Source organism: Rathayibacter sp. PhB179 (genome assembly GCF_004345345.1).
GTDB classification, from domain to species: Bacteria; Actinomycetota; Actinomycetes; order Actinomycetales; family Microbacteriaceae; genus Rathayibacter; species Rathayibacter festucae.
This window is the reverse complement of the sequence record NZ_SLVD01000014.1, coordinates 1-84,614: the sequence shown is the minus strand read 5'-3', so window position 1 is coordinate 84,614 and position 84,614 is coordinate 1. Positions and strand designations below refer to the sequence as shown.

Below are 84,614 nucleotides of genomic sequence, written 5' to 3'. Positions count from 1 at the left end.
GAGCGGCGCTTCCAGAGCAGGAAGAAGGTCTCCTGCACGACGTCCTCCGCCTGGTCGGCTTGGACGAGGAAGCTCCCCGCGGCCCGGTGGACCGCACGGCCGTGCATCCGGAAGAGAGCATCCAGCGCCGAAGGGTCGCCGCTGCGAAGACGATCCACCAGCGTCAGCTCAGCAGCACCGACCACCGACATCACCCCCCTCAGTAGTGAATGCCCTCAGAGCACGGTTTCGTCTCAGGCGTCACGGACGAACATCACCAGTCCCGCAATGCGCCTGTGAACGATCCCCTGATGAGACAGTGACCACCATGAGACTGAGGATTAGTCATAACAGATCCTCCGCCCGGCGGAAGTGTGACTGTAGAAGTCGGCGCACACTGATCACATGGAATCTGAGCGCCTCCGGCACTCTCCGGCAACCTCGCTCCCGAGAGTGCTCTTCCTCACCGTCCTAGCAATCATCAGCGCAGCCCTCCTACTCGGGCTCGCGACCCTGTTGAACGGAGCCGTGCGATCGGCCGTGCTCGTGGACACGCTGCCAACGGAGAACACCGTCTCCATCATCGAACTCAGCGCAGCGTGGGACACCATGCTTCTCGGGCTCGTGGTCAGCCTCGTCAGCGCAGCAGTAGGAGCAGGTCTTCTCGTCGCGAACCGGAGGCGACTCCGCGCTAGCTGAAACGGCCGATTGCGGCGCCTGCTGACGTCCGGAGCAGGATCCCCTTAGGGGACGGCCTCTAGCTTCCGGCGCCGCGGATCCCTCCCCACGTCTCTCCGAGCGTGGTCGAGTCCGGGCCGATGGTGTTGTCGTGCGCGTTGAGGAGCGCTGTTCGTTCTGCGTCCGTCGCGTTCACCTCATCTAGGAAGGCGAGAAGAGAGAACGGCAGCAGCTTCCACAGCTCCGCACGCAGCTTCAGTGCCGCCGGAGCGTGCTCGTGCAGTTGCGCGATCGGCTCGAGCTGCGGGTACCGATCACTGATCAACGCGACTTGCTCCCGGGTCAACGTGTACCGGCTGAGGAGAGAGCCGGCGAGTACCTCGTCGGCGGAATCCACGAGAGCGTTGATGCTCTCGTTCATCAGCTCGAGCGAGTCGTCGCCAGCGACGTGCCACCGCTGGTTGTGAGTTCCGTTGACCGCGATCCAATCAGCCGAGCGCCCCTCCGGCAGAGGAGGAACGTCCCCCGACCAGGCATGTCCATCAGTCATGTGCTCATTGTGGTGGAGCAGCAGGTGCCGACAAGAGCAGGCGCGTGGCGCCGACCCGATGCGCCGCTGAACGATCCCCATACGGGAGGGAAGGATGTCGCCACTCTGATCCTCGCGCCAATGACGGTTACGCCCGTCGCGTGTGCATCGTCAAGTGCTGGAAGGCCGCTCATCCCACACGCCAGCGTTGGGGGTGATCGTTTGAAGGAAGTCAGCACTGCCAGGCGCGGGACTGCCCGGATTCAAGACCAGTGTCGCCTCGTCTCGCAGCATCGGATCTCCCTCTGGATACGGGGCGCCATCGGTGCAGCTCGTCGGAGTCGAAACCACGTCGAGCACATCGCCGATAGCTGCGTCGCCGGCGAAGACTTCTGTGACGGTCGCTCGGTGAAGCGCTACTCGTTCGCCGTGCATGACCACGGTCACCGACGTGGATTCGAGCTCCGCCCTCACAACAATCTGCCTGTCCACCGCGGCGTCATTGACAGATTCGAATGGGACCCAGCTCACGCATGTGAGCTCATCGTTCTCCGCCGCGAACGCAGGTTCGGGGCCGGGTGCGCCGGTCGACGCGACGGGGGTTCAGCCCCGGGCGTAGAAGTGGACGCGCAGCCCGAGAAAGCGCAGACCAGCAAAAGTGCTCCTGCGACGTCGTGCAGGACTGGTGCTCTCATGGATCCCCTCAGACGTGGGGATCCCGGCAAGAACAGCTGAGAGACACCTCGACCAACACCGGGATGACCGATCGCCGACCTCTTCGAGGACGCCTCCCGCCGACCCATCCTCTTCTGGGACGAGACCCCCACCTGCTGAAGTGGGGCAGGTCAGAGGAGAGACCGAGGCCCTCTGAGCTGACCCCACCCGAACGAACTCTCCGCAATGAAGTCCTGGAGATCGCTCCGAACCGCGAGTACGAAGTCAGCGAGATTGACGCCGCGCTGCAACCCGCGGGCCGATCCCTCCTCGCCGAGGATCTCCCAGTGGACACGCACGTCGCCATCATCCAGACGCTCGCCGCTGCGGAGAGGACGCTCTGCACCGTCGATGAAGAGGCGTGTAAAGGAGACGCGTAGCGAGGCGAGTTCACGCTCGTTGAGCATCTCCTCGAAGACAGGGCTCAGCGCCTGACGAAGTTCAGCGTCGGTAATCACTGGTTCCCTCCACATCCGGCCTCAGCCTGTCAGTGGGACGAACGGATTGCGATGGTCGCGAAAAGACCTTCCAGCCCGACGAGGCGTCCGGTGCACCATCCCCAAACGGAACACCTCTACATCGTCAGATGCGCTCCGGGTCACCGGAACTACTGCGGCGCCAGTCGCGGCCGTCGACGCGATAGTCCATGTCGGCGGTCAGTCGTGCGAGGCTGCCACCGCCGGCTTCCCCCCTCTGCGCGGCTGTGGGTTTGATATCGATCGTCTTCGTGACGGTTTCTCCGGCAGGGACGTGAATGCCGTCCGGCAGAGCTTTGAGGGGATGCAGCTTGTCATCGAGTCGCAAGCGCGGAACGACGACGTCGTGCTTTGAGTGGTTGCGGATGTCGACATGGACACCCGTCAATATCTTGTTGGGGTCGTCCCCGAAACCAGCTCCTCCTCGGAGAGCGATGCTGACGTTGCGCGCTTCGGTGAGCTCGCTCGCCTCTCGTTCGATCCGTTCGCCCGCTTCCTTGTCGCGCGCCTCCGCGCGCGTCTGCTCCCGGTCGGCCTGGTCTGCGCGGAAGCTCTGGACAGCCCAGAGGAGCGCGAGGACGGTCGCGATCGACCCGAACCAGGTGCCGGTTGCCCCGACCCAATCGGCGGTCCACCGGCCGTCGATGACGGTAGCGAGACAGGCGCCCAGCGCGAGACCGCCCACCCCGAAGGTCAGGTTGGTGATGAGCGCATTTCGCCGTGACGTCATGTGTTCACGGTACTGACGGTCATCGCGGTGAGCGTCAGTGTCGGATCGACTCCGTGCGCCTGAGCCCCTCGCGCAGTGCTACTGGGATGTGGAGGGGCCCTCGCCGTCCCAGTGATAGGTGGCGTCTGCCGGGAACGGTCCGGAGTCGAGAAAATCAGTGGGGAGTGAGGCCGGCGCCCCCGGAATCTTCGGGACCCTCGCGTACCAGCGTGCTGCGGTCTCCTTGAACCGTGCGGTGAACCCCGCCGTGCGGCCGCAGCTCTCAACGAAGCGCACCACTCCGAAGGACGTCACGGCCTCCGCGAGCGAGAGCATCGCGGCCATCGCGTTCGGGTCGGGGAACGAGTAGGTGCGCCCACTGACTTCAACACTTGTCGTGAGCTCCAGGGAGGGCCACATCTTGCCGTGTGCCGATCCGGCCGACGCGCGCCAGAGCCGCTCCACGTGGGCCTTGTCTCCGACACTGGTGTTGTCCAGCGTTGTGCGGACGGTTTCGGCGGCGCTGGTGACCAGATTGAGGTAGCTGGGGGCGTGCAGCTTGATGCCCACTGGTTCGAAGACGTCGAGGATGGCCTGCCTTCTCGAGGTCAGCGCCGCCCTCACGTTCTGGTCGATGGCTGCTTTCTGTTGCTCGTTCCAGTCCTCGAGAACGAGGGAGAGGTGTCGCCGGGCCAGCTCTCGGGGATGGTCGGCGCTCATGATCCACACAGCCTGCGATGCTGATTCGAGGGCTGCGCGGGCGAGGGTCTGAGCGGGCCTGAGGGAGTGGTGCAGCTCGGCTTCTGGGTGCAGTTTCAGCGGAGCGACCAGGTCCGCCCACATCACGAGATGCTCAAGCGCCGCGGAGAGATAGGACCGGCACCAGCGCTCAGCTGATTCGAGGGGATAGAACCTGTCTACCTCGCCAAACCGGGACCGTGGTGTTGCTGCTTCCGTCTCAGCGAGGAGGTCCTGCAGGATCCGAGCCTTGTGCGCAATCTCGATCCACGGAGCAGACGTCTCCCGGTCGATCCGCATCCGGTTGTGAGCTGGATCCGGCTGCATCACGCCTACCTCTGCGATGGGATAGCCCAGCCCCGCTGGGGTCGGGCTGGGACCGCTGCACGACGAGTCGATCGGCGTCGTGCAGCATGGGAATCGTCCCCCATCGATGGGCGGAGGGGAAGTCAGCGCGAGGCGTGGATCTGACGCCAGGCCGTCTGTGGTGCTCGTTTCGATCTGCCCTGGGTCCCCTGCGGAACGATGTGGGGTTGGACTCGAATGAGTCAATGAGGTGAAGAGCAATCGAGTTCGGCTGCCGCCCACGAACGTCGAAACTGACGCGCTCGACCATCCCCTTACGGGACGAACCACATGCCCAGTGGGAGCCGACATGCGCGGTGAGCCGTCAGGACGTGCTCTGCGCCCCACTCACGGTCAGGAACCAAGCCGTGTCGCGATCGGCGTCAGTTGTAGCCACGCCAACGAGGTCGATCGGATCGGTGCCGAGGAATGCCGGGTCGATGTCGAGTGGTCCGTCGCCGCAATCGACGGTTTGGACAGTGGTCCTACCCGTCGTGACCGTGCCGGTCTTGGAGTCGGAGTCGAGCTGCAGTTCGACCGTGCCGTCCCCGAAGCATTCGAAGGTGATGGCGCTGGGCAGCTCTGGTTGGTCGAAGACGGCCTCCAGCCGATCCCCTTCCTGTCCAGCGCTCGAATCGGATGACAGCACAGCGAGGAAGGGACTACCCGCGTCAATGTCAACCTGACGGTCCGAGCGCCACTGAGTGATCTGCGCGCGATCAACGGGCTCCGGCGCGCACGCGGTCATGGCGCCCACCACGGCCAGCAGGAGCGTGAGTGCAACCGAGCGACGACTCATCTGCCCACCCTAGGTCTGGCCGGACGAGGCCGAGCGGCTCGTCGTCCCGACCGGCCGCCGGTGGCGCAGCCACTTGAACGGAGCCCGCAGGTAGCTACGACCGCAGCGAAGCGGAGGGAGCCGCCGAAGGCTTCACGGCAAATGAGGGTGTGAGCCCGTAGGGCGGCCGGCGCAGCCGGGCGACCTTCTGGCGGTGCTCCGTCGCCGCTGCGCGGGTGCGCACGCGCACGATCTAGGACGTCCCCGGTCAAGGTGTCTTCTGACGTGTGGCCGATATTCTCGCGTTGTGGATACGGATGAGGGCGCACGGCGAAAGGCGCTACTGCGTGAGCTTTCGGAAGTTGAGGACCGCGCGATGTGGAGCGCTCAGGGCCAGTTCGAGCAGGCAAAAGGCTGGCAGAAGTTCAATCTCTGGCTCGGGTCACTCTCGGCCGCATCCGCGGCCGTGTCAGGAGCTCTTGTTCTCGCGTCGTTCGGGCTGGACATCGTCGGCGGGGTGCTCGCTCTCTTCGCAGCGGCTGGGGGCGCGGTGATGACCGTCGTTAACGCGTCTCAGCGCGCAACCGCTGCGACCGCGGCGGCGAACGCCTACCTCGAGATTCAGAACGCCGCGCGTCGAGCCCGTCTAGTCGACGCACCGTGGGCGGACCTAGAGAAAAGCCGGGCCGTCCTGGAAGGTCTGACCGAGCGGATGGATGAGCAGAACCGGTCTGCCGAGCCAATCTCCCCGCGGGCTTACAAGAAGGCCGGGCACAACATCAAAGCCGGGGGGCAGACGACGAATCTCGAAGGGCTCGCCACCAATGCCTGAACGCACCATCGAGGACGCCTTCGAGGTCTTGCTATCGCGGAAAATTCCTACGGACGGTGAGCGGTCGGCCGCCGCGCGGCACCGCACCTCTATTGAGCAGTCCCTCTCGCAACTAGACAACTACAACATCCGGGAGACGGGGTCATTCCGTCATGGAACAGCGGTGCGCGGACACTCGGATGTCGACGTGCTCGTGAGCCTGGCGGGAGTTCGTCCCGCGAGCTCGGACACCGCGCTTGATCGCGTCAGGACCGCCCTCACACGGTCGTTTCCGCTGACACCAGTGCGTGTCAGCAGACCGGCTGTTGTTGTTGACTTCGCGGGCGGAAGCGAACGCTGGGAGGTGATTCCCGGCTATTACCAGCGTTCGAACGGCGATCACATCGTGTACAGCATTCCCGCTCCTGGTGGAGGGTGGATGGAGAGCGCACCGTCAGCGCATCTCGCGTACGTGACCGACGCGAACCGTTCGCCCTCCGGCGGCGCGAAGGGTCTCGCTCGCCTCATGAAGGCCTGGAAGTACGCCAACCCCAGCGTCAAGATCTCGTCGTTCTACCTCGAGATGCGGGCGGCGGAACGAATGGCACGCGAGTCGTCCTTCATTCCCTACCTCGATTTTGCGTACTTGGCCAAGAACCTCGCCAGCAGCGAGCTGCCCTCCCTGAACGACCCCACCGGAACCACGGGACGTATCCGCGCAGCATCAACCGACGCTCACCACGCACATGCAGTGACGACGCTCAGCGGTGACGCGAAGCGTATATGGGATGCCATCGCACTGGAGGAGGCCGGCAAACGCTCGTCAGCCTTCGCGAAACTCGACACCGTCTTCGCAGGAACCACCTTTCCCGCACAGTTCTACTGACCGACGCGGCTACCGAGTCGCCAGCTACATGTCCCGCCGGCGCTTCATCGTCGCTCCGCGCGCATGTCGTTCCTCCTGGAACGGGGTATCTGGGGACCTTTCATGCGTGCCCGTCAACTCCAGCTCGCAGCAGCTGCACGAAAGCCGACGTGCTCGTGATTAGCGCGTCGGCTTTCGTGCGTGTCGCAGGCCGTCGGACGTGAGAGCTTGCGGGGGTGGCGGGGGGTACCAACCGTCTACTGCGCAAGTCCGCGACGGGTGGAAACGAGGAGTGCTCCGCCAACGAGGGCGGCGATGCCGCTGACGAGGTAGAGCGACTGCACTCCGGAGGTGTCGACAAGCAGGCCTCCGATGGCGGCGCCGAGGGCGATCGCGAACTGGAAGGTGAAGACGAACAGGCCACCGGCTGCCTCGATCCGGTTCGGCTCGACCTGGGAGATCCAGGTCTGGGACATGGTCGGGTTGCCGCCGAAGCCGATGCCCCAGAGGGCGGCGGCGAGGAACACCAAGGCGACGGATCCCGTGGAGACGGAGAATCCGATGATCGACAGGCCGATCACGACGGGCACGGTGATCATCGCGGCGACGAGGCGCCGGTCGACGAAGAGGCCGGCGAGGAGGTTGCCGACCAGGCCGCCGATGCCGAAGACGGCGAGGAGGAGCGCGATCGCGCCGGGGGTCAGGCCGGGCACGCTCTCGGCCATGGTGCGGATGAAGGTGTAGCTGCCGAAGTGTCCGGCGACGAGGAGCGCGAGGCCGAGGAGTCCGACGATCATGACGCGGGAGCGGAGGGCGGCGAGAAGGGTGCGGACGCCGCCGACGGCCGCGGCCGGGATGGCGGGCATGGCGAGGAGGAAGACGACGAGAGCGATCGCGGTGGCGGCGGCGATGGCCCAGAAGACGGTACGCCAACCGGCGATCGAGCTGATCAGCGCACCGAGGGGCACGGCGGCGACGGTGGCGCCGGCGACGCCGATGTTGACGATCGCCATGGCGCGGCCGAGGTGCTTCGCTTCGACGAGATGTGAGGCGATCGCCAAGGCCATCGCCCACGTCCCCGCGATCGCGGCGCCCAGCACGAGGCGGGCGATGACGACCAGCCAGTAGACCGGGGCGACGGCGGTGAGAAGGTTCGAGAGCACCGCGAGTGCCAACAGGATCACGACGAGACGCTTGCGGTCCAGGCGGGGGAACAGAAGTGCCGTGCCGGGGCCTGCGATCATGCCGATGATGGCGGTGGCGGTGACGACCTGGCCGGCGACGCCCTCGGTGATCCCGAAGTCGCTCGCCATCAGCGGCAGGAGACTCGCCGGGAGGAACTCGCTCGTGACGAGGGTGAAGATCGCCAGCATGAGGACGACGACTCCCGGCCATCCCGACCTGGCTCGCGTCGGTGAGGACGCACCCGTCACTGCGGGGATAGATGCGGTGCTGGTCATGGAGTGCTCCTAGTAGTGAGGTGAGGCGCCGGAGGGCGCACAGAACCGACCCGATCGCGGATGCCGCGAAAAGGGGAAGGTGGGATGTTGTTCGCTGACGTTTCGGTCCGCGAGTAGCTCAGCGGCCTTCGTACTGCTCGTCGGTGATGTGCTCGCCCCAGCTCGTCGTCGTCGACGGGTCGTCGGCGCTTTCGAGGATTGCGAGGTGTTCCATGAACACTCCGGGGGCGCTGGCGTGCCAGTGCTCCTGTCCGGGGGGCGTGTAGAGCGTCTGGCCCGGGTGCACTTCGAGGATCTTGCCGTCGCGGGTGCCGAAGCGGGCGATGCCGGCGGTGACGTGGAGGTACTGGCCGCGGGCGTGGGAGTGCCAGGCGGTGCGGGCGCTGGGCGCGAAGCGGACGCGGGCGACGGTGGTGCGCTGGTCGTCGTCTTGGGGGGCGACGATGGGGTCGACCCAGACGTCGCCGGCGAACTGCTCGGGCGGGTTCTTGGAGGTCGTGGCGGCGGGTTCGATGTTCATCGGGAGTCCTTTCGGGCGGGTGGTGGTCAGTCGATGGGGTCGGCGCCGCTGAGGCGGAGCTCCTCGACGTCGAGACGGGTCTGGACGGTGCGGGCGACGGTGTCGTCGACGGCTCCTTCTCGGCGAAGGCGCAGAAGTACTTCGCGTTTGCGGTCCAGGAGCGCGAGCTTCGCGCGCACGTACTCCTCGTGCTGCTGACCGGGTGATGCCGGTGCCGCGAGGGCGGTCGGGGCGGGTGATGCCTCGAGGCCGTCCTGATCGGTTCCGGTCGCGCCGGGGAGGGCGCTGGCGTGCTCGGGTGCGCTGGTGGCGTCGGGGTCGGCGAGGGTGGCGTGCTCTTCGTAGTCGCGGTGGAGGCGTTCGCGGACCTTGTCGCTGACGCCGTGCTCGAGGGCGACGTCGTCGAGAGCGGCGAGGGCCGCCTGGGCGAGTTCCTGTTCGGCGAGGCGCAGCTCGTCGTCGGCGGAGGTGTCCTGGGGCAGGTGCGCCCAGCGCACGACGCGCGGCAGGAGGGGACCTTGCACGAGCAGGGTGAGCAGGATGACGCCGGCGGTGACGAAGACGATGTCGTCGCGGTCGGGGAACGGGTCGCCGGAGGCGAGCGTCGCGGGGACGGAGAGCGCGATCGCGAGGGACACCGCTCCGCGGAACCCGCCGACGGCGCTGACGACGCGAGCGCGGTAGCTCATCCTCCGTGCCTTCTGGGTAGGGCGGCGGTCCAGGAGGCGGATGAGGGCGACGGAGGTGCTCTGGAACAGGAACCGCACGAGCAACAGCACGAGCCAGACGGCGATGCTGACGAGGATCAGCCAACCGATGCGGCCGGCGTCGATCTCGCGCAGGAGCCTGGGGACCTGCAGGCCGACGAGGACGAAGAGGGCGCCGTTGAGAAGGAAGGTGCCCAGCGGCCAGGCGGATTCGGTCTGGCGGCGGGAGGCGGCGGTGCTGATGCGGGCGGAGGTGAAGGAGACGATGAGGCCGGCGACGACGACCGCGAGCACCCCGGAGGCTCCGATCGTCTCGGCGAGCAGGAACGCGGCGAACGGGGTGAGCAGCAGGCCGACGTTGATCAGCAGCGCGTCCCGCATGCGCCGCAGGACGAGGAACGCGAGGCCCGCGACGGCGGCGCCGGCCGCGATGCCGCCGACGTACGAGAGCAGGACGAGCCCGGTGATATCCAGCGGGGTGTAGCTGCCGCCGACGGCCGCGCCGACCGCGATCGAGTACAGGACGAGCGCGGTGCCGTCGTTGGTGAGGCTCTCGGCCTTGAGCAGCATGAAGTTGCGGCGCGGAAGCATCCGGCCCAGAGCCGCGACGGCGGTCGCATCCGGCGGGGCGACGGCGGCGCCGAGGATGAGCGCGGCGGCCCACGACAGGCCCATCGCGTGCGCGACGCCGGCGGCGGCGAAAGCTGTGGCGACGACGAGGAGGGTGCTCATGATCACGATGCCGCGGAAGTCGCGCTTGATCGAGCGCAGCGAGCTGGTCAGGCTCTCCCAGAACAGCAGGACGGGCAGGAACAGCAGCAGTACCGTCTCCGGCGGCAGCTCCACCTCGTGCAGCGCCGGCACGAACCCCAGCAGCAGGCCGAGCACGAGGAGCACGAGGGGGGCGGCGACGCGCAGTCGCGGGGCGAGCAGTGCTCCGATGAGGACGGTCACGCCCAGCAGGACGGTGAGTTCCAGGCCTTCCACGGCTTGTCTCCTGACGGGTTGAGGGCGGTGGCTACCAGGTGGAGGCGACGGTGCGGGCGATGATCCACCCGTCACCGTCCGGAACGAAGGTGCTGCGCAGCTGCAGACGCCAGGTACTGTGCGCACCCCAGATCGTCGCTTCGGTGAGGGTTCGCACGGTGAGCACCGGGTCGCTCTCGCTGCCGGTGAGGACGGAATCGACCAAGTCGACGGCGTGGTAGCTCATCCGGTCGGTGTCGACGTCGGAGAGCCAGTCGGCCTTGGACTGCACGAACCCCGTCATGTGGGTGAGGGTGAACTGCGGCGCGAGGAGCGCATCGAGCGCGGTCACGTCGGCGAGGACCATCGCGTCGAACTCCTCCGACTGCAGTGCGAGGAGCGCGGTGGTGAGGGCGGCGGGCAGATCCGACCGGCTCATCGGACGCTCTCCGGCTGGACCGCGAGAGGCGCCGTGGCCGCGCGCCGGTCCGCGAGGGTGCTGGGGACGACGAGGGCGAGGGTCGTGACGAGGGAGAGCAGCAGCAGTCCAGTGCCGGCGGTCAGGGCGAGCGACGTCTCGGCGGTGACGCTCGCGGTGGTCTCGACGCCGGAGTCGGGGGCGGCGAGGGTGGCGACGGCGACGAGGATGCCCAGGCCCACGGACGTGCCGAGCTGGTGGAACGTGTTCACCACTCCCGACGCGGCTCCCACGTCCTCGGCGGTGGTGCCGGCGATGCCGAAGGTGGTCATCGGAGCGAACGCGAGACCCTGGCCTGCGCCGATGAAGAGCATGGGCGCGGCGACCGCGGCCAGGTAGCCGCTGTCGGGGGTGATGCGGGTGAGCCAGAGCATCCCGGCGAGGGTGAGGACGATGCCGGCGACGAGCAGGACCGTGTTCCCGATCCGGTCGGACAGGCGCGGGATAAGCAGGGCGACGGCGAAGTTGACGAGCGTCATCGGCAGGAACGCCAGGCCCGCCTGCAGCGGGCTGAAACCGAGAGCGCCCTGGAGGTACTGGGTGGTGAAGTAGAAGAACCCGATCATCGCGCCGAGGTAGAGGAACCGGGTGAGGTAGGCGCCGGTGCGCTGACGGCTCGCGAACAGGTGCAGCGGCATGATCGGCTGCGCGGCCCGCGACTCCGCGACCACGAAGGTGACGAGCAGCGCCACGGCGAGGGCGAAGGAGACGAGGGTGGTCGCGTCGGTCCAGCCGTTCTCGGAGCCGTGCAGGATCGCGAAGACGAGTCCGCCGACGCCGAGGGTGGCGGTGATGGCGCCGGGGAGGTCGAAGCGTCCGGGCCGGGTGGCGGTCTCGGGGAGGAACTTCGGGGCGAGGGCGATCATGGCGATGCCGATGGGGACGTTGACGAAGAAGCCAGCGCGCCAGGAGATCCAGGAGGCGAGCGCGCCGCCGATGACCATGCCCAGGCTTGCGCCGATGCCGGCGGTGGCGGCGTAGGCGGCGACGGCGCGGGCGCGCTCGCGGCCCTCGAAGCTCGCGGTGAGCAGCGACAGCGCGGACGGGGCGACGATCGCGGCGCCGATGCCCTGGATCGCGCGGGAGCCGATCAGCCACCACCCAGCGGGGGCGAAGGCGATGAGGAGGGAGGCGATCGAGAAGACGACGAGGCCGAAGATGAACACGCGCTTGCGGCCGAGGAGATCGCCGGCCCGGGCGCCGAGCAGCAGCAGGCCGCCGAAGACGAGGGTGTAGGCGTCCTGCACCCAGGCGAGCTCAGCGGGGGCGAGGCCCAGGTCGGCCTCGAGGCTGGGCAGCGCGGTGAAGATGACCGAGTTGTCGAGCAGGATCATGAAGTAGCTGACGAGGATGATCGTCAGGATCGCGCCCTTGTGGGGCGCGGTCCGAGGCTCGGTGGTCGCGGGTGTCGATGTCATTGGTGGTTGTCCTTCCCGCATCCATGCAAGCGCTGCGGCTGCATCGGCGGCAGTGACCGGTGTCCCAGGTACTGCCAGTGCACCCCTTCTGCCGCGGGAGAGGTCAGGCGGGATCGACGCGCAAGGTCGTGCTGGTGGCGAGGTCGCTGGTGATCGCGCGCACGGCGGAGCCGCTGCCGTACTTGCGGCGGTAGGCCTCGTCGATACGGTCATCGACGGTGTCGTCGCGGGCGAAGACGACGTCCTTCGCCACGCCTCCGGCCTCGATGCGGCCCTCGCCGCGGACTTGGGTGCCGCGGAACCAGCTCGCGTCGGGTCCGTTCACGGAGCGGACGTAGATCGAGTCGTCGACGCGGACCTGCCAGATGATGACGAGTCGGCGCAGGGTGCCGTCGGTGCGGCGGCCGGCGATGCGCAGCTCTCCGGCGTCGCCGACGCGGTGCAGCTCGTCTGCGGTCCAGGCGGTCATGGTGCTTCTCCTAGTTCGAGGGATCGGTGGCGACCTCGGCCGCGGCCGCCTGCTCGCTTTCGCGGGTCGCCGCGAGGCTCGCGAGCATGCGCAGGCCATCGGCGGAGGGGGTGCCGGGGCGGGCGGTGTAGGCGAGGAGGGTGAGGTCGGTGTCGGAGTCGAGGGTCATCGCCTCGTAGTCGAGGTCGAGGTCGCCGACGAGCGCGTGGTGGATCTTCTTCGTGCCGGTGCGGTGGAAGCGCACGTCGTGCTTCGCCCAGCTGGTGCGGAACACGTCACTGCGGGTGGAGAGCTCACCGACGAGGTTGGACAGCTCCCGGTCGTAGGGGTTTCGGCCGGCAGCGGAGCGCAGGATCGCGACGATGTCCTCCGCGGACTTCTCCCACTGCGGGAAGAAGTCGCGCGAGCGCACGTCCAGGAACACGAACCGAGCCGTGTTCGGCGGCCCATAGGGACTGGCGATCATGTCCGCGTAGAGCGCGCGGCCGAGCGCGTTGGTCGCGAGGAGGTCGTGGCGGTTGTTGCGCACCCAGGCGGGCGCGTCGGTGATCGCGTCGAGCAGCCGCTGCACGCTCGCGGACACCTGAGTGGTCGCGGCGGCGCGGCGCTTCGCGGGCGCGAGGTTCGCGGCGCGCGCGAGGTCGAACAGGTGCGCCCGCTCCGCGTCATCGAGCTGCAGGGCGCGGGCGAGGGCGTCGAGGACGCTTTCGGAGACGCCGCTGAGGTTTCCGCGCTCGAGGCGGTTGTAGTAGTCGACGCTGACGCCAGCGAGCATCGCGACCTCTTCGCGGCGCAGCCCCTCGACGCGGCGGTTGCCGCCGTATACGGGCAGTCCGGCCTTCTCGGGCGTGATTCGGGCGCGACGGGTGGTGAGGAACTCGCGGACTTCGCTCTGCATGGTCATGGCGCCGGCTTTCAGGCTTCGGGGATGGAGAAATTGAAGAACGCGGGGTGCTCCTCGTCCGGATCGGGTCCGCTGCGCACGCCGGTGTCGAGGGAATCGATGCGCGCGAGCTCGTCGTCCGGGAGCTCGAAGTCGAAGACGTCGAAGTTCGCCGCAATCCGCTCGGGGTTCGTCGACTTGGGGATCGCGGAGCGGCCCTGCTGCAGGTGCCAGCGGAGCATCACCTGCGCCGGGCTCTTGCCGTGCTCGGCCGCGATCGCGCCGATCGTCTCGTCGTCCATGACGCTGCGGCGTTCGTCCCCGTAGCCGGGGTAGAACGTGATGCCGCCGATCGGCGACCACGCCTGCGTGAGGATCCCGCGCTCGGCGTGCTCGCGGCGGAGGTCGGGCTGCGCGAAGTACGGGTGCAGCTCGACCTGGTTGACGGCGGGGATGACGTCGACCTCGGCGAGGAGGCGCGCCAGGTGCGCGGGCGTGAAGTTGCTGACGCCGATCGCGCGCACGCCGCCGTCCGCGAGGAGCTTCTCCAGCGCCCGGTAGGCGGCGACGGTGGTGTCGAAGCGGGACGGGACGGGCTGGTGCAGGATCAGCAGGTCGAGCTGCTCGACGCCGAGCTTGCCGGTGGCCTTCTCGAACGCGTGCAGGGTCTCGTCGTAGCCGTAGTCGGTGACCCAGACCTTCGTCTCGACGAACACCTCCGAGCGGTCCAGGCCCGAGCGGCGCAGGCCCTCGCCGACCTCGCGCTCGTTGCCGTACGCGGCGGCGGTGTCGATGTGGCGGTAGCCGGCCTCGAGGGCGGACTGCACGGCGGCGGTCGTCTCCTCGGGCGCGCTCTGGAAGACGCCCAGGCCGAGTGCGGGGAGGGTGACGCCGTTGTTGAGGGTGAGCTGGATCGTCATGCGAGCCACGCTACGACTGCCCGGAGGAGGGAGGGAGGGGCTGGCATTACATGGAACAGCAGAACCTCCCGCGCCCGCGAGGAGCGCGGTTGCATGGGTGCAGGCCACCGAGACGACGTCCGACGGCCGAGAGCATCCGCCGCAGCCTGTGCGGCACCACTCCCTCACGAGAGAAGCGAGACCTCATGCGCGCAACCGTCATGTACGCCGCCGGCGACGTCCGGATCGAGACCGTCCCCGACCCGAAGATCCAGGAGCCGACCGATGCGGTGCTGCGCATCGTCGCGGGCTGCATCTGCGGCTCCGACCTCTGGCCCTACGCCTCGATGGAGCACTCCGAGCACGGAGCCCGGATGGGACACGAGTTCGTCGGCATCGTCGAGCAGATCGGCGACGCCGTCTCCGACGTCGCCGTCGGCGACTTCGTGATCGCCCCGTTTGTCGCCTCCGACGGCACCTGCGACTTCTGCCGCGAGGGCCTGCAGACCTCCTGCCGCCACGGCGCCCACTGGGGCAACCCCGGCGACGGCGGACAGGGCGAGAAGGTCCGCGTCCCCCAGGCCGATGGCACTCTCGTCGTCGTCCCGGCCGGGTTCGACGAGACGCTCATCCCCTCCCTCCTCGCCCTCTCGGACGTCATGTCCACCGGCTACCACGCCGCGGTCACCGGCGGCGTCGGCCCCGGGAAGACCGTCACCGTCATCGGCGACGGCGCCGTCGGCCTCTCCGCCGTCCTCTCCGCGAAGATCCTCGGCGCCGAGCGGATCATCCTGATGGGCCGCCACACCGCCCGCACCGACCTCGGCCGCGACTTCGGCGCCACCGACGTCGTCGCCGAGCGCGGCGACGAGGGCATCGCCCGCGTCAAGGAGCTCACCGGTGGCGACGGCACCCACGTCGTCCTCGAGGCCGTCGGGCTGAAGGCCGCGCTCGAGACCGCGTTCGCGGTCGTCCGCGACGGCGGCGTCGTCAGCCGCGTCGGCGCCCCGCAGTTCGCGGAGGTGCCCTTCGGGTTCGGCGACTTCATGCGCAACATCACCCTCACCGGAGGCGTTGCCCCCGCCCGCCACTACATCCCGACCCTGCTCCCCCTCGTCCTGGACGGGACCATCGAGCCGGGCCGCGTCTTCGACCGCACCGTCGACCTCGACGGGGTGCCCGCCGGCTACCAGGCGATGGCCGACCGCGAGGCCCTCAAGGTCCTCGTCCGCCCCACCACCGAGCAGAACTGACCGAGGAGGACACCATGACCGCACCCGAGACCCTCACCGTCCTCGTCGTCGGCGCGACCGGCAGCATCGGCCGCCGAGTCGTCGCCCACGCCCTCGACGCCGGCCACACCGTGCGCGCCCTCGTCAGAGAGGAGCGACGCGCCGGACGCCTCGACCCGCGCGCCGAGGTGGTCGTCGGCCGGCTCACTGCCGCGGAGACACTGACCGAGGCCGTCGAGGGGATCGATGCGGTCGTGTTCACCCACGGCGCCGCCTACGGCAGCGACGACGCCCGCGACGTCGACTACGGCGCCGTGCGCAATGTCCTCACCGCCCTCGGCGGCCGGCCCGTCCGCATCGCGCTGATGACCGCGATCGGCGTCACCGGGCGCAGCACGACGCACGACTGGAAGCGTCGCAGCGAACGCCTCGTCCGCGCCAGCGGCAACCGGTACACCATCGTGCGGCCTGGCTGGTTCGACGCGAACGAGCCCGACCAGCTCGCGATCACTTTCCTGCAGGGCGACACCCGTCACGCCGGCAGCCCCGCCGACGGCGTCATCGCCCGCGACCAGATCGCCCGCGTCCTCGTCGACAGCCTCACCTCCCCAGACGCCGGCCACCGCACCGTCGAGCTCGTCGCCGAAGACGGCCCTGCACCTGAGGACCTCGCCCCGCTGTTCGCGGCGACCGACCCCGATCCCGTCGGCCAGGTCGATGGGGTCCGCGACCAGGCGAACCTTCCTGCCTCCGCGGAACCGGCTGACGTGACGGCGGATCTGCAGCGCCTCGGAGCCACGTCGTGAGGGGCCGCCTCGCTGCAGCCGCGGGGACGCTGACCGTCGCCGCGACCCTCACCGGCTGCACTGCCGGCGACCGGGCCGCGGAGGATCCCGCGACGACACCGGCCGCTGCTGCCAGCGCGGCACCGACGCTGCAGCAGCCCGAACGGTCCACCTCGACACCGGAAGCGTCCACCTCGACGCCGGAAGCGGAGGGTGAGTACCGCGACGGGGAGTACACGGCCCGCGGCTGGTACGGGGGCCTGCCGTCGCACCACGACGTCACCCTCACCATCCAGGGCGACGCCGTCACTGCAGTGGCGATCACCACTCCGGCTGAGGACGAGACATCGCTCGGCTACCAGCAGCGCTTCGCCGAGGCTCTCCCCCAGGCGATCGTCGGACGCCCCATCGACGAGCTCGACGTCGACCGGCTCGCCGGATCCAGCGGCTGCTCGGAAGGGTTCATGGACGCCCTCGCGCAGATCCGTGACCAGGCCGCCGCCTGACGTTTTCCCGGGAGGTACTGCCAGTACACGGCACAGCAGACACTCCCCCGCCAGCACCGGACGGCGTTCTCTAGAGGAACACGTTCTGAGAGGAAGCTCATGCGAGCAGCATTCATGTACGGCGCGGGAGACGTCCGCGTCGAGACCGTCGCCGATCCCATCCTGAAGGCGTCCACCGACGCCATCGTCCGCGTCACCCGCGCCTGCATCTGCGGCAGCGACCTGCACCCGTACCACTCGATGCCCGCCGGCGAGCAGGGCGCCGCAATGGGCCACGAGTTCATCGGCGTGATCGAGGAGATCGGCGCCGACGTTCAGACGCTGAAGAAGGGCGACTTCGTCATCGCCCCGTTCGCGATCTCCGACGGCACCTGCGTCTACTGCCGCGAGGGCCTGCAGACCGCGTGCGTGCACGGCGGCTGGTATGGCGCCGGCGACATCGGCGGCGCCCAGGCCGAGGCCGTCCGTGTCCCCTATGCCGACGGCTCCCTCGTGAAGGTGCCCGGCACGATCGACGAAGCGCTCTACCCGTCGCTGCTCACGCTGTCGGACGTGTACGGCACCGGCTGGCACGCCGCCCACGCTGGCGGCGTCACCGCCGACACCACCGTGACCGTCATCGGTGACGGAGCGGTCGGTCTGCTCGCGGTCCTCTCCGCGAAGCAGATGGGCGCGCAGCGGATCATCCTGATGGGTCGCCACACCGCCCGCACCGACCTGGGCGTCACCTTCGGCGCGACCGACGTCGTCGCTGAGCGCGGCGAGGAGGGCGTGCAGAAGGTCCTCGACCTCACCGACAGCCAGGGCACCCACGTCGTCCTCGAGGCCGTCGGGCACATGCCCGCCTACGAGCAGGCCTACGGTGTCGTCCGCCCCGGCGGCGTCATCAGCCGCGTCGGCGTCCCGCAGTACGAGGACGCGCCCGTCGGCTTCGGGAGCCTCTTCGGGAAGAACGCGCGCCTGGCCGGCGGACCCGCGCCGGTGCGCGCGTACATCGAGCAGCAGCTCCCCGCCGTCCTCGACGGGACGGTGAACCCGGGCCTGGTCTTCGATCGCAGCATCGATCTCGAGGACACTCCCGCCGGCTACACGGCGATGGACGAGCGCAGCGCCCTGAAGGTGCTCGTCACCCCGTGACCTCGTGAGGGCGGCCGGACCACCGGCCGCCCTCCTTTCCTTTCTCGACAGGAGCAGCAGCCATGACCGAACCCACCCCCATCCAGCAGCTCGTCGGCGACTTCGCGCCGAAGATCGTCCAACTCACCGACGACGTCCTCTTCGGCGACGTCTGGGAGCGCCCCGAGCTCTCCCCCCGCGACCGCAGCCTCATCACCGTGTCCGCCCTGATCATGGGCGGCAACGCCGAGCAGCTCCCCGGCCACCTCAGCCGCGCCCTCGAGAACGGCGTCACCCAGAACGAGCTGATCGAGACGATCACCCACCTCGCCTTCTACGCCGGCTGGCCCAAGGCCCTCTCCGCCGTCACCGTCGCCAAGAAGGTCCTCGGCGACACCGCCGCCGCCTGACCCCCGGCTCACGCTGAACCCCTGCACGACACCGACAAGGAGAACGCCATGGAGTACCGCCCCCTCGGACGCACCGGAATGTCCGTCAGCCCCCTCGCCCTCGGCACGATGATGTTCGGCCCCTGGGGCAACGAGGACCGCGCCGACTCGATCCGCGTCATCCACGCCGCCCTCGACGCCGGCATCAACGTCGTCGACACCGCGGACGTCTACTCCGGCGGCGTCTCCGAGGAGATCGTCGGCGAGGCCCTCCAGGGCCGCCGCGACGACGTCGTCCTCGCGACCAAGTTCTTCATGCCGATGGGAGACGGGGCCAACCGCTCCGGCGGCTCGCGGAAGTACATCATGCGGGCCGTCGAGGACTCGCTCCGCCGTCTCGGCACCGACTACATCGACCTGTACCAGGTGCACCGCCCGAGCCCGACGACCGACGTCGAGGAGACCCTCGGCGCCCTCACCGACCTCGTCCGCCGGGGCAAGGTCCGCTCGATCGGCTCGTCGTCCTACTCCGGCAGCCAGATCGTCGAGGCGCAGTGGGCCTCCCGTGAGCGCGGACTCGAGCGCTTCGTCACCGAGCAGCCGCCCTACTCGATCCTCGTGCGCGGCATCGAGGAGGACGTGCTGCCCGCCGTGCAGCGCCACGGCATGGGCACCCTCACGTACAGCCCCCTCGCCGGCGGCTGGCTCTCCGGCCGCTGGCGCAAGGACGCCGCCGGCACGCCGACCTCCTCGGCCCGCCCCAGCGCTCGCTTCGACATGAGCACCCCCGCCAACCAGCGCAAGCTCGACGTCGTCGAAGAGCTCGCCCTCCTCGCCGAGGGCGCGGGGATCACCCTGATCCAGCTCGCGATCGCCTTCGTCATCCGCCACCCGGGCGTCACCTCGGCGATCATCGGACCTCGCACCATGGAGCAGCTGGAGTCCCAGCTGCCCGCCGCCGACATCGCCCTCTCCTCTGAGGTCCTCGACCGCATCGACGAGCTCGTCGCGCCCGGCGTCACCCTCAACCCTGACGACAACAGCTACGGAGCCACCGAGCTCTCCGCCGCGGCCCGCCGCCGCTGACGTCGTCATGACATCGAGCCAGCTCGCTACGGCCATCGCGGCCGCCGACCATGCGGCGGCCGCGCGGCTGCACGAGCACGTAAACGCTCTTTGGGCCGCGAAGAACGATCCCGATGCAACACGGGCACTCCTGCGCTGCTTCGCGGACGAGCTGGAAAACGTCCGTTCACGGCTGCACGACGCTCTCGAGCCGATCTGGTGGAATCGCGTCGGCCTTGATCAGGCCCTGCGCACCTACGCGGACGCGCAGGTGTGGGCTCGAAGCAATGCCGACTGCGATGAACTCTCGCGGCTTTTCGTCAGGACGATGACCGCGCACGGCGACTGGTGACCAGCGGCCTCATCCAGCCGCTGGCGGCGGCCGCTTCAAGGACCACATCTGCCCACCCGGCAACACGGCGTCGAATTCGCCGGAGTTGATCGGGCCGTTCCGAAGGACGTCCACGACCATGACAGCCCGCACGAGACGCGTCACGCGTGTCAGCACAGAGGGGCAGAGCACCTCTGCCCAGGCTGTGAGCAGCGCACGATCCTTCCCGCTCCACCGATCTCGGGCGGGCGCATGAGCGAGAGGACCGAGCCGTTGCACGCCATCGTCGTCGGAGGCTCCCTCGCAGGCCTGGCAGCGAGTCTCGCTCTCGCGGCGGCGGGCGTGAGAATCACTGTCATCGAACGCGCGGATGCTCGCCCCCGCTCCGGCGGGGCGGTCGGCGTCAACCAGGACCACCTCGAGCGGGTGACCGGTCTCCCACCGAGAGACCTCCACCGTGCGTCCTCGGCACCGGAGTCCTGGACGGGACTGCACGGCCGTCTGCGACAAGCCGCCGAGCAGTCACCGCTCGTGCACCTCATCGATCGCACCTCCGTCAGGGACGTACACCAGAGCCCGACGGCCGTAGAAGTGCACGCAGGCGGGCGCACGATGCGGGCCGACCTGCTCATCGGCGCAGATGGTCATCGCAGCATCGTCAGGCGCGCCGTCGCTCCTCACCACCCCGACGCCGCGTACGCGGGATATGTTCTCTGGCTCGGCATCGCACGCGAAGACGAGCTGCCCGCTACCGAACAGTGGCCCGACGACGCCGACATCCTGGACAGCCGAGACGCCGTCCTCATCGGATATCCCCTCGAAGGTGAAGATGGCCATCGTCGACCCGGTTCCCGGCGACTGGGATGGGCGTGGTTCGACCCCACCCGCAACGATCTGCTCCGCCGCCAAGGCGCTCTCCACGACGGCGTCGTCATGCACAGCATCCGCTCGACGGACGTTCCCGAGCGGACCCTGCAAGAGCTCCACCGCGACGCCACACAATGGCCGCAGCCGTGGCGGGACGCCATCCGCCGCACCATCCGCAACCAGACCGTCACCGGCACCCCCATCGCCGAGTACGTGCCGCAGAAGATCGTCGAAGGACGTATCGCACTGACCGGTAACGCGGCGCACGTGCCGACCCCCATGACCGGACGTGGCTTCGACGTCTCCCTCGACGACGCCTCAGCCCTCGCCTCAGCGATCCAGGACGCGACACCCATCACAGTGCCGTCCGCGCTCCAACAGTACGAAACCGAACGACTGGACGCCGGCAGAGCCATGGTCCGCGCCGGACAGTCGTTCAGCGAGTGGTTCGGACGACACTAGAGAATCGGGCACGCCCCCTCCGACGACGAGTGCCACTCGGCACTCGAGGAGCAAATCCAGCGGCTCCGCCAGTCAATCGGTGAGGACGACTGACCAGCCGCCCGGTCCCCATACAAGACAGTTGGTGCAGCAGCGTCACGCCTAAAGTGGCGCGCATGGAACGAGCTCGCACAGTCGCGTCCGCTGTCGCGGTCAGCGCAATCGCGGTCCTTGTCTCCGGATGCGGGCCGACTGAGTACCGCGGCTACGACAGCGACATCGACGGGGTGCTCTGGCGCCAGATCGCCGCCTTCGAGGACCCCCTATCTCTCGAGCTCTACCAACCACTCACCAACGAGCCCGAGCCCTACCTCACGGCGCTAAGCGGGATGAGATGGGATGGGGAAGCGTCCACAGCGGCCGAGCTGGACCTCAATGCTGGCGGCGTCGTACTTCACGATCTCTCGTCCACGCCCACCTCAGCGAACGCCTCGGTCTTCATCGCGTCAGGTCCTCGCTCCCCCGCCGACGACAGGGGTCCGAGCGAGGTGTACACCTGCTACCGCATCGAGACCGCTTTCAACGGTGACCCCATGCCCTCCGCCGGACGCGTCCTCCTCGACAGCTGTCCGGAGCCCCTGGTGTCGTTGCTGGCCGAGGACGCGGCCTTCGCCAGCGGCGAAGTGTTCGACGGATAACGGAGCCCACCCTCACTGTCTCGTAGAGCGACCTCCTAACGGAACACGCTGGGCAGCGTGTGGCTGTGGACGGCGCGGGTGGTGGCTGCGGTGCGGTTCTTCCGCTTGCCGCCGACCGCGGCGCAGGCGTGGTCGGATCTGCTGGTGAAAGAGGCGGTCGCGACGTGCTTCCACGATCTACACACGGACGGCTACCTGCCGCGAGCGTGGTTCCACGACATCTTCTGCCGGAACCTGCCGATCACTCGTCTGGCGTGGGACCGGCTGGGTACTGGAACCGTGACGCGGGCGATGCTGACGAAGAACGCGATGCGCCGGTTCCCGGCGATGCGGCGGGCGCAGCGGCGGCGGCAGCCGGCCCCGGCGGGGCGATGACTCGCGCTCGCGCCGAGGACGGCCGGCGGTCCCTCGGCCAACCGGGGCGAATGGCGGGGTCCGCCGCAGCGGAGCAGGGGCGTTGAGCCGCTCGACGCTGCAAGGGTCAGCGTAAGACGGTCCGCATGTTGGGGGCAGTCCCAGTCGGCGGTGTCACAGTGACGCCATGACCACTCCCCGCACTCCCCTGGCTCGAGCTGCGCTGATCAGCAATGGCATGGTCTGGTTCGGGCTGTCGCTGATGCTCTTCGCGATCGCCGGCGAGCAGACGTACGCCGCGTTCACCGGGCAGTGGTTCAACGTCGTCGGATGGGTCCTCCTCGTCGCCGTCGCGACCGGACTCGCCGTCGCCGGGGTGATCGAGAACCGCAACATCCGAGCGGGTAAGAAGCGCAAGCCGCGCTCTCGCTTCGGAGCCTGACCCTGCTTCATTACTTCTTTTACTCATTCACTCATCGACTCATAGGAGTGGATGAGTCGGGGGGGTCGAGGGGGTTCTCCCCCTCGGGGGCCGGCCCGTTTCGGGTCGGCCCCCGCGCGGGTCAGAGCATGTAGAGGTGGTAGCCGATCGCGGTGCCCTCGCTGAGCGGGCCGAAGGTGTCGGCGTAGGCCTGGGGTTCGGGGCGGTTGGTGATGAGGTCGAGCGCGACGCGCTCCTCTTCGGACTCGTCGCTCATCTCGTCGGGTTCGTTCTCCCACTCGCGGAGCACGCGGTGTGCGGCGTCGGTGACGCGGTAGAGCGCCCAGAATCCGGAGAACGTGCCTTCGGCTTCGCGCTTGAAGACGAGGCAGGTGGCGGTGGGCCAGGCGTAGCGGGCGGCCGCGGTGAGCAGCGCCCGGACGGCGGCGTGCAGGTCGCGGATCTCGCCGGACTCGGCGGCAGCGTTGACGGCTTCCTCGGCGGCGCGCAGCGCCGGGGTGTGTCCCCACACGTCGACGTCGACGGGGGCCGGGGTGGTGGGTGTGGTGGTCATGGGTTTTCCCCTCTCGTTTTTCTGCCGAAGCGGCGACGTGTCGCCGATCAGGGCGTGAAGTGGTGCGGCAACCGGCAGGGCGCGGGGGTAGAGAATTTCCGCGCGATGGGAGGGAGCGAAGCTCCCGCGTGCGGAAAATCTCGGAGGGAGCGGTCGGCGCAGCCGACTTGCGCTCCACGTAGCGCCCGTACGATGCCGCAGGTGCTTCGGCAGAAGAACGAGCGCGCAGCGATCGGAGCGCAGCGGGGAGCAGGGGCGTGCTCTGCACGCCGGCGCCCGTCGCGGCGCGGCGGAGTACGCGGCCGCGCAGCGTCCGCTCGAGCAGTCCTGGCCACGCGAGCTCCTGACCGCTGGCGGATCCCGTTCGGCCGGCGCCGGCTCAGGTGGGGGGTCGAGGGGGGAAGCGTCCCCCCTCGTGGACCGGCCCGCACTGGGCCGGTCCACTCGGCGGCGGCTAGCTCAGCCCGGCAGCCTCAGCCGAGGTGGTGTCGCCGGTGACGACCTGCTCGACCGGAGACAGCGCGTAGCCCCACGCGGCGAGCTGGCGGAAGTGAGCGGCGGCGCGGGCGTCGCCGCGGCGCCAGGACTCCTTGCTCGTGTTCGCCTCCTGCCCTGCAAGGACGACGGCCAGTGCGACCAGGCGGGCCTTCGCGGTGTTCGCCTCGACCAGCGGAGCCAGCGCGTCGGCGTGGTAGCCGGAGGGCTGGGGGACGCCGAGGAGGGTGTGCGCGAGAGCGTTGCCGTTGCTCATCCCGCCCGACACCGAGGGGCGGTGCGCGGTCAGACCCAGGGCGATGATGCGCTCCGCGTCCTTCGGGAGGGTCTTGCGAGACAGGAGCGTCGCGATCCAGTCGCGGCGCACCGTCTCCGCGGCGATCCAGGCGCGGTTGTTCGCGAGGAGGATGCGGCGCTCGGCGGACTTCTCGGCCTTCTCCTCGTCCGTCTCGGGTGCGGCGGGCGCGTTGTAGGCGTAGCTGAATCCGTGGGCCGCGGGGTCTTGGATCGCGTAGGAGACGTGGGTGTTGCCGTCGTAGATGGTGCTCACGAGGACGCCGCGCGGCTCGATGGTCGCGATATGCTCAGCGGTGACGCGCTTGCCGTCCTCCGTGCGCAGCGGGTCGATGACGACCCACGCGCTGCCCTCGCCGTCGACCTGCTCGCGGGTGAGGATGACGAATCCCGCGGCCTCCTGGTTGGATTCCTCCACGAGGACGGCGACGCGGCGGGCGCGCGCCTTGCGGTAGCGCTCCGCGGTGTGGGCGAACTGGACGGGGTTGGTGGTGGCGACGGTGATGAGGTCGGCGCGGGCTTCCTCGTCGTCCTCGAATTCGAGGATGACCGCGGCCTGGTCCAGGGTCAGCTCGTGCTCGTGCAGCGCGGTTCGGGCGGCTGCGGACTCCTCGATCGCGAGTCCGGCTTTCACGGTCGCGGGCTTGGTGCCGGTGCGCTTGGCGATGCTCGCGGCCGACAGGCCCTCGAAGGACAGCTGCGCCCATGCCGCGGTGCGGTCGGCGGTGGTGAGTTCGGCGCGCTGGTCGTTTTCGATGATCTGCTGCACGATCCGGTCGGCGGTCTTGTCGTCGCCCTCCACGACGTAGACGGGGATCGTCGCGAGGCCGATTTCACGGCTCGCGAGGGTGCGGCGCTGTCCGGCGCGGACGATGACGTTGCCGTGCTCGTCGCGGCGTCCGAGGACGGGCGAGAGGATGCCGCTCTGACGGATGGAGTCGAGGAACTCCTTCGTCAGCGGGGCGCTGGTGCGGACGTTCTGCTCGATCACGAGGGCGGTCGGGTCGAGGTGCTCGATGGTCCCGGTTGCAGTGGTGTTCACGATGGTTTCTCCTCAATCAATGTGCAATCATTGAGGCGACAGGTCCCGTGGTTCTAGTACAACTACGGGGCTTTTGTCGTCTTCCTGATCGTTTTTCTTTGCCTCTCCGGCGGGATGAAACCAATTGAGTGGAGACGCCGTAGTGACGGGCTTTCCGGGCGAAATAAGGGCGCTTGCGCCCGCGTCCGGAAAGCTCGGCACGGAGGCGTCGGAGCGAGATAGGTTGAAACCGCGGAGAGGTGAAGAATCTCAATCAGGTTGTCAACAGCGCCGCAGGCTCCTCCGACCGGCTCCGTCCGGTCGCTCTAGCGACAGCGCGCAGCCGCCGTCGACGTAGCTGGTGAGTGCGCGGAGAGTGGTGGACTCTGGATGCATGTCTCCCACTCGTCGAACGCTGTTCTTGACCGCGATGATCGTCGCCGCTCTCTCATCGTCCGGATGCGCAGCCGCAGGAGGCGAGACTGCGACGTGGGCACTTGCTGACCCATCAGCCGTGTCTGCCCAGAGCGACCGCATCGACCTCTTGGTGAGTCGACTCGAGTGCGCATCTGGAGTCACGGGTGAGACGTTGCCGCCCGTGGTCTCGTACAGCGCGGAGGAGGTCGCCGTTCGAGTGGATGTAAAGGCGAATGGGAATGCTGCGGCGAACTGCCAAGGGAACGACCTCGTTCCGGTCTCCGTGGAGCTACGGGAGCCGCTCGGGGAGCGGAACCTCGTCGATGGCGCCTGTATGGAGGGCGATGCGACGAAGACCGTGTTCTGCGAGGACGGAGGAGTCCGCTTCAGCGGTCAGTCGTAGCTGAAGCAAGGAACGCGAAGCTCACGCTGCGAGGAGAGATGGCGTCGAGCGAGTCGTTTGAGATTCCTTTGGGGCGATCGGCGCTGTTGTATTTTCCCCAAAGTCAGCCCCAAAGGAAGGCGGGGGCGTGTAGCTGCGGTCGTCTCGGAACATCGCCCAGATGACGTCGAGGCGGCGGCGCGCGAGGGCGAGGATGGCCTGCTTGTGCGACTTCCCCTCGCCGCGTTTGCGGTCGTAGAAGACTCGCGACTCGGTCTTTTGCTGCACGCTGACCATCGCTGCGAGGTAACAGGCACGCAGCAGCCGCCTGTCATAGCGGCGTGGCCGGTGGTGATTGGTGCTGATCTTGCCCGAGTCGCGCGGCGCCGGGGCGAGACCAGCAACGCCGGCGAGACGGTCGGCGCTGACGTAGACGCTGAGGTCAGCGCCGGTCGATGCAAGGAACTCGGCAGCGAGTAGCGGCCCGAAGCCCGGCATCGAGCGGAGGAGCTCAGCGGCACGGCTGGACTCGACACATGCGGCGATGAGCTGGTCAATCTCCGCGATACGGCTTTCAAGAGCGATGACATCGAGTGCGAGTCGGCGGGCGAGTTCCGCCGCGATCGCCTGGCCAGGGAGCACGCTCTGCTGGCTCTTCGCCGCGGAGACCGCGGTCGCGGCGGTCGCGACCGCGGTCCGGCAGCCCTGCGCGCGAAGCCACCGCGCCAGGCGCGACTCCCCCATCTTCCGGATCGCGTCCGGCGTGGCGTAGCCGGTGAGCAAGAGGAGCGAGGCGCGGCTGGCGGAGTAGTTGAAGGCTCGCTCGAGCGCAGGGAAGTACTCGAGCAGATGCCCGCGAAGCCTGTTTATGGCCCGGGTTCGGTCGCAGACGAGGTCCCTCCGGTGCGCGGTCAGCGCGCGCAGCTCGATCCGGGTCTCATCCGCGACGCTCAGCAGTTGCAGGTCTCGGCGCATCCGCGCCTGGTCGGCGATGATCGCCGCGTCCTTCGCGTCGGTCTTCCCGTCGCCCCTGTATGCCTTCGCGGCGTGGTGCACGGCGTGGCCGGGGATGTAGACGACCGGCAGATCGTGGGCGGTGAGAAGCCCGAGGATCAGTGCTGCTCCCCCACTGCTGAGGTCGATCGCCCACAGGCACTCGTCGCCACCGGCGAGATCGGTCACAGTAGCGATCAGTTCGAGCAGCGCCGCCTCGTCGTTGGCGACGCGGGCGGAGTGGAGCTTGGCGCCGTCTGCGTCGATGACGACGCAGTGATGGTGCCCCTTCCCCGCGTCGATTCCTGCCCAGATCTGCGGCATGGCCGCTCCCTTCACAACTTCAGGTGGTGGTGATGGTCACGCCGACTTTTCCTTACGCAGCGATCTGTTCGCTTCTCTCAATTAGCGGTCGAACCATCGGGTGGGCGGCGGGCGGCCATTCTTCACGAGCCGTCACAGCGGCGAAAACACGGAAGCCATACCCGCCGTCCTCGGACGATCGACACACTACGACTGCGCCGAAACCGCCCGAGCAACAAGGTAAGGAAAACGGGTAATCCGGCCGCGTAGCGGCTCCTGCCGGCGGTGCTCCGTCACCGCTGCGCGAGCGCGAGCTCGCGCCCCCGGAACGGGGAAGACCGGGGAGTGTGAGGGGGTCGCCCCTCACGGGCCGGCCCAGAAGGCCGGCCCGCACCGCGCGGCTACCGGTCGGCGGGCTCGGAGCAGTTGGCGCAGTCGCACGGCCCGCCGGGGTTCTCCACCCGCTCGACGGCCGCGATCTGCGCGGCCTGCTCCGCCGGGGAAAGCGCCTGCCACCCCTCATCCGCTCGCCGGTTCAGCTCGATGCGTGCCGCACGCTCATCCAGCGTCTCCGGCGTCGGGGTGAGGAAAGCGACCAGGGCCGCGCCGGTGTCCTGACTGTCGGCGGGGGTGAGGAACGCGATCAGCGCGGCGGCGTAGGCGGTGCCGTCATCGGTGACAGGGAATCCGCCCGGGGCTCCTTCGCCGGGAAGGGTGAGCGTGTTGCGGATGTGAGCGAGGATCTCGGCGTCCGGGGCGGTCGCGTCGTCGTCGGACTCGGCTCGGCGGGTGTCGAGGATGAGGGCGAGCTCCTCGGCCGTGGCGCGGCCGGTGTCGGTGCGGGTCATGGTGTGGTCCTCTCGGCGGTTCAGGAACGGGGCGACGCGGCGGATCGCTGCGCGGCGGGCGTGGGCGACGCAGTGGCGGAGCGAGCCGCTGGTGATGCCGTGCAGCTGGTCGGAGTGCCACGCCTCCCAGATGCCGGACTTGCGGCGGGTGACGTGCACCGAGGGCGTCGTCTTGGGGTCGGTGCCCACGACGCGGATATCGACCGCGCGGGTGTTGGCAAGGGTGAGGTAGGTCTTCGTGGTGGTCTGCAAGTCGGTGGCGGTCTGCATGGTGTGGGTGCTCCCTCTGGCTGATCGTTTTTCTTTGCCTCTCCGGCGGGAAGAACCGTTTGAGCGGAGGCGGCGTAGTGACGCCGATAGCGGGCGAAATAAGCCCGCAGGGCGCGTCCGCTATCGGTGGCACGGAGCCGGTGGAGCGAAATAGGTTGAGACCGCGGAGAGGTGAAGAATCTCAATCAGGTTGTCAACAGCGCCGCAGGCTCCTCCGACCGGCTCCGTCCGGTCGCTCTAGCGACAGCGCGCAGCCGCCGTCGACGTAGCTGGTGAGTGCGCGGAGAGTGGTGGACTCTGGATGCATGTCTCCCACTCGTCGAACGCTGTTCTTGACCGCGATGATCGTCGCCGCTCTCTCATCGTCCGGATGCGCAGCCGCAGGAGGCGAGACTGCGACGTGGGCACTTGCTGACCCATCAGCCGTGTCTGCCCAGAGCGACCGCATCGACCTCTTGGTGAGTCGACTCGAGTGCGCATCTGGAGTCACGGGTGAGACGTTGCCGCCCGTGGTCTCGTACAGCGCGGAGGAGGTCGCCGTTCGAGTGGATGTAAAGGCGAATGGGAATGCTGCGGCGAACTGCCAAGGGAACGACCTCGTTCCGGTCTCCGTGGAGCTACGGGAGCCGCTCGGGGAGCGGAACCTCGTCGATGGCGCCTGTATGGAGGGCGATGCGACGAAGACCGTGTTCTGCGAGGACGGAGGAGTCCGCTTCAGCGGTCAGTCGTAGCTGAAGCAAGGAACGCGAAGCTCACGCTGCGAGGAGAGATGGCGTCGAGCGAGTCGTTTGAGATTCCTTTGGGGCGATCGGCGCTGTTGTATTTTCCCCAAAGTCAGCCCCAAAGGAAGGCGGGGGCGTGTAGCTGCGGTCGTCTCGGAACATCGCCCAGATGACGTCGAGGCGGCGGCGCGCGAGGGCGAGGATGGCCTGCTTGTGCGACTTCCCCTCGCCGCGTTTGCGGTCGTAGAAGACTCGCGACTCGGTCTTTTGCTGCACGCTGACCATCGCTGCGAGGTAACAGGCACGCAGCAGCCGCCTGTCATAGCGGCGTGGCCGGTGGTGATTGGTGCTGATCTTGCCCGAGTCGCGCGGCGCCGGGGCGAGACCAGCAACGCCGGCGAGACGGTCGGCGCTGACGTAGACGCTGAGGTCAGCGCCGGTCGATGCAAGGAACTCGGCAGCGAGTAGCGGCCCGAAGCCCGGCATCGAGCGGAGGAGCTCAGCGGCACGGCTGGACTCGACACATGCGGCGATGAGCTGGTCAATCTCCGCGATACGGCTTTCAAGAGCGATGACATCGAGTGCGAGTCGGCGGGCGAGTTCCGCCGCGATCGCCTGGCCAGGGAGCACGCTCTGCTGGCTCTTCGCCGCGGAGACCGCGGTCGCGGCGGTCGCGACCGCGGTCCGGCAGCCCTGCGCGCGAAGCCACCGCGCCAGGCGCGACTCCCCCATCTTCCGGATCGCGTCCGGCGTGGCGTAGCCGGTGAGCAAGAGGAGCGAGGCGCGGCTGGCGGAGTAGTTGAAGGCTCGCTCGAGCGCAGGGAAGTACTCGAGCAGATGCCCGCGAAGCCTGTTTATGGCCCGGGTTCGGTCGCAGACGAGGTCCCTCCGGTGCGCGGTCAGCGCGCGCAGCTCGATCCGGGTCTCATCCGCGACGCTCAGCAGTTGCAGGTCTCGGCGCATCCGCGCCTGGTCGGCGATGATCGCCGCGTCCTTCGCGTCGGTCTTCCCGTCGCCCCTGTATGCCTTCGCGGCGTGGTGCACGGCGTGGCCGGGGATGTAGACGACCGGCAGATCGTGGGCGGTGAGAAGCCCGAGGATCAGTGCTGCTCCCCCACTGCTGAGGTCGATCGCCCACAGGCACTCGTCGCCACCGGCGAGATCGGTCACAGTAGCGATCAGTTCGAGCAGCGCCGCCTCGTCGTTGGCGACGCGGGCGGAGTGGAGCTTGGCGCCGTCTGCGTCGATGACGACGCAGTGATGGTGCCCCTTCCCCGCGTCGATTCCTGCCCAGATCTGCGGCATGGCCGCTCCCTTCACAACTTCAGGTGGTGGTGATGGTCACGCCGACTTTTCCTTACGCAGCGATCTGTTCGCTTCTCTCAATTAGCGGTCGAACCATCGGGTGGGCGGCGGGCGGCCATTCTTCACGAGCCGTCACAGCGGCGAAAACACGGAAGCCATACCCGCCGTCCTCGGACGATCGACACACTACGACTGCGCCGAAACCGCCCGAGCAACAAGGTAAGGAAAACGCGTGGAACGGGCCGCATTGCGGCCTCCCATTGGCGGCGCTCCGTCGCCGCTGCGCGAGTGCAGCTCGCGCCCCGGCACGGGGATCCGGGGAGTGTGAGGGGGTCGCCCCTCACGGGCCGGCCCGCAGGCCGGCCCGCCGCCTCTCAGCCCTCGCCGTCCTCGCTCTCGTCGTCGTCGGCGTCGAGGATCGCGGCGATGTGGTGCGCGGTGGTGAGTACGCGAGCGGCGGTGCCGCGGATCACGTCGGCGTCGCAGTTGCTCCACGATGCGACGTAGCCGACGCTGTACGCGCTCGTATCGAACCCCGCCAGTCCAGCGGTAACGAAGGCGACGGACTCGGCTTCGACCTCCATCACGCCGCGGTGCTGCGCGTACTCCTCCAGGTCGTCAACGTGACCCATCAGCACGTGCGCCGTCTCGTGGATCAGTGTCTTCGCGGCCTGCTCGGGCGCGAGGGTGTCGCAGACGACGACGATGCACTCCGCGGGATCGGCGTAGCCGTGCGTCCCCTCGGGAAGGGTGCGGCGCTCGAGCGTCCAGCCTTCGCCCTCGAGAGCGGCCGTCAGGGCCTCGATGGCGCCGTGGTCCTGATCGCCGGTGAGCTTTTGCGCGATGTCGCGGGGATCCTCGGCGCCCTCCGCCAGGTCGGTCTGTTCGATCGCGAACACGGACACGAGCGGGTAGTACGTCTGGGTCTTCTGCCCCTTCTCGTCGGTGCTGGTCGTGGTGCCTTCCTCGGGCGCTTCGTCAGCGGCGATCTTGCGCTGAGCGAAGCCGAAGATCTTGATCGCCTTCTCACCCTTGCGCACCTGGCGACCCTTCGCCTGCCACGCCTTGAACCCCGCGACCGCGGAGGCGTCCGGGCGCTGAGCGAGGATCAGCAGCAGATTGCCCAGGCTGTAGCGGTGGAACGAGGACGCGAACGCGAGGAACCGGCGCCACTGGTCGGAGTCGCGCAGGGCTTCGACCTGCTCGGTGATGCTCTCGTGCAGCGCGGTCGCCTGCTCGCGGCGCTCCTCCGGCGTCGTGCGCGGCGGGCGCTTCTTGGTCGTTCCGGGCTTGCGGGTCTTCGTGGTGGTGGTCACGGTCGGTTCTCCCTCGGTGGGGATCAGCGGGGTGACATTCTCCGTGGGTCTAGTACACCTGCGGGTCTGTCTGGCTGATCGTTTTTCTTTGCCTCTCCGGCGGGGAAAACCGTTTGAGTGGAGGCGGCGCAGTGACGCCGATTCCGGGCGAAATAAGCCCGAAGGGCGCGTCCGGAATCGGTGGCACGGAGCCGGTGGAGCGAAATAGGTTGAGACCGCGGAGAGGTGAAGAAAACGGGTGGAACGGGCCGCCTCGCGGCCTCCCATTCGCGGCGCTCCGTCGCCGCTGCGCGGGCGGAGCTCGCGCCCCGGAACGGGGGCGCTGGGGAGTGTGAGGGGAACGCCCCTCACGGGCCGGCAGGGCCGGCCCGCCCCGCCTAGCTCACGGCGGCTACCTCCTCGGCGGCTGCGACGTCGGCCGCGGGGCGGTGCCCCTGTATGTCGGCGTAGGCGACGGAGTAGGGCCTGGTCCCGCCGTTCCAGTCGAGGGCGACGGTCACGGTCTTGGGGTTCACGCGGGTCACGGTGCTCCACCCGAACTTGTGCTCGATCGCGTCGCCCTTGGCGATCGTGTCGCGGCTGTGGATCGTGATCGCACCGGCGGCGGCCTGCGCCTCGCGGACGGTGCTCCAGTAGTCGCGCTCGTTCTCGAGCTGCGCCCGCTCGGTGCGCAGCCGGTCAAGCCGCGCGCCGGTGGCGGGGGCGGTCGTCTCGATGTGGCCGCCGCCAAAATTGTGCGAGCCGCCCTCGATCCGGCGGGTCAGGAGCCTGAGGTCCGTGTCGAGCCGGTCGATGCGGCGGGCGACCGTGCGCGGAAGGTAGCGGGCCTCGGTCGTCCGGGCCGCGACGTCGGCGCGAGCGCGGGCGCGGGTGGCTTCCCGGTCGGCCTCGACGCTGCGGCCGAACGCGGCGTCGGCCTTGGTGATCGCGGCGCGGTGGCGGTTCTCGGAGTGGTGGCCGATCTTGATCAGCTCGCCGCCCTCAGGCAGGCGGCGCAGGGCGCGTCGCGCGGCCTCGTCTGCGTCGTCCGCCTGCGCGGCGCGGCGGTCGGCCTTGGCGTCGAGCGCGTCGACGCGGGCGGCCTGGCGCTCGATCTTCGCGCCCTCGACCTCGGCGGCGGACCGGAAACTCTCGTCAGCTTCGACGGTCACCTCGTGCCCTGCCGCGCGCAGCGCGGCCGCCGCGCCGTTGATGGTCGACCACTTCGGGAGGCGGTCGCGGGACTGCGGGACGTACCAGGCGCCGATGGAGCGGCCCCAGCGCCAGCCGGACGCCTTCAGGATCTCGGCGGTTCCGTCGCCGCGGCTGGTCCCCTCGATGAGGGTTCCGGCCTCGGGAGTGTGGGTGATGGTGAGCATGTCGGTTCTCCTTCTCATCTCGGGGGGGTCAGTCGTTGGCGCGGTAGTCGGCGGGCGTCTCGCTGCGGTCGTGCAGCGCGTACGCGGCGGGGAACAGGTCGAGCGCTCGGGCGACGGCGACCGGCACGACGACGAAGGCGCCGGACGCCATGTAGCCGACTCGGCCCGCGGGAAGCGGCTCGGTGCGCTCGAAGTGCTGCAGCGTCATCCCGGCCAGCGACGCGCCGCCCGCGCGGGTGACCAGGTGCACGGCCGGGGTCTGCTCGGTCACCGGATCGCGGCCCCCGGCGCCGACGATGACGACCTCTCGCGTGGTCCAGCTGATGCCATCGATGCCGGGGCTGTGGGTGGTCGTGGTGATGACCTCGGTACGGATGCCGCGCTGCTGGCTCATGGTGTGTCTCCCTCTGGCTGATCGTTTTCTTTGCCTCTCCGGCGGGAAGAACCGTTTGAGTGGAGGCGGCGCAGTGACGCCGCGATCGGGCGAAATAAGCCCGCAGGGCGCGTCCGATCGCGGTGGCACGCAGCCGGTGGAGCGAAATAGGTTGAGACCGCGGAGAGGTGAAGAAAACGGGTGGAACGGGCCGCGCAGCGGCCTCCACTCGCGGCGCTCCGTCGCCGCTGCGCGAGCGAAGCTCGCGCCCCGGACCGGGAAAGACCGGGGAGTGTGAGGGGGTCGCCCCTCACGGATGGCGGCGCCGGCCCTCGGGAGCGGTGGCCTTCCGCAGTTCCGCGGACGCCGAGTTCGAGTCGACCCGCTGGTCTCTGCAGTTTCTCGAGGCTCTTATCGCGCCTCGCGCCACCTCGAAGGAGCGGCAGAGGAGGCGCGGCGCCGCGGCGTCAGCTCGCGGCGTCCGGGTTACTGGATCGCTGAATCGTGATCTGTGCTGGCGAGGTGTCGGAGGCGCTCGAGCTTGTCGATCGCTGCGGCCGCTTGAGAGCTGGGGTGGGTGATGTCGCGTCGGCCGTGTTCAGCGGCGGCCTCGCCGCTGGGGAACAGCGACACGTCGCTCGTGTAGGTGAGGCAGGCCGGGTCGAGGCGGTGACGGAGGACACCGAGGCGCACGGCGAGTAGATTCGCGGGGTTCGCGTGGCCGAGCCACCCTGCGCACGCGCATCCCTCATCGAGGTGGCAGAGGAACACCGCGGTCGGCTGGTCGGGGACGTCGGCGTCGTATCGAGGGAGCTTCGCGTACTCGTCGGCGTCCCAGATCCCGGAGGGCACGTTGACGCGATAGGGGCAAGAAGCGCAGGGAGTGGAGCGCGGAACGATCGGTTCCTCGCGCGGGAGTTGGTCGGTCATGCCTGTCCTGAGCGGTGTGGGGTTTCCTCGCGAGCGGTGGAGCTCCACGAGGCGGAGTGGGAAGTCGACGACGCGGTCAGCGATCCGACTTATCGTCGGCAGAGTCGGTGCTGCGGCGCGGCGCCCGCCGCTCGGCGGTGGTGAGGACGGCGGTCGCGCGGGTGAGGTTGGGGCCGATGGCGTCAGCTTCGAGGACGCGGCCGCTGCGGCGGCTCTCTCCCTCGCCCCAAGTGACGGTGCGCTCGTAGCCGACGACGATCACGGCGTCACCTCGGTGGAGAGAGGCGAGCACGTGCTCGCCCAGCTCGAACTTCGCTTCCACGAAGTGCGTCGTCGGCGCCTCGTGCGCAGTCCACTCCCCCGCCCGGTATTCGCCGGTGTTCTCGATGACGCGCAGCTTCACGATCTGCACGCGCCCGGCCTGTACAGGCTCGGGGTCGGTGGCGAGGTTGCCGGTGATGGTTCTGGTGCTCATTTGGCGTCTCCTGCTCGTGTGGTTCGTTCGTCCCGTCGACATCGACGAAATCTTCTTCTCGGCGTCAGCCGTGGGTGTGTCAGTGGAGACCGGCTCGATGCCCCAAGACGCCAGAGCGTCGCGCCGGGTGACCTCGACCGGCGGCTCGGACAGCGCTCTGCGCTGTTCGAGCTCGGCGCGCGTCGAAGCGTAGGCCGGAAGGCGTCGCTCGTCGCCGTAGGCGGCGCGGTAGAGCCGATCGGCCAGGAAGTCGAGCGCGTCGATCTCTCCCTGCCGATCGGCCTGCCCAGCGAGATACCCGGCCCGGTACTCGTCGCTTGAGGCGTCCGGGCCGTTCACGCGGCGTGCTTCTCGATGAGGTCGGGACGGAACCCCGACCAGTGATCCTGATCGCTCGCAACGACCACGGGAGCGGCAGAGTAGCCCAGCTCCTCCGTGATGTACGCGAGCGCGGCGGCGTTGGTGGTGATGTCCACGACGGTGTACTCGATGCCCCTCTTCTCGAGCACCCGGTAGGTCATGGTGCACTGCACGCACGACGGCTTCGAGTAGACAGTCAGCGCCATGAGTCTCACTCTCCTTCCGCGATGTGGTGGGCGTCGCCCTCGTCATCGTCGGTCGAGTGCTGCGTGATCCATAGGTCCGCGGCCTCGTCCCCTCCGAATGCTCGCAGGAGTCCGGCCAGCGCGTCGACCTCGACACAGGTCAGCCGCACTGCCAGATCGTCGGCCAGGTCCTCGCGTGAGAACACGGACACGAACTCGGCCAGCGCGTCGGGGAAGGTCCGTGCCTGCGGTTCGGTAGTCGTGGAGTCGTTCATGGTGGGTCCTCTCGTCGTCAGTGCTCTCAGGTCTGGGCGGCGATCTTGTCCTGCCCTTCCCCCTCGTTTCTTTGCCGGGATTCTCAATCAAATTTGTCAAGCCAGCGGGGGTGGTCTGGCTCGTCTGTTCTTCCTTCTCTCCCAGCGTTTTTTTGCCTGGAAGGCACGTAGTGCCGAGCAGGGTCGGAGGCGGGAGCGCAACCCGGAGGGCGGCGGCGGAGAGGTTGTCGGCGCGATGTGAGGGAGCGCAGCGACCGCGTGCCGAGAACGTCGGAGGAGCCGGCCGCGCAGCGGCTTGCGTGGACGCCGCAGGCCCGTACGCTGCCGAAGGCTTCCAGGCAAAATGCGCGCAGCGCTCAGCACCGCCGCCGACCAGAGGTCGGCGTCCGCTCGTGTCCGTGAACCGCGACGCTCGTCGCGGCGGCGGTCAGTGGTCTTCGGTGAGGTGGCGGTAGATGGTGCCGCGTGAGACGCCGAAGGTCTCGGCGATCTGCTGGACCGTGTACGTCTTCTCGTCGTACATCGCGCGCGCCTGCTTCGCCTTCGTGGGCGTCATCTTGAAGCGCCCGCCGCCCTTGCGACCGCGGGCTCGAGCGGCGGCGAGGCCGTCGTGGGTGCGCTCCACAATGAGGTCGTGCTCGAACTCCGCGATCGCGGCGAGCATGTGAAAGAACAGCCGGCCGCCCGGAGTGGTGGTGTCGATGCCCTGGGAGAGAGCCTTCAGTCCGACGCCGCGCTGCTGGAGGCCGTCGGCCACCTCTTTCAAGTTCCGCACCGACCGGCCGAGGCGGTCGAGCTTGGTCACGACGAGGGAGTCGCCCTCGCGGAGGTAATCGAGAGCGTCCTCGAGCGCGGGACGCTTCGCGAGCACTCCGGAGGCGTGCTCCACGAACACCTTCTCGCAGCCGGCCGCCGTGAGCGCGTCGGTCTGGGCGTCAGGGTTCTGGTCTCTCGTCGAGACGCGCGCGTATCCGATTGAAGCCATGGCTGACTGTACTGCGAACGTACTTAGTGGGTCATAGCTCTCGGACACGGGCCGTGGAACACGGCGCGCCGATCGCGGCGCTGCGCTCCTCGGCTGTCTCGTGAACGATCGTCCACGGACAGGCTGCCGAGCAAGGTGGCCGCGCGTGACATCCGCCGTTGAAGGCGGCTCCCATCGCACACGTGCAATGATCTGCGTATGGATGCAGATAGTAGGAGATGCGGCCGCGAGCCCGACAGTGCGTTCGTGGAGCTCGCGGTGGAGGTGTTCGCGATGCTGGCCGATGCGACGCGGGTGCGATTGATCCTCGCTCTGCGAGACGGCGAGAAGTCGGTGAACGAGCTGGCGGAGGTGGTGGCGAAGTCGCCGGCGGCGGTGTCGCAGCATCTCGCGAAGCTGCGACTGACGCGGATGGTCACCACGCGTCAGGACGGTACGCGCGTGTTCTACGGGCTGGCGGATGAGCACGCGAGCCAGCTCGTGACCGATGCCATCTTCCAGGCCGAGCACTCCCTCGGCGGGACACCTCGTCATCACCACGCGCGGTCGGATCAGGCGTCATGAGCGCCGCTTCCGCCCCCCGCGGTAGTCACGATGCGCATCTCGACGCCCACCACGACCATGACCACCACCACGAGCACGCCGGGGAACACTCGCGCGGCCCGGAGGGGCACTCGCACCCGACCGGGTTCAAGGGATTCCTGCACGGGCTGTTCGTGCCGCACTCGCACGATGCTCCGGATTCGATCGATGACGCGCTGGAAGCGAGCAAGGAGGGGGTTCGGGCGCTGAAGATCAGCCTGGTCATCCTTCTCGCCACGACCGTCCTGCAACTGGCCGTGGTCACGATCTCGGGTTCCGTGGCGCTGCTGGCGGACACGATCCACAACTTCTCGGACGCCCTAACAGCCGTGCCGCTCTGGATCGCGTTCATCCTCGGACGCCGAGCGGCGACCCGCCGCTACACCTACGGCCTCGGACGAGCGGAAGACCTCGCGGGTCTGTTCATCGTCGCCGTCGTCGCCCTCTCGGCGATCATCGCGGCCTGGCAGTCCATCGATCGTCTCGTGAACCCGCAGCCTCTCGAGAACCTGGGCTGGGTCATCGCCGCCGGTGTCATCGGGTTCGCGGGCAACGAGGCCGTCGCGATCTACCGCATCCGCGTGGGCCGTCGAATCGGATCGGCCGCGCTCGTCGCGGACGGCGTCCACGCCCGGACTGACGGCTTCACCTCGCTCGCGGTCGTCGTCGGCGCGATCGGAGTGCTGCTCGGCTTCCCGCTCGCCGATCCCCTCGTGGGTCTGCTCATCTCCGCGGCAATCATCGTGCTGCTGTGGGGCACCGTCCGCTCCATCGGCCGGCGACTGATGGACGGCATCGAACCCGACCTCCTCGACCGGGCCGAAGCGACCCTCCGCCACACACCGGGCGTGCTCGAGGTCCCCCGACTGCAACTGCGCTGGGTCGGCCACCGCCTCCAGGGCGCAGCCACCCTCGTCGTCACGGACGGCACACTCGCCGAAGCGACCGCGGTGATCGACGAAGCGCGGCACCGACTGGGACACGCGCTCCCCAACCTCGACGAGATCCACCTGCAGCCGACCCTCGTAGCCAAACACTGACCGGCCGGCGCAACCGCCGTCACGGCACCCTCTGACAGTCGTGACGAGATCGGGAATTCCCTGCGGGTTCCGCCCGTTGTCCAATACCCCCGGGGGGTATAGCTTCGGGAACGGGTCGGAAGCGACCAGGAGGAGTCATCATGGCGCAGCACCACTCACCGGCACACGAGCACGAGGCTAAGGCACCGAGTGAACCAAACTCGGCCGCGAACATCGGGCACCACGTGAGCACAGCGCCCGATGGACAGGCCGGGCATCAGATGCAGGGCTCGCCGGACCCTCATGCCGGCCACCAGATGACGCCCGGCGCCGATGCGCACGGCGGGCACGGCGGGCACGGCGGGCACGGCGGGCACGGCGATCATGTGGGGCAGTTCCGGCGGTTGTTCTGGATCATGCTGGTCTTCGCGGTGCCGGTGGTGGCGTTCAGCGGCATGTTCTCGACGATCCTGGGTTACGCCCTCCCTCCCGTTCCGGGGGTGGAGTGGGTCTCGCCGGTGCTCGGGACAGTGATGTACGTGTGGGGCGGGCGGCCGTTCCTGCAGGGTGCGGTGTCGGAGCTGCGCTCGAGAACGCCCGGGATGATGCTGCTGATCGCGTTGGCAATCACGGTCGCGTTCCTCGCTTCATGGGGTGCGAGTGTCGGGCTGCTGGATCACGAGCTCGATTTCTGGTGGGAACTGGCGCTGCTGATCGTGATCATGCTGCTCGGGCACTGGATCGAGATGCGCTCCCTCGCGCAGACCTCCACCGCGCTGGACTCACTCGCGGCGCTGCTGCCGGATGAGGCGGAGCGGGTGCGGGGCGAGCAGGTGGAGAAGGTGTCTCCGAGCGAGCTGGCGCAGGGGGATGTCGTGATCGTGCGCCCCGGGAGCCGGGTGCCGGCGGATGGCCGGGTCATCGAGGGCACCGCGGATGTGGACGAGTCGATGATCACCGGCGAGTCCCGTCCGGTGAGCCGCGGGCCGGGGTCCACGGTCGTCGCCGGCACGGTCGCCACGGACACAGCACTGCGCGTCGAGGTGACGGCGGTCGGGGACGACACCGCCCTGGCCGGGATTCAGCGTCTGGTCACGCAGGCGCAGAACTCATCCTCCCGCGCGCAGCGCATCGCGGACGTGGCGGCCGCGTGGCTGTTCTGGTTCGCGCTGGGCTCCGGCGTGATCACGGCGATCGTGTGGTCGCTGCTGGGCAGCCCCGACGACGCAGTGATCCGCACGATCACCGTCCTGGTGATCGCCTGCCCACACGCACTGGGCCTGGCGATCCCGCTGGTGGTATCCATCGCGACCGAGCGCGCCGCGAAGGGCGGCGTCCTGGTGAAGGACCGTCTCGCGCTGGAGAGCATGCGCACAGTGGACACGGTCCTGTTCGATAAGACGGGCACCCTCACGAAGGGCGAGCCGACCCTCGCGGCCGTCCACACCTCCGGGGAGGTGTCGGAGGAGCAGCTGCTCGCGGTCGCCGCGGCGGTCGAGGCGGACAGTGAGCATCCCCTCGCTCGCGCGATCATCGCCGCCACCACCACCCGTGGTGTGACGGTGCCGAAAGCGACCGGGTTCCAGGCGTCGACGGCGGTCGGAGTCACCGCGACCGTCGAGGGCGCGGCCGTGAGCGTGGGGGGTCCGTCGATGCTGGCAGCGCACCAGGCGGCTGCGCTGGAGCAGACCCGAGCGTGGGAGGCGGAAGGGATGATCATCCTGCACGTCCTGCGGGACGGGAAGGTCCTCGGTGCTCTCGGGCTGGCGGATGAGGTGCGGGAGGAGTCCCGGCAGGCGGTCGACGCGCTGCACGCGATCGGCGTGCAGGTGGTCATGATCACCGGTGACGCCGAAGCCGTCGCCCGCACCGTCGCCGACGAGCTCGGCATCGATCGGATGTTCGCCGGCGTGAAGCCTGAGGACAAGGCCGCGAAGGTCATCGAGTTGCAGAAAGAGGGCCGTCGCGTCGCGATGGTCGGGGACGGCGTGAACGACGCTCCCGCTCTCGCGCAGGCGGACGTGGGCATCGCGATCGGCGCCGGCACGGACGTCGCGATCGCCTCCGCCGGCGTCATCCTCGCGTCCGATGATCCGCGATCGGTGTTGTCCGTGATCGAGCTGTCCCGGGCGAGCTACCGGAAGATGAAGCAGAACCTGTGGTGGGCGGCCGGCTACAACCTCCTCTCCGTCCCCCTCGCCGCGGGAGCGCTCGCCCCGATCGGATTCGTTCTGCCCATGTCGGTGGGGGCGCTGCTGATGTCTGCATCGACGGTCGTCGTCGCGGTGAACGCGCAGCTGCTGCGCCGGCTGGATCTCACCCCGGAGGCGAGCACCCGCGCAGCGCGCGAGCGCGGCACGGATGCTCCCCGTCACGAGGACGCGCGCAGCACCGTCCAGCTCGCGCCGTAGTCGCTGCTGGCGACGATGCCGCGCTCGTCGGCGGCGAGGATCCACGACTCCTCACCGCCGACGACCGCGAACGCCTCCGGGATCCCTGTCAGGGTCCCGTGGCTGTCCCAGCCGCCCTCGAGTGCTCCCGTCCAGAGCGTCCCCTCGACGTCGACCCCGACGAGGGCGCCTTCCGGTGTCCCTTCGACCAGATACAGGGCGGGAGCGCCGTCCACAACGCGGAAGCTCGCGCCCGCGTCGTCGCTGACCTGCAGTCCCGCGTCGGTGCTCGCGAGCACCCGGTCCGGGCGCTGAGGGTCCACGGTCAGATCCCGCAGCGCGAGGGCGGCGGTGTCGGTCCAGGTGGCGCCGGAGTCATCGCTGCGGCGGATGATCCCTGTCCCCGCGTCGTACCCGTAGACGCGGGTGCGGGCATCGTCGAGGCTGATGGTCGCGAGGTCGTGGAAGTCTGTTTCACCACTGAGGGACAACGACTCCCAGGTGCGAGCCGCGTCGGTGCTGCTGATCAGCCCGAGGCTGGGGCCGGCTGCGGCCGCGTCCGCGGGGTCGGGGTGCCCGGAGGCGTAGAACACTCCGTCGGACGTGATCGTGAATCCCATCGTGTCCTGCGCGCGATCAGCGATCGGCCCGTCCGCTGACGGGGCCGCTGTGGAGGCCGCCGGATACGTGTCACCGAGGATGTCGGTGTCGATCACCCAGACGCCGGAGTGCGCCGCGGCGTAGGTGAGGCCGGTGACCGGGTCCCAGCCCAGGCCGTGCACGTGCTCCAACCCTTCGGGGGCCGCTGGCCGGTCGGTGACCGCCGAAGCGGTGCAGCCGGTGAGCGCGGCGAGGGCGGCAGCCGCGGCGAGGACACCGGCCACGTGGGAGGGGTGCCTGCTCCTGCCCGCTGGTGCACCGCCGGTGAGGGGTGGGGTGTGCTCAGCCAAGGTCGACTCCGATCTCACTCATGAACGCCTCGGCGTCGATGGAAGTCCCGTCGACGCGTGTCTCGAAGTGCAGGTGGCAGCCGGAGGAGGCGCCGGTGGAGCCGACGAGCGCGATGACGTCGCCGGCAGCGACCTGCTCGCCCACCTCGACCAGCAGCTCGCCGTTGTGCGCGTACCCGGTCTGGATGCCGTCGTCGTTCTCGAGGAGGATCCAGTTGCCGTAGCTGCCCGCGTAGCCGACTTCTTCGACCGTTCCGTTGGCCGCCGCGAGCACGGGAGTTCCGCACGGCGCCGCCAGATCGGTGCCCTTGTGGAACGCGCTGACACCGGCGACAGGCGCGTCAGGGCGAGGACCGAACGTGCTGGAAATGCGTCCCGCGACAGGGAGAACCCACGCCCCGCTGAGAGTTCCCGCGACCGTTTCCTCCTGCGCGGCGTCCTCGATCAGTTCGGTGGCGACCACGGTGGGGACGAGCACTTCGGGTTTGGCTTCCGCTGCGAAGGCGTCCCGGGTGACGGTTTGCTGGACTGCGCCGGCGGCGACGAACGTCTGAGGCTGCGCCGCAACACCGGGCGCGGCACTCGAAGGGTTTCTGCCCGTGTCGACGGCGAACGCGGGCATGGACGAGGTCGCGGCGATCATCGCGACCAGTGTCATCGCGCACACGGCCGAGAATCGAGGCCGCGCTCCGCGCATTCCTGCGGGCGCGGGACGTGGCCGCGCCGCGGCGCGGGCGGCGCGTTGCAGCTCTCGCGCATCCGACAGAGACGGAGCAGCGTACGTGCGCCGCCGACCTGAAACGCCGGCCGGCGGCGGAGCGTCTGGACCGGCGGATGCGGTGGAGCGGTTCGCGCTTCGCCGGCTCGTGGAGTGGTTCGGGCTGAAGCCGATCACCGGGCGCCTCCCGGCCCAAGCGGAACGGTGAACGAAGTGACGTGGTGCATGAAGGAGCATTTCTGATCGTGCGCACGGGGGCGCGAAGAGGAGGGACCCGGGGATCGCCAGGTACGGCGACCCCCGGGCGGGCGCGGCGAAAAGCGCGCCCGGGCGGGCCGCAGCTACGGCTGCGCCTGCCCTGGGGAAAGGATGAGTCGGGTCAGCGGGTGGCGAGGAGGTCTTGCATGGTCGCGATCTCCTCCGTCTGCGTCTGCACGATCGTGTTCGCGAGCTTGATCGCGTCGGGGTTCTGACCGTCGTTGATCTCGGTCTTCGCCATCTCCACCGCGCCCTCGTGGTGCTGCATCATCTGCTCGAGGAACAGCTTCTCGGCGTCTACGCCGGTGGCGTCCTCGAGGGCGGACATGTCTTCGTCGGACATCATCCCGTCCATGCTGTGGTCCATCCCGGACATCGAGTCATCGCCGCCCCAGGCGGTGATCCACTCCTCGAGCTGGGTGATCTCCGGGCCCTGCGCGTCCTTGATCTGGGTCGCGAGGTCGGTGACGTCGGCGCTGATGCCGTCCTTCGCGAGGATCATGTCGGCCATTTCCACCGCCTGTTCGTGGTGGGGCTTCATCATCGTCGCGAACGTGACGTCCTGGTCGTTGAAGTCCTGCCCCGCGTCCGCAGAGGAAGACGGCGCGGCCGTCGCGGAAGAGCTGCTGCCGCTCATCCCGTTCATCCCGCTCGTTCCCGAGGAGGTATCCGAGGAGCAGGAGGCGAGAGTGATCGCGGTGGCCAGGACGAGAGTGCTCGTCAGAAGAGTGCGCGTGGTGGTCATGAGGGTCGTGTCCGTTCAGTCGGTGTGAAGAAGTCGCCAGGAACCGCGCGGAAAAGGGCGCGGTGGTGTGACTGCCGCAGACGCAGCAGCAGCGGAGGCGACTCAGGTTCGACTGATCGAGAGGACCGTCAACGACGGCAAATAGATGTGGAAGCGTGCCCTCGGCAGCAGACGCACCAGCTGCGGACCCGCGTCCAAGACGCGCGCGTACAGGGCCGGCGTCCGCGCCAGGAGCACCAGGGCGGTGAGCAGGAACACGATCACGCAGGTGGCCGCCATCAGCGCGCAACTCATCGCGCAGCTCTCATCGCACGGGATCATCGGGACCAGCACGCCGGGCGTGGAATCACCTGCCGAGTGATGCGTCTCCGCTGGGCGTGCCACCGGCGACGCCTCGGCATGCGCGGCCGACTGGGCGTAGGCGTGGTCGCTGACCGCCGTCGTATCGGTGTGGCTGCCCATCATCGACTGCATCGCGAACACGCCCAGCAGCAGAGCCATCAGCGTGAGAACGACCATGACGGCGCGCATCACCGGCGCCGGCGTCGACGAGAGGATCCGCATCATGAGCCTCACCTCCCGCGTCGTCCATCGCTGCCGCAACGTCGCCCAGAGAACGACGAAAAATACCCCCCTAGAGTATGCAGAGAGCGACCAGATCGGCTGACAGGAGCCTCCGTAACGGGAAGGACACCGTGACTCACGACTCGGACCGGGAGAGCACCGCCACTCACGGCTACATTTCCGACAAGGACCAGTACCTGCGCCGACTGCGCCGCATCGAGGGGCAAGCACGCGGGCTGCAGAACATGGTCGAGGACGAGCAGTACTGCATCAAGATCCTCACCCAGATCTCCGCCATGACCAGCGCCCTCGAATCCGTCGCCCTCGGCCTACTCGATGACCACCTCAACCACTGCGTCCTCGAAGCCGCGACGCTCGGCGGCGACGAAGCGAAGATCAAGCTCCAAGAAGCATCCGACGCCATCGCCCGACTCGTCCGCTCCTAAGCCAACGCCAACGTGGGCAGACCAAGAGACCTTTCCCCGACAGGGGTGACACGCCGCCGTACGAGAACGCCGCCATGGAGCGCGGCAAACCACACCGTGGACGAGCCCGGGGCGGCCGGTCACCGGTGAGCGATTGCTCGCGCGGGCGGAACACGTTGCGCGGATCGCCGTTGATTGATGTGCCGCTCCTCTACTTGTGCAGAGGAGTCAAGGGGCGCCGCCCGTCCAGCCGTCGCTTCCACTTTCGTCAGATAATCGACAGATGTCCCGAACGACGACGCCTCGCGCTGGGCAGCACGCGTGGTTCATCCGCTACGTCAGCACGAGCGAAGGGTGGGCGCCGGAGACGATTCGCGGACATGTGGAAGAGCGCACCGCCACGGGGTGGATCCTGCAGATCGGCGCGGAACGGCATGAGGTCGCCGAGAGCGAGTGGGCCGTCTACTGCCCCTGAGCCGGCGCCGGGCAGGAAGCTTCGCTGTCAGCTCTCCTCGGATCAGGAGGACTGACGGCGCTTCGGAGACGGAGATGACGAAAGCGGGTCCCGTCTCCTTTTCGCCTGGGGGACGTTCTCAGAGGCGTGAGCGATCGGCGCCGCCAATCGACTCGATACGCTCGGCGAATGATCGACGCACGCCCTCGCCCCACGCGTCGCCGATGGCCGGTCGTCGTCGCCGTCGTTGCTGCGGCACTCCTGTATGCGACTGTCGTGCTGACGTACGCAGGCGGCATTCGGGAGTCGAGCGATGGCTGCGAGACGGTCATCGCGGGCGATGACCCCGTCACCGTGAAGCTGCAGCCGGCGGCAGTGAATGCGGCCCGTCAGAGGCTCGAGTTCCAGCTGACCCTGGTGCCTTCCGAGAGCCTGACCTCCTCCGACGGCTACACGGCCACCGAGACGATCAGCTTGGTGACCTTCCCGGTCGACGGATCGAGCGTTCTGACGTTCCCGGCGGGTGAGGTGCTCGAGAGCTCGACGCAATCGGACTACGCCGAGGGAATCGTCGAGGAATGGCCCTTCGACAGTTACCGGGCCGACCTCACGACCTTCGCTTTCACCGGCGAGGATGACCATCAGGATGGCCACGAGCACACCGCTCTCCCCACCCGAGTCTGCCTCGACGATGCCGTGCCGGGATGGCAGCTGCACACCGTGACGATCGAGCACCCCGCGAACACCGTGCCCACGGCTGGCGGCCTTCGACCACTGCCCTCCGTGGAGATCACGGCGACCCGCTCGGCGAGCACGGTCGCCTTCGGGATCGTGCTGCTCGGGTTGATGGCGGCCACTCCGGTGCTGGTCCTGTTCGTCGCCATCAGCGCATACACCGGCCGCCGAAAGGTGGAGGCCACCCTCACGAGCTGGATCGGCGCGATGCTCTTCGCCGTCATTCCGCTGCGGAACTTCCTGCCCGGTGCGCCACCGGTCGGTTCTTGGATCGACTACCTCGTGGTGCTGTGGGTGATCGCGGGGCTCGTCACTGGACTTGCGATCTATATCCTCGCGTGGAATCGCTGGGGACACGGGGCCACCTCAGGGACGTCGAGTGTCTCCGGATCCGACGGTCCCTGAGGCGCGGTATGGGTGTGCTGCGCTGCCAGTCCCCTCACGTTGTAGCGCCCGTCGCTGTTGCCTTAACCGGCCCCCGCGACCGAGGTCCGCCTGCATGACGAGCCGGTCCTGGTGTCTCTCTACGAGCTTCCTGACAGGCCAACCTCGGGCTTCGCGCACCCGCAGATTCTCGTCGTGACAGGTGAAACGGACGATTCATCCCAGGCAAATTAGTCAGCGGTGACTGTATTGTCCTCGCATGATGATCGCCGCTTCGCGTCTCGACGGCGTAGGCGCCGGGCTCGACCTGATCGCGTGGGTCGCGGTCGGCGGTGGGGTGGTGGTGTGAACCGCCGATCGGATCGCAACTCGCGGACAAGATCCACCGTTCTATCGACTCTGCTCTGGCTCGCGATGATCGCGGCCGCGTCCGGTGCTGGTCGGCTGCTGGATGGGTGGGGCTGGTTGGTGCAGCTCGCTTTCGCGGTCGGCGTCACCCTCGCGGTCCCGGCCGGGGCTCGAGCGCTCCGGGCGCATCCGGTGCTTCCGCCGGTCTTGGCGAGCGTGACTGCCGTCGCCGTCATCACCGCGATGTTCGTCCCTGCTCGTGCCCTGCTCTTTCTCGTCCCTACGGTCGGCTCGGTGCAAGATGCGCAGCTGCTTGCTGAGGCAGGTTTCGCCTCGATTGCTCAGCAGGGCCTGCCGGCCGTTGCTGATACCGGCATCGTCTTCCTTCTCGTCGGTGGGGTCGTGGTGCTCGCCTGGGCGAGCGACCTCTTTGCATTCTCGGTGCGCCTGCCCGCGTTGGCGGGCGTTTTTCCGGCTGTGCTGCTCGCGGTTCCAGCGGTGATTGATCCTGCGGAGGTGTCCTGGGCGAGCCTGGTCGTGACGGGTCTTCTCTATGCGGCGATTCTCGCTGTGAGCGCCCGCCCCGAGCGCAGGTATCGGCTCACGCTCGCCTCGGCCGCGCCTTCCGTGGCCGTTGCCGGCGTGGTGGTGCTCGCGGCAGCGGCCCTCTCGGGCTCGGCCGCCGGATACATGCGCACGTCAGCATCCTCGGACATCTCGGGAACGCTGTTCAACGGATCGATCAACCCAGTTGTCGCACTGGGCGCTGATCTCCGTCAACCGAACCCCGTGACCGTCCTCCGCTACGCGACCGACTCCGATCTGCCGGTCTATCTGCGGGTGCTCACCGTCTCTGACTTCGAGGGGGAGAATTGGGCGCCGAGCGACACGGAGGAGACCTCGCCGATCGACGCGCCGATCACTCCGGAGGGTCTGACGGAGAGCGTCCCGCGCACGACGGAGCAGGTCGAAGTGTCCATCGAGACTCTGCGGAGCCAGTGGCTTCCCGTTCCGTACCCGGTCGCCTCACTCGAGGGCGTCGGTGATGGCTGGCTGCAGGACGTGCAGGACGGATCCATTCGCGGCGACACGACTACTCGTGCAGGCGACGAGTACCAAATTCAGGCCTTGCGCCTTGATCCGGATCCGCAACAACTCCTCAACGCCCCGGCTCCGTCCGGACTCGATCGGTACCTCTCCCTCCCGGACGACGTGCCCGAGATCGTGGGCACCACGGCTGTGGAGGTGACGGCCGATGACACGAACGCCTACGACCAGGCGCGGTCGCTGCAGTCCTTCTTCCGCTCCTCGGAGTTCACTTACTCGGAGGACACTCCGGCAGAGGAAGGCTACGACGGCGATGGAGTCGGTGTGCTCGAGGATTTCCTGAGGGTTCGTGAGGGCTATTGCGTGCATTTCGCGTCGGCGATGGCCGTGATGGCGCGCCAGCTCGGCATCCCCTCGCGACTTGCGATCGGTTATCAGCCGGGCGCTGTCGTTCCGTCGCAAGATACTGACTTGACCACCTACCGTGTGATGTCCTCCGATCTGCATTCCTGGCCGGAGCTCTACTTCGAAGGCGTCGGCTGGCTGCCCTTCGAGCCGACCCCCAGCCGTGGTGCGCCCGCGTCCTACACGCTCCCGAGCGCGACATCAGCTACCAGCTCGACCACGCCGGGCGCTGCCGCCGCGCCCGCGCCGAGCGCTACTCCGCAAGCCAGCGCCGCGCCCACCGCGACGGCACCGGCCTCCTCCGTTGCAGGAGAAGCCGGCGGAACGGCAGGGACACCCTCAACGCCGGCGGTTGCCGCCTGGGTCTTGCTCGCACTGCTCTTGCTTGCGCCGTGGCTGCTGCGGATCGGCCAACGCGCCGCCAGGCGGCGGGCGGCGGCGGCAGGGTCGACGGAGGCTGCGTGGTCGGAGGTCCTCGCGAGCGCGCGGGACCTGGACGTCCCGGTCAAGGAACACAGCACCCTTCGCGTCCAGGAGGGCTTCGTCGCGGACGCGATCAAGGGGGATGAGCAGGCTCGCGACGAACTCCGCAGGCTCCGCCGGGCGCTCGAACGTGTGCGCTACGCGCCGGAGGCGGACGATGGCGGCACCACATGGGAGGCCGCCTCACGCGTCGTCGCCGCGCTGCAAGCGGACGCAGGTGTGCGACACCGGCTCTTCGCCGCTTTCGTCCCGAGATCGACTCTCGGAATGCTCACCCGGATCCGGCGCCCCAGAACCGACCTGTGATCACGAGTGACGGTGGAGTCTCCTTCTCTTGACGTTCACGCGCAACGGCTGGGGAGAACCCAGCGCGTTGAGTCGCGTTCACCCGGCAGGCGTCTGCTGTCCACTCGTGCGACTCCGTGGCGGAGTGACCTGGAGCTGGTCTGTTTGGGCCAAGAATCTTCAGGGAGTTCACGACGTGACACGACTCTTCCGCTCCGCGAACCGCGGGCGCTCCGCGGTGGCCCTCACGGCCGCCGCTCTGATCTGCGGAGCGGCCCTCGCCGCTCCCAGCATCGCCACCGCTGCCGGCTCCGCTGACCTCTCAGCCACCGGTGGCGCCGCCCGCATCTCCCCGGTCGACGCCGACCTCTCCGACTCCCTCCGCGCCGAGATCAAGGATCAGGACGCGAAGAACGTCATCCTCCTCATCGGCGACGGCATGGGCGACTCCGAGATCACCGTGGCCCGCAACTACCAGTACGGCGCGGCCGGCCGCTTCCCGGGCATCGACGCCCTCCCGATCACCGGACAGTACACCACCTACTCGCTCTACCGCGCCGACGACCCCGCCACCGGTGCGGTCAAGGGCGCCCCGGACTACGTGCCCGACTCCGCCGCCACCGGCAGCGCCTGGGCGACCGGCACCAAGACCTACGACAACGCGGTCTCGGTCGATATCGACCAGAACCGGAAGGACACCCTGCTGGAGATCGCGAAGGCGAACGGACTGAAGACCGGCAACGTGACCACGTCCGAGATCCAGGACGCGACGCCCGCTGTGCAGGCCGCGCACGTGGACGCGCGCAGCTGCTACGGGCCCGACAGCGCAAGCTGCGGGAACGACGCGCTCGAGAACGGTGGACTCGGCTCGATCAGTGAGCAGATCCTCGGCACTCGCGCCGACCTGACCCTTGGTGGTGGCTCGGCAAGCTTCGGTCAGACCGCGAAGGCCGGCGACTGGGCCGGTCAGACTTTGTTCCAGCAGGCGGATGAGCGCGGCTATCAGGTGCTCGGCGATGCGACCACCGCCGGCACGGCCGCCCAGCTCGAAGCCCTCACCGTCGCCGACCAGGACGCTCCCGTCCTCGGTCTCTTCGGCTCGGGCAACCTGCCCGTCCGCTACGCGCCGACCCCCGCCACTGTCGGAGGCGGCGACGCCGCTCCGCAGACCTGCGTCGCCAACCCGACGCGCCCCGCGGACCAGCCCACTCTTCGCTCGATGACCGAGAAGGCGATCGACCTACTCGACACCGGCGACAAGGGCTTCTTCCTCCAGGTCGAGGGCGCCAGCATCGACAAGCAGGACCACGCCGCGAACGCTTGCGGTCAGATCGGTGAGACCGTCGACCTCGACGAGGCCGTTCAGGCCGCTCTCGCCTTCGCGAAGGCCGACGGCAACACGCTCGTCATCGTCACCGCCGACCACGCCCACACCAGCCAGATCGTGGACAGCACGCCCCCCACGTCGCTCAGCACCGCGCTGAAGACCGCTGACGGCAGCACGATGAAGGTCTCGTACGGCACGGGCGCCGAGGGCAGCTCGCAGCAGCACACCGGCTCGCAGCTGCGCATCGCCGGCTACGGACCCGGCGCGGCCAACGTCGCCGGCCTCACCGACCAGACCGACACGTTCTTCACCATCTCGAACGCGCTGGGCCTGGACCGCGACGTCGACTCGCTGAGCTTCAACGCGACCGCCGAGCTCTCGGGCACTACGTTCGCGCCCGGCGAGAAGATCACCCTGACCGCGAAGGATTTCAACGGCGACACTCAGCTGGTCGGCTCCGCTCCGATGTTCACGGAGCGCACCGCGACGCAGGATCTCGTCGACGGAGGCCTCGTCGTCTCCGCGAAGGCGCCCACCACCCCCGGCGACTACACCGTCACGGTGACCGGCGCCCAGACCGGCAAGGCCATCTCACTGCCGTTCACGGTCACCAAGTAGATCCGCGCGCGCCGCTTCTTCACTACTGAAGAGCGATGACGCAGGAAGGGCCGCCCCTCGGGGCGGCCCTTTCTCGTGTACGTGGACAGCAGATGGGAGAAGGTGTTCGGGTCTGCTGTCACCGCGTGTTGCGATCCGGTGCTGCAGGTGTGGCTCGGATACCACTCATCGGTGAGGAGGTCATCGCCCAGGCGATGAAGCCGCAGGTGGTGAAGATGTCCGCGACGTTGAAGATGGAGAACCATTCGACGGCGAGAAAGTCGATGACTTCGCCGGTCAGCGGACCGTTCTGCGCGCGGGAGATGCGATCCCACAGATTTCCGAGCGCGCCGCCGGCCACGACCGCCAGAAAGACGGTGCCCGGCAGTGAGGAGCGTCGGATCAGCCTGAGCGCGATCCACACGCAGAGCGCGCTGATGATCAGCATGAGGCCGATGACGAGCGGCGCTCCGACGTCGGCGCCGATTCCGAAGGCCACTCCGGGGTTGAAGTGCAGCTCGAGACTGAAGCCGGGCGCAAAGGGGATCACGCTGCCGTCGGAGAGCGAGTCGAGCGCCCAGATTTTTGTGGCCCTATCGATGGCGAAGGCCCCGACAAGAGCTGCAGCGACGAGGACGATCCGCCCGACGCCAGGCGCGGCAGTAGTGGTGGGTGTCTGCATGTCAGGCGCATCCTGTGCTGTTCGAGGACCGGCAGGTCATGGGTCGGAGCGTGATCGGTTCGGGGGTCATGGTTCTCGATTCGGTCCGGTGAGGTGCGTGCGAGCGAGCTCGGCGACTGCATGCGCCAGATGAGGGTCTTCTCCGCGGGCGAGTCCTGCGTACTCCACAAGGACGGTGCCGTCGTCCTGCGCTGTCGCTTTCACCCATACGCGGCGGCGAGCGACGAAGAGCGAGGTGAGAAGACCGGCGACGATGAGGATGGAGAAGACGAGGACCCAGGATTCCGTCGGGTCCGCGTTGATGTCGAACGACGCGAAACGCAGGACACTCTCACCGCCAGTGGCCGCGGAATCGGCGGCGTCGAACGAGATACTGCCCAGGCCCCCGGGGAGCTCGGCTGTCTCTCCGGGTTGCAGGCGGAGGGAGGCCGTGCCGGTGGATCCGCCGGTGACCCGGGTCAGGTCATCCGTGTTCAGCGTGTAGACGGACGCGGGGATCCCGCCGTCGAGGCCAAGGTCACCGGTGAAGACGTCGAGGGAGAGCACGGGCAGGACGAGGTCGGGATAGTTAGAGGTGGAAGCGCCGGACGGCAGCTCCGCTTCGCTGGGATAGAAGAACCCGGTCATGCCGACCTGGGTCGCGAGCCCGTCGGGGACTTTGACGACACCGATGGAGGTCATGTTCGAGTCCTGCGGCAGGAACGGGACGGGCTCCGAGAAAACGATCCGTCCGCCGGGATCTCGCATCGTGATGGTCGGGGCGTACCCGTTGCCGAGAAGGTAGATGTTGCTGCGTCCGACGGAGATCGGTTCGTTGACCTTGATCCTCGACGACTCTGCATCGGAGGGACCCAGTCTTGTGCTCACGGAGGCGGTGAAATCGATCGGCTGCCCCAGGGCGCTGCGATTCTCTTCCTCGTAGGTGACGGACAGATCCTCCAGCTTGAGAGTGAAGGGGTCCAGTTGCTCGGGAACGAAGAACCGGCCCGGGTTGAAGGAGTCGTACGAGGCGAGGGTGTTCGAGAGGGACTGGCCCTCCACGATCACCCGCTGGCCGGCGTACCCGAAGCCGCCGCCGAAGCCCACGCACACGAGAAGGCCGACCAAAGAGAGGTGGAAGACGAGGTTTCCCGTCTCGCGCAGGTAGCCGCGCTCCGCCGCGACGCTCGCGACCACGCGACCGTGTCGCTCCGTGTCGTAGCGGGCGGTGCGGTATCCCGCCTTCCTCAGCCTCACCTGCGCTGAGGTGATGGACTCACCGGCCGTCGGCTCCTCCACGACAGCAGTGCGGTAACCCACGAGACGTTCAAGTCGCACGGGAGTCTTGGGTGGGAGCGCGCGCAGAGCAGCCACGTGGTGCTTCGTTCGAGGGATGACGCAGCCGATGAGAGAGACGAAGAGAAGAAGGTAGATGCTGGAGAACCAGATCGACGTGTAGGTGTCGAACGCCTGCACCTTCTCCAGCAGCGGTGCGATGTCGGGGTTGTTGATGAAGTACTGCGCAACACCGTTCGGGTCCGATGAACGCTGCGGCACCAACGACCCCGGGATCGAGGCGATCGCGAGCAGCAGGAGCAGGAACAGCGCGGTCCGCATGCTGGTCAGTTGCCGCCAGACCCAGCGGATCCACCCCACCGGACCGAGCCTGGGCTCACGTATCTCGCCGCGGTCCTCAGCGACCGCGTCGATGTGATCCGCAGGCCGGCTCGGGCCCACAGCCAAGCCCGCCTCAGCATCAGAACGGCTGCGGGACGATGCGCTGTCGGTCATTTGACCGGCTCCTCAAGTGGATCGGGGGTCGGTCAGTCGAAGAGGTTGCTCAACCAGCTCTCGCGACCACGGCGGCGCCCGTCACCCTGGTCCCCGCGTCCGTGATCACGATCGCGGTCGCCCCCATGCCCTCGATCCCGGTCGCTGCCGTGTCCGCGATCACCGCGATCATGATCGTCGCGGCGCGACGGTGTGCCGTACGGCTGGCGGGCGTCGTCAGATGAGGCGACGGACCGTTCGATGATCTTGTCGATTTCACCGCGGTCCAGCCACACACCGCGGCATTGCGGGCAGTAGTCGATCTCGATGCCGGAGCGCTCGGAGATGACGAGGGTCGTGTTGTCGAGGGGGCACTGCATAGGAAGCCTTTCGCCGAGAGGGGTGAGGGTTCAGTCGTTGACGGGCACGCGGATGATGAGCCCAGCGGCGACAGCGATGCCGATACCGACCAGGTGCAGTGACGACCAGATGACGTCGAGGAAGGTGAAGGGGAGGATGGGGTTCCACAGCACGACCATCGGTGCGAGCCCGATCAGCCACCACCAGGCGCGGGCTTGGATCGCGAACCACGACATCACCGCCGCGAGGATCGCGACGGTGTAGAGCACGAAGATGTACTCCTCGGTGCCCACGAGTGCCAGCCCGGCGAGCAGCACGATCGCGAGGATGATTCCCGGCGCCAGAGCCATCTTCGCCCTGCTGCGATCCGGGTATCGAGAGGCCGCAGCTCGAGAAGGCGTTCGCCCCTGGTGGGAGCGGGGAGCGGGCCCTCGTCCGGTGCGGCGCCGGCTCTTCGATGGTCGGCTCATCTGCCGATCATACGATCATTCGACACTGACCGCTGTAAGGTCAGTGCATGCTGACTATTGCTTCGCGTCTCGACGTCATGAATCGGTTGGGCCGAGCGATGGCGGATCCCACTCGTTCCCGGATCCTGCTGTCGCTCATCGAGCAGCCGGGTCATCCGGGAGAGCTGGCGGAGGCTCTGGGGTTGACCCGTTCTAACGTGTCGAACCATCTGACGTGTCTGCGTGGGTGCGGAATCGTCGCAGCGATCCCGGAGGGCCGCAGCACGAGATACGAGATCGCGGATCCTCACCTCTCGAAGGCACTGATGGTGATGCTCGACGTCGTACTCGCTGTGGAAGACGGTGCAGGGTGCACGGACGAGAACTGCGACGTCCCGATGTGCTGCGAGGTGAACGCGTGAGCGCTGAGTGCTGCGGCGACGGTGACGAGTCTGCTGCCTCTCGACGGGTCGTCAGGGCGCGGCCGCGACCGACCGGGGATGCGTGCTGCGCCGTGGAGGAGACTCCGGCCGTGGTGACCCTCGGTAAAGGTCCGGTACCCGCTGACTCCCACATGCACGATGAGGGCGGTGAGGATGACGAGCACTCCGACGGGGATGAGCTCGCGCCGTGGTGGCGCGATCGAGGTGTCCTGATCCCGGTCGCGGCCGGAGTTCTGCTCGCGGTCGGCTACCTCCTCGAGTGGACCGGGTTCCCGGTCGCGGGAACGATCGTGCTGGCGGCGAGCCTGCTGGCTGGAGCGTCGACGTTCGTTCCGAGCGCGGTGCGGCGCCTGCTGCGCGGGAAGCTCGGTGTGAGCCTGCTGATGACGATCGCGGCCGTCGGCGCGGTCCTCCTCGGCCACGTCGGAGAGGCCGCCGCCCTGGCCTTCCTGTTCTCCATCGCGGAAGCCCTTGAAGACCGGGCGATGGACAAGGCGCGCGACGGGTTGCGGGCGCTGCTCGATCTGATCCCGCAGACGGCAACCGTCTCCCGTCTGCACGGCGACGTGACCATTCCGGCGCGGGAGCTGCGCGAGCTCGACATCCTCGTCGTCCGTCCGGGTGAGCGGGTGGCAACCGATGGTGTCGTGGTGTCGGGGCGCAGCAGCCTGGACACGTCTGCGATTACCGGCGAGTCGATACCGGTCGAAGTGGGTCCAGGCGACGCCGTTACCGCCGGTTCCATCAACGGGGGCGGTGCTTTGCAGATCGAGGCGACCGCCGCTGGAACCGACAACTCGTTGACGACGATCGTGAAGCTCGTCGAGCAGGCCCACGCACGAAAGGGTGACCGCGCCCGTCTGGCTGATCGCATCGCGAAGCCTCTCGTGCCCGCCGTGTTGATCCTCTCCGCAGGCATCGCCCTGTTCGGTGTCCTGATCGGGGACCCGGGGACGTGGACGGAGCGCGCTCTCGTGGTCCTCGTCGCCGCCTCGCCGTGCGCTCTGGCGATCGCCGTTCCGGTGACCGTCATCTCCGCGATCGGCTCGGCGAGCCGGTTCGGTCTGATCATCAAGTCCGGCGAAGCCTTCGAACGACTGGGCACGGTGCAACTCGTCGCGTTCGACAAGACGGGCACTCTCACCCGCAACAGCCCCATCGTCACTCATGTCGCCACCGCGGACGGCGTCACCCGCGACGAGGTCCTCGCCCTCGCGGCAGCACTGGAGAAACGCAGCACCCATCCCCTCGCTGCGGCGATCGTCGCGGCGGCACCCCTCCACCCTCAGGCAGATGATGTCGTCGAGCATCCTGGAGACGGCCTCACGGGCACTGTCGACGGCACCCCGATCCGGGTGGGAAGCCCGCGCTGGGTGCCCGCCGACGCTCTCACCGCGCAGCTCGAATCGATGGAATCCGAAGGGATGACAGCGGTCGTCGTCGAACAGGCCGATTCGGTTCTGGGCATCATCGGCATCCGAGACGAACTAAAGCCGGAAGCGGCCGCCACCATCGCGGAACTCAAACGTCATCACATCGGCGCCCTGATGCTCACCGGCGACAACACCCGCACCGCGCACGCCCTCGCGCAGCAGGCCGGGATCTCCGAGGTGCGTGCGGAGCAGAAGCCTGACCAGAAGGCCGCGGCGATCGAGGAGTTCCGTCGGCATCGACGAGTCGCGATGATCGGTGACGGGATCAACGACGCGCCCGCGCTGGCGACCGCGGATGTAGGAATCGCGATGGGCGCCACCGGGTCCGCGGCCGCCATCGAATCCGCAGATGTCGCCTTCACCGGCACGGACCTGCGCCTGATCCCCGCCGCGCTGCTCCACGCCAGACGCGGTCGACGCATCATGACCGCGAACCTGATCCTCGCTCTCGGCGTGATCATCGTCCTCTTCCCCCTCGCTCTCACCGGTGTGCTGGGGCTGGCAGGAGTGGTCCTCGTGCACGAGCTGGCGGAGGTCGTCATCATCGCCAACGGAGTGCGCGCGGCCCGCCGCCACACCCCGCTCACTCCACAGCCCGCGCTACAAGCGAGCAGCCGGTGACATCACTGACCGAGCTCACGGGAGTCTGCGCCGCCGCCCGGACACCGCGCCGTCCGACGCGTCTTCGGAGAGGACTGCTACTGTCCCCCCTCGAGCGCCTCGGCATCCCGCCCAAGGTGTTCACGGCACAGCGTGGCGCGCCGGTCCCGAGGCGTGTCGCCTCCCGCACCGCCCCCTGACGGTTTGGATACCACCTTGGCCGACCCCGCCGCTACCTCCTCCGACTCTGCGAACCCTCCCGAGACATCACCTCGTCGGCCGAGTCGGCGGACCGTGATCCTGGGAGCCGTGAGCGCGGGCGTCGGCGTCGCCGTGCTCGGTGCCGGCGGCTACGCCGCGTACCAGGCTCTTGCACCCCGCGACTCCGACGTCGCCGGTGTCGCTGGCGACCCGGAGGCGATGCCTGCGGAGCGTGAGCTGCTGGCGGGCGTCCCTGAGCCTGTCCCCTCGTTCGGGCCCAACGGCACCCACTGGCCCTCCCGGACGCCGTGGATCACCGGCGATGTCGACCTTGAGGTGGAGGTCGAGTGCTCGTGGTCCGCGATCAGCGACGCGATCACCGCCGCAGTGGAGGGGACGGGTCCGTCCGAGACGGTGCGGATCCTCGTCGCTCCCGGCGAGCTCGCCGGCGACGGCGCAGGGTCGAGTTCGTCACCGATGATGCAGGACGTCGGATCCCTCGACCGTGAGAACCGCATTCTCGTCTACCCCCGTGACGGTTGGGGCACGGTCACCACCAGTGACGCCTGGCGTCTTCTGCGCGTGCACGGCGTCGCCGTGGGCGGCATCGTCACCACCGGGGGGTTCCTCGCCTCCGGCTGCACCGGTTCTGCGTTCACCCGCATCACGACCACCGCGTACAACGTCTACGGCATCGACGACGTCGAGTTCACTGAGAACATCGAGCTCGTCGAGATCGTCGTCCCGGACGCGCAGCTGCGAGACGAAGACGTGTCCAGCATGCGCACCCCCACGGATGGCGCCGGCGGTCTGCGTTTCATCTACCGCATCGGCTGCCACACCGCTCCTGCCTACAAAGCGGACGGATCCGACGCCCACACCGACACGGTCCAGCTCTCTGGGCAGGGAGGCAACTACTACGGCGACATCACGAGCATCGACTGCATCGACTTCGCCTCCTCGAATACGGCGTTCCAGATCGGCTCGGCCGCGGGAGTGCGCTTCGAGCACTGCCTCGTCGTGGGCGCAGAGACGGTCCAGCGGGTCTTCCCGCTGCTGGAGGGCGCCGACACCGGTGGGAACTTCGGCGCGGTGAACGGCCCCGGAACCGACTTCGGCTGCACCGCCGTGGACAGCATCTTCATCGGACCGGTGGGAGCGGCGACCTGGGCGTCCGTGTCGAACTCCACCGTCGGCTACGAGAGCACCGGCGACGCCCCCCAGGACGGCGAATGGATCATCGACCCGTCGATCCTCGGCTGGAGCGCGGATGATGTCCGCGAGCGCAGCCCCGCGATCACGGGCGACTACCTCACCTCCATCTGGACCTAACTCGGTGACAGGACGGATCGCGGTCGGCTGGACAACCGGCAGGAGCTCGGGGGCGTCGGCCAGTAGCCTGTGCCGAGAGCGGCGCGACGCGATATCGCGATCCCGCTGCTCGAGTGGACGGGTGATGTGATGACGACTCGCGGCGCGCGGACCGTGCGCGGCATCGTCGCTGCGCTCGTTGCGACACTGCTCGCGTTGGTGTCTCACTCGATCGCTGACGGATCAGCCCCCAGCCGGCTCGGCGTTCTCCTGGCACTCGCGTTCGCGGTCCCGGTGTGCATCGCTCTCGCCGGCCGACGGCTCTCGCGCGTGCGCCTGAGCGTGTCGGTGCTGATCAGCCAGTTCGCGTTCCACGCGGCGATGATGCTGGGCAATCCGGCGACCACACCCGCGTCGCCCGCCGCGCCGGAGCGCGCCGGGCACCACCAGAACGCGGGCGTTCCGGCTCTTGACCTGGCGAACTCTGTGACCCACGCGGACCACAACACCCTCATGTGGGGAGCGCACCTCCTTGCCGCGATCGCGACGATCTTCGCGCTGCGGATGGGCGAACGCGCGTTCTGGAGCATCCTCCGGCGTCAACGGTTCGAGACGGTTCAGGCGTTGTTCGCGTTCACGCTCGAAGCGGTACCCACCGGCGAGAGAGCCCCGGCGACTGCTGCAGTGACGGTGCGCCCGCGGCTGGTGACGTTGTCGACGATGAGGCATCGAGGGCCGCCGGTCGCTGCTGCCTGAGCGCAGCCACCGCCCGCACTCTTCTCACCCTTCTCGGGCTGCTTCGTCGCGCCCGCCCCACGGAAAGATTTTCTTGTGTCCACACGATTCACTCTCACCGCGGTGACCGCGCTCAGCGCCGGCATCGCCCTTGCAGTAGCCGCCCCGCTCTCCGCGTCCGCGCACATCAGCATCACCCCGAACGCCACCGATCCAGGAGCCTCGGAGAACTTCACGTTCAAAGCCGTGAACGAGTCCGAGACCGCGATGACGACCGCGGTGACCGTGTCCCTCCCGACCGACACTCCGATCGTGTCGGTGCGCTACCTGCCGACCCCGGGGTGGAGTACGTCGGTCGTGGAGAGCACACTCCCGGAACCGGTGACGGTCGGCGGGAACGAGATCATCGAGGCGCCGACCAGCATCGTCTTCACCGCTGATGCGGGGAGCGAGATCCAGCCGGGTCAGTTCATGCAGTGGACCGTCTCGCTGGGCCCGATCCCGGAGACCGGGAGCCTGCTGCTCCCGGCCGTGCAGTCCTACAGCGACGGGACGAGCGTCGACTGGGTCTCGACCGCGGAGGAGGTCGAGGCCGATACCTCGTTGAAGTCCGCCCCTGTGCTCTACGTGCAGGACGAACCGGCTGAAGACGATCACGGCGGATCGAGCACCACCGCCGATTCCACCGATAGCGTCGACGCCACGGCGTCTGCGTCCGGGATGGGTGCTGAGTCGGGCCTGGCCCTCGGGCTGAGCATCGCGGCCCTGCTGCTCGGGGTGGTGGGGGCTGCGTTCGGCGCCATCGCCCTGTTCGGTCGGAAGCGAGCGCGCGGATGACCGGTCGCCTCGCCGGGAGGGCCGCGGTCACTGCAGCCGCGACGCTGCTGCTCGCCCTGGTCGTAGCGCCCGCGGCTGCAGCTCACGACTCGGTGCTCGGCAGCAGCCCCTCCCCCGACGAGCAGGTGACGGAGGTGACGGAGGTCTCGTTGTCCTTCAATGACACCCTGCTGGATCTGGGAGGCGCGAGCAACGCGTTCGCGATCCAGGTGCTCGGCCCGGACGGCCGCTACTACTCGGGGGGATGCGTCGCCTTGGACGGGTCCACCGTGTCGGTGCCGGCGGCGCTCGGGGCGCCGGGCGAGTACGAGGTGCGGTGGCAGGTGGTGTCCTCCGACGGTCACCCGACCTCCGACAGCTACACCTTCGACTACGCTCCCGACGCTGCCGCGCCCGCCGCCGAGGGCGCCGCAACGGCTGCCCGCTGCGGAACCGATGGTGAGAGCGAGAGCACCACGCAGACTCCAGCTGCCGCGTCCGATTCGGGGTTCGATGCGGCTCCGGTGATCACGGGGCTGTCCATCGGAGTCGGCGCGATAGCGGTCGCGACGGCGATCACGGTCTTCGTGATCGGCCGGATGCGACGCCGCAGCTGACCCGACGGGCCCGCCCCCGCTTGGGGCGGGCCCGTCATCCCCTGACAACGTACGAACGAACGAAGGGCACGCTGATGACCCTCGCGTCGCTGTTCGCGAGCCTCCCGGACGCGCCGCCGTCCCTGGACAGCTTCCTCACTCTCTCCGCCAGCGCATTCCCGGTCTGGGGCTTGTTCGGGATCCTGCTGGCGGGCGTGTACGTCATCGGGGTCGCGCGGCTCTGGTGGACGCGGCGACGGTGGCCGTGGTGGCGGATGGTGAGCTTTCTCCTCGGGTGCGCGATCCTCGTGGTCACGATGGCCAGCGGTCTGGAGGACTACGGCCGGGAGATGTTCTCGATCTTCATGTTCCAGCAGCTGACGTTGATGATGGCCATTCCGCCGCTGCTCGTGCTCGGCTCGCCGGGCACCCTCCTGCTGCGCGCGACACCGCATCGATGGCCGGGACGCGTCGTGCTGCTCACCGCTCTCGCGCTGCTGCGTGCGCGCACGTCACGGCTGCTGTTGCATCCGGGGTTCACCATTCCGCTGTTCCTGCTGCTGTTCTACGGGCTGTACTTCAGCGATCTGGACGAGTTGCTGCTGGACAGTGCTGCCGGTCATCTCGGGTTGGAGGTGCTGTTCTTAGCAGCCGGTGTCGTGTTCGCTGTTCCGCTGCTGTCGGCGGATCCGCTGCCGGTGCGTCAGACGCATCTGGGGCGCATGTTCGACCTGTTCGCGGAGATGCCGTTGCACGCGTTCTTCGGGGTCATCGTCATGATGTCCGCGAGCGCGTTCGTCGCCGCGTTCCAGGCTCCGGCGTCGTGGGGAGTGGATCCGATCGCGGACCAGCAGATCGCGGGCGCGCTCGCGTGGTCCTACGGGGAACTGCCGAGCCTGCTGATCGTGCTGCTGCTGCTCGTGCGGTGGCAGCGGGATGACACTCGGGCCGCTCGAGCGGCGGATCGCGCCGGAGATGAGAACGGCACCCCAGACCTGGATGCGTACAACGAGTACCTGCAGGGCTTGAATCGGCGGGCAGGTGCCCCTCAATCACCACCCGACGTGCGCTGACGCCGTGACGAGGCGGGCCGTCGGATGCCACTCAGAGTGAGGACGGCGGCCGCCAGGACAGGTGCGAGGACGCTGAGGGTGATACCGCCTGCAAGAGCGGTACGCAGGGACATCGCTGGAGTGACGGCGGCGACCAGGGGCACTGTGTCGGTGAAGGCTCCGGGGGTGAACGCCGGGATCCGGGCCCCCGTGGAACCGTCGGGGAGGATCGTCTGGCTCTGCCCGACGGTGGAGACGTTGACGATCGTCCTGCCGGTCTCGATCGCGCGCACGCGAGCGATCGCGAGTTGCTGCGCGGACTCGTCGGTGCGCCCGAAATCGGCGTTGTTGGTCTGCGCGAAGATGACCTGCGCGCCTCCGGCGATCATCTCGTCGAAGAGACGGTCATCGACGATGTCAAAACACAGCGACACTCCGGCGATGGTGCCGGCGACCGCGACCGCCGGTGAGAGCGCACCGATCTCGTAGTCCCGCTGTACCAGGCCGATCAGATCCGGTGCCAGACGCGACCAGAACGCTCGGTCTGGGACGTACTCCCCGAACGGCACCGGATGCTTCTTGTCATAGAGACCAGCGGCTCCATCCGGTGTCCAGACGAGGGAGCTGTTGTAGTAGCGGCCCTCGCGGGTGGTGATCGCTCCGACGATCACCGGCGCTTCAAGCTCGGCAGCGAGCGCGGAGAGTCGCCGGGCGGTCGCCGGTGAAGTGAGAGGGTCCTCGTCCATGCTGTTCTCCGGCCACAGCACGACGTCCGCGACCCCCGCCGTTCGCGGGGTGGCGTTGATCTGCGCGTCGAGCAGCTCACCCGGATCTCGGGCATCGAAGTAACCGGCGGGCCCCGCCCCCTGCACGGCCGTGACGCGCAGCTGCCCGGTCGGCACTGCCTCCCACACGGGCACCGCCACCAGCGCGGCCCCGACTGCTGTCGCCGCCAGAGCAAGGACCGCCGGCCGGTCCGGGAGCCACTGCTGCAGCTGCAACAGGAACACGATGCACGCGACGACAACGAAACTGAAGCCGCTCACCCCGACCCAGGCGATCACGGGAGAGAGCGGACTCTCCGACTGCGAGTACGCCAGCCTGCCCCACGCGAACCCTCCGTACGGCCACGACCCGGCAACGACCTCCCGACCCACCCATACGCCGGCGACACCTACGGGGAGCAGGATCAGCCGCCCCAGCCGGGTCGGCCAGAATCGTTCGATCAGAGACCACAGTCCCGAGATCGCGCCCGCGCCCACCGCGAAGAACGCGGCTTCGAGGAGCGAGAGCGCCAGCCACGGGACAGGGCCGAGGTACTCCGACGTCCAGGCGACGTGGGTGAGGTAGAACACGGTTCCCGTGACCGCACCGAGCACCGCTCCCGCCCGAATCGTCCGGCCGCGCAAGAGCGTCATCAACACGGCCACACCGAGCAGGGTCGCCGGCCACACGCTCACACCCGGGAAGCCCGCATCCAACAACACGCCCGCGAGAGCAGCCCTCACCAGATCCAGGGCGCGACTCGACCGGGCCGGCGCGCGAAGCGGCACGCTCACTCGAACCGGCACACTCAGGGACAGGCGGGCGATCACTCAGCAGCCGGCGGCTCACCGCCGACGCTCGCAGTGCTCGGCGTCGTCCGGCGCACGAGGAAGAGGACGACGACCGCGAGCACCACGAAGAATCCCAGCGCGATGCCCACCAGCACGAACGCCGGGATGGGGGCGACGTAGGGAGCGAACAGAGACTCCGGCGCGGCTGAGACCGTCGCGGTGTTCGCGCAGGCCGGCGGCTGAGCGACGCCAGTCCTCGCCGCGGTCTCAGCGGGGCGCTCGTACGTGAAGCCGTACTCCGCGGTCGAGACGTGCCCGTCCTCGGTGACGATCTTCGCCGCCACGAGGTACCGGCCGCTCTCGCCCAAAGCGATGCCGGTGGTCACGGACTCGTTGTTCACATCGGCGCAGCCGTTGGAGTAGAACAGGTTGTCGTCTTCTCGCACCACCTGCACGAGTGAGACGTTGTTGGTCGGGTCGGAACCGACCTCATGCCCGAAGGTGAGCGTGACTTCCGACGGTGCCACGGTGACTGTCGCGTCCGCGGAGGGACTGCTGGATTGAACTCCCGTGTGAGCCGCTGCAGGCGCAGCCGGAAGTAGCACGGCGAGTGCAGCAACGGCAGCCAGGACGACGCCGAACAGGACGGGGCGACCCCGTCGGGTGGGGGCGGAGAGCGGCATCAAGTCGTCCTGTTCCGTGTAGCGGGGCTCTCCAAGGCGGAGACGCGGGAAGGAGCGCAGTCTGCGACCCGTCCGCTGATGATCTTCGATCCCTAACCTCGTAGCCACCAACAGCTGTTCTTGGTACGCTACGTCGAAATTTGCCTGCCTACACCGCAGGCTTCTTCGACGCTACCGGGAAGATGCCATCGTGACGAACCTGCAACCAGACGCCTCGCGCGCTGGTGTGCAGCGAACCCTCACGCTGCTCTTCCTCGTCGTCCTGACCGCGCTCGCGCTGCTGCTCGGACATCCTCTCGAGCGCCTCCACGACGCGGTCCCCGCCGACACCACGGTCGCCGCAGCCGCGACGACGACGGGGGACGCCGAAGTTCTCACCTCGAGCGTGGCAGCGCTCACCGATGCCGCGACGCTGGGTGGTGTCGCTGAGCTGTGCGCGCTGCTGGCGGTCGTCTGCGCGGTCATCGTGATCGTCGTCGCCCTCGCCGCCCGCGCACGGCCCGGGCAGGGCTCCATCGCCAGTACGGCACCACCGGCATCCGCACCGTCGTTCTTCACGACCGCTGCACGAGCACGGCTGAGCCTCTCCGCCAGCTGCGTCCCTCTTCGGCTGTAGGCCGTCGCCGCCGATCTGAGCCCCGTCTCGATCGGCGCGCACTTGCGCGCCCGCGACACGGAGTCAGGTCACGACGACCGACCTCTCGCCGACCCTGGACGTGCAATGCCCCTCTCTTCCTCCGTTCCCCCGCCCACCCCCGGAACCCGCCGCGCCGCCATCGCGCTCGAACACCGAACCCGCCCGCCCCGTCGCCGACCGGCCCGTCCGACGCCGCAGCCCCAACCAATCTCCCGCCGAGTCCTCCCGGCGGCGGCCGCGTTCTCCGCGATCGCGCTCGCCACCGTCATGGCCCTCCCGGGCACGCTGCTGCCCGCCTCCAGTGCGGCCGCCTCGCAGACCCCGGGAGTCGCCGCCGCGGTCAGCGCGCAAGCCTTCGTCGCCTCCGACCTGCCTGACAGCATCGTCATCCGCGACAACTTCACGGCCGCCGCTGCACCCGCACGCATCGTCGAGGTCACCACCGAGACGACCGACGCCGTGGGCCCCCTCGACGCAACTGACGACGATTCGGAAGCAGCGACCGAGACCGGGTCCACGGCGACCGAGCTCTCCAGCGGCTCCGTGCGCTGGCCCTTCCCTGTCGGCGTGCGCATCTCCGATGACTACGGCCCTCGAGTGGCGCCGTGCAGCGGCTGCTCCACCTTCCACAAAGGCCTGGACATGACCCCCGGCGCCGGCACTCCGATCAGCGCCGTCGCCGACGGCGTGGTCCGCGAGACCGGCGAGACCGACACCGGATTCGGCAACTACGCCGTCATCGACCACGTTGTCGACGGCGAACTCGTGAGCACCCTCTACGCCCACATGGAGTGGGGATCCCTCACCGTCACCGAAGGGCAACCCGTGAAAGCCGGTCAGCGTCTGGGAGCCGTCGGCTCCACCGGCCAGAGCACCGGCCCCCACCTGCACCTCGAGGTGTGGGAAGGCGGCACCGACCCCATCGACCCCTACGCCTGGCTCTCGAACAATGCGGGATAGAACCGCACCGCGATCCACCGACAAGTGCAAGACTGTTCATATGTTCACTAATGCAGCTATTAAGGGTGGTGCTCGTGGGATCTGATCACGCTCACGGGTCCGCCGTGTCCGCCGCCGGCAAGCACCGCCGGCCCCTCGTCATCGCGTTCTGCCTCACCGCGGCGTACATGGTGGTCGAGTTCGTCGTCGGGTTCTCCGTCAACTCGCTCGCTCTCATCTCCGACGCTGCCCACATGGGCACCGACGTCCTCGGGCTCGGAATGGCGCTGGCGGCGATCACGCTCGCCTCCCGCCCCGCGACCTCGCAGCGCACCTACGGCTTCTACCGGCTCGAGGTCCTCGCGGCGTTGGCGAACGGGATCCTGCTGTTCGCGGTCGCCGGGTACGTGATCTTCGAGGCCGTGCAGCGCTTCTCCGAACCGCCCGCGGTCCCGGGAGCGCCGCTGCTGATCACCGCGGTGATCGGGCTGATCATCAACCTGATCAGCTTCCGGCTGCTGATGGCGGGATCGAAGGAGAGCCTGAACCTCAAGGGCGCCTACCTCGAAGTGATGGGCGACCTGCTCGGATCCGTCGGCGTGATCGTCGCCGCGATCATCCTGCTCACCACCGGCTGGCCGTACGCGGACCCGATCATCGGTGTCGGCATCGGACTGTTCATCCTGCCCCGCACCTGGAACCTCACCCGCCAGGCGCTGCGGATCCTGATGGAGTCCGCTCCCGACGACGTCGACATGCCCGCCATTCAGCGCGACGTCCTCGCCGTCCCTGGCGTGGTCGCGCTGCACGATCTGCACGTGTGGACCATCACCTCCGGGATGGACAGCGCGAGCGGGCACATCGTCCTCGAACGCGGCGCCGACTACGAGAAGGTCCTCGCCGGGGTCCTCGTCGTCCTCAAGGACACCCACCACATCGAGCACGTCACGATCCAGTGCGAGCCCGAAGAGTTCTCCGAGACCACGAACCTGATCTAGGCAGTGATGAGCACCGACACCCCCGACTCCCCGCCCGCCGCGCCCGTCACCGCGCTTCCCGTCGACGCGATGCCCTCCACCGTGATGATCGAGGATCTCGCCGACGTCTTCGGGCTCCTCGGCGATCCCGGACGCCTGCGGATCCTCATCACCCTGCTCCCCGGCACGCGCACCGTCGGCGAGCTCGCCGAGCACAGCGGTCTCAGCCCCTCCGCGACCTCGCACGCGCTGCGACTGCTGCGCTCGCACCGCGTCGTCGAGGTGCACCGCGAAGGCCGGAGCGCGTCGTACACGATCGCTGATGAGCACGTGCGCGAGTTCCTCGAACGCGGGCTCGAGCACATCGGTCACACCGTCCTCGTGCACACCCTTCCCCGCACCTCCCACACCGAGACCGACGAGCGCTCCGGCACGGACTGCTCCCGCGAACCCTGACCCGAGCAGCCCCTACTCCACCGTTTCTGCCGACCTCCGGCCTGACAGAAAGCACCCCATGAAAACCAGCACCAAGGTCAACCTCATCGCGATCGGCGCCGTCGTCCTGATCGTCGCGGTCATCGCGGCGATCACGACGTTCCGCCCGTTCTCGCCCTCACGCGAGGAGGTCGCCGCGTCGACCGCGGTGCTGGAGGAGAACACCCACCGTCTCGACGTCGCCGAGAACGGGGAAGTGACGTTGGTGGAGTTCCTCGACTTCGAATGCGAGGTCTGCGGGCAGGTGTACCCGACCATCGAGGAACTGCGGGAGGAGTACGCCGGCCGTGTCACGTTCGCGACCCGCTACTTCCCGATCCCCTCGCACCGCAATTCGAAGAACGCGGCGATCGCGGTCGAGGCCGCCGCGCAGCAGGACCGGTTCGAGGACATGTACGACCGGATGTTCCAGACGCAGGCCAGCTGGGGCGAGAGCCAGGACTCCAAGGCCGACGTGTTCCGCGGCTTCGCCGAGGAGCTCGGGCTGGATATGGCCCAGTTCGACGCCGACGTCGCCGACCCGGCCACCGCCGAGCGCGTCGATTTCGATTTCCAGGCCGGTCAGGACCTCGGAGTGCAGGGCACCCCCACCATCTTCGTCAACGACGAGGCGATCGATCTTCAACGACTCGACGACATCAAGGCGGCCCTCGACGCCGCGCTCGCCTCGTGACCGGCGTCCCGCGACGCACCCTGCTCACCTTGCCGATGGTCGCGGCCGTCGCGCTGGCCACGACCGGCTGCGCCCAGGATGAGCTGTCGGAGCAGTACCGGACCGGGTCGAACAAGAACTACGTTGCCGGCGACGGGACCGTCGTCGAGTGGCCGGCCGAGACGCGAGGCGAGCCGGTGGAGTTCACCGGGCTCAGCGAGACGGGCGAGACGATCACGGCCGAGGACTATCGCGGCACGGTCCTGGTCGTGAACTTCTGGTACGCCGCCTGCGCCCCCTGCCGCGCGGAGGCACCCGATCTGCAGGCCCTGTACGAGCAGTACACCGGGCAGGGCGCGGAGTTCCTCGGCGTCAACGTGCGCGACCAGGCCGACACCGCGGCCGCCTTCGCCCAGACGTACGGCATCACCTACCCCTCGATCGTCGACGTCGACGCGGGCGCGCAGCTCGCGTTCTCCGGGAAGTTCGCTGCGAACGCCGTCCCCACCACCATCGTCCTGGACGCGGAGGGGCGTCCCGCGTCCCGCATCCTCGGACGAGTCACCGCCCGCTCCATCCTCGACACCCTCATCGCGGACACGATCGCGGAGACGGCGCCGTGAATTGGAGCGAGACCGTCTTCGCCGGCCAGCTGCTGCTCGCCGCGCCCATCGCGATCCTCGCGGGACTGGTGTCCTTCGCGTCTCCGTGCGTGCTCCCCCTCGTTCCCGGCTACCTCGCCTACATCGGCGGGAACCCCGACCTCGCCACCGGAAGCCGCCGCCGGCTGCTGCTCGGGGTGGGACTGTTCATCAGCGGCTTCGCCGTCGTGTTCACCGCCTACGGCGCCGCGTTCGGTGCCCTGGGCACCTGGCTGCTGCAGTGGCAGGACGTGATCACGCGGATCCTGGGGGCGTTCGTGATCCTCATGGGCGTCGTGTTCATCGGCCAGATCCGCTTCCTGCAACGCACCATCAAGCCTCGATGGAAGCCCGCGACCGGCCTGCTCGGCGCGCCCCTTCTCGGCGTCGTCTTCGGCCTAGGCTGGACGCCCTGCTTCGGACCCACCCTCGCCGCGATCTCCGCCCTCAGCCTCGACGGCGCCTCCGCCGGCCGCGGCGCCCTCCTCGGGCTGCTCTACTGCCTCGGCTTGGGGATCCCGTTCCTGCTCATCGCCCTCGGCTTCTCCTGGGCGAGCACCGCGACAGCGTTCCTCAAACGCCACATCCGCACCATCAATCTCCTCGGCGGAGCGCTGCTCATCCTCATCGGCATCGCCATGCTCACGGGCCTGTGGACCGAGGGGATCTACCGCCTCCAGAACCTCATCAACGGCTTCGTCACCCCCATCTGACCCCGCACATGACGCACCCCCACCGGACCTCCCCGATCGACGAGACGAGCCACCCCGCAGTGCCCAGCACACACCCCGCCCTCGACGCCGCACCGCAGCGCCCCTCACGGACGACCCGCGTCGCGCTGATCCTCGGCGCGCCCCTCGCAGCCGGCGCCGCACTGCTCGCCCTCGCCGCGACCGGCGCCCTCGATCCCGATCGGCTCCTCATCGACCCCGGCGTCGTCGCCACTCGCGGCCTGCCCCTCGCCCGCGTCCTGCACGACCTCGCCGCGACGCTCACCGTGGGCCTGCTCCTCGTCGCCCTTCTCCTGCCCCGCTCGAACCGTCCCGGGGACGCGGTTCGGGAGACGGCGATCCGGTGGGCGTCCTGGGCGGCGGCCGGCTGGGTCCTCTCCGCCGCTGCGGTCCTGGTGTTCACCGTCGCCAACGCGATCGGCGCCCCCGTCAGCTCCCCCACGTTCCCCGCGCAGCTGTGGTTCTACATCACCCAGCTCGAGCTCGGTCAGGTCCTGCTGCTCTCCCTCGCCGCCGCCGCGGCCGTGCACGTGATCACCCTGCTCACCCCCGACCGGGCGTGGAGCGGTGCCGCGTTCGCGCTCGCCTTGTTCGCGCTGCTCCCGCTTGCGTTGACCGGTCACGCGGCCGGCGCCGACGAGCACATCAACGCCGTGAACAGCCTCGCCGTGCACCTGATCGGTGTGACCCTGTGGGCTGGAGGCCTGCTCGGCGTCGTCCTCCTAGCCCGACGCCTCGGCGCGGCCCTGCCCGACGTCGCCGAGCGGTACTCGCGGGTCGCCGGGTTCGCGTTCGCCGCCGTCGCCCTCTCCGGGATCATCAACGCTTCCCTCCGCCTCTCCGACCCCACCGATCTCGCCACCCCCTACGGGACGCTGCTGATCATCAAGACCACCGCCCTGCTGGCACTCGGGGCTATCGGCGCGTGGCACCGCACCCGCATGCTGCCCGGCCTGCGAATCGAGAGCCGGCGTCGCCGGGCGTTCCTCCGCCTCGCCGCGGTGGAGCTGGTGATCATGGCCGCCACGATCGGCGTGTCCGTCGCCCTTTCCCTGTCCGAGCCCCCGATCGGTGACGCGACGGTGAACGATCCCCGCCGCAACCTCCTCGGCTACCCCTACCCCGACCCGGTCACCGTCGGCCGCCTGTTCACCTCCTGGCACCTGGACTGGATCGGCCTCGCCGCCGCCGTGACCGTGGCCCTCTGGTACCTGCGCACCCTCACCCAGCTGCGCCGCATCGGCCGCACCTGGCCTCTCCGGCGCACGATCGCCTGGTGCGCCGGCGCTCTCGTGCTGCTCTGGGCGACCAACGGAGGACCCGGCGTCTACGCGCAAGTGCACCTCAGCACCCTCCTCGGACAGCACCTGCTTCTCGCCGCCGTCGTCCCCGCGCTGCTCGTCGCCGGGAGACCAGTCGAACTTCACCGCGCGAACCGCGCCGCACACCTGCCGCCGTCCACCCCCGCCCGCGCTTCACGCCGGCCCGGGGTCCTCGGGCAGGTGCTGCGGCGGCCCAGCGTCGCCGTGGTCCTGTTCCTCGCGAACCTCGCCGCGTACTACGGCACCGACTGGCTGCAATGGTCACTGTTCTTCTACCAGGGGCGCGCCGCGATCATCGCCACCAGCATCACCACCGGACTGCTGCTCGCCACCGCCCTCTCCCATCGCCCCGAACGCACCAGCGACGCCATCGAGCAGCTGCTCACCCTGCTCGCCACCGTGGCCGGATTCCTCATCCTCGGCTGGACGCTGCGCGACACCGGCAGCATCCTCGCTCCGTCGTGGTGGATCGCGATGCTCTATCCCGACGACACCGTCCTCTTCGATCAGGGCCGCGCGGGCGCGGTCGCCCTCATCGCCGCCACCGTCACCGCCCTGACCACCAGCGCACTCCTCAACCTCGCTCGACGACCCCGACGCACGACGGAGGCCTCCGCATGACCCGCCACCACCACACCCCGCGCCGCAGGGTCCACCGCTTCGCGGTCTCCGCGGTCGCCCTCACCGTCCTGCTGGCCGTTCTCACTCCCGCTCCGGCGATCGCGGCGGAGTATCCGAGCTGGGAGGACGTCGAAGCGGCCCGCTCCAGCGAGACCAGTAAGCAGACGCAGATCGGGGAGATCACCGCCCTGCTCACCGGACTGCGCGACAACGCCGACACCGCGCGCAGCGCCCAGGACGCGCGCGTCGCCGACTACGAGAAAGCGCAGGCGACTCTCGACGACGCCACCTACCGAGCCGACGAGCTCCAGACCGCCGCGGATGAGGCGACAGCCCTCGCGGAGCAGTCCCGGAAGCAGGCCGGCCAGCTCGCGTCCACCCTCTCCCGTGCCGGCGGCACGAACCTCACTCTCGCGCTGCTGACCAGCCCCGACAGCGGCAGCCTGCTCGATCAGCTCGCATCGATGACCAAGCTGACGGAGAAGACCGACGCGATCTACACGACCGCCCGCACCGACTCCAACACCGCCACCGCCCTCACCGCCCAGGCAGAGATCGCCCGCGACGCTCTCGCGGACCTCGCGGCCGCCGCGGACGCCGCTCTCGCCGACGCGATCGCCGCGCGCGAGGCCGCCGACACCCGAGTGCAGGAACAGCAGGACTACGAGAGCACCCTCCGCAGCCAACTCGCCGTCCTCACCGAGAACCGCGCCGCTACCGAAGCCGACTACCAGACAGGCGAGGACGCGCGCCGCGCCGCGGAAGCAGCCCGAGCAGCCGAGGAAGCCGCCCGCATCGCTGCCCAGGCCGAAGCCGCCCGGATCGCCGAAGCTGCCCGCGCCGCTGCGCCAGCCAGCAGTACTCCGGCCGGAGGCACCGCACCCGCAGGTGGCGGGGCGCCGGTCGCCGGCCCTTCTTCCCAGGGGTGGGTGAAGCCCGTTTCGGGCCGCATCAGCAGTCCCTTCGGACCCCGCCCGCAACAGCCCGTCGCTGGCGTGAACCCGTTCCACTACGCGACGGACATCGTCGCTAGCTGCGGTACCCCCGTCGCCGCCGCCTCCAGCGGCACCGTCTCCTACTCGGGCGCCTTCGGCAGCTACGGCAACTGGGTCCTCCTGGATCACGGCAACGGGATCCAGACCGGGTACGCCCACAACTCCACCCTCCTCGTCGACGCCGGCCAGACCGTCACCGCGGGCCAGATCATCGCTCTCGTCGGCACCACCGGCGCGTCCACCGGCTGCCACTCCCACTACGAAACCCGCACCGGCGGCGCACGCGTCGACCCTGAACCGTTCATGCGAGCCCGCGGCGTCACCCTCGGATGACCGCCTTCTCCCCCACCGTCGCGGCCCCCCATCGTTCACTGATGTCGCCTCCGCGGCGACGTCAGTGATCGCGGCTGCAGTGCCTGGTCTGTATTCGGGTTACCGACTGGACACTGCAGCCGTGTCCCTCCGACCAGGTGGAGCATCCTCCTCGACACCCGCCCGATTTCCGCGCCAACACCTCCCGCTCGTCACCAAGAGCTCCATCGACGAGCTGACCACGGGGTCGAGCCTGTGCACGCCGAGCATCGGTCGGTGGTGCCCTCGCCCTGGTATCTACCGGGTGGGAAACGTGCTCTGAGGAATCGTCCGGAGGTCCGGCCTCAGATGGTGGCGGGGGTCGCTGTCATGATGACCGGGTGTTGATCGCTTACGTGGACGAGTCCTACACCCAGGACTTCTACTTCATCGGTGCTGCCGTGACGACGCAGGAGAAGTGGGAGCAGCTCGAGCACGGCTACGCGGCCCTTCGGGAGCAGATCGCCGCAGATCACGGGGTCCCGGCGGATGTCGAGTTCCACGGGCACGAGCTGATGGGCGGCGCCGGCGAGTGGGCTCCCCTGCGGGGGAAGCATCGTGAGGCGGCGGGCATCTATGCGGCCGCGCTGCGGATCGCGCAGGAGGCCGAGGTCCGTTACCTGTTCCGTGGGGTGGACGTGAAGCGGCTGAACGCTCGGTACCGGTACCCGGAGCAGCCGCACAAGGTCGTGTTGCAGCACCTGCTGGAGCGGGTGAACGAGTACCGCCGTGACGTCTTCTCCTTCGACACGGAAGAGGTGATCGTCGTCGCTGACGAGATCGCGACGCAGGAGGAGCACCGGCGGCAGTTCGAGAGCTACCGACTGCTGGGAACGCCGGGCTACCGGCGGAGCCGCCTCGATCTGATTTCGTCCCCGATCCAGTTCGCGTCCTCGAGGAACGCCGCCGGGCTACAGGCGGTGGACCTCGCGGTCTACCTGCATCGGCGCCGCCAGACGGTGACGGAGAAGCATCCGAAGTCTGCGGCGACGATGGCGCGGTTGAGTGGCCTGGTCAGCGCGTCGACGTCGCACGACTGGATCTGGACGCCTTAAAAACTAAGACCCCACCGAGGCGGGGTCTTAGGCTGGCAACGTTCCGGGAACCGGCCCGTTGTGACGATCACGATACACGCGGATCCTGGACGAGTCACGGCCTCGCGGGCGCCGCCTCTCGGTAAGGATCGTGTCGCGCCAACGGCCGGCCTCTGGCCCGTACGTCATCTGTGCGATGCGCTCCCGAGTACCCACGCGCCGGAATCCCGCGCGGTCGTGGAGGGCGAGGCTGGCGGTGTTCTCGGGGAAGATGCTCGACTGGATCATCCACAGGGTTGCGTCGTCCGCCGCGGCGATGAGCGCGGCGAGCAGCGTCGAACCGACACCGCGGCCGCGGGCGGCGGCGGCGATGTAGACGGAGTGCTCGACCACTCCCCTGGTAGACGGGCCGGGCCGAGACCTTCGACAGCGCACTCCAGCCGAGGATCTGTTCTCCGTCGACGGCGACGAGTCGTCCGACTTCCAGCTTTCCCGCATCGAACGCCTCCCAGGTCGGCGGTTCGGCCTCGAAGGTGGCGTGCCCGGTCGCGATGCCCTCTCGGTAGATCGTCTCGACCCCCGCCCAGTCCTCGGAGAGCATCGGCCGAATGCCGGTCATGAGCAGCAGCTTCCTCCGGCGGATCCGATGTCGGTGGAGCAGACGCCGGTTTCAGGGAGCACAAGCTGCACGCGCCGGGCGGCGGCGTGATCGCCGGCGAGCTCGTCCGCGATGGAGCGGACCTGCTCGTAGCCGGTGACGAGCAGGAAGGTCGGCGCCCTGCCGTACGACTTCATCCCCGCGATGAAGAAGTTCGGCTCGGGGTGCGCGAGCTCCGCGACGCCGTGCGGGTCGACAGTGCCACACGAGTGCAGATTCGGGTCGATCAGCGTCGCGAGGGCGCGGGGTGCCTCCACGATCTCGTCGAGGGAGACGCGGATCTCGCGCAGCATGTCGAGGTCTGGCCGGAACCCGGTGGCCTGCACGACGACGTCGGCCTCGATGCTCTCGCGCTCCTTCCGGCGGCGCCCCATCACAGTGACGCGGCCGGTGGCGGTCTTCTCGAGGCGGTCGATTTCGAAGTGGTCGAGGAGGGTGATCGCGCCGTCGCGGACGAGCTGGTGGACGGTGCCGCCGAGCTTGCCGCGCTCCTCGAGCTCGTCGTCGCCCGAGCCGAAGACGCGCAGCGGGCTGGTGCCGCGGATCGCCCAGGTGACGTTCGTGCCCGGTTCCTCGCGGGCGAGTCGGGCGAGCTTGATGAGGGTGTTCGCGGCGGAGTGGCCGGCGCCGACGACAAGGACGCACTGTCCGGCGAAGCGGGCGCGGTCGGCGCCGAGCACGTCGGGCAGTGCGTGGCTGAGGTGCTCGGCGACGTCGGCGGCGCCGATTGGATCGAGGCCGGCGGAGGCGAGGGCGTTGGGGGTCGAGTAGGTGCCGGAGGTATCGATGACGGCGCGGGCGGTGACGTCGACGGCGCCGTCCGGGGTGTCCAGGCGCAGCAGGAACGGGGTTCCGGCGCGGCCGGTGGAGCGGGTGCGGTCCATGCCCTCGCGGGTCACGGCGGTGACGCGGGAGCGGTACCGGATGACCGGGGCGAGCTGCGGCGTCGCGGCGAGGGGCGCGAGGTAGTCGCGGACGAACTCGTGCCCGGTCGGCAGCTTCTTCGCCGCGGGCGCCTCCCACCCGGCGGCATCGAGCAGGCGTCCGGCAGCGGAGTCGACCAGGTACTCCCACGGCGAGAACAGGCGGGTGTGCCCCCACTGCTGCACCGCGGCACCGGCACTCTCGCCCGCTTCATAGACCACGACGTCGAGGCCTCGCTCGAGCAACTGCGCGGCGGCGGCGAGGCCGACGGGCCCGGCGCCGATCACAGCGACGGGCAGGCCGGTGAGGCGGCGCTCATCAGCGCGGGGTGGGACGGTCAGCAGCATCGTCATAGCGGGATCCTCGGCTCGTCGGGTCAGCGGCCGGCGGGCAGCAGCTCGGCCAGCAGCGCTTCGACGCGGGCCTTGATGTCGTCGCGGATCGGACGGACCTCGTCGAGCGACTTGCCCTTGGGGTCGGTGAGCGACCAGTCCTCGTAGCGCTTGCCGGGGAAGATCGGGCAGACGTCGCCGCAGCCCATGGTGATGACGACGTCCGACTCGCGCACCTGCTCGGTGGTCATCAGCGTGGGGACGGCCTGCGAGATGTCGATGCCCTCCTCCGCCATCGCGGCGATCGCCATCGGGTTGATCTGATCGCCCGGCTCGGACCCGCCGGAGAGGACCTCGACGGCACCGTTCGAGAGGGCGCGCAGGTAGCCGGCGGCCATCTGCGAGCGTCCCGCGTTGTGGATGCAGACGAAGAGGACGGTGGGGGCGGTCATCGGAACTCCTGAGCTGAAGCGGAACGAGGGCGTCGGGCGGAACGGGCGACCGCATCGATCAACGTCGATGCATGCATGGCCGACTATATCGACAGCCGTCGATCCGTGGGAAGATGGGGCATGGCTGTTCTCGAGATGCTCCCCCTGACGGACGTCGCTGCCTGCTGCTCACCCCTGACCCGCGAGGCGATGAGCACAGAGAACGCCGAGATGCTCGCCCGCTCGCTGCGGGCAATCGCGGACCCTGCACGGCTGCGGCTGATCTCGATGATCGCCGCTCACGACGGCCAGGAGGCGTGCGTGTGCGACCTCACCGAGCCGCTCGGGCTCGGCCAATCCACCGTCTCGCACCACCTGAAAGTCTTGGTCGACGCCGGGATCTTGACGCGCGACAAGCGAGGGACCTGGGCCTACTACCGCCTCGTCCCCGGCGCCCTTGAGTCCCTCGCTGGGCTGATCGCCGCAGTCTGACGTCGTCGTCACGCGACGGTGAGCACTTCCTTTACGAGACGGCTCGATCCGCCTCGTTCGACGGCCGCGCCGCGGCGCGTTCAGGCGCGAGGCGTGGGATCAGGCGGACGAAGACGACCATGCCGACGAGCTCCACGAGGGTCTGCGTGACGACGACGACCGGCGCGAGCGCGAGCGATGCGGGCAGCGCGAGCGCGAGCGGCAGAACGACGAGGGAGTTGCGGGTCGCGCCGCTGAACACGAGTGCGCGGGTCGCGGAGTACTCGAGGCGGAAGAGTCGCGCGACGCCCAGGCCGGCGGCGGCCATGACGAGGAGGAAGCCGGCGTAGATCGGGACGAGGACGAGCAGCTGTCCGGCGGCCGCGCCGACGGCGCCGGCCTGGGAGGCGACGACGACGAACAGGGTCCCCATCATCAGCGGCACCATGAGCCCGAGCATCGTGGACTCGATGACCCGGCCCGCCCGGTGTCGGCGGCCGAGTGCCTGCACGAGGGCGGCCGCGGTGAGCGGTACGACGATGAGCAGGAGGAATGCGCGCGCGAACGGGCCAACCTCGACCACTGCGATGCCTTCCGGTCCGAGGAAGAGCAGCAGGTACAGCGGCAGGAGCAGGATCTGCGCGAGCATCAGCAGCGGCGCCGCGGCGAGCAGCCGGTCGGACGCGCCGCCGGCAAGGCCGGCGAAGACGATCACGTAGTCGATGCACGGCGTCAGCAGCACCAGCAGCACCCCGAACAGCAGCGCCTGGCTGTCGGCCACGAACCGAGACAGGCCATAGGCGACGACGGGAACGACGACGAAGTTCAACACCCCGACCGCCGCGAGGAAACGGCCGTCACGCAGAGACCGGCCGATCGCAGCGAACGGGACGCCAAGGAACGTGGCGAACAGCAGCAGCGCGAGCACCGGCTCGATCGCGACCTCCAGACGGTGCGCGGCGGGCAGCAGCAGCCCGAGCGCAGCGCCAGCCGCGATCGCGACGAGATAGAGGGCGATCTGGCGATGTTCGAGCCATTCGACAAACGCGCTCACGGCAGCAGACCGGGAAGTAGGAGGGGCACGAAGTGCAACGGTAAACGTTCGAGCCGCTTGAAGGTCAAGCGGGGGCTCCGGCCGTAGGGTCGGCGTGTGCGGATCTCGGACGTCAGCAAGCGCAGCGGCGTCTCCGCGACGGCGCTGCGGTACTACGAGTCCATCGGACTCATCACCCCCGGCCGCAGCAGCAACGGGTATCGCGACTACGACGCGGACGTGCTCGCACGCCTGGACCTCATCGAGTCCAGCAAGGAACTCGGCCTCCCGCTCGAGGACATCGGCCGTCACCTACGCGCCCTCGAAACCACCTCCTGCACGGACGTCCGTAACGAACTGCGCCCGCTCCTCGCGGAGCGGGTACGGCAACTGGACGAGAAGCGGGCGCGGCTCGACGAGCTGCGCAGTCGCCTCAGCCGCGCGGACCACGACCTCGCCGCGTGTCCCGACCGGGACGAGCGTTGCTCCACTGAGTGCATCTTCCGCGCCCGATAGCGGCCCACTGCTTCCGCCTGAGCCGGCCCGCAGCGTCAGCGCCGCGGAATCGGCAGGGCCTGCTGGCGAGGAGTTGTAGCTGGTTTGGTCGCGGAAGATCGCCCAGATGACGTTGATGCGTCGTCGAGCGAGAGCGATCAGCGCTTGCTTGTGCGACTTGCCCTCTCCTCGTTTCCGCTCGTAGAACGAGCGCGAGACCGGGCAGTTCCTGGACGCGATGAACGCCGCTTGGAAGCAGGCGTTCAACAGCCGCCGGTCGTAGCGCCGTGGCCGGTGGTGGTTGCCAGAGATCTTCCCGGAGTCGCGCGGCACGGGAGCGAGGCCCGCGAAGCTGGCCAGCCGGTCGGCCGTCTCGAACGCGGCGAGGTCAGTACCGGTCGCGGCGAGGAAGTCCGCAGCGAGCCTGCGCCCGAACCCCGGAATCGAAACCAGCAGATCCGCTGAGCTACTGTCCTGCAGAACGGCTTCGATCTCCGCATCGATCTCCGCGACCTCGTCCCGGATGCGGAGCAGATCACGCGCGGACCGGCTCACCAGCCGAGCCGCCGCCCCCTCCCCCACAACGACCGACGTCTGCTCGCGAGCAGCATCGACCGCTGTCTTCGCCACGGCCGCGGACTTCCAACACCCCTGCCCCTTCAACCACGACGCCAGCCGGCTTTCCCCCATCCGCCGGATCGCGGAGGGCGTCGCGTACCGGGTGAGTAGCACCAACGGTCCCCTGGTCGTCGCGTAGTTGAAGGCCCCCTCGAGCGAGGGGAAGTAGTGGACCAGGATGGCGCGCAGCCGGTTCACGGCGCGGGTGCGGTCGTGCACCAGGTCCTCCCGGCGCGCCGACAGCAGCCGCAGCTCGGCGGTGACCTCGTCGGCCTGGCGCATGAGCGTTACGTCTCGCCGGGTCCGCGCCTGGTCGGCGATGATGACCGCGTCCTTCGCGTCCGTCTTCGCCTCACCCCGATAGGCGCCCGAGGCGTGGTGCACGACGCGACCCGAAATGTAGAACAGCGGCTGCGCGTGGGAGCTGAGCAGCGTCTGCAGCAGCCCCGTCCCACCGTGGTTCAGGTCAGTCGCCCAGGCGACGTCGGTGCCACCCGGCAGGGACGCGACGTCGCCCATCAGGGTCAGGATCGCCGTCTCTCGGTTCTTGAACCGTTGCGAGAGCAGCTTGGTTCCGTTGGCGTCGATGACGACGCAGTGGTGTTCGGTCTTGCCGGCGTCGATACCGGCCCAGAGTTGGGGCACGCAGTGTCCTTCCGTTGAGGGGTGCGGTGCGCCGTGAACGACCTTGCCGGCATGTCCTTACGGGGCGATCTGGTCGCGTTTCTCAATGAGCGGTCCTGCCGTTGCGGGGTCCCGGGCGGCTAATCCCGGCGTGCCATCAGTCGGCTGAAGGCGGTCAGCCATACCCGAGACCCCTGGCGCGTTCCGGAGCCTACAACTGCCCCGAATCCACGGAAATAACGGTAAGGAAGGCGGTTTTCCGCCCAGGCAACCGGAGGGCGCAGTGCAACCCGCAGGGCGCTAGGGGAGAGAGTTTCGGCGCGAAATAAGGGAGCGCAGCGGCCGCGTGTCGAAAGTCTCGGAAGAGCCGGTGGCGCAGCCACTTGAACGGAGCCCGGAGGTGGCTACGAGGGAGCGAAGCGGACGAGCCGCCGAAGGCTTCCCGGCAAAGAAACGTGAGCCCATCGGGTGAACATCAGCGGCCGGCACCGCCGGCTGGACGCTTAGGCGGCGCTCCGTCGCCGCTGCGCGAGTGCAGCTCGCGCCCCCGGAACGAGATGGCGGGGAGTGTGAGGGGGGTCACCCCTCACGGGCCGGCCCTCCCCCTTCAGCTCGCCACCGCCTCCGCACTGGCTGCGACGTCGGCGGCAGCGTGCTGAACGACTGGGCGGTCGGCTATTGGGACGGTGATCCGATTCGTAGTGTCGGACTCGTGAATCCGTCTCGACACCTTCCTGCCATCGGAGCTCCGGCTACCCAGGCGCTCGAGGAGGCAGCCGTGCATGACTGGCCGGACGCGCTCTCTCCTTCGGGAACTGGCCCTCTCGCGTCGGAACCGTCGCCGATGATCGGCGCGCGGTCGGCCATGACAAGCCGTCCGCAAGGGGTGAGCTACATCATGTCGATGGGGCCGTCTACCTGAATGGCCGCAGGGGCGGGCGTCTGGTCGGCCGGGGGTTCTCGATGAGGCTGCTCGCGATCCGAGGAGCGCAGAAGCGAGCAGGCGTGCCCGCGAACAAGCGCCGCTAAACCAGGATGAATGGCTCCCACTTCTCGCAACGCCTCAAGAAGCTCCAGCAGAGCGTCCTGGGGGTCTGCGCGCTCCGTCGAGTAGCAGGAGACTTGAGGCTTGGCCGTTGCCGCACGATCGCGCATGTCCGCGCCCTTCGCTCATCCGTTTAGGAGGACAGCAGCAGGATCAGGGTCGCTAGTCTCACGGTAGAGGTAGCGACTTTGTGTCCGCCGCCCCCAGATCAGGGCGCACGGGAAACGACCCTCCGGATGCACCGACAAGGAGCATCGGCTCCAACCAATCTCGGCACCTGACTACGCGGGCGCTCGGAGTGCAAACCTGTCACACTGAGGCATTTCCCGCCCCTGACACCCGGCGAACCCTTCACCATGAGGAGCTCTCCAGGATGGGCGTTCTGCGCTACGACCACCGCACCTTCGAGTTCGAGGACCGTCTCCTCGTCCACCTCCAGATCGTCGTCGGCCTGAAGCTGCGCCGCGCGGAGTGCTTCTATCTCTCATGGCTGCCCGGTCACGGGTCCGGAATCGGCCGTCAGGCGATCTGGATCGCAACAGGAGTAGCCCTGCACTTCGACTACTCCGGCACCCGGCTCCCTTCCGTGAACCGCGACTGGATCGAGCACCTTGTCGCGAGCTCCCACAGCGGTATGGGCTTGAACCTTTCGGACGAGGCAAACCGTGAACCCGCTGCACTGCAATGAGGACAGGCCGCACCTCGGCGGCATCTATACCTTCCACGTCCGAAACGCCGGCGTAGGGAAGCATCTGCGATCAGCTCCCGTCGCGGTCAGAAGCTGGGCTGTCGTCCTGACTGGATCACCTCTGAACTCCGGCGGGCGGGGGGCCCGCGGTGAGCGAACCCGATGACCTTTCGATTCTGCTCTCCTCGCTCCTGGAGCTGTTGCCGTTCGACGACGCGGCCGCCGCGTCGCTGGGCTCTCCGTTCGATATCGAAACGTTGGCCGCGACGAGTGACCTCGGCGCCTCGCTGGATGAGACGCAGCTTGATCTCGGCGAGGGCCCGAGCTGGCAGGCCTTCCACAGCCACCGCCCCATCGCCGTACCCTTCGTCGACGGCGACGCTGCTGCGGGCTGGCCGTTTTACGCCTACGCGCTGGCCGGAGCCGGCATCCGCTCCGTGCTCGCCCTCCCCTTGTCATTCGGCCCCCTCCATATCGGGGCTATCACACTGTTCAGCGCCACCTCGGCGCAGGCGAGCACGGAGAGCCTGCAGCTCGCTAAGAGCATCGCGACTCTCTTGGGCAGAACAGTTATCGCTCGAGCCCTCGCCGACGCACACGCCGGCACGGTCTCGCGAGATCCCTCCCTCTCCCGCCGGGAAGTGCACCAGGCCACCGGCATGATCATCAGCCAGACCAAGACCACACCCGCCGACGCACTGCTCCTTCTCCGCGCCCACGCCTTCCGAACTTCACGCACAGTCAGGGCCGTCGCCGCCGACATCGTCGCCTGCCGCCTCGATCTCTCCCCCGGCCCCTCCCACTCCCCCGACCCCGATCACTGAAAGCAGGCCCCCCAATGCCCGCCTTTACGCGCACTGAACTGCTTCTCGAGACTCTGACCGTCGTCGCCGACACCCTCGTCGACGACTTCGATGTGGTCGAGTTCCTTCACGACCTCGTCGAGCGATGCGCGGCGATCTTCGACGCCGTCGACGTAGGTCTCGTCCTCGCCGATTCCCACGGCGACCTCGTTGTCATGGCCTCCACCAGCGAACGCCTCCACCTAATCGAGGTCCTGCAGCTCTCCGCTGGCGACGGCCCCTGCGTCGATTCCTACGAATCCGGCAGCGTCGTCACCGCCGGCGACCGGGAAAACATCACGCTTCGATGGCCCGCATTCGCTCTCGCCGCACAGGACTCCGGCTACCAGTCCGTGCATGCCGTGCCCCTCCGGTTGCGGCAGAAGACGATCGGGTCGCTGAACTTCTTCAGCGACAGCCCGGGCGTGTTCGAAGTGAAGGACGTGCTCGTCGCCCAGACAATCGCTGACGTCGCCACCATCGGCCTCGTTCAGGAGCAGGCGATCAGAGAGGCCTCCCTCGCCCGCGCCCAGCTACAGCACGCCCTCGACGCCCGCATCGTCATCGAGCAAGCCAAGGGCATCATCGCGCACAGCCGCAACGTCGATATGGAGAGCGCCTGGCGGACGCTGCGCCAGTACGCCCGCTCCCACGAATCCCGCGTTTCCGACATCGCCAAAGCCGTCGTCGAGGGCCTCGTCGTCCTCTGACCGCGATGAGTGGTTCCTCGACCAACTCAGAATCGAGTCAGGTGTTCCTGCTCGGTACGAGCGGCGAGAGCAAGCCGTCCGCGACGATGCTCCGCTCATCTCTTCCTGCCGGCGGATGCGACCTGTCTCGACGCGCCCCATCCGCACTACTCGCGGGAATACGGCGCGGAGGAAGCGGCGTCATGAACATCTGCCAGTCGGCAACGATCGGCCACCGCGTCGCGCTTGTGGATCGGCGGCTACTGCGACAGCTCGCGGTCGAGGCGATCGAGGAGTGCTTCGAGGGACATCTCGAACTCCTCGTCGCTACGGTCTTCGCTGAGCAGAACACGTAGTCGACGTACTTCGGGAGCGATGTCCAGCGAGACGTTGCCGTCGCCCTGCGGGATGTCTGCGTCGCCTTCATCGAGGGGCTCCTCCGCCGGCCCGGCCTCGGCCCCGTGAACGACTGACTGCAGAAGCAACTGGCCGAGCAGGAAACTACTGAACGCGCGGTACGCGCCAACAGCCTGCTCGTCGGTGAATCCGCCGATGGTCAACGCCTCGAGGAAGGTGTTGACGACCTCGATGCTCCGCAACGGCGGCCTCAGCCACGGCGCGGCCGGATGCCGAGTCGCGACCAGCGGGAATGCCCGAGGGTGGTCGGTGGCGATACGCCGGACCTCGTGCGCGACCGTTTGAAGGAACTCCTGCCAGTGCTGGCCCTTCGCCTCGACGAGGCGCTCGGTGAGGTCTCGCATCAGCATCGCGATGACGCCTTCGAGCAGATCCTCCTTGCCGTGCACATACCGGTACAACGACATCGCCTCGACGCCCAGCTCTTGACCGAGCGACCGCATCGACAGGCCCTGAGCGCCAAGGCGATCGATCTGATCGAGAGCAGTCGTCACGATCAGATCCCGGCTCAGCTTCCCTCCACCCGGGCTCGCTTGGCCTTCTTTACTCGAGTCCGCCACGGAGAACACCTTCCTGAAGTACCTGATCGCCCCGCTAGCAGGACGACAGTGTGAAACGCAAGCACCACACACATCTTCAGTTTAGCCCAGTTTACACCGTAAGCTTTTTTTGGTAGCTTACGTTGTAAGCAACCTTTGCGGCTGTCGCGCCCTCGCGTGCTCATGCCTGATGAGAGGCAATTTTGGCCAACCACAACACGACAGCTCGCGCCGTCACCACCGACAACGACATCGCGAAGGAGTCGCTGATCGGCACCGAGCGCGGCGGCCGCGACTCGAACATCTCCTGGGGCTCCGTGGTCGCAGGCGTCATCACCTTCCTTGCCGTCACGATCCTGCTCTCCCTCGTCACGGCCGGCATAGGCCTCGGCGGATCTGGTCTCGGCGCCGGCATCTGGAGCATCATCGCGCTCGCACTTGCCCTCATCGCCGGAGGCTTCGTCGCCGGCGCGCTGGCACTTCGCAGCGGCCTGCTGCACGGCTTCCTCACCTGGGCCACCTCCCTCGTCGTCGCTCTCGCCCTCGTCGTCGGGCTGGGCGCAGGAGTTCTCGGTGCCGCGGGCGGAATTGTCGGCGGCGTCGTGTCCTCCGCCTCGCAGGCTGCGTCGGGAACCGACCTCAACCAGGTCGCGGACGACGCCGAAGGCGCTGTCAGTGAGGAAGACGTGCAGGACGCCCAGGATCAGGCCGGCCAAGCCCTTGACAACGCGCAACAGGTCGCTGATGACGCCGCGGAAACCGCACAGACCGCGTCCTGGTACGCCTTCGTCGGACTCCTGCTGGGCGCGATCCTCGCCGCTTTCGGCGGAACCCTGGGCGTTCGCAGCGTTCTCTCGCGCCGCGACCGCACCACCGTCGCCGCGAAGAGCACCCACTAACACCCCTCCTCCCGGGAGCAGTTCCCGAGGGATGCCCCCGTTGGCCGGTCACCAGGAAGAGGCTCTGATGCACGACGCCGTCCACGCCGCAACCGTTGACGAACTCATTCGAGCGGTCGAAGAACTGCGAGTGGCCGAAACCATCGCCTCCCGGCAGCAGGTTCGAGGAATCGGACTCCGGGGGATGGAACGGGCGGCCGTCGTCTACATCGAAGAGTTTGGCCAGGCTGAGCAGAGCGCGACACCCACCGGGCTCTCCCGCTACCTGGGGATCAGCACAGCAGCTGTCACGCACGTCCTCGACAGACTCACCAAAGCCGGGCTGATTCGGCGCGAACGCTCCGACACCGACCGACGCCAGATCACCCTTCACCTAGCCGTCGAGCACGGAGACCCGCGCCTAAGCGATCCACTCAGCACGCCACTGCACAGCATCGCCACGTCCCTCGAAGCCGGTGAGCGGCGAATCATCCTCCGCTTTCTCACCGAACTTCGCGGGCTACTCCCCCGACCTCACTAGACCTCACACCCGCAACTAATCGTCACTCTCCATCCCGAGCCGGCTAATTCCCGGATGAAAGCGAGCACATCATGATCGACAGCAGCAACATCAACGACCTGATCGGCGCCGACGTGCGCGGCACCGACGACAGCAAGATCGGAACCGTCGGCCAGATCTACATCGCCGACGACTCGCAGACCCCGACCTGGGTGACCATCCGCACCGGTCTGTTCGGCTCCGGCGAGTCGTTCGCCCCGCTCGAAGATGCGACCTTCGAGGGCGGCGTCCTGCGCGTCGGCTACGAGAAGGCCTTCGTCAAGGACGCGCCCCGCGTCGACGACGACGGCGCCCTGAGCGCCGACGAAGAGCAGACGCTCTACAACTACTACGGCCGCGGCGACTCCTACGCCACTCCGACAGAGGCGCCCCTCTACGACCAGGACGCCGACCGCACCGCGGACACCGACCGCACGCAGAACACCGCCGGCACCGAGGGCTATGACACCTCCGGCCCGACGACCGACGATGCGATGACCCGCTCTGAGGAGCGCCTGCGCGTGGGCACTGAGAAGGTCGAAGCCGGGCGCGCGCGCTTGCGCAAGCACATCGTCACCGAGCAGGTCACCAAGACCGTCCCGGTCAGCCACGACGAGGTCCGCGTCACCCGCGAGGCGATCACCGACGCCAACGTCGGCGACGCCCTCTCCGGCCCGGAGCTCAGCGAAGAGGAGCACGAAGTGATCCTCACCGGTGAGCGCGTGGTCACCGCGAAGGAGACCGTGCCCGTCGAGCGCGTCAGCCTCGGCACCGAGACCGTCACCGAGCAGCAGCAGGTCACCGAGGACGTCTCCCACGAGGAGATCGAGCTCGTCGACCCCACCACGACGACGTCCGACGAGAGCATCGTCGACCGCGACACCCGCTCCTAGTCGCCACCGGCGGCGGCCCGGCACCCCACCGGGCCGCCGCCACCACCCGCACCGCCCCCAGACACCTTCCACACTCGTCCGCCCGCGGACTCGCGCCTGAAAGGCTCCCCCATGGATCTCCCCGCCGCTCTGCAGAACGGACTGGCCGCGGTCATCGCGTTCGTCCCGCTCGCGCTGCTGTTCCTGCTCATCC

General features: G+C 68.5%; 87 protein-coding genes and 5 pseudogenes. 49 read left to right on the top strand and 43 right to left on the bottom strand.

Annotated features, from left to right (window positions below):
• Positions 1–384: 384 nt before the first annotated feature.
• Entirely contained in the window at positions 385–678 is a 294-nt protein-coding gene (locus EDF43_RS21320) for a hypothetical protein (protein WP_132438374.1), read from the top strand.
• 58 nt (positions 679–736) lie between these two features.
• Here EDF43_RS21320 and EDF43_RS21315 read toward each other — a convergent pair whose 3' ends face one another.
• From EDF43_RS21315 to EDF43_RS21290, 6 genes are all read right to left on the bottom strand, one after another.
• The gene (locus EDF43_RS21315; RefSeq protein WP_132438375.1) at positions 737–1,078 is read right to left on the bottom strand and encodes a hypothetical protein; all 342 of its coding nucleotides are present in this window, start codon (positions 1,076–1,078) and stop codon (positions 737–739) included.
• A 279-nt stretch (positions 1,079–1,357) separates the two neighbouring features.
• The gene (locus EDF43_RS21310) at positions 1,358–1,678 is read right to left on the bottom strand and encodes a hypothetical protein (protein WP_132438376.1); all 321 of its coding nucleotides are present in this window, start codon (positions 1,676–1,678) and stop codon (positions 1,358–1,360) included.
• A 353-nt stretch (positions 1,679–2,031) separates the two neighbouring features.
• Positions 2,032–2,358, bottom strand: a complete 327-nt coding sequence (locus EDF43_RS21305; RefSeq protein WP_132438377.1) for a hypothetical protein — start codon at positions 2,356–2,358, stop codon at positions 2,032–2,034.
• A 124-nt stretch (positions 2,359–2,482) separates the two neighbouring features.
• Positions 2,483–3,106, bottom strand: coding sequence for a hypothetical protein (locus EDF43_RS21300; RefSeq protein ID WP_132438378.1), 624 nt, complete (start codon positions 3,104–3,106; stop codon positions 2,483–2,485).
• Positions 3,107–3,184: 78 nt separating this feature from the next.
• Complete coding sequence (locus EDF43_RS21295; protein WP_165909225.1) at positions 3,185–4,153, bottom strand: hypothetical protein; 969 nt, start codon at positions 4,151–4,153, stop codon at positions 3,185–3,187.
• Positions 4,154–4,493: 340 nt separating this feature from the next.
• Positions 4,494–4,967 carry a hypothetical protein gene (locus EDF43_RS21290; RefSeq protein ID WP_132438380.1) on the bottom strand — a complete coding sequence of 158 codons (474 nt, stop codon included), beginning with the start codon at positions 4,965–4,967 and terminating at the stop codon, positions 4,494–4,496.
• Between the two features lie 286 nt (positions 4,968–5,253).
• Here EDF43_RS21290 and EDF43_RS21285 point away from each other — a divergent pair, with 286 nt between their 5' ends.
• Both EDF43_RS21285 and EDF43_RS21280 read left to right on the top strand, forming a co-directional pair.
• Positions 5,254–5,778, top strand: a complete 525-nt coding sequence (locus tag EDF43_RS21285) for an SLATT domain-containing protein (protein ID WP_207901906.1) — start codon at positions 5,254–5,256, stop codon at positions 5,776–5,778.
• Positions 5,771–6,643: a nucleotidyltransferase gene (locus EDF43_RS21280; protein WP_132438381.1), complete on the top strand. Its 873-nt coding sequence runs from the start codon at positions 5,771–5,773 to the stop codon at positions 6,641–6,643. Before EDF43_RS21285 ends, EDF43_RS21280 begins: the two co-directional genes overlap by 8 nt.
• 236 nt (positions 6,644–6,879) lie before the next feature.
• Here the strand turns inward: EDF43_RS21280 and EDF43_RS21275 are convergent, their stop codons facing one another.
• The 8 genes and pseudogenes from EDF43_RS21275 to EDF43_RS21240 form a co-directional block, all read right to left on the bottom strand.
• Entirely contained in the window at positions 6,880–8,082 is a 1,203-nt protein-coding gene (locus EDF43_RS21275; RefSeq protein WP_132438382.1) for an MFS transporter, read from the bottom strand.
• Positions 8,083–8,200: 118 nt separating this feature from the next.
• Positions 8,201–8,602 (bottom strand): cupin domain-containing protein, encoded by a 402-nt coding sequence (locus EDF43_RS21270; protein ID WP_132438383.1) that lies wholly within the window; start codon positions 8,600–8,602, stop codon positions 8,201–8,203.
• Between the two features lie 26 nt (positions 8,603–8,628).
• Complete coding sequence (locus EDF43_RS21265; protein ID WP_132438384.1) at positions 8,629–10,296, bottom strand: Na+/H+ antiporter; 1,668 nt, start codon at positions 10,294–10,296, stop codon at positions 8,629–8,631.
• Between the two features lie 31 nt (positions 10,297–10,327).
• On the bottom strand, positions 10,328–10,714 hold the full coding sequence (locus EDF43_RS21260; RefSeq protein WP_132438385.1) for a nuclear transport factor 2 family protein: 387 nt from the start codon (positions 10,712–10,714) through the stop codon (positions 10,328–10,330).
• The gene (locus EDF43_RS21255; RefSeq protein ID WP_132438386.1) at positions 10,711–12,171 is read right to left on the bottom strand and encodes an MFS transporter; all 1,461 of its coding nucleotides are present in this window, start codon (positions 12,169–12,171) and stop codon (positions 10,711–10,713) included. Before EDF43_RS21255 ends, EDF43_RS21260 begins: the two co-directional genes overlap by 4 nt.
• 103 nt (positions 12,172–12,274) lie before the next feature.
• Entirely contained in the window at positions 12,275–12,640 is a 366-nt protein-coding gene (locus tag EDF43_RS21250) for a DUF2255 family protein (protein WP_132438387.1), read from the bottom strand.
• Positions 12,641–12,650: 10 nt separating this feature from the next.
• Positions 12,651–13,631, bottom strand: a pseudogene (locus EDF43_RS21245) (helix-turn-helix transcriptional regulator); the annotation flags it as partial.
• The gene (locus tag EDF43_RS21240; protein ID WP_132438389.1) at positions 13,556–14,443 is read right to left on the bottom strand and encodes an aldo/keto reductase; all 888 of its coding nucleotides are present in this window, start codon (positions 14,441–14,443) and stop codon (positions 13,556–13,558) included. The gene EDF43_RS21240 and the pseudogene EDF43_RS21245, both read right to left, overlap by 76 nt.
• Positions 14,444–14,628: 185 nt before the next feature.
• Here EDF43_RS21240 and EDF43_RS21235 point away from each other — a divergent pair, with 185 nt between their 5' ends.
• From EDF43_RS21235 to EDF43_RS21185, 11 genes are all read left to right on the top strand, one after another.
• Positions 14,629–15,675, top strand: a complete 1,047-nt coding sequence (locus tag EDF43_RS21235) for a zinc-dependent alcohol dehydrogenase family protein (protein ID WP_132438390.1) — start codon at positions 14,629–14,631, stop codon at positions 15,673–15,675.
• A 14-nt stretch (positions 15,676–15,689) separates the two neighbouring features.
• Positions 15,690–16,460, top strand: a complete 771-nt coding sequence (locus EDF43_RS21230) for an SDR family oxidoreductase (protein ID WP_132438391.1) — start codon at positions 15,690–15,692, stop codon at positions 16,458–16,460.
• A complete protein-coding gene (locus EDF43_RS21225; RefSeq protein WP_207901905.1) occupies positions 16,457–16,945 on the top strand; it encodes a hypothetical protein in 489 nt (162 codons plus the stop codon). Before EDF43_RS21230 ends, EDF43_RS21225 begins: the two co-directional genes overlap by 4 nt.
• A 99-nt stretch (positions 16,946–17,044) precedes the next feature.
• The gene (locus tag EDF43_RS21220; RefSeq protein WP_132438392.1) at positions 17,045–18,082 is read left to right on the top strand and encodes an alcohol dehydrogenase catalytic domain-containing protein; all 1,038 of its coding nucleotides are present in this window, start codon (positions 17,045–17,047) and stop codon (positions 18,080–18,082) included.
• Positions 18,083–18,144: 62 nt separating this feature from the next.
• Positions 18,145–18,471, top strand: a complete 327-nt coding sequence (locus EDF43_RS21215) for a carboxymuconolactone decarboxylase family protein (RefSeq protein ID WP_132438393.1) — start codon at positions 18,145–18,147, stop codon at positions 18,469–18,471.
• A 48-nt stretch (positions 18,472–18,519) separates the two neighbouring features.
• Complete coding sequence (locus tag EDF43_RS21210) at positions 18,520–19,536, top strand: aldo/keto reductase (RefSeq protein ID WP_132438394.1); 1,017 nt, start codon at positions 18,520–18,522, stop codon at positions 19,534–19,536.
• Between the two features lie 7 nt (positions 19,537–19,543).
• Positions 19,544–19,867, top strand: a complete 324-nt coding sequence (locus EDF43_RS21205; RefSeq protein WP_132438395.1) for a hypothetical protein — start codon at positions 19,544–19,546, stop codon at positions 19,865–19,867.
• Between the two features lie 231 nt (positions 19,868–20,098).
• Entirely contained in the window at positions 20,099–21,175 is a 1,077-nt protein-coding gene (locus EDF43_RS21200) for an FAD-dependent monooxygenase (protein ID WP_132438396.1), read from the top strand.
• Positions 21,176–21,330: 155 nt separating this feature from the next.
• Positions 21,331–21,852 carry a hypothetical protein gene (locus EDF43_RS21195; protein ID WP_132438397.1) on the top strand — a complete coding sequence of 174 codons (522 nt, stop codon included), beginning with the start codon at positions 21,331–21,333 and terminating at the stop codon, positions 21,850–21,852.
• Positions 21,853–21,909: 57 nt separating this feature from the next.
• Complete coding sequence (locus EDF43_RS21190; RefSeq protein ID WP_132438398.1) at positions 21,910–22,227, top strand: hypothetical protein; 318 nt, start codon at positions 21,910–21,912, stop codon at positions 22,225–22,227.
• Between the two features lie 166 nt (positions 22,228–22,393).
• On the top strand, positions 22,394–22,648 hold the full coding sequence (locus tag EDF43_RS21185) for a hypothetical protein (protein ID WP_132438399.1): 255 nt from the start codon (positions 22,394–22,396) through the stop codon (positions 22,646–22,648).
• Positions 22,649–22,769: 121 nt separating this feature from the next.
• Here the strand turns inward: EDF43_RS21185 and EDF43_RS21180 are convergent, their stop codons facing one another.
• Positions 22,770–23,201 carry a hypothetical protein gene (locus EDF43_RS21180; RefSeq protein WP_132438400.1) on the bottom strand — a complete coding sequence of 144 codons (432 nt, stop codon included), beginning with the start codon at positions 23,199–23,201 and terminating at the stop codon, positions 22,770–22,772.
• A 454-nt stretch (positions 23,202–23,655) separates the two neighbouring features.
• The gene (locus EDF43_RS21175) at positions 23,656–25,032 is read right to left on the bottom strand and encodes a ParB/RepB/Spo0J family partition protein (protein ID WP_165909226.1); all 1,377 of its coding nucleotides are present in this window, start codon (positions 25,030–25,032) and stop codon (positions 23,656–23,658) included.
• Between the two features lie 400 nt (positions 25,033–25,432).
• Here EDF43_RS21175 and EDF43_RS21170 point away from each other — a divergent pair, with 400 nt between their 5' ends.
• Positions 25,433–25,831, top strand: a complete 399-nt coding sequence (locus EDF43_RS21170) for a hypothetical protein (RefSeq protein WP_165909227.1) — start codon at positions 25,433–25,435, stop codon at positions 25,829–25,831.
• A gap of 141 nt (positions 25,832–25,972) precedes the next feature.
• Here EDF43_RS21170 and EDF43_RS21165 read toward each other — a convergent pair.
• Together EDF43_RS21165 and EDF43_RS21160 are read right to left on the bottom strand one after the other, a co-directional pair.
• Positions 25,973–27,127, bottom strand: a pseudogene (locus tag EDF43_RS21165) (IS110 family transposase); the annotation flags it as partial.
• A 380-nt stretch (positions 27,128–27,507) separates the two neighbouring features.
• Positions 27,508–28,224, bottom strand: a complete 717-nt coding sequence (locus EDF43_RS21160; protein ID WP_132438402.1) for a hypothetical protein — start codon at positions 28,222–28,224, stop codon at positions 27,508–27,510.
• A gap of 332 nt (positions 28,225–28,556) precedes the next feature.
• Between EDF43_RS21160 and EDF43_RS21155 the strand changes: the two genes are divergently transcribed.
• Positions 28,557–28,955: a hypothetical protein gene (locus EDF43_RS21155; RefSeq protein ID WP_165909227.1), complete on the top strand. Its 399-nt coding sequence runs from the start codon at positions 28,557–28,559 to the stop codon at positions 28,953–28,955.
• A 141-nt stretch (positions 28,956–29,096) separates the two neighbouring features.
• On the opposite strand, the pseudogene EDF43_RS21150 reads toward EDF43_RS21155, so the two are convergent.
• The 9 genes and pseudogenes from EDF43_RS21150 to EDF43_RS21110 all read right to left on the bottom strand — a co-directional run.
• Positions 29,097–30,251 (bottom strand): annotated as a pseudogene (locus EDF43_RS21150) (IS110 family transposase); the annotation flags it as partial.
• Positions 30,252–30,625: 374 nt separating this feature from the next.
• Positions 30,626–31,567, bottom strand: coding sequence for an ArdC family protein (locus EDF43_RS21145; protein WP_132438404.1), 942 nt, complete (start codon positions 31,565–31,567; stop codon positions 30,626–30,628).
• A 377-nt stretch (positions 31,568–31,944) separates the two neighbouring features.
• A complete protein-coding gene (locus tag EDF43_RS21140; protein ID WP_165909228.1) occupies positions 31,945–32,925 on the bottom strand; it encodes a DUF3560 domain-containing protein in 981 nt (326 codons plus the stop codon).
• A gap of 28 nt (positions 32,926–32,953) precedes the next feature.
• A complete protein-coding gene (locus EDF43_RS21135; protein WP_132438406.1) occupies positions 32,954–33,319 on the bottom strand; it encodes a hypothetical protein in 366 nt (121 codons plus the stop codon).
• Between the two features lie 465 nt (positions 33,320–33,784).
• Positions 33,785–34,228: a DUF6283 family protein gene (locus EDF43_RS21130; protein ID WP_132438407.1), complete on the bottom strand. Its 444-nt coding sequence runs from the start codon at positions 34,226–34,228 to the stop codon at positions 33,785–33,787.
• Positions 34,229–34,304: 76 nt separating this feature from the next.
• Positions 34,305–35,042: a hypothetical protein gene (locus tag EDF43_RS21125; protein WP_132438408.1), complete on the bottom strand. Its 738-nt coding sequence runs from the start codon at positions 35,040–35,042 to the stop codon at positions 34,305–34,307.
• Complete coding sequence (gene nrdH, locus EDF43_RS21120; RefSeq protein ID WP_132438409.1) at positions 35,039–35,269, bottom strand: glutaredoxin-like protein NrdH; 231 nt, start codon at positions 35,267–35,269, stop codon at positions 35,039–35,041. Before nrdH ends, EDF43_RS21125 begins: the two co-directional genes overlap by 4 nt.
• A 5-nt stretch (positions 35,270–35,274) precedes the next feature.
• Positions 35,275–35,523 carry a hypothetical protein gene (locus EDF43_RS21115; protein ID WP_207901904.1) on the bottom strand — a complete coding sequence of 83 codons (249 nt, stop codon included), beginning with the start codon at positions 35,521–35,523 and terminating at the stop codon, positions 35,275–35,277.
• A gap of 427 nt (positions 35,524–35,950) precedes the next feature.
• Positions 35,951–36,508 carry a recombinase family protein gene (locus EDF43_RS21110; RefSeq protein WP_123734227.1) on the bottom strand — a complete coding sequence of 186 codons (558 nt, stop codon included), beginning with the start codon at positions 36,506–36,508 and terminating at the stop codon, positions 35,951–35,953.
• A 198-nt stretch (positions 36,509–36,706) separates the two neighbouring features.
• Here EDF43_RS21110 and EDF43_RS21105 point away from each other — a divergent pair, with 198 nt between their 5' ends.
• The 3 genes from EDF43_RS21105 to EDF43_RS21095 all read left to right on the top strand — a co-directional run bounded on the left by EDF43_RS21105 (position 36,707) and on the right by EDF43_RS21095 (position 40,520).
• Positions 36,707–37,072 (top strand): metalloregulator ArsR/SmtB family transcription factor, encoded by a 366-nt coding sequence (locus EDF43_RS21105; protein WP_132438410.1) that lies wholly within the window; start codon positions 36,707–36,709, stop codon positions 37,070–37,072.
• The gene (locus EDF43_RS21100; RefSeq protein WP_132438411.1) at positions 37,069–38,130 is read left to right on the top strand and encodes a cation diffusion facilitator family transporter; all 1,062 of its coding nucleotides are present in this window, start codon (positions 37,069–37,071) and stop codon (positions 38,128–38,130) included. The genes EDF43_RS21105 and EDF43_RS21100 overlap by 4 nt, the downstream gene beginning before the upstream one ends.
• 260 nt (positions 38,131–38,390) lie before the next feature.
• On the top strand, positions 38,391–40,520 hold the full coding sequence (locus EDF43_RS21095) for a heavy metal translocating P-type ATPase (protein ID WP_243646400.1): 2,130 nt from the start codon (positions 38,391–38,393) through the stop codon (positions 40,518–40,520).
• Here the strand turns inward: EDF43_RS21095 and EDF43_RS21090 are convergent.
• The 3 genes from EDF43_RS21090 to EDF43_RS22580 form a co-directional block, all read right to left on the bottom strand.
• Complete coding sequence (locus tag EDF43_RS21090; RefSeq protein WP_132438413.1) at positions 40,481–41,383, bottom strand: F510_1955 family glycosylhydrolase; 903 nt, start codon at positions 41,381–41,383, stop codon at positions 40,481–40,483. The two genes, EDF43_RS21095 and EDF43_RS21090, sit on opposite strands and share 40 nt — an antisense overlap.
• 58 nt (positions 41,384–41,441) lie before the next feature.
• Positions 41,442–42,092 carry a M23 family metallopeptidase gene (locus EDF43_RS21085; protein ID WP_165909230.1) on the bottom strand — a complete coding sequence of 217 codons (651 nt, stop codon included), beginning with the start codon at positions 42,090–42,092 and terminating at the stop codon, positions 41,442–41,444.
• 454 nt (positions 42,093–42,546) lie between these two features.
• The gene (locus EDF43_RS22580) at positions 42,547–42,936 is read right to left on the bottom strand and encodes a DUF305 domain-containing protein (RefSeq protein WP_347812548.1); all 390 of its coding nucleotides are present in this window, start codon (positions 42,934–42,936) and stop codon (positions 42,547–42,549) included.
• Here EDF43_RS22580 and EDF43_RS22575 point away from each other — a divergent pair.
• Positions 42,926–43,198 carry a hypothetical protein gene (locus EDF43_RS22575; protein ID WP_347812547.1) on the top strand — a complete coding sequence of 91 codons (273 nt, stop codon included), beginning with the start codon at positions 42,926–42,928 and terminating at the stop codon, positions 43,196–43,198. The genes EDF43_RS22580 and EDF43_RS22575 overlap by 11 nt on opposite strands.
• Before the next feature lie 74 nt (positions 43,199–43,272).
• Here the strand turns inward: EDF43_RS22575 and EDF43_RS21075 are convergent, their stop codons facing one another.
• A complete protein-coding gene (locus EDF43_RS21075; protein ID WP_132438416.1) occupies positions 43,273–43,737 on the bottom strand; it encodes a hypothetical protein in 465 nt (154 codons plus the stop codon).
• A 128-nt stretch (positions 43,738–43,865) separates the two neighbouring features.
• Between EDF43_RS21075 and EDF43_RS21070 the strand changes: the two genes are divergently transcribed.
• The 5 genes from EDF43_RS21070 (at position 43,866) to phoA (ending at position 50,245) form a co-directional block, all read left to right on the top strand.
• Entirely contained in the window at positions 43,866–44,180 is a 315-nt protein-coding gene (locus EDF43_RS21070; protein ID WP_243646394.1) for a metal-sensitive transcriptional regulator, read from the top strand.
• Positions 44,181–44,442: 262 nt separating this feature from the next.
• Positions 44,443–44,634 (top strand): hypothetical protein, encoded by a 192-nt coding sequence (locus tag EDF43_RS21065; RefSeq protein WP_132438418.1) that lies wholly within the window; start codon positions 44,443–44,445, stop codon positions 44,632–44,634.
• Positions 44,635–44,802: 168 nt separating this feature from the next.
• A complete protein-coding gene (locus EDF43_RS21060; RefSeq protein WP_132438419.1) occupies positions 44,803–45,753 on the top strand; it encodes a DUF4436 family protein in 951 nt (316 codons plus the stop codon).
• A gap of 324 nt (positions 45,754–46,077) precedes the next feature.
• Positions 46,078–48,321 carry a DUF3488 and transglutaminase-like domain-containing protein gene (locus EDF43_RS21055; protein ID WP_165909231.1) on the top strand — a complete coding sequence of 748 codons (2,244 nt, stop codon included), beginning with the start codon at positions 46,078–46,080 and terminating at the stop codon, positions 48,319–48,321.
• Positions 48,322–48,496: 175 nt separating this feature from the next.
• Entirely contained in the window at positions 48,497–50,245 is a 1,749-nt protein-coding gene (gene phoA, locus EDF43_RS21050; RefSeq protein WP_132438421.1) for an alkaline phosphatase, read from the top strand.
• Positions 50,246–50,363: 118 nt separating this feature from the next.
• Here the strand turns inward: phoA and EDF43_RS21045 are convergent, their stop codons facing one another.
• The 4 genes from EDF43_RS21045 to EDF43_RS21030 all read right to left on the bottom strand — a co-directional run bounded on the left by EDF43_RS21045 (position 50,364) and on the right by EDF43_RS21030 (position 53,365).
• Positions 50,364–50,906 carry a signal peptidase II gene (locus EDF43_RS21045; protein ID WP_132438422.1) on the bottom strand — a complete coding sequence of 181 codons (543 nt, stop codon included), beginning with the start codon at positions 50,904–50,906 and terminating at the stop codon, positions 50,364–50,366.
• Positions 50,907–50,972: 66 nt separating this feature from the next.
• The gene (locus tag EDF43_RS21040; RefSeq protein WP_132438423.1) at positions 50,973–52,676 is read right to left on the bottom strand and encodes a cytochrome c biogenesis protein ResB; all 1,704 of its coding nucleotides are present in this window, start codon (positions 52,674–52,676) and stop codon (positions 50,973–50,975) included.
• A 32-nt stretch (positions 52,677–52,708) separates the two neighbouring features.
• Positions 52,709–53,035, bottom strand: coding sequence for a zf-TFIIB domain-containing protein (locus tag EDF43_RS21035; RefSeq protein WP_132438424.1), 327 nt, complete (start codon positions 53,033–53,035; stop codon positions 52,709–52,711).
• Between the two features lie 30 nt (positions 53,036–53,065).
• Positions 53,066–53,365, bottom strand: a complete 300-nt coding sequence (locus tag EDF43_RS21030; protein ID WP_132438425.1) for a DUF6804 family protein — start codon at positions 53,363–53,365, stop codon at positions 53,066–53,068.
• A gap of 167 nt (positions 53,366–53,532) precedes the next feature.
• Here EDF43_RS21030 and EDF43_RS21025 point away from each other — a divergent pair, with 167 nt between their 5' ends.
• The 7 genes from EDF43_RS21025 (at position 53,533) to EDF43_RS20995 (ending at position 60,672) form a co-directional block, all read left to right on the top strand.
• Positions 53,533–53,886 (top strand): metalloregulator ArsR/SmtB family transcription factor, encoded by a 354-nt coding sequence (locus EDF43_RS21025; protein ID WP_056045852.1) that lies wholly within the window; start codon positions 53,533–53,535, stop codon positions 53,884–53,886.
• Between the two features lie 152 nt (positions 53,887–54,038).
• Positions 54,039–55,961, top strand: a complete 1,923-nt coding sequence (locus EDF43_RS21020) for a cation-translocating P-type ATPase (RefSeq protein WP_132438450.1) — start codon at positions 54,039–54,041, stop codon at positions 55,959–55,961.
• 273 nt (positions 55,962–56,234) lie between these two features.
• Positions 56,235–57,473, top strand: a complete 1,239-nt coding sequence (locus tag EDF43_RS21015; protein WP_165909232.1) for a hypothetical protein — start codon at positions 56,235–56,237, stop codon at positions 57,471–57,473.
• 129 nt (positions 57,474–57,602) lie between these two features.
• A complete protein-coding gene (locus tag EDF43_RS21010) occupies positions 57,603–58,208 on the top strand; it encodes a hypothetical protein (RefSeq protein ID WP_132438427.1) in 606 nt (201 codons plus the stop codon).
• Positions 58,209–58,283: 75 nt separating this feature from the next.
• The gene (locus EDF43_RS21005; RefSeq protein ID WP_132438428.1) at positions 58,284–59,024 is read left to right on the top strand and encodes a YcnI family protein; all 741 of its coding nucleotides are present in this window, start codon (positions 58,284–58,286) and stop codon (positions 59,022–59,024) included.
• Entirely contained in the window at positions 59,021–59,620 is a 600-nt protein-coding gene (locus EDF43_RS21000; RefSeq protein WP_132438429.1) for a copper resistance CopC family protein, read from the top strand. The genes EDF43_RS21005 and EDF43_RS21000 overlap by 4 nt, the downstream gene beginning before the upstream one ends.
• Positions 59,621–59,694: 74 nt before the next feature.
• Positions 59,695–60,672, top strand: coding sequence for a cytochrome c oxidase assembly protein (locus tag EDF43_RS20995; RefSeq protein ID WP_056045869.1), 978 nt, complete (start codon positions 59,695–59,697; stop codon positions 60,670–60,672).
• Here EDF43_RS20995 and lnt read toward each other — a convergent pair.
• Together lnt and EDF43_RS20985 are read right to left on the bottom strand one after the other, a co-directional pair.
• Complete coding sequence (gene lnt / locus EDF43_RS20990; RefSeq protein WP_132438430.1) at positions 60,648–62,246, bottom strand: apolipoprotein N-acyltransferase; 1,599 nt, start codon at positions 62,244–62,246, stop codon at positions 60,648–60,650. The two genes, EDF43_RS20995 and lnt, sit on opposite strands and share 25 nt — an antisense overlap.
• Entirely contained in the window at positions 62,243–62,890 is a 648-nt protein-coding gene (locus EDF43_RS20985; RefSeq protein ID WP_159910460.1) for a copper resistance CopC family protein, read from the bottom strand. Before EDF43_RS20985 ends, lnt begins: the two co-directional genes overlap by 4 nt.
• Positions 62,891–63,080: 190 nt before the next feature.
• On the opposite strand from EDF43_RS20985, the gene EDF43_RS20980 reads away from it, so the two are divergent.
• The 10 genes from EDF43_RS20980 (at position 63,081) to EDF43_RS20935 (ending at position 72,306) form a co-directional block, all read left to right on the top strand.
• Positions 63,081–63,506: a hypothetical protein gene (locus tag EDF43_RS20980; RefSeq protein WP_165909233.1), complete on the top strand. Its 426-nt coding sequence runs from the start codon at positions 63,081–63,083 to the stop codon at positions 63,504–63,506.
• A gap of 288 nt (positions 63,507–63,794) precedes the next feature.
• Entirely contained in the window at positions 63,795–64,487 is a 693-nt protein-coding gene (locus tag EDF43_RS20975) for a M23 family metallopeptidase (protein WP_165909234.1), read from the top strand.
• A gap of 74 nt (positions 64,488–64,561) precedes the next feature.
• Positions 64,562–65,464, top strand: a complete 903-nt coding sequence (locus EDF43_RS20970) for a cation diffusion facilitator family transporter (protein WP_104349166.1) — start codon at positions 64,562–64,564, stop codon at positions 65,462–65,464.
• Positions 65,465–65,470: 6 nt separating this feature from the next.
• Positions 65,471–65,899 (top strand): metalloregulator ArsR/SmtB family transcription factor, encoded by a 429-nt coding sequence (locus EDF43_RS20965; RefSeq protein ID WP_243646396.1) that lies wholly within the window; start codon positions 65,471–65,473, stop codon positions 65,897–65,899.
• Positions 65,900–65,957: 58 nt separating this feature from the next.
• On the top strand, positions 65,958–66,611 hold the full coding sequence (locus tag EDF43_RS20960; RefSeq protein WP_104349113.1) for a thioredoxin domain-containing protein: 654 nt from the start codon (positions 65,958–65,960) through the stop codon (positions 66,609–66,611).
• A complete protein-coding gene (locus EDF43_RS20955) occupies positions 66,608–67,213 on the top strand; it encodes a TlpA disulfide reductase family protein (protein ID WP_243646397.1) in 606 nt (201 codons plus the stop codon). The genes EDF43_RS20960 and EDF43_RS20955 overlap by 4 nt, the downstream gene beginning before the upstream one ends.
• On the top strand, positions 67,210–67,944 hold the full coding sequence (locus EDF43_RS20950; protein ID WP_132438434.1) for a cytochrome c biogenesis protein CcdA: 735 nt from the start codon (positions 67,210–67,212) through the stop codon (positions 67,942–67,944). Before EDF43_RS20955 ends, EDF43_RS20950 begins: the two co-directional genes overlap by 4 nt.
• Positions 67,945–68,003: 59 nt before the next feature.
• On the top strand, positions 68,004–69,905 hold the full coding sequence (locus EDF43_RS20945; RefSeq protein WP_165909235.1) for a cytochrome c oxidase assembly protein: 1,902 nt from the start codon (positions 68,004–68,006) through the stop codon (positions 69,903–69,905).
• Positions 69,902–71,233: a M23 family metallopeptidase gene (locus EDF43_RS20940; RefSeq protein ID WP_132438436.1), complete on the top strand. Its 1,332-nt coding sequence runs from the start codon at positions 69,902–69,904 to the stop codon at positions 71,231–71,233. Before EDF43_RS20945 ends, EDF43_RS20940 begins: the two co-directional genes overlap by 4 nt.
• Before the next feature lie 359 nt (positions 71,234–71,592).
• Positions 71,593–72,306: a DUF3800 domain-containing protein gene (locus tag EDF43_RS20935; protein ID WP_165909236.1), complete on the top strand. Its 714-nt coding sequence runs from the start codon at positions 71,593–71,595 to the stop codon at positions 72,304–72,306.
• 27 nt (positions 72,307–72,333) lie between these two features.
• On the opposite strand, the pseudogene EDF43_RS20930 reads toward EDF43_RS20935, so the two are convergent.
• The 3 genes and pseudogenes from EDF43_RS20930 to EDF43_RS20920 form a co-directional block, all read right to left on the bottom strand.
• Positions 72,334–72,904 (bottom strand): annotated as a pseudogene (locus EDF43_RS20930) (N-acetyltransferase family protein).
• On the bottom strand, positions 72,901–74,220 hold the full coding sequence (locus EDF43_RS20925; protein ID WP_132438437.1) for an FAD-dependent oxidoreductase: 1,320 nt from the start codon (positions 74,218–74,220) through the stop codon (positions 72,901–72,903). Before EDF43_RS20925 ends, EDF43_RS20930 begins: the two are co-directional and overlap by 4 nt.
• A gap of 23 nt (positions 74,221–74,243) precedes the next feature.
• Entirely contained in the window at positions 74,244–74,651 is a 408-nt protein-coding gene (locus tag EDF43_RS20920; protein ID WP_132438438.1) for an arsenate reductase ArsC, read from the bottom strand.
• 120 nt (positions 74,652–74,771) lie between these two features.
• Here EDF43_RS20920 and EDF43_RS20915 point away from each other — a divergent pair, with 120 nt between their 5' ends.
• A complete protein-coding gene (locus EDF43_RS20915) occupies positions 74,772–75,122 on the top strand; it encodes a metalloregulator ArsR/SmtB family transcription factor (protein ID WP_132438439.1) in 351 nt (116 codons plus the stop codon).
• Positions 75,123–75,153: 31 nt separating this feature from the next.
• Here the strand turns inward: EDF43_RS20915 and EDF43_RS20910 are convergent, their stop codons facing one another.
• Together EDF43_RS20910 and EDF43_RS20900 are read right to left on the bottom strand one after the other, a co-directional pair.
• Positions 75,154–76,446: a bile acid:sodium symporter gene (locus EDF43_RS20910; protein WP_347812546.1), complete on the bottom strand. Its 1,293-nt coding sequence runs from the start codon at positions 76,444–76,446 to the stop codon at positions 75,154–75,156.
• Positions 76,447–76,737: 291 nt separating this feature from the next.
• A pseudogene (locus EDF43_RS20900) lies at positions 76,738–77,892 on the bottom strand (IS110 family transposase); the annotation flags it as partial.
• A 1,397-nt stretch (positions 77,893–79,289) separates the two neighbouring features.
• Here EDF43_RS20900 and EDF43_RS20895 point away from each other — a divergent pair.
• From EDF43_RS20895 to EDF43_RS20885, 3 genes are all read left to right on the top strand, one after another.
• Positions 79,290–79,604 carry a hypothetical protein gene (locus tag EDF43_RS20895; protein WP_132438442.1) on the top strand — a complete coding sequence of 105 codons (315 nt, stop codon included), beginning with the start codon at positions 79,290–79,292 and terminating at the stop codon, positions 79,602–79,604.
• 149 nt (positions 79,605–79,753) lie between these two features.
• Positions 79,754–80,428, top strand: coding sequence for a GAF and ANTAR domain-containing protein (locus EDF43_RS20890; RefSeq protein WP_132438443.1), 675 nt, complete (start codon positions 79,754–79,756; stop codon positions 80,426–80,428).
• 14 nt (positions 80,429–80,442) lie between these two features.
• On the top strand, positions 80,443–81,156 hold the full coding sequence (locus EDF43_RS20885; protein ID WP_132438444.1) for a GAF and ANTAR domain-containing protein: 714 nt from the start codon (positions 80,443–80,445) through the stop codon (positions 81,154–81,156).
• A gap of 239 nt (positions 81,157–81,395) precedes the next feature.
• Here EDF43_RS20885 and EDF43_RS20880 read toward each other — a convergent pair whose 3' ends face one another.
• Positions 81,396–82,046: a TetR/AcrR family transcriptional regulator C-terminal domain-containing protein gene (locus tag EDF43_RS20880; protein WP_243646398.1), complete on the bottom strand. Its 651-nt coding sequence runs from the start codon at positions 82,044–82,046 to the stop codon at positions 81,396–81,398.
• A gap of 248 nt (positions 82,047–82,294) precedes the next feature.
• Here EDF43_RS20880 and EDF43_RS22055 point away from each other — a divergent pair, with 248 nt between their 5' ends.
• From EDF43_RS22055 to EDF43_RS20870, 3 genes are all read left to right on the top strand, one after another.
• Positions 82,295–82,990, top strand: coding sequence for a hypothetical protein (locus EDF43_RS22055; RefSeq protein ID WP_165909237.1), 696 nt, complete (start codon positions 82,295–82,297; stop codon positions 82,988–82,990).
• 67 nt (positions 82,991–83,057) lie between these two features.
• The gene (locus tag EDF43_RS20875; RefSeq protein ID WP_165909238.1) at positions 83,058–83,510 is read left to right on the top strand and encodes a MarR family transcriptional regulator; all 453 of its coding nucleotides are present in this window, start codon (positions 83,058–83,060) and stop codon (positions 83,508–83,510) included.
• A gap of 71 nt (positions 83,511–83,581) precedes the next feature.
• The gene (locus EDF43_RS20870) at positions 83,582–84,421 is read left to right on the top strand and encodes a PRC and DUF2382 domain-containing protein (RefSeq protein WP_132438446.1); all 840 of its coding nucleotides are present in this window, start codon (positions 83,582–83,584) and stop codon (positions 84,419–84,421) included.
• The last annotated feature ends 193 nt before the right edge of the window (positions 84,422–84,614 follow it).

Coding starts and splice junctions, on each gene's coding strand:
- EDF43_RS21320 (WP_132438374.1), top strand. CDS start 385: ATGGAATCTGAGCGCCTCCGGCACTCTCCGGCAACCTCGCTCCCGAGA.
- EDF43_RS21315 (WP_132438375.1), bottom strand. CDS start 1,078: ATGAACGAGAGCATCAACGCTCTCGTGGATTCCGCCGACGAGGTACTC.
- EDF43_RS21300 (WP_132438378.1), bottom strand. CDS start 3,106: ATGACGTCACGGCGAAATGCGCTCATCACCAACCTGACCTTCGGGGTG.
- EDF43_RS21290 (WP_132438380.1), bottom strand. CDS start 4,967: ATGAGTCGTCGCTCGGTTGCACTCACGCTCCTGCTGGCCGTGGTGGGC.
- EDF43_RS21280 (WP_132438381.1), top strand. CDS start 5,771: ATGCCTGAACGCACCATCGAGGACGCCTTCGAGGTCTTGCTATCGCGG.
- EDF43_RS21275 (WP_132438382.1), bottom strand. CDS start 8,082: ATGACCAGCACCGCATCTATCCCCGCAGTGACGGGTGCGTCCTCACCG.
- EDF43_RS21270 (WP_132438383.1), bottom strand. CDS start 8,602: ATGAACATCGAACCCGCCGCCACGACCTCCAAGAACCCGCCCGAGCAG.
- EDF43_RS21260 (WP_132438385.1), bottom strand. CDS start 10,714: ATGAGCCGGTCGGATCTGCCCGCCGCCCTCACCACCGCGCTCCTCGCA.
- EDF43_RS21255 (WP_132438386.1), bottom strand. CDS start 12,171: ATGACATCGACACCCGCGACCACCGAGCCTCGGACCGCGCCCCACAAG.
- EDF43_RS21250 (WP_132438387.1), bottom strand. CDS start 12,640: ATGACCGCCTGGACCGCAGACGAGCTGCACCGCGTCGGCGACGCCGGA.
- EDF43_RS21240 (WP_132438389.1), bottom strand. CDS start 14,443: ATGACGATCCAGCTCACCCTCAACAACGGCGTCACCCTCCCCGCACTC.
- EDF43_RS21235 (WP_132438390.1), top strand. CDS start 14,629: ATGCGCGCAACCGTCATGTACGCCGCCGGCGACGTCCGGATCGAGACC.
- EDF43_RS21230 (WP_132438391.1), top strand. CDS start 15,690: ATGACCGCACCCGAGACCCTCACCGTCCTCGTCGTCGGCGCGACCGGC.
- EDF43_RS21220 (WP_132438392.1), top strand. CDS start 17,045: ATGCGAGCAGCATTCATGTACGGCGCGGGAGACGTCCGCGTCGAGACC.
- EDF43_RS21215 (WP_132438393.1), top strand. CDS start 18,145: ATGACCGAACCCACCCCCATCCAGCAGCTCGTCGGCGACTTCGCGCCG.
- EDF43_RS21210 (WP_132438394.1), top strand. CDS start 18,520: ATGGAGTACCGCCCCCTCGGACGCACCGGAATGTCCGTCAGCCCCCTC.
- EDF43_RS21205 (WP_132438395.1), top strand. CDS start 19,544: ATGACATCGAGCCAGCTCGCTACGGCCATCGCGGCCGCCGACCATGCG.
- EDF43_RS21200 (WP_132438396.1), top strand. CDS start 20,099: ATGAGCGAGAGGACCGAGCCGTTGCACGCCATCGTCGTCGGAGGCTCC.
- EDF43_RS21195 (WP_132438397.1), top strand. CDS start 21,331: ATGGAACGAGCTCGCACAGTCGCGTCCGCTGTCGCGGTCAGCGCAATC.
- EDF43_RS21185 (WP_132438399.1), top strand. CDS start 22,394: ATGACCACTCCCCGCACTCCCCTGGCTCGAGCTGCGCTGATCAGCAAT.
- EDF43_RS21180 (WP_132438400.1), bottom strand. CDS start 23,201: ATGACCACCACACCCACCACCCCGGCCCCCGTCGACGTCGACGTGTGG.
- EDF43_RS21160 (WP_132438402.1), bottom strand. CDS start 28,224: ATGCAGACCGCCACCGACTTGCAGACCACCACGAAGACCTACCTCACC.
- EDF43_RS21140 (WP_165909228.1), bottom strand. CDS start 32,925: ATGCTCACCATCACCCACACTCCCGAGGCCGGAACCCTCATCGAGGGG.
- EDF43_RS21135 (WP_132438406.1), bottom strand. CDS start 33,319: ATGAGCCAGCAGCGCGGCATCCGTACCGAGGTCATCACCACGACCACC.
- EDF43_RS21130 (WP_132438407.1), bottom strand. CDS start 34,228: ATGACCGACCAACTCCCGCGCGAGGAACCGATCGTTCCGCGCTCCACT.
- nrdH (WP_132438409.1), bottom strand. CDS start 35,269: ATGGCGCTGACTGTCTACTCGAAGCCGTCGTGCGTGCAGTGCACCATG.
- EDF43_RS21115 (WP_207901904.1), bottom strand. CDS start 35,523: ATGAACGACTCCACGACTACCGAACCGCAGGCACGGACCTTCCCCGAC.
- EDF43_RS21110 (WP_123734227.1), bottom strand. CDS start 36,508: ATGGCTTCAATCGGATACGCGCGCGTCTCGACGAGAGACCAGAACCCT.
- EDF43_RS21105 (WP_132438410.1), top strand. CDS start 36,707: ATGGATGCAGATAGTAGGAGATGCGGCCGCGAGCCCGACAGTGCGTTC.
- EDF43_RS21100 (WP_132438411.1), top strand. CDS start 37,069: ATGAGCGCCGCTTCCGCCCCCCGCGGTAGTCACGATGCGCATCTCGAC.
- EDF43_RS21095 (WP_243646400.1), top strand. CDS start 38,391: ATGCAGGGCTCGCCGGACCCTCATGCCGGCCACCAGATGACGCCCGGC.
- EDF43_RS21085 (WP_165909230.1), bottom strand. CDS start 42,092: ATGATCGCCGCGACCTCGTCCATGCCCGCGTTCGCCGTCGACACGGGC.
- EDF43_RS22575 (WP_347812547.1), top strand. CDS start 42,926: ATGTCGGCCATTTCCACCGCCTGTTCGTGGTGGGGCTTCATCATCGTC.
- EDF43_RS22580 (WP_347812548.1), bottom strand. CDS start 42,936: ATGGCCGACATGATCCTCGCGAAGGACGGCATCAGCGCCGACGTCACC.
- EDF43_RS21075 (WP_132438416.1), bottom strand. CDS start 43,737: ATGATGCGGATCCTCTCGTCGACGCCGGCGCCGGTGATGCGCGCCGTC.
- EDF43_RS21065 (WP_132438418.1), top strand. CDS start 44,443: ATGTCCCGAACGACGACGCCTCGCGCTGGGCAGCACGCGTGGTTCATC.
- EDF43_RS21060 (WP_132438419.1), top strand. CDS start 44,803: ATGATCGACGCACGCCCTCGCCCCACGCGTCGCCGATGGCCGGTCGTC.
- EDF43_RS21045 (WP_132438422.1), bottom strand. CDS start 50,906: ATGCAGACACCCACCACTACTGCCGCGCCTGGCGTCGGGCGGATCGTC.
- EDF43_RS21040 (WP_132438423.1), bottom strand. CDS start 52,676: ATGACCGACAGCGCATCGTCCCGCAGCCGTTCTGATGCTGAGGCGGGC.
- EDF43_RS21035 (WP_132438424.1), bottom strand. CDS start 53,035: ATGCAGTGCCCCCTCGACAACACGACCCTCGTCATCTCCGAGCGCTCC.
- EDF43_RS21030 (WP_132438425.1), bottom strand. CDS start 53,365: ATGGCTCTGGCGCCGGGAATCATCCTCGCGATCGTGCTGCTCGCCGGG.
- EDF43_RS21025 (WP_056045852.1), top strand. CDS start 53,533: ATGCTGACTATTGCTTCGCGTCTCGACGTCATGAATCGGTTGGGCCGA.
- EDF43_RS21020 (WP_132438450.1), top strand. CDS start 54,039: ATGCACGATGAGGGCGGTGAGGATGACGAGCACTCCGACGGGGATGAG.
- EDF43_RS21010 (WP_132438427.1), top strand. CDS start 57,603: ATGACGACTCGCGGCGCGCGGACCGTGCGCGGCATCGTCGCTGCGCTC.
- EDF43_RS21000 (WP_132438429.1), top strand. CDS start 59,021: ATGACCGGTCGCCTCGCCGGGAGGGCCGCGGTCACTGCAGCCGCGACG.
- EDF43_RS20995 (WP_056045869.1), top strand. CDS start 59,695: ATGACCCTCGCGTCGCTGTTCGCGAGCCTCCCGGACGCGCCGCCGTCC.
- EDF43_RS20985 (WP_159910460.1), bottom strand. CDS start 62,890: ATGCCGCTCTCCGCCCCCACCCGACGGGGTCGCCCCGTCCTGTTCGGC.
- EDF43_RS20975 (WP_165909234.1), top strand. CDS start 63,795: ATGGCCCTCCCGGGCACGCTGCTGCCCGCCTCCAGTGCGGCCGCCTCG.
- EDF43_RS20965 (WP_243646396.1), top strand. CDS start 65,471: ATGAGCACCGACACCCCCGACTCCCCGCCCGCCGCGCCCGTCACCGCG.
- EDF43_RS20960 (WP_104349113.1), top strand. CDS start 65,958: ATGAAAACCAGCACCAAGGTCAACCTCATCGCGATCGGCGCCGTCGTC.
- EDF43_RS20940 (WP_132438436.1), top strand. CDS start 69,902: ATGACCCGCCACCACCACACCCCGCGCCGCAGGGTCCACCGCTTCGCG.
- EDF43_RS20925 (WP_132438437.1), bottom strand. CDS start 74,220: ATGACGATGCTGCTGACCGTCCCACCCCGCGCTGATGAGCGCCGCCTC.
- EDF43_RS20920 (WP_132438438.1), bottom strand. CDS start 74,651: ATGACCGCCCCCACCGTCCTCTTCGTCTGCATCCACAACGCGGGACGC.
- EDF43_RS20915 (WP_132438439.1), top strand. CDS start 74,772: ATGGCTGTTCTCGAGATGCTCCCCCTGACGGACGTCGCTGCCTGCTGC.
- EDF43_RS20895 (WP_132438442.1), top strand. CDS start 79,290: ATGGGCGTTCTGCGCTACGACCACCGCACCTTCGAGTTCGAGGACCGT.
- EDF43_RS20885 (WP_132438444.1), top strand. CDS start 80,443: ATGCCCGCCTTTACGCGCACTGAACTGCTTCTCGAGACTCTGACCGTC.
- EDF43_RS20875 (WP_165909238.1), top strand. CDS start 83,058: ATGCACGACGCCGTCCACGCCGCAACCGTTGACGAACTCATTCGAGCG.
- EDF43_RS20870 (WP_132438446.1), top strand. CDS start 83,582: ATGATCGACAGCAGCAACATCAACGACCTGATCGGCGCCGACGTGCGC.